We start from the raw sequence: 115,343 nt of genomic DNA, 5'->3' as shown, positions 1-115,343 counted from the left end.
CTCCACGCATTCTTTTCAAGGCAAGCTGGCGGTGTACCTGGCGTTGGTCTTCGGCTTTGGCTGGAGCATGCTCGCGTGGGACCTGTCGATGTCGATGGACTTCCATTTCCAGTCGACGATGTACGGCTGGCAGGTGTTCATGGGCGGCTGGCTGGTCAACCTGATGGTGTTCGCCCTGTTGATCCGCGGCTGGCGCAACTTCATGCGGGCGGGCGACGTGATCGGGGAGTCGCAGCTGCATGACGTCGGCAAGCTCTGTTTTGCCTTCACCGCCTTCTGGGGATACCTCACCTTCTCGCAGTACCTCGTGATCTGGTACGGCAACATGGGCGAGGAGACGCACTACCTGCGGCTGCGCATGACGGCCCCCTGGATCAAGATGGCGGTGTCGATCGCGTTCATGGTCTTCCTGGCGCCGTTCCTGGGGCTCATGGGCAAGGCGCCGAAGATGTTCACGCCGACGATGGGGTTGTTCGCTTTCTCGTCGATGCTGGGGATCTGGATGCACCGCTACCTCGAGATCTATCCCAACGCGCATCTCGATGCGACGTCGATTCCCTTCGGGATCTATGAAATTGGAACGACGGTAGGATTCCTTGGGCTTTGGGGCTGGAGCTACATGCAGTTCATGGATGCGTTCCCGCGCATGCGCGTCGTGCTGATGACGTCCAAGCACCGCGACGAGGTGCAGGTGCCGGTGGATGCTCGGACCATGGAGCCGCTGCCCGCGCACGAGTAGCAGGCCGGACCAGCTGGTGTGCAAAGAGGGGCGTCACTTCGACGCCCCTCTTTGCATTCCAGTGGTTGACCAAGCGGCGCACCGCGCGCACCGTGGTCTGCCGTCTGCCGTCTGCCGTCTGCCGTCTGCCGTCTGCCGTCTGCCGTCTGCCGTCTGCCGTCTGCCGTCTGCTAGCCCATCCACGCGAGCGCGTACCCCTTCTCCTGCGCCCGATTCACCGCGACGATGCCGGCAGGCACGTAGTGAGTATTCCCGATGGAGTTGGCCTTCACGTCTTCGTAGACGTCGTTCATCTGCAGCTTGAGCGCGGAGGCGATGATTCCCGCGTAGGCACGCGTCGCCATGTCGCAGACCGCGAAGTGCACCCCCCGCTTGATCATGGCGTCCAGCGTGACCCCGCGATTGGGCAGCTGCATGCCGTACCCGGTCGCCTGGTAGACGTTGACCTTGGGGGCCTCGTTGGTCTTCGGGTCGACGAACTTGATACGATCCGAGATCGGGGCGCCGTACTTCGCCCACATCGCATCGTTCCAGGCGAACGGGGTGGACCAGTGGCGCAGGCAGATCACGACCGCATGGTCGGCATCGCCGAGGTTGTAGCCGGAGCGGTTGGCGTTGTAGTAGTTCGACGCAAAGGTGATGGCGTCGCCGGCCCCGGTGGCGGTGGACGAGTCGAAGAAGAAGCGGTGCTTGCCGGGGAGGGCGTCGAGCCACTCGTCCTGTGGGTGGCGTTCGGCCTGCCAGCCCCGCGGCTCCTGCGCGTCCGAGGTGTTGGGGGTGGCGGCCATGGTGGCACCGAAGGCGCCGACGGCGGCCGAGAATCGGGTGAGGAAGTTGCGGCGGTCGGTCATGGGGGGCCCTCGGGCGGGTCTGGGTTCGTGCGAGGAAAGCTACCGGTGAGTCCGACGCGGCGGAGGATGGCGTCCCGCGAAAGGGCGAAGCCATCACCTCGCGCGCGACCAGATCGCAGGGACGACACCGATCGCACCACCGCCGGCGGCTGTCGGGTCTCGATTGGCGTTTCCGCTCTCTGGGTACACGACAACATCTCGAGTGTCGATTCCCCCCCAGACGGAGAAGTCATGAGAACGCTATTGGCGTCGGGAGCCGTAGCACTGATCATGGTCGGCTGCACGGACGCAGCCTCGGCGCCGGCCTCACCCAAAGCAGGCCTGAGCCCGAGCCTCGCGACGCTGGTCACGCGCGCAGCGGACGATGCCGAGCTGAACCAGCTGACCCAGGGCGTGCTCGACCTCAATTCGAGGATCATGTCGGCGGGCAGCATTACGACGAGCCAACAGGCCGAAGTCGAACGCCTTGCGACGGCAGTGAACACATGGCGGACTCGTACCGGTCGGACGGACATCACGGCTTCGTTGACCGAACGACGGGCGACTCTCCGGCAGAATCAAGGCGGGGGAATTTGCGACCAGATCCTTACGGCAGATCCCGCCACCAGGGAGCTGTGCATCCGCATCATGAAGTTGCACGATCCCGCATCCGGGGTGACGGTGTGCCAGTACTGGTGTTTCACCGTCCCGCCGAGCAAGACCTAGTCGGCGATCAGTTCGGCGGGGGGGCCTTCCGGGCGATGGGCCGCGAGGGCGACCCTGACCCTGATGGCGTGGCGTGCGTGCAACAGGATGGTCACCTACCTACCCGGTAAGGACCGAAACGCAGCCTAACGAAGCTTGCTGCTGATGGCCGCAGACCGGGACGGGTTGGGCGGGGCGGCCGCTATCGCCCGGGTTGGTTGCGACCGCCCCGCCCAACCCTCCTATTCAGGCGTGCACAACAGAAGCACCTGTTGGGCGGCGCAATAGATGTTCTGAGGTGGCAACGTCATGATGAACGGGTGCAGGAGATCACATGGCGTGTCCCACTAAATGCTTCAAGTCTTCGAGACTCAAACGCCGCGTGGGCGGCGCTTGAGCGGCGTCGAGTACATCACATGGGACGAAAATGCGCAGTGGCCCGGAGGCCGCTGCGACGTGAAGTCCACTCGCATGGCGGACTAGCGCGATGAACGTCACGAGCGCGGGCTTGGGACCGGCCGCCAGTACGTATGTGACTCACATTGACTCGGGAGGATGAAGAGTGGCCCGTCGGATCGTCTTCACGGCCAAGGCAGCTGCGCCACCCCCGGCCTATAGCCAAGCGGTCACGGCCGCCGGCTTGGTATTCGTGTCCGGTACTGCTCCGTCCGACCCGGTCACGGGTGCAATTACGGGAACCACCATCCAGGAGCAGACGCGGCAGTGCCTCGCGAACATCCAGGCAATTCTTGAGGCCGCGGGCAGCTCGCTGGACAAGCTGGTCAGCGCCACGATCGTGTTGGCGGACGAGGCCGATTTCGCGGGCATGAACGAGGAGTGGCTCAGGTGGTTCCCGTCCAATCCGCCCGCTCGCCAAGGGGCCAAGTTGCCGGTCCGGATCCCAGGCCTCAAAGTGTCGATCGCGGCGATCGCGGAGGCCTGACCCGCCCCCCGCGGCGACTGGCTCACCCTCATCGCGGACAAGTGGGCCCTGGGCCGCGGACGGTCGCGACCCGCGTGAAGGTACCGAATCGCTTCCGGCATGCGCGGGTGCTGGGCCGCGAAACGAAGCGATCCAAGCCGCGCCCGCGGACCCGGCCCGGCCGAACGCCAGCGGCACTGGGCGCGTACTGGAGGCTGTGCGGGCGCTGCCCAGATGATACCATCGGGGCGCCGTCCATTCCTCCACTTCGCCCTCACGCGAGGTCATTGCAATGCCAGCTCGTCGACACCGTCTCACGCGCGCCCTCCCCGTCCTCTTGCTGGCCGCGATGCCCCTGGCCGCGTACGCTCAGGTGGGATCCCGCGTTTCGACCCCCAAGGAGTTCCTGGGGAACAACATCGGGGACGACTACTTCCTCCCCACCTATGACCAGTTCACCGCCTACTGGCGCAAGATCGACAGCGAGTCGAACCGGATGCAGGTGATGGAGATCGGCAAGACGGCCGAAGGCAGGCCGCACCTCGCCGCCATCATTACGGCGCCGGAAAACTTCGCGAAGCTGGCTCGCTACAAGGAAATCTCGCAGACCCTGCAGCGCGCCCGCGGACTCACCGACGAGCAGGCGCGAGCGCTGGCGAAGGAAGGGAAGTCGGTCGTCTGGATCGACGGCGGCCTGCACGCCACCGAAACGGTCGGGGCGAACCAGCTGATCGAAACGAGCTTCCAGCTCGTCAGCCGCACCGACGAGGAGACGGTCCGCATCCTGAAGGACGTGATCATCGTGATGGTGCACGCCAATCCCGATGGGATGCAGATGGTGGCCAAGTGCTACATGCAGGAGCCGGTGCCGGAGCGACGCCGCGGGCCATGTTCGACGCGACTCTACAACAAGTATGCAGGGCACGACAACAACCGCGACTTCTACATGTCGAACCTGCCCGAGTCCCAGAACATGAACAAGCTCATGTATTGGGAGTGGCTCCCGCAGATCATGTACAACCACCACCAGTCGGGCCCCGCTGGCACGGTGATCTTCACCCCGCCGTTCCGGGACCCGTTCAACTACAACTTCGACCCCATGATCCCCATGGGGCTCAATATGGTCGGCGCGGCGATGCACCAGCGCTTCCTGCAGGAGAACAAGCCGGGCTTCACCATGCGCTCCGGCGCGAGTTACTCCACGTGGTGGAACGGCGGGCTCCGCACCACGGCGTACTTCCAGAACATCATCGGGATCCTCACGGAGATCATCGGCAGCCCAACGCCGTCGCAAATTCCGGTCACGCTCACCCAGGTCCTCCCCCGCGGTGACCTGCCGGCGCCGATCGAGCCCCAGGAGTGGCACTTCCGTCAGTCAATCGACTACTCGGTGACGGCGAACTACGCCATCCTCGACCTCGCGCAGCGCTACAAGGACCAATTCCTGTTCAACATCTACCGTATGGGCGCCAACCAGATCGCCCGCGGGACTCGCGACCATTGGACGATCTCCAACGAAGACCTCGTACGCGCCCAGGCGGCAGCGAAGGCGCCAGCGGCAGGTGGCGCGGCGGCCAGTGATGCCCCACCAGACTTCCCCGGCTTCAACCGTGGCCCGACGCTGTCCCTCGCCGAGTACAGGGCGGTGATGAAGGATCCTGCGCGGCGTGACCCGCGTGCGTATGTGATCCCCTCGACCCAGGCGGACTTCGCGACCGCCACGAAGTTTGTCAACACGATGCGGTACATCGGGGTTGAGGTGCACCAGGCCACCGCCGCCTTCACGGCGGGCGGAAAGAACTACGCGGCAGGTTCGTACCTGGTGCGCGCCGCGCAGGCGGGCCGCGCACATGTCATCGACATGTTCGAGCCACAGGATCACCCGAATGACATGGACGAGCGTGGGATTCCGCGGCGCCCGTACGACAACGCCGGCTGGACGCTGTCGTACCAGATGGGCGTGCAGTTCGATCGCTTCATGGACGATGTCACGGGGCCCTTCGTTGAGATCAAGGGACTGGCGACTCCGTTGGCCGGCACGGTGGCGAGCGCCAGCGGGGCTAGCGGGTACTTCATCTCCGGTGCCGTCAACGACGCGTTCACGGTGGCCAACCGCGTACTCAAGGCCAACGGCGAAGTGTATCGCACCACGAGAGCGGCAACGGCCAACGGCAAGACGTTCCCCGCCGGCTCGTTCTACGTGACGCAGAATGCCGCCACGGCCACCATCGTGCAGGCAGCCGCGAAGGAGCTGGGGATCAGCGTGGAGGGCACGACGACCCGCCCCGATCCGGATGCGACGAAGCTGAGTCCGAAGCGCATCGCACTCTGGGATACCCAGACCGGCTCAATGTCGTCCGGCTGGACGCGGTTGCTCTTCGAGCGGTTTGAGTTCCCGTACAAGGTGGTCTGCGGCGCAGGCTTCGACGATGCCGACCTCCGCAGCAAGTACGACATCATTGTCTTGCCCTCTGACGGCGCGTTTGGAGCAGGAGGTGGTGGACGTGGCGGTGCTGGAGGTGGACGAGGGGAGCCGCAGGGGGCACCCACCACGCCCCCGTCTGATCCGGACCTGCGCAGCCTTTGCGACGTGAACACGGGCACCGGAAACGGTGCCACCGCGCTCGCCAACGTCCGCAAGTTCGTGGAGCAGGGAGGCGTCCTCGTCGCCGCCGGCAATTCGGCGCGTATCGGCCAGCAGCTGGGCCTCCCCATCACCGACTACCTCGTCGATCGCCGGCCGGGCGCTCCGGATGTCCGGCTTGGCTCCGACAAGTTCTACGTCCCCGGATCGGTGCTTCGTCTTGCGGTGGACTCGACCGCCTCCGGTGGCCTTGGGCTGCAGGGGCACACCGACATGTTCTTCAACAACAACCCGGTCTTCCGGCTCGAGCCAACCGCGGCGGCCCGTGGCGTCAAGCCGGTGGCGTGGTTCGACACCGCCAATCCGCTGCGGAGTGGTTGGGCCTGGGGCCAGAACTACTTGCAGGGTGGCGTCGCCGCGGTCGAGGCGCCATTGGGCCGTGGCAAGGTCTTCCTGTTTGGCCCGGAGGTGACCTTCCGGGGGCAACCGCACGGGACGTTCAAGATGTTGTTCAACGGGATCTACAACGTGCAGCAGACGCCGGCCGTGGTTCCGTAAGGCATCGCAGCACCGGACGAAACACGAGGGGATGGGCCGCGGTGGCTCATCCCCTCGTCTCTTGCGGACCACACGGCGGCGCTCGGATGCGAGCGGCCCGTATCGCGATGCGGTGTTACTTCGCGCGTGCCTTCCACATGGCCAGCACTTCGCGTTCGCGTGCGGGGGTGATCCAGCGGAAGTTGGGCTGCTGCCCCGCCGGCAACTGGGCGAGACGGTTCGGCCAGTCGGCGAGCGTGTCGCGCAGCGTCTCGGCCATCGGCCGGAAGGTCAATCCTGCCGCCACCGCCTTGCGCACGTCGATCTGCAGGTGGTGGGTGTTGTCGCCCTCGGGGATCATCCACGGGATCGCGTAGGTCATCTTCTGCTCGCGCAGGAAGTCGAGATCGGTGACCCACACCAGCTGTGCGTCAGGCCGCAGCGTCGCTTTCGCTGTGTCGATGAACTCGCCCCATGAGAGCCGCCGAGCCGGCCCGGTGCAGTTCCAGGTGCCGCCGCGCTTCTCTTCGACGAGCTTGATCATGAAGCTCACGAGGTCGCGCACGTCGATGAACTGCGAGGAATGCTCCCGCACCCCGGGGACCAGGATCTCGCCGCCTGCTGCAAAGCGTTGGGGCCAGTATGAGAAGCGGTCAGTCGTGTCGCCGGGGCCAACGATGTAGCCTGGGCGCACGACGATGCCGCGATCGCCAAACGCCTGGCGCACGACCACCTCGGATTGCGCCTTGCGAATCCCGTATTCCGTGGACGTCGCAGGCTCGGTGATGACGGAGGCGGTTTCGTCGTTCTTTGGCGTCAAGTAGGGAAGAAAGACGCCGGTCGACGAGACAAAGAGGTACATGCCGGAGTTCTTGAGCAGCGCCGTAGACTGACGGACCCAGCGCGGGTCGGTGGCCGAGTCATCGAAGACCGCGTCCCAGGTCCGCCCCTCGAGGGACTTGAGGTTCCCCTGGGGGATGGTGTCGTTGATCATGCGATCGCCGACGAGGCGTTCGATGCCAGTCGGCAGGCCGGACGCATCGCGGCGACCGCGGGTGAAGATCGTCACCTGGTGTCCCCGTGCGACAAGCTGGCGGACGATGTGGGGTCCGATGTAGCCGGTGCCGCCGAGCACCAGGATCTTCATCGGCGCCACGGCGCGAGGGCCGCTGGGGCTGGCGTGCAGGAGACGGCTGGTGGCGAGGAGCGCGCCACCAGCGGCAGCACCGGTCTTGAGGAACTTGCGGCGGGAGTACATGAGGGCGGCGGCGTGGGGTGCGCTGGAAGCTAGCGCCGGGGCCAGCGCGCGTCCTGCGGGTAGGCCGGACCGGTCGCGCGCTGGGTCGGAACGCTCGCCCCGGCCCACGAGTCGAAGTTCCTGACCGGCGGGTCGACCCTTCGACGACGGGCGCCCCTCATCAGGGCGCCCGTCGTCAATCATGACCTGCTCGGAGCGTTAGCGCGACGCCGCCGCCAGACGCCGGATCTCGCCGGCCATGGTACGCACGCGAGCACCGTCCTTCGCTCCCCCGACATCCTTGTCCACCTGCTGCGCGAGTGTGGTCAGCGCTGCGGCACGGGCAGCGCCACTCCTCATCTCCGCCACGTCGAGCGCCGCGGAGATGGCGGTCGTGCGCTCAGACGCGAGCCCGCCGTTCCGCACCAGCTGGTCGAGATACGACCTGACAACCACGAACGCCGCCGGCCACGTCAGCTTTGGCTGGCTCTGCGGGTTGTACCGCTCGAAACGCACCAGCTTCGCCGCGGCAATCTCGTTGGCTGACAGATGCTCGCTCGGCGTCAGCTCCAGGATGTCCATGCCGCGATCAAGTTCGGACGAGACGATCATCCCGTTCCAGTAGTACGCCCCCCACGAGCCGCCGATGGCGTTGCCCCCGCCTCGAACTGAAGGGTCAACCGGTGTCACCGGCACGTCGGCGCCCTTCGGCGGATTGATGGCCCCGCGGTCGAAATACGCGATCTCGGAGGCGCTGTCGGGGTTGGTGAAGTCCATGATGTTCACGCCACCCTGGTACCACCCCTGCACGTACAGGTCGCGCCCAGGCACGGGGATGATCCCGCCGTTGTGCGCCACGCAATTCTCCTCGGCGGCCTGCGCGGAGCCGAGCTTGAAATACCCACGCTGCGTCTGCTTCTTCTTCCCGTCCAGCGTGATGATCGTGTTGCCGCCGAGCTCCTTCATGCTCGACGCCTGGCACATCGGGCCCGTGCCGCCGCCCCACTCCTCGGTCTGGATCAGCTTGGTGCCGTCGTTGCTGAAGGCCGCCGTGTGACGACCCTGGAAGTTGTTCGTGTCGACGAGCGCGTCGATGCGGATCGGCTTCTCGGGGTTCGTGATGTCCACGAGGATGGAGTGCGTCTGGCACGAGGCCAGGAGCATGTTCATTGCGGGGTACGAGGTCACGTCGTGGCAATTGCGCGGCGTGGTCGGCATCTCCATGGCCGGCGCGGGACGGTTGCGGCCGGCCGCCTGACGACGCGGGTCTACGGGCAAGCAGAAGCGCTTGCACTCGCCAGCGGCATCGAGCCCGGTGAAGATGCGCGCCCCCGGGATCACTTCCGCCTTCTCTGGGTTGTCCAGCGGCACCCGGATGATGTCCAGCATGAAGAGCGAGTTCGTCGGGTCAGCCGGATCGTTGCCATTCTTGCATCCCGCGAGCTCGGTCTCGGGGCGCGCGCCCTGCCCGCCGGAAACGTACAGGTAAATGGTCCGCGGATCCTTGGGACTCGGGACCAGGGTGTGCGTGTGCGAGCCTTTGCAGGTTTGCACGTTCTTCACGAGCTTCGGCGCCCGCGGGTTCGACACGTCGAAGATGCGCACGCCCGCCATGTGGTCCTTCGGATCCTGCACGCCCCCGTCGGCGCAATCGTTGCGGTTGCCGGCGCCCTCGGCGGAGAGGAAGAGCAGGTTCTCGTAGATCGTCGGGTCACCCTGCGACGTGATGCACTTGGTGGCCGACATCATCACCGGGTTTGCGGGATCGGCGATGTCCCAGATGGTGAATCCCGCGAAGTTGGCCTGGTAGATGTAGTGCGTGCCGAAGGCCAGGTCGGAATTGATGAACTTCAGGCCTTGCGTGGTGTCAAAGGCCGCCGGCTTCTTCGCGAACGACACCTGCTTCATGTTGCTGATCGCAATGCCCGCGTCGTAACGGCCGGGCTTGAGCGTGCTGCGGGGGTCCTTGTTGCTCGGGTACGTCTGTGCCGCTACCACATACGGCACCACGGCCGTCGACAGCAGCAGCATGAAGGCGCGTTTCAGTTGCATCGGGAGTTGGTCCGGTGGGGGAGACGGGGGCAATTCATTGGGGAGGGAGCAGCGACAGCAAGCGTCGCATGATGCCGATTTCGGCCGTCTGGGCCGTGACGACATCGTTGGCGAAGACGTTGGCATCCACTTCCTGGCCGGCACCCGGGGCCTTGAAGAGGTCCTCGACCATCTTGAGCGCGCCGGCGTGGTGCTTGATCATGCCGTCGAGGAAGAGGCGGTCAAAGGCCACGCCCTTCGCCTCGCTCAAGGCCTTGAGTTCGTCGGTGGTGAGCATGCCGTCCATCTGCATGTCGTGCCACGAGGCGGTGTCCGGGGCGAACTGCCCGTACCGGCGGAGCCAGTCCTGCATGATGTTGATCTCGGGCATCTGCGACTGGTCGATCTTGCGCGAGAGCTTGAGCACCTGCGGGTTCGCGCCATTGGTCTCCGCCATCTTGGACATCACGATGGCCTGGGCGTGGTGGGCGATCATCCCCTGCATGAACTCGACGTCGGCCTTCGTATACAGGGCCCCCTTGGGGATGACAATCTCAGGGCCCATGCGGTGCTTGCTGTGGTCCATGGTCGCCTGTGCGGAAGCGCGCGAGGCGCCGGCGAGCAGACAGGCAATGGTGAAGGCGGTTATCGGGCGAGAAGCGGTCATGGCAAATGTGCTCCGTAAGCGGGCTTGTCTATGCAGCAGGCTGGCGGGGACGGGCGCAAGGGGGAGCCTGGCGACTACGAACGGTACGGGGCGACCCTCCGGGGCGTTGATGGTGGGCCGGGGGCCGGGGCCGGGACTCCGGGCGCCGGAGGTGGGGGCACTGTCGGCGACCGAACGTGGTGGCTGACGGACGGATTACTTTCCTCACCCGGCCCGCCGCGGTCGCCGCGGTGCGTGGCTGCCCCGACTCCCCTGAGTAGCGCCCTTGAAGAAGATCGGATTCCTGTCCTTCGGACACTGGATGGCGTCCCCGCACTCGGCGGTGAAGACGGCGCGCGACGTCCTGCAGCAATCGATCGAACTGGCGGTCGCCGCCGAAGCGCTGGGGGCGGACGGGGCGTATTTCCGGGTGCACCACTTCGCCCGGCAGCTCGGCTCTCCGTTCCCGCTCCTCGCGGCCGTTGGGGCGAAAACGTCGCGCATCGAGATCGGCACGGGCGTGATCGACATGCGCTACGAGAACCCGTTCTACATGGTCGAGAACGCCGGCGCGGCCGACCTCATCAGCAACGGCCGCCTGCAACTCGGGATCAGCCGCGGCTCCCCCGAACAGGTGATCGAGGGGTGGCGTCATTTCGGCTACGCGCCGGCCGAGGGTACGACCGATGCGGAGATGGGTCGCAGCCACGCCGAGCTGTTCCTGGACCTGTTGAAGGGTGACGGCTTCGCCGAGCCCAATCCGCAGCCGATGTTCCCCAACCCCCCGGGGCTGCTCCGGCTGGAGCCGCATTCACCCGGGTTGCGTGACCGCATCTGGTGGGGCTCCGCGTCGAATGCGACCGCCGTCTGGGCCGCGCAGCACGGGATGAACCTGCAAAGCTCGACGCTCAAGGAAGACGAATCGGGTGAGCCCTTTCACGTCCAGCAGGCCCACCAGATCCGTCTCTTCCGGCAGGCGTGGAAAGACGCCGGCCATGCGCGTGAGCCCCGCGTGTCGGTCTCCCGTTCCATCTTCGCGCTGATGGACGACCGGGATCGGATGTACTTCGGCGGCGACCGGCGCGGCGACCACGTCGGCTTCATCGACAACATGCGCGCCGTCTTCGGGCGGTCGTACGCCGATGAGCCCGACGCGCTCGTCGAGGCGTTGCGGCAAGACGAAGCCATCGCCGAGGCCGACACCCTGCTGCTCACGGTCCCCAACACGCTGGGCGTGGAATACAACGTGCACGTGATCGAGGCGATCCTCACGCATGTGGCGCCCGCGTTAGGCTGGCGCTGACGCCCACCCCCCCCCCCCCCCCGAGCGCCCGACCAGCGCGTTGGACCGTTAGCTCCCCGCCTGGTCCAGCAGGCCTTGCAGCGCCGCCAGCGGCATCGCACCACTCTGCCGCGCCACCTCCTTCCCACCCTTGAACACGATCACCGTGGGAATCCCCCGGATCTCGAACGACTGGCTCGTCGCGGGCGCATGGTCCGTGTTGAGCTTGGCGACCAACGCCTTCCCCGCGTTCTTCGCGGCGAGTTCATCCACCGCCGGCGCCATCATCTTGCACGGGCCGCACCAGTCCGCGTAGAAATCGACGAGCACGGGCACCTGCGCATCCGCGATCGTCCGGGCGAACGAATCCTCGAACAGCGTGTACGGGCGGTCGATCAGGATGAACCGGGCGCACTCCCCGCACTTCGGCCGCTCCGCGGCACGGCTGGGGTCCACGCGGTTCCAGGTCTGGCAGAACTGGCAACGAAGGGTCACGGACATAGGGCAGGGAATCGAGACTCGGGGGAAGATGGTCGTCGGCGGCCCCGGTTCCAGTGGGGCTTCCCCGACCCGAGACCATCCACTCCCCCGACGCCCACCCGGACCCATTACCTTTCGGCCCGTTCAGGGGCGGTAGCTCAGCTGGGAGAGCACCTGGTTTGCAACCAGGGGGTCGCCGGTTCGATCCCGGTCCGCTCCATCGTGGCGCCCGGTTCCCGACAGGGGGCCGGGCGCCTTTCACTACACGGCTGGCGGCGTGGCCGGCCGTGCCCCCAACTTCGGCCATCATGACGATCCCAGGCGTCGGGGACCTTGCCCCCGACTTCACTCTCCGGTCGACCGGCAACGACCAGGTCACCCTCTCCTCGTTCCGGGACCGGAAGCACGTGCTCCTGGCCTTCTTCCCGTTTGCCTTCTCCGAGGTGTGCACGGCGGAGTTCTGCGAGATGCGGGACAACTGGGACCAGTTCGCCACGGGCGACCTCGAGGTCTTCCCGATCTCGGTGGACTCACCCCACGCGCTGCGCGAGTTCAAGGCCAAGCATGGGATGCAGGCGACACTGCTCTCCGACTTCAAGCGCGAGGTCTCGGCCGCCTACGGCACCCTGTTTGGCAACGCCGGCTTTTCGAACCGGGCGTACGTCCTCATCGACAAGGCGGGGGTAATTCGCTGGAAGTTCGTCGAGGAGACGCCGGGCACCCGGCGCGAGAGTGCGGAACTCCTCGCCGAGATCGCGAAGCTCGCGTGACCGACCCGATCGAGCTGCTCGCCCGCGAGGACAAGTGGTTCCTCGGCAGCGGGGACGGGATCATCTTCGCCCCGCCGTTTCCCGCGTGGCTCGATGCACCCGGATTCTGGGACGAAGGCACGGTCTACCAATACCAGGTGGGGCCGCTCTTCACGGTCACCTGGCTCGATGCGGAGGGGCGGGAGCGGCCGCTGCGCGTGGCGGGTCGGCGATGGACGCCGGCGGAGTTGACCGTGACGTACGACCTGGGCGATGGCGTCACGGCCCGCGAGGTGCGTTCGGTGCACCCCCGCGGGATCTTCGCCTCGGAGTGGACCGTGGAGGGTGCCGGGGCCGCCGTGCTGAATGCGGTCGCGTGGACGGTGCAGGACACGCGCGGGCTCGACGTGGCAGCCACGACCTTTGATGGCTCGCTCGGCTTCACCCGACGCGTCAGCGACCGACGCGAGGTGCCCATCGACCTGCGGTGCGAACTCGCGGTGCTCGGCGAGGCCACCAGCTGGTCCGCCACGTTATCGGAACGCAGCGCGCTGCAGCCGCATTGGCGTTACACCCCGTTTGGGGAGTTGTGGGAGTTGGATCGCCTGCCGTCGCGCGTGCGCCTCGAGGGGATCACCACCGACGGCCTGCTCTACGCGGCCGTGCATGCCCGGGTCGCGGCCCCCCTCCCCGTGCGACAGGTCGGCTTCGCCATGCGTGTGCGGCCACAGGAGGATCCCCGCCATCCGGGCCGCAAGGCCACCCCGTTAGGCATCGCCGCGATCCGCCAGGGCGGCGGGCCCACACCCAGCTCGGTGCCGGTGATTGTGCCGAATCGCCCCCTTCCCGCACCCTCGCTGGCGCGGGCGACGCGGCGGCGCTGGCGCGAGTTCTTCGAGTCGGTGCCGCAGTTCCGGTGCTCGGACCCCTACCTCGAGCGGTACTACTACTACCGCTGGTACGGCCTGTTCCTGAACAGCATCCAGGGCGAGGTGGGGAACTACCAGTGGCCGACGGTCTGCGAGGGGATCGGGTTCTTTCACATGCCGATCACCTACAGCGCCCAGTGTCATGTGCGGGAATTGCGCTGGCGGCAGGATCCGGCACACGCCCAGGGAGTGCTGCGCACGATCTTCGACCACCAGCGGCCAAACGGAGCCCTGCATGGGAGGGTGTACGTAAACCACCTGCAGGGCACGGACTTCTACCATGCGAACTGGGGCGATGCCTTCGAGGCCCTCGATTGCTTGCGCCCCGACGACGACTTCACGGCGCAGCTCTATCCCAGCCTGTCGGCCCACGCGGAGTGGCTCGTGGCCACCCGCGACCGGGATTCCACCGGGATGTTCGATGTCGTGGACCAGTACGAGACGGGGCAGGAGTACATGTCGCGCTACCAGGCGGTGGACGCTGGCGCGGACTCCTACGGATGGGAGAACCGGATCCGGCTGAAGGGGATCGATGTCACGGTCTATGCCTATGCCCTGTTCCGCGCTTTGGAGCGACTGGCGCCGCGGGTCGGGCAGCCGGGGGAAGCGCGCCATTGGGGTGGGTATGCGGCGCGCACCGCCCGTGCCGTGCGGGAGCGGATGTGGGATCCCACCCGGCAGATGTTCTCCGACGTTGATCCCCGCACCGGCCAGCGCACCGAGGTCGCCGCCGCCGTCTGTTTCTACCCGTACTTCACCGACCTCGCGACGGAGGAGCACCTGCCGGGGCTGATGGCGAACCTGCTCGATCCCGCCCGTTTCTGGACAAACTATCCGGTGCCGTCGTCGGCCCTCGACGACCCCCTCTTCTCGGCCACCGCCGAATGGAAGGGCAAGCGCCACGTCTGTCCGTGGAACGGCCGCGTCTGGCCAATGACCAATAGTCACCTGGTCGAGGCCCTGGGGCGGTGGGCCACCCCCGAGCGGCCGGAACTTCGGGCGGCGGCGGCGCACCTGCTGCAGCGGTTCGTCCACATGATGTTCCACGATGGCGACCTGCAGCGGCCCAACTGCTATGAGCACTACAACCCGCACACCGGTGCGGCGTCAGTGTACCGTGGGATCGACGACTACCAGCACTCCTGGGTGGTGGACCTGATCATCCAGTACGTCGCCGGCGTGCGCGTTTCTGCCGCGCAGGTGACGATCGATCCGCTGCCGTGCGCGGTGGAGTCCTTCGCCCTCACCGGTGTGCGCATCGACGGGCGCGAACTCACGGTGCTTGGGGAAGGGGGACTCCTCACGGCGACCTTTGGGGAGGTGACACACCTTGGGCGCGTTGGGGAGCCCATCGTCTTCGCGCGGTAGCGAGATGCGGGTCTCCCTGTGGATCCCGCCTAACGACGCCGAGGGGGCAGCCGCGCTCGCCTGGTGCGCGGCGAACGGGGTGTCGGTGGAGATCGTCTCACCGGGGCAGGCGATCGATACGGACGCGCTGGTGTGGGTGCATGCGGGGTCGCGCGTGCCCGAGTTGGGCGGTGACCTCGAGTGCACGCTCGCCGAGCATGTGGCGCGAGGGGGAACGGTCGTCCTGACCCTGCTGGCGACCCCGATCGCGCAGCGACTGGGCGCGCCGGGGCCTGCGCCCGAGCTTACGCGACCCGCCCGGTGGCGGCACGAGGAGGACCCACGCTGGCCCGCGGCCTTTCGTGAGTGGCCCGGATATCCGCACATCCGTGGCGTGCAGGGTTACGGGCCGCATCCGCTGTTTGGAGGGCTCCAGCAGGGGACATTCACCTGGATGGCGCGTGAGGGCGACGCGGTGGCTGGCACCAGGTACCGTCGACCCCAGTGGCCCGAGGGTGGGGTGATCGGCGTGGATCGATCGTACGTGCACCTGGACGCCGACGAGGTCGTGGCGTGGGAGTATGCCGTGGGTGAGGGCTCAATCCGTTGCGTTGGCGCCCATCTGTGCCTGACGAGTGGCGACCCGCTCCTGCACGCCCAGCGCGACACCGTGCTGCGCAACCTGTTGACGCGCGATTGGGGCTCCTCCGGGCGGGTCTGGTGGCCGGCCGCGAGTGGGCACCATGCCGCGGTGGCTCCCGTGCCGGCGCCTCGACCGCTGCCGCCGTTGGGCAGCGTGCCCTCGGCCGATCCGGCGATCCGGCGCGAAGGTTCACGCGTCGTGGCCGGTAACGTTAGGCACCCCGCATGGCCTGATGACCGGGACCGCGTCAGACGGGGTGCGGGAGTTGTGGCTCCATCCCCTGTGCATGCTGGATGGGGGGATGACCATCGCCAGCAGCGGTGGGGGTAACGGTGCGCGAGGTGGAGGTGAGCGGGGCGTCTGCGGCGCTGGCTGGAGTCGGAGAGTGGCACGCGGTGGGTGGAGACGCTGGTGGGTGATGTGCACGACGCCGCCTGGTACCATGAGATCTCGCCCGTGGCCGCGACGCAGGAAGCGATCGCCGTGGAGTTCCGCGTCCCACTTCGCCTCGCCTGGCCGATGCCGTCGGGGGCGCTGCGCCCGCTTCGTGTCGAGACGCGCGCGGATGCTGACCGGCACTCGATCCTCGTGTCGGGGAGCGACGGACAACATCGCGTGTGCATTTCTGGGGATGGGGTCGAGTCGGTGACCGTGGAGGCGGACGATGCCGCGCCCCTGGTCCGTGTGGTGGGCCGGCCCGGCGTTACGCTCCGGCTCGCGTGGCGCGCCACCGCCACCCAACACTTCGCCCCCCTTCGTGGCCTCGCGGCGGCCGTCGACGGCCAGGTCACGCGCGAGGCGTCGTTGCGCACACGCAGCGCGTCATGGGCCCACGACGACCAGGTGTTTGACGCAGGATTCGCGTGGGCGAGGACACGGCTCGCGAACTTCCTCACGAGCAACTTGCAGGGGCGCCACGGTCTCGTCGCCGGGTACGCCCCGACGCGGCCCGGCTGGAATCATTCACGCCCCGGCTATGCCTGGTTCTTCGGCCGCGACACCTGCTGGTGTGTCGACGCGATGCTGGCCCTCGGCATGTTCGAAGAGGCCCGAGCGGCGATCGACCTCCTCGCATCAACCGCGGATGTCACGGGCAAGGTGGCACACGAGGTGTCGATGAGCGGCGTGGTGCACTACGACGCCGCCGATGCGACGCCGTTGTTTGTGCGCGCCGTCGCCCAGTTTGCGGCCTGGACGGGCGACGTCGACACGGTGCGACGGTGGTGGCCGGCGGTGCGTCGGGCGGTGTCGTATGTGGCGGCGTGTGACCGGGACCACGACGGCCTGCCAGAGAACGACGGCATTGGCCACGGCTGGATCGAGATGGGGCCGTTGGGCGGCGGATCCGTGACCTCGTATGTGGCCGCGTGCTGGATCGACGCGCTGGGTCGGATCGCGGAGGTCGCCCAGGCTGTGGATCGGGAGTGGGTGCCGTGGCTGGTAGCTTCCCGACAGAAGGCAGTGGCGGCGATGGAAGGGCTTCGCCTGCCGAATGGCCGTCTGGCACTGCATCGCGATGCCTCCGGTCGGCTCGAGTCGGAGCTGACCGCGCTGGCCGCCGTGCCGATTGCGCTCGGTGTCGATCGTTCGTCCAGCAGGGATGAGGTGCTGCGCGCGCTGGCGCACCCACGTTTCATGTCGTCGTGGGGGCTGCGGTTGATTCCGGTCGACAGCCCGCGGTACGATCCAAAGGGTTATCACTCGGGGGCGGTGTGGCCGCTCTTCACCGGGTGGGCTGCCCTGGCCGACGCCGTGGCGGGCGAGGGGGATCGAGCCGTCGAGCGACTCGGGACGATTGCGGGATTGATCGGGCAGCGGAACCTTGGGGCCTTTGATGAGGTGTTGCATGGTGAGACCGGCGATGGAGCAGGGGTGTGCAGTGACCAGGCATGGTCGGCGGCGGCCCTGGTCTCCCCGATGATGCACGGCGTGCTTGGCCTCGCGCCGCACCCCTGGGGCGCCGGATGCGACCTGCGGGTGGAGCTCCCGCCGGCGCTGCACGGCCTGACGGTTCGCGGACTCCGCACCGGTCTCACCCGCTGGTCGGCTCGCTGGGAACCAGGCCGGGTGGTCGTCGAGCACCTGGAAGGGCCCCCGATCCACCTCCGCGCGAGCGATGCGCCGTGTGCGGTGCACCTTGGGGCGTCAGGCGACGCGCGGCGCCAGGCCACGTTGGCACTGGGGAATAGCTAGATGGCCGGCGTCCGGCTGCAACACCTCGTCAAGCGCTTCCCGGACGGCAGCACGGCCGTGGCCGGGCTGTCGATCGACGTCGCGGAAGGCGAGTTCCTCGTGCTGGTCGGGCCGTCGGGCTGCGGCAAGACCACGGCACTCCGGATGATCGCCGGGCTGGAGACGCCCACGATGGGGCGCGTCCTCATCGGCGAGCAGGATGTCACCGAGCTCCCGCCCGGCGACCGGGACGTGGCGATGGTCTTCCAGAACTACGCGTTGTACCCGCACTTCACGGTGCAGGAGAACATCGAGTTCCCGCTACGGATGCGGAAGGTGGACGCGGGCGAGCGCGGCCGTCGCGCGCGCGAGGTCGCCGAATCGTTAGGTATCGCTGCGTACCTCAGCCGGCGGCCGGCCGAACTCTCCGGCGGCCAACGCCAGCGGGTGGCACTGGCCCGGGCCCTCGTGCGCGAGCCGGCGGTCTTTCTGTTCGACGAGCCGCTCTCCAACCTCGATGCCCAGGTGCGGGCGGCGACGCGCGCGGAGCTGGTGCGGCTCCATCGGCGCCTCGGGATCACGATCATCCACGTCACGCACGACCAGGTCGAGGCCATGTCGATGGCCCAGCGGGTGGCGGTGATGCACGAGGGCAAGCTGGAGCAGTGCGCCCCCCCGATGGAGGTCTACGGGACCCCGGCAACCCTCTTCACCGCGCAGTTTGTTGGTTCGCCGCTCATCAACACCATCCCCGGGCGGGTGGACGGGCTCGGGAGCCGCCAGGTCTTCACTGGGCCGCTGACGATGGGGGTCCATGCGACCCCTGGCGACGCCACCCTCGCGGTGCGCCCTGAACACCTCCGCCTTGGCCCGGCCGACAGCGCCATCGAGGCGACGGTGGTCCTCGTGGAGCCGCTCGGCGCCGAGACGATTGTTCACCTGGCGCTGGCCGATGGGACGGAATTGCGCGCCCGCGTGCCCGGGCACGCCACCGTGGTCGCTGGCGCGGTCGTCCCGGTGTCCGTCGAGGCGAGCCAGGCCCTGGTCTTTGATGTGGCGGGACGCCTCGCCGGTCGGGGTCGCGCATGAAGTCGCCGCTGGTCGGGATGCTGCTCGCACTTTGTGCGTGCGGCCCCGACACGCCCGTCACGGTCCTCCGGATGACCTCGTGGCAAACCCCGGCCGAGAACGCGCTGGACCTGCCGGCGATCCGGGCGTTTGAGGAAGCGCACCCCGGGGTACGCGTCGAGAACGAGCCGGTGGCCAACCAGGCTGAGTATCGCGAGAAGGTGATCACGTCGATCGCGTCCGGTGCGCCGCCCGATGTCTTCCTGCTCGACAACATCGACGTGCCCGCGTTCGTGGACGCGTCGGTGCTGCTGGACCTCCGTCCGTTTGCGCCGCGGGTGGGCGTCTCGCTCGACGACTACTACCCGAACGTGCTGGAGATCTTTTCGCGCGGCCCGGCGGTCTATGCGTTTCCCAAGGGATTTTCACCCGTGGTGTACTACTACAACCGTGCCCTGTTCGAGGCGGCGGGAATTCCCGAGCCAACGGACGGGTGGAGCTGGGAGGAGTTCATCACGACGGCGCGCGCGCTCACCCGCGACCTGGATGGCGACGGGGTGACGGATCAATGGGGGACGGCCGTGATGCGTCCCTTCTACGCCTGGCAGGCCCTCATCTGGTCCGGGGGCGGAGATATCCTCGACGCGAGTGGGCAGCGCGCCTCCGGCGCACTGGACAGCCCGAAAAGCATCGCATCGTTGGAGTTCCTCACCTCGCTCGTGCTCACGCACCGCGTGGCCCCGCGACCAAACGCCTTTCGGGCGGTCACCGGGAACGAGAGCCGACTGTTCTACAGTGGACGGTTGGCGCTGCTCCCCAGTGGACACTGGTTGATCCCGAATATCCGGCCCCAGCTCGCCGCGGGCCGCCTCCGGTTGGGGGTGGTGTCGGTGCCCAAGGCACCAGGCGCGACGGTGGGCACGCCGCTGTTTGCCTCGGGGTGGTCGGTCCCTCGCAACACGACCCATCGCAAGCTGGCGGTGGCCCTCGCCGCTGCGCTGGCGGGCCCGGACGCGCAACGCGAACGTCTCGAGGCGGGCCTTGAGCTTTCCGCCATGCCGTCGGTGCAAGACGCGTGGACTCCCAACGACTCGAGTGGCCTGGACGCCGCCTTCGTGCGACAAGTCGCGTCGGGTCGCGCTCCGTGGGGGGCGCGCATCGCCCGGTTCCGGGAGGTCGAGGCCCAGCTTCCCGACATCCTCGACCAGGTCATCATCCACGGGCGGAGCGTGGGCGAGGTGGCGCGGGACGTGGCCCGTCGCCTCGATGCGGTACTCGCCCGATGACGGGGGAACGTCGCGCCGTTCGCTGGGGGACGCTACTCGGTGCGCTCTGGCTCGTTGGCGTCCTGGCGATCGTGTACCGAGTGGGCGTCGCGGCGGAAAATGCGCTTGCCCTGGAGGAAGCGCGGTCCGTGGCGGACTCGTTTGACTCGACCTATCGCCCGGCACGCACGGCGACGCGCTATGTCCCGGTGGCCGGCCCCATCAACACCGTCGTGCGCACGATGGCTCGGCCCCTGGGCTCGGCCGCGGAGCGCCTGCGCGAGGAGGAACGGGTGTTGATTTGGCAGACCTGGCGACAGCGGTTCATCAGCCTGCCCGTGAAGGACGCCGATGCGTGGGACATCGTGGGTGCCGTCGTCATCGCAGCCAATCCGGTGGACGTTCCCTGGATTGTGTGGCTCGTCGCTGTCGGGGCCGGCCTTCTGGCGTTAGGCCTGCTGCGCCGTGGCATGCGTCTCGCCGCGACCGACCGGGAGACGGCGCCCTACTACCTCGTCGCCGACGGCGTCGCGGTGCTGGCGATCGGGACGGCCGTGGTGGCGATCCTGGTGCGGGGGTACCTCCAGGATGTCGCGCTGCGGCTGCCGACGCCCACCGCGATGGGTCGGTTTGATCCCCTGGCGCTCCACCTGCCGAATGGGCGCCTCATGGCGCTGTTGGTCGCCGGCGTGTGGGGGGCCTGCACGGCGGGCATCCTGGGCACCGCCTGGCTCGCGTCACCGAGCCAATCACTCGCCGCCCGGCGCACGGCGCGCACGGCATGGGGGTTTCTTGCCCCGAGTGGGTTGCATCTCCTGGTCTTCACCCTCGGACCGTTGGTGTTTACCGCGTGGCTCTCGATGTACCGCTGGGACTTGCTGGCGACCGACCGGCCCTTCATTGGACTGGCAAACTACCGGGAGCTGGCACGCGACCCGCTGTTCTGGAACGCGTTGAAGAACACGGCGCTCTACTCGCTTTACGTCCCGGTCACGATGGGGCTCGCCTTGGGCGCGGCCGTGCTGCTCAACCAACCCCTGCGCGGCATTCGCGTGTTGCGCGCGATGGTGTTCCTCCCGGCGATCGTCTCGTACGTCGCCATTGCCATGGTCTGGCAGTGGATTTACCACGCGGACTACGGCCTGCTCAACCATGTGCTGCAACGCCTGGGGGGCTCGGGCCACGATTGGCTGGGCGATCCGTCCACGGCGCTGCCGGCCCTCATGGTCGTCTCCATCTGGGTACAGCTCGGCTACCAGATGGTGGTGTACCTGGCCGGGCTGCAGGGGGTGCCTGCCACCCTGTTGGAGGCAGCACGGCTGGACGGGGCGGGGCCCTGGACCCGGTTCTGGCACGTCACGGTTCCGCTGCTGCGTCCGGTGTCGCTCTACCTGCTCGTGACGGGGATCATCTGGTCATTCCAGGTCTTCGCGCTGGTCTACGTGATGACCGAGGGCGGCCCGGCGCGGTCCACAGACGTCCTGGTCTACCAGATCTACCAGAACGCCTGGGAGTTCCGGCGCATGGGGTATGCGTCCGCGTTGAGCTGGGTGCTCTTTGCGTTGCTGATTGGGCTCACGCTGCTGCAGTGGCGCCTGCTCAACAGGCGGGTGGAACATGCCGCGTAGCGCCCGCGCCCCCCGCCTGGCGCGCACCGCGACCTCGATGGCGGCCGTGGTCGTCGCGGTACTCATGGTCGCTCCCTTCCTCTGGATGGTGTCGACGGCGCTGATGGGAGAGTTCGAGGTCCTGCAGTATCCGCCACCGTTGGTCCCCGCTGCGCCACGCTGGACAAACTTCCGCGAGGCGCTTACCACGCTCCCGTTCGACCGGTTCTTCCTGAACTCCGCGATCGTGGCGGGGTTCACCGTGACCAGCCAGCTCGTCTGCGGTGCCATGGGCGGGTATGCCCTGGCGCGTTTCCGCTTCCCAGGCGCCCGGGCGGTCTTCGCGGTGTATCTGGCGGCGCTCATGGTGCCGAGCATCGTCCTCCTGATCCCGCGGTTCCTCCTGGTGGATGCCCTTGGCGCCGTCGACACCATGGCCGGCCTCGTGTCCGCCGAACTGGTGTCGGTGTGGGGCGTGTTCATGATGCGCCAGTTCTTCATCTCGCTGCCGCGGGAGACCGAGGATGCCGCGCGGATCGACGGGGCAGGGGAGTTCACCATCTTTGCGCGGATCGCCCTGCCCATGGCGAAGCCCGCGCTGGCCACCTTCGCCCTGTTCGCCTTTATCGACGCGTGGAAGGCCCTGCTCTGGCCCCTCGTCGTGACCCGGTCGATGTCCCTGCGGACCGTCGAAGTGGGGATTGCCTCATTCCATGGGCTCTACTACGCCAACTGGCCCTACCAGATGGCCGCCGCGGTGACGGCCTTGCTGCCGGTGTTCGCCGTGTTCCTGGCCACCCAGAAGTACTTCACGCGCGGGATCCAGCTCTCCGGGCTCCGGTAGTCCTCGGACGCGGCGTTTCCGCTGGTGGGAACGGGTTTGTTACCTCCTGGCAGCCTCATCGGTCATCATGACCGGGGGCGCGCCACACGCCGCTTTCTCGTGGCTCTGGAGACCTGGGAACATGGCTACAGCTCAACTCGACAGCACCGTTGCACCACATGTCCTGCTGGCTGATGTCGCGGCCGCCTTGGCGGCCGAGGGCGACATTGTGCGCAAGTGCATGCAGGTGCTCGACCATATCACGCGGGCGACAGGCGCGGGGGAATGCAGCTTGTGGTTAGTCACTCCACAAGGCCTCGTCGCGGCGGCGCGGGCGGGCACGATGTCCACCCCCGCCGCAGAACTGGCGCCCTTGCTGGAAGGGGGCGACGCGGAGATGGGGCCGTTGATGGTCCGCCGTCTCGCGGCCACCGGTCGTCGGCTGGGCGCCCTTGTCCTACGCATGGAGGGGGGCGTGCCGACCGACGTGGGGACGGCCTTCACGGCAGTCGCCAACATGCTGGCGCCGGCCCTCGCGTGGGCAGAGCAGTCCCGCGCGTTTGTGGCCGAAGCGGACAAGCGGGCGCGCCAACTCGACGAGGAACGACGGTTGATTCACCAGGTCGTCGACTCGTTGCCCGTGTCGCTCTACGTCGTGGACCGGGACTATCGCATCACGGTCTGGAATCGCAAGCGAGAGGCGGGATCCCAGGGGGTGAGTCGCGACCAGGCCTTGGGGAAGACCCTGTTCGAGATCCTGCACCGCGCGCCAGCTGAGAAGCTCCGTCGCGAGTTGGACGACGTGTTCCAGAGCGGCCGGATGCAGCAGTTCACCATGGAGTCACGCGCGACGGGGGAGCCCCGATCGTATCGGATCACCAAGATCCCGATGCAGGCCGCGGACGGCGAGCCGTTTTCGCACATCATCACCATTGGCGAGGACGTCACGGACGTCACGGCGACCAGTGAGCGGATCTCGCGCACGGAGCAGTTGGCCGTGCTCGGCCAGCTCGCCACCGGGGTGATGGCCGATGTCTCTCCGCCCCTGCAGTCCGTCTCGGAGGCCGCGGAGACCCTCGTACAGAGCCTGGATGAGTTGGCGCGTGATGGCGCCACCGTCCCTGATCATGCGACCGAGGCCGCTCGGACCGCGGTGCGTGAGATCGGACGCTGTCGCGCCATGATTGGCAGCCTGCTGGATCTCTCCCATACCGGCGACGGCGAACGAGTCCCCATGGAGGTCGGTCCAGTCGTCGAGCAGGCCCTGGCCGTGCTCCGCCCGCTCCCGGCGTTCGGCGCCCTCACGACGCAGGTGTTCGTGGACGCGGATGTCCCCAAGGTGCTGGGCGCGAGCGCGCACCTCCGACAGGTCCTGATTGCCCTGCTGCAAAACGCGGCCGAGGCCATGGAGACGTCGGGGACCGTGACCATTCGCGTGCGCGCCGGTCAGGCCGCGCACGAAGCGGTCATCGTCGAGGTCATCGATGAAGGTCGAGGCATCGCGCGCGGCGAACTCCGGCACATCTTCGAGCCGTTTTATACCACCAAGGGACCGGGACGTGGCACCGGCCTCGGGCTGTCCATCTGCCACTCCATCATCGCACGCCACAACGGGCGCATCGAAGTCGATAGCGCCGTGGGCGCCGGGTCCACCTTCCGCATCCTCCTCCCGGGAGCACCAATCCCATGACCGACTTGCACTCCACCGGGGCCTCCCCCTTCCTCACCGAATCGCGTTTCGACGCCCCCGCCGAAGAGAAGCTGGTGGCCAATGTGCCGACGCTCGAGGAACTCGAACGCGTCCACATTCGCTACGTGCTCGAGCGGGTGCGCTGGCACCAGGGTCGCGCCGCGGCCGTTCTTGGGATATCGTCCAAGACGCTGTACCGGAAGATTCGCCAGTACGGCTTCAAGCGACCCCACGTCACCGCCCCACTAGATAGATGAAAGTCCTGGTCATCGAGGACGACCCCACCGTCGGCAACTTCATCAAGCGAGGTCTTGAAGAGCAGCGGTGGGGAGTGTCCCTGGTGACCGATGGGGAGGCGGGTGAACGCGCGGCGCTGGACGAGCCGTTCGATGTGGTGATCCTCGACATGCGCCTCCCCGGCAAGAGCGGCCTCGACGTTCTCTCGACCTTGCGGGCCAAGGGGTTTGAGCGGCCCGTACTCGTGCTCACGGCGCAGGACGCCGTGGACGCCAAGGTGATGACACTCCGGGCGGGCGCCGACGACTACGTCACCAAGCCGTTTGCCTTTGAAGAGGTGCTCGCCCGGGTCGAAGCCCTCGCGCGACGCCCGCGGGCCCTCGCGAGCCCTGTCCTCCACATCGAGGACCTCGAGGTCAATCGAGATACCCGAGAAGTCACGCGAGCTGGCGAGGCTATCGAGTTGACGCCAAAGGAGTTCGCCGTTCTAGAGTATCTGATGCGTCACGCGGGGCGAGTCATGAGCCGTACGCTGATCACCGAGTACGCCTGGGGGTATCACTTCGACCCGGGGACGAACATCGTCGACGTGGTGATCAATCACCTCCGCAAGAAGATCGACGCGAAGCACCCCCGGAAGCTCATCACAACGGTCCGGGGAGTTGGCTACGTTGTGAAGTAGTGTGGTGGTCTCCGACAGGCCGGTCGTGCGCCGTCCGCCCGCTGCTCCATCGCCTCAGCCATCGCCGTGTCCTCGATCCGCACCCGAGTCGCCAATCGATTCGCCGCCTTGCTCCTGGTGGCGGTTGCGGCCTTTGCGACGACGGTCTGGGTGGCGCGCCTCACGGGCGTGTACAGCGACCTGGAGCGGATTGCTCGGCAGCGCGCGGATGTGGTGCTGCAGCTGGTGCGCAATGCCGGAAGCCAGAACTTCCAACTCGACGGCCAAGGACGCATTGTCGCGCCCGTCGGTGTCCTGAAGAACTTCCTCGACGCGCAGCCCGGGTACCTCAGGGTGTACGGCCCCGATGGGCGCGAGATCTACCGGTCGGCGTCCATCGGCGTGTTGCAGGCGTTCCGGGACGGGGAGGAGCCTGCCGATGTCTCGCCCTTCGATGTCGGCACCCTGCTGTCCGCGGCAGACGCCGCGCGTGCCGGGTTGAGGTCGGAGCGTTTCACCCGCCGTGGAGACGAGGGGATACTCGTCGGTGTGCAGGACTTGCGGCGCTTCACCGCCGTCGTGGGGGTCTCTCGCGCCGAGCTGCCCCTCGCTTGGCAGGAGATCCTCGGGAGCGCCCTGATCATCGTGCCCTTCGTGATCCTGCTGGCCTTCTGGGGCGCCCGGGTCCTGGCCGGGAATGTGTTGGAGCCCGTGGATCGGATCCGGCAGGAGGTGGAGGCCATCACCGACGGGCGCAGCCTGCATCGACGTGTGGCCGTGGATGTCGCCGGTTCGCGCGATGACGAGATGTCGAGACTCACGACCACGCTCAATGCGATGATCGGGCGGCTGGAGACGTCATTCGCCGGACTTCGCCGGTTCACTGCGGACGCCAGTCACGAGCTCAAGACGCCACTGACGGTCCTTCGGGCCGACGTGGAGCGTGCCATGAGCGCGTCCACCAGCGCGAACGACCAGGCGGTGGCGCTGGAAGAGGCGTTGCAGGAAACGGCTCGCATGGCGGCCCTGGTCGACTCCCTGCTGACCCTCGCGCGGGCCGACGAGGGTCGCTTTGACCTGCACCGGGAGCCCGTCGACCTCCGCGAGATCGCACAGGAGGTGTACGAGACGGCGGTGATCCTCGGGGAGCCTAACGAGTTGTCGGTCACGATGCCGCGGGCCGATGAGGTCACGGTGCTCGGTGACCGACTGCGGCTGCGACAACTCTTCCTGAACCTCGCGGAGAATGCGACGAAGTACACGCCGCGGAACGGGAAAGTGCAGCTTGCGCTTGAGCGGGAAGGGGAGACCGCCCAGTTCATCGTCAAGGACACTGGGATTGGGATCTCCGCGGCCGATCTTCCGCACGTGTTCGAGCGATTCTGGCGCGCCGATCGCGCCCGCAGCCGCGTGACGGAACGCGGGGGGAACGGGCTTGGGCTCGCCATTTGCCATTGGATCGCGCAGGCCCATGGCGGGGAGCTGACCGTGCAGTCGCGTCTGCACCGAGGGAGCGTGTTCACGGCGACCCTGCCGGTGGCGCCCGACGGCGCACCGGCGGCGGGCACCGACGGGGCGGGAGGGGCGCCGGCGCCGGGAGCACTCCCCACCGTGGCAACAACCGCTGAATCCGCCACGCAGTAGCCGATTCGTAACTCGGCCCTAATCGAAAATTAATCGACCGAATATTCCGCCCTCATGCACGAGCGGTAGAATCTTGGCGCGCCCCAGAACTCCCTGTCCCCTTGAGACGAGGTCTCGCCCGACGATGCCAATGTTCGCGAATCTGGTGGAGTCGAAGCGGAAGAAGCAGCGGAGTGTGGGTGGCACGATGGCCTCATTCGTTCTTCACGCCGGCATGATTTCCTTCGCGGTGTACGCGACGGCTCAGGCGGCGGTGGAGTTCGAGAAGCCCAAGCAGGAGAAGGTGGAGTTCATGGAAGTGAAGAAAGATGAACCCCCTCCTCCCAAGGATGAGCCGCCGCCACCCCCACCCGATGTTGTCGCCGCTCCGCCCCCACCCAAAGGCTTCCAGATCCTGACCGCCCCGGTTGAAATCCCGGATGTGCTCCCGGATATCGACCTGTCAAAGAAGATGACTGACGAAGCGGACTTCTCCGGCCGTGGTGTTGCCGGTGGGCGCGCGACGGGTGTGGAAGGTGGCAAGCCGGCTCCGCTGGTGAAGGACGACCAGCCGTTCTTCGAGTTCCAGGTGGAGAAGCCCGTGCAGGCCCTGCCGGGGAGCGCCGCTCCGCGGTATCCGGATATCCTGCGTCAGGCTGGCGTGGAAGGTGAAGTGCTGGCGCAGTTCGTCGTGGATACGACGGGGCGCGCCGAGATGGCCTCGTACAAGGTGCTGAAGGCGTCCCATGACCTCTTTGGTACTGCGGTAAAGAACGCCCTGCCCGGCATGCGGTTCATCCCGGCCGAGGTTGGGGGACGTAAGGTCCGTCAGCTCGTGCAGCAGCCATTCTCGTTCGGCATCGCCAAGTGACGTGGTGCGACGTCACGGCGAATGCCGGGAGCCACGTCGACCGTAAACCCTATCTCCACCGCGGAGTTTCTGTCGTATGAATATCAATCTGCAGGACATCTACCAGCACACCCCGTTCTTCGGGAAGTTCTTGTGGGCGGTCATGGCCTTCATGTCGGTCTGGTCGCTCTCGACCGCCATGGGCAAGCTCTGGAGCCTGCGCAAGGCGCAGAAGGAAACCGTGAAGTTCGCTCCGGAGTTCTCGCAGTTCCTGGAAGAAGACAACCTCGGCGAAGCCATCAAGCTCGCCGAAGGGTACAAGAAGTCGCACGTCGCTCGCGTGCTCGGCGGTGCCCTTGCTGAAGTCAAGCCGCTGATCATGGACGGCTCGGTGACGGTCGCTGACATCAATACGGCAGAGCGGGCGGTCGAGCGTGAAATGCTGATGGAGATGGTGTCCCTCAAGCGCGGTCTGGCCATTCTCGCGACGGTGGGTTCGACCTCGCCGTTCGTTGGTCTGCTCGGCACGGTGTTCGGGATCATCAACGCCTTCACGGGCATGGCCACCTCCGGCGGCGCTGGTATCGCCGCGATCTCGGCCGGTATCGCCGAGGCGCTCATCGCGACGGGCTTCGGTCTCATCGTCGCCATCCCGGCCGTGTGGTTCTACAACTACTTCACGACCAAGATCGACAACCTCTCGGCGGAAATGACCTACACGTCGAAGGAAATGATCGACTACCTCATCAAGGGTGTCTCGGGTGAGTTCGGCCGCTCGCGCTTCACCCGCGAGTTCAACACGCAGGCGCAGGGACCGTCCGCGATCTCGCAGTAGTCCCTCCTCGCTAAACCGGAGAATCCCATGGGTATGTCAGTCGGCGGCGGGTCCGGCGTAAAGGCCGAACCCAATGTCGTGCCCATGATCGACGTCATGCTGGTGTTGCTCATCATCTTCATGGTGGTCACACCAGCCATCACCTCGGGCTTTACCGCGGTTGCCCCGGAAGGGATCAACCTCAAGGCTCACCCCGAGGAAGAACTCGATCAGGTGCTCGGCATCGACGCCAGCGGCAAGTATTACATGAACAAGAAGTCGATCGACATGTTCACGGAGCCTGGGGCCGACCAGAACGAAAAGATCGGCAACGTGCTGCGTGCGATCTACGACAAGCGAACCGTCGACAAGATCCTGTACATCAAGGCCCACAAGGAGCTTGAATACGGCAAGATCCTCGACGCCATGGACATCGCGTCCAAGGCGGGCGTCCGCGTGGTCGGCGCCGTGTCCGACCAGCGACCAGGCACGACGTCCTCGGTCGAAGGCGATAACCCTCAAGACGTCAAGAGATAGGGAGGCCATCGACCATGGGAATGAGTACAGGTGGTGGCGGCGGGCTCACCAATGAGCCCAACGTCGTCCCGATGATCGACGTCATGCTCGTGCTCCTCATCATCTTCATGGTGATGCAGCCGACCGTGCGTCGCGCCGTGGACCTGCAGTTGCCCGACCCGAATCCGTCGATCGCCCCGGCGAACGCGGTCTCGGACCAGATCGTGATGGAGATCCTCCCGAACGACCAGTACGCGATCAACAAGGAAAACGTCCCCAAGGACGCCCTGGCCGCGCGCATCAAGTCGATCTATGACCCGCGCCCGGAAAAGATCATGTTCGTGAAGGGTGATCCCACCGTGAAGTACCAGAACGTCATCTGGGCCATGGATCAGGCCCGTGGAAATGGCGTGAAGGTGCTGGGCGTAACGCCAAAAGAAGCCGCGCCAGCCAAGTAAGGGACGGCGCGTCCGGTTCAAAGCCAACGGCGGCCCCGGTTCGGGGGCCGCCGTTGGCTTTTCGTGCCATGAACCCTTTCCCCTTCAGGGTCGTATAACTTTGCGCATGACTCAGCCGCGCCCGTGACTCTTCGGCGATCCACCTTCGTCCCTGATCCGACCCCGCCCAGCGACCCTCAACCGGGGCGCCGGTCGTATCGGCCTCCGCTCGGCATTCCGGACCGCGAGCGGAACCGCCGTGAGGCGACCGTTGCGTCTCTCGCCCTCCACATTCTGCTGATCGTCCTCGTCATCGCGCCGCCTCTTTGGCTCGCCGAGTCGATCAATGCCACCCAGCAGCAGGGGCCGCGGGGTGATGGACGGGCCGGTGGCGGCGGCGGGGGAAACCGCGGCACAGGCGGCGAGCCGACCCGGGAGTCGCTGCGCTACTTCTCCATTCCGGAGCCGCCGGCCGCAGCAACGGTTCAACCCCTCCCGGTGGAAGTCCCGAAGCCGGAGGTTCCGCCGCCTGAGCCTCCGAAGCCGGAGCCGGAGCCGCAGCCGGCTGCACCGCCACCGCCGGTCGCAGCCGACACCTCAAAGGGGACGGCTTCGCAGTCCGCGAGTGTGCAGCCGGGTACGGGAGGCGGCACTGGGAAGGATGGCACCGCGGGGACCGGTCCAGGGTCCGGCGGGGGCGTTGGCTCCGGTGTGGGCACGGGCCGTGGGTCAGGCACCGGTTCAGGCACTGGCAATGGCAACGACGACGACGAGGTTTTTCCACCGACCGTGGTGGCCCTCCCCATCCTGCCACTACCCGTCCCTGGAAAAGTCCGGCCGTACAAGATGGTTGCCTACTTCGAGGTGGATACGCTGGGCAACGCCCGGTTGCTCGCCTTCAATCCCTCGAACGACGGTGGGTACAATCGACGAGTCCGGGAGATGCTCTCCGAGATCCGATTTCGTCCCGCGGTGCGGGGGAATGGCCGCGCGGTGCTGGATACGGCCATCGTGACGGCCGAGGCGCCCCGCACGTAAGTCCAATTCCCGCTTGTGTCTGGCCAGTCACGGGCGTGGCGAGTATCTTTTCGCCGCCCGGGCTCAGCCCTTTCTCGCACAGGTGAGGGAGTGCAGTCCCAGGCATGACGAGCGGGCGGCCCCACTGCCCGCTCGCTGCGTATGCGGGGTCGCGTCTGTCGAGTGTCGTTCGCGCGACCCAGGCCCCCAATTCCCTGCCTGGAGAACGTGTAATGCCGATTCGCTCGTCTCACCGCTGGCTGAGGGCGCTGTCCCTCGGGTTGGCGCTCATGGTCGGCTCCGCACCAGTAGCGGCGCAGATCCCTGATCCTGTCGCCGCCACGGTGGCGGCAGCTCCGGCCGCGGTCCAAGCCGGACCGGTGCAGCATCAACCCGGTGGCGAAGCCAACCTGAAGGTCCCTGATCTCTCGACGGCCACCTTCTTCGGTGGAACGAATGGTCGCACGCTCCTGATGAGCGGGATCCTGGTCTCCGTGTTCGGCCTCCTCTTCGGGCTCTGGATCTACAGCCAGCTCAAGGCGATGCCGGTGCACCGCTCGATGCTCGAGGTGTCCGAGCTGATCTATGCGACCTGCCGGACGTACCTGGAGACCCAAGGCAAGTTCATCATGGTGCTCTGGTTGTTTATCGGGGCGATCGTGGCGGTGTATTTCGGCGCGCTGGCGCCCTCGGTGGACCCGGTGACGGGAGCCGAGGTTCGCGGGTTTCCGATCTCCAAGGTCCTCATCATCCTCTTCTTCTCGCTTGTCGGTATCGCGGGTTCGTACGGGGTGGCGTGGTTCGGCATTCGCGTGAACACCTTCGCCAATTCGCGCACGTCGTTCGCGGCGCTGCGGGGCAAGCCGTTTCCGTGTTATGCGATCCCGCTCAAGGCCGGCATGTCGATTGGGATGATGCTGATCTCAGTCGAGCTGCTTCTGATGCTCTTCATCCTCCTGTTCGTGCCGGGAGACTACGCGGGCGCTTGCTTCATCGGCTTCGCGATCGGTGAGTCGCTCGGTGCCGCGGCACTGCGTATCGCCGGCGGTATCTTCACGAAGATCGCCGACATCGGCTCCGATCTCATGAAGATCGTCTTCAAGATCAAGGAAGACGACGCCCGGAACCCTGGCGTCATCGCGGACTGCACGGGTGACAACGCCGGTGACTCCGTCGGCCCGTCGGCCGACGGCTTCGAGACCTACGGCGTGACCGGCGTCGCGCTGATCTCCTTCATCCTCCTCGCGGTGACGAGCCCCGCGGTGCAGGTGGAGTTGCTGGTCTGGATCTTCATGATGCGCGTGTTCATGGTCATTGCCTCGGGCCTGTCGTACTTCATCAACGAAGCGATGGCCAAGAGCCAGTACGAGAACGCGTCGAAGATGAACTTCGAGGCGCCGCTGACCCGCCTGGTGTGGCTGACGTCGATCATCTCGGTGGTCATCACGTTTGTCGCGTCGAAGTTCCTGATCGGCAACATCGGCGGTGACCCGACCCTGTGGTGGAAGCTCTCGGCGATCATCACCTGCGGCACGCTCGCAGGCGCGATCATCCCGGAGTTCGTGAAGGTCTTCACGTCGACCGAGTCCGGCCACGTGCGCGAAGTGGTCGCGTCGTCTCGCGAGGGCGGGGCATCGCTGAACATTCTGTCCGGCCTGGTGGCCGGTAACTTCTCGGCCTACTGGCTGGGCATCGCGATCATGCTGTTGATGGCGATCTCGTACTGGGTGTCGATGCAGGGGCTCGGCGATCTGATGCTGGCGCCCGCCGTCTTCGCGTTCGGCCTCGTGGCGTTCGGCTTCCTTGGGATGGGTCCGGTCACCATCGCCGTCGACTCCTACGGTCCGGTGACGGACAACGCCCAATCGGTGTACGAGCTCTCGACGATCGAGAACATCCCCGGAATCGAGGCGGAGATCAAGAAGGACTTCGGCTTCGACCCGAAGTTCGAGGAAGCCAAGCAGCATCTTGAGGAGAACGACGGCGCCGGCAACACCTTCAAGGCGACGGCGAAGCCCGTGTTGATCGGAACGGCCGTCGTTGGCGCGACGACCATGATTTTCTCGATCGTTGTGTCGCTCACGCAGGGCCTGCAGCCGGAGTTCGTCACCAAGTTGTCGCTCCTGCACCCGCCGTTCCTGCTCGGCCTGATCACCGGTGGCGCGATCATCTATTGGTTCACGGGCGCGTCCATGCAGGCCGTGACCACGGGCGCGTACCGCGCGGTGGAGTTCATCAAGGCGAACATCAAGCTGGAAGGGGTCGAGAAGGCCTCGGTGGAAGATTCCAAGAAGGTGGTGGAGATCTGCACCGTGTACGCCCAGCGCGGCATGTTCAACATCTTCCTCGGCGTCTTCTTCAGCACGCTCGCCTTCGCCTTTGTCGAACCGTACTTCTTCATCGGCTACCTCGTCTCGATCGCCCTGTTCGGGTTGTACCAGGCCGTGTTCATGGCCAACGCCGGCGGTGCCTGGGACAACGCCAAGAAGCTCGTGGAGACCGAGTTGAAGATGAAGGGCACCCCGCTGCACGATGCCACGGTGGTCGGTGACACCGTCGGCGATCCGTTCAAGGACACGTCGTCGGTGGCGCTGAACCCGGTCATCAAGTTCACGACGCTGTTTGGATTGCTCGCGGTGGAACTCGCGGTGAGCCTCACGGCGCAGCAGGGGACGGGGCTCACGCACGGCCTCGCGGCACTGTTCCTCGTGATCAGCATGTACTTCGTCTACCGTTCGTTCTACGGGATGCGCATCCAGAGCGAAGGCGCGAGGACGCACGCGTAGTCGCTGACGCTGCACCGTAGCACCAGGCGCCGGGCTCTCGAAGGTCGAGGGCCCGGCGTCCTGCATTTCGTCCCATCGCCTCGGTTGCGTCTTGCGCTCCCTCGCCGGCAAGGGTACGCTCGCGTCTGTCGTCTGCCGCTCCCCTCACCTGATTCCCCTTGGCTCATTCCATCTTCGCGCGAAAGTCCGTCGCCGACTGTGAAGCCGACGTCACCCACGGTACTGGGCTCAAGCGCTCTCTCACCAAGTGGCACCTGACGGCGCTTGGCGTGGGCGCCACCATTGGTGCCGGCATCTTTGCCACGACCGGCACGGCCATCGTGGGGGACGCGGCTCGGCCCGGAGCGGGGCCAGCGATCATCTTCTCCTTCCTGCTCACCGCGGTGGCGTGCGGGTTCGCCGCGTTGTGTTACGCCGAGTTCGCGGCGATGGTCCCGATCGCCGGGTCGGCGTACACGTACTCGTATGCTTCGTTAGGCGAATTCGTCGCCTGGATCATCGGGTGGGACCTGATTGTCGAATACGCGGTGGGAAATATCGGCGTCGCCATCGGCTGGTCGGGGCACTTCCGCGAGCTGATATCCCACCTCGGCCTGAGTATGCCGGCGTGGCTGAGCACGGACTATCGCAGCGCACACGATGCGTTCAACGCCGTGGCGGCCGGGGCGACGGATGCCCCCACGCAATTCCTGGCCTCTGCCTGGACCGGTGCGCCGCATCTTGGCAGCCTGCCGCTGATCGTGAACCTGCCTGCGGCCCTGGTCGTGTTCACGATGACGATCATCCTCGTCCGTGGCGTCCGTGAGTCGGCGAACTTCAATAACGCGATGGTGATCCTCAAGGTCGGGATCATCCTGTTCTTCATCGCGGTGGGCACCTTCCTGATCAACCCCTCCAACTGGACCAACCCGGTCGACGGTGGATTCGCCCCGAACGGGTTCGCCGGCGTCTCCGCGGCAGCGGCGATCATCTTTTTCGCTTACATCGGGTTCGACGCGGTGTCCACGGCAGCAGAGGAGGCGGAGAACCCGGCCCGCGACATGCCGTTCGGGATCATCATGTCGCTTATCATCTGCACGGTGCTTTACATCATCCTCTCGGCTGTGCTCACGGGGATGGCGCCGTGGAAGCAGCTCGGGACGCCGGAGCCCATGATCACCGCGCTCCAGTTCGCGAACGGCCCGCCGGTGTTGCTTAACGCGTCACGGTTCATCATCGCCCTTGGTGCCGTCATCGCGATGGGATCCGTGCTGCTGGTCTTCCAGATGGGCCAACCGCGCATCTTCTTCTCGATGGCGCGGGATGGGTTGCTGCCGCCGCTCATGGCCAAGGTGCACCCGCGCTTCCGGACGCCCTGGGTCGGGACGATCATCACGGGCACCTTCGTGGCGACGTTCGCCGCCTTCGCGAACATCGCGGAGGTGGTCGACCTCACGAACATCGGCACCCTGTTCGCGTTCGTGCTGGTGTCGATCGGTGTCATCGTCCTGCGCATCCGGGAGCCAGATCGCCACCGGCCGTTCCGCGTTCCGGGGGCGCCGTTCACACCGCTGATCTCGGTGGCCGCCTGCCTGTACCTGATGATGCAGTTGCCGAGAGTGACCTGGATCCGTTTCGGGATCTGGCTCGCGGTCGGGCTCGTGGTGTACTTCCTCTACGGCTACCGACACTCGGTGCTGCGCACCGGTCGGCGGGTGGTCGTGGACAAGCTTCCGTAAGCAGGGGGCCCGCCATGCACGAGGCCGAGGAAGTCGAGATCCTCGCGGTCACTGACGGCGCGTTGCTCGACGACGCTCGTGCCCTCGTGCTTGCGTATGGGGAATGGGTTCGCGGGTTTCCCGGGTACGAGACGGCACTGGATGCCCAGGGGTTTGCCGGCGAGATCGAGCATTTCCCCGGTGACTTCGCGCCGCCGGACGGACGGCTGTTCGTGGCGCTCGTGAATGGGCTCGCGGGCGGCACCGCGTCGTTGCGGACCCTCGAGCCTGGGGTGGGCGAGTTGAAGCGGCTGTTCGTGGCCCCTGGGTATCGCGGCATGTCCCTTGGGAACCGGCTGCTCGAAGCCGTCCTCGATGAGGCCCGACGGATGGGGATGGTGCGACTCCGCCTCGACACCTTGCCCTTCATGCACTCAGCCGTGCGACAGTACCGCCGGCATGGGTTTGTCGAACGGGCACCCTACGGCGCGGTGCACCTTCCCGGAGGACGCTATTTCGAGTTGGAGCTGGACGGGGAAGAGCAGGCGCCGGTCCTCGAGACCTTTCGGCGTGGTTATGCAGAGGCCTTCGAGCGCCTCAATCGCGCATGGTTGGAGGAGTTCTTTCGCGTAGAGCCGAAGGATGAAGCGGTCTTCCGCGACGTCCAGGGGCAGGTGATCGCTCCGGGCGGGGAGATCTTCTTCATCCGGGTCGGCGCGCAGCTGGTCGGCTCGTGCGCGGTGATGCGACACGGCCCGGGAGTCTACGAACTGTCCAAGATGGCCGTCGATCCGGCGTGGCGCGGCCGCGGATTCGGGGAGTGGCTGGTGCGGTCCGTGATCGAATTTGCGCGCGCACAGCAGGCGACTCGACTCTACCTGCTGTCGGACGAGGTGTTGCGTGATGCCCTGCGGCTCTACGAGCGCACCGGGTTCCGGCGTGTGCCGTTCCCCGGGGCGACGGGGTATCAGCGCGGGGACGTCATGATGGAGTTCCCGCTTTGACGCGCGCGCGCTCCTGGAGGATGGCGACAATCCCGGGAATGATCGACACGATGATGATGCCGAGGATCACCAGCGAGAAGTTGTCCTTCACGATCGGCAGGTTCCCGAAGAAGTAGCCGGACAGCAGCATCGACGAGACCCAGGTGATGCCGCCGGTCACGTTCCACATCGCGAAGCGTGCGTATGACATCGTGCCCGCGCCGGCGACAAACGGTGCAAACGTGCGGATGATCGGGACAAAGCGCGCGAGGAAGATCGTCTTGCCGCCGTGGCGCGTGAAGAATTCGTGGGTCTGGTCGATATGCGCCTTCTTCACGAACGGCAGCTTGCCAGCGGCCGCCCGACTTCCAAAGATCGTCCCGGTCCAGTAGTTGACGGCGTCACCGGCGATGGCGCACACGATCAGCAGGCCGAGCAGCAACCAGACGTTCATGGTGCCGGTCGCGGCGGCCAGGGCGCCGGTGGCAAAGAGCAGGGAATCGCCCGGGAGGAACGGCGTCACCACGAGGCCGGTCTCGGCGAAGATGATCAGGGCCAGCACGACGTACGTCCATGGCCCCGCCCACGCGACCAGTGCCGCCAGGTGTGTGTCGAGGTGCAGGACGTAGTCGATGGCGGTCTGCAGAAATTCCATGGAGGGGACTAGGTCGTCGGTGAGGCTCGTCCGGCGCGGAGGGCGGCTGCCACCGCGCCGCGCACCGGGACGACTTCGTCATCCCGCAGCGCGGCACCCGGGAGGGCGGTCTTGAGACGCGCATACATCCGCTTGCGGAGCAGGGAACCGCGAGTCATCAGCCCACCGCCTAACGCCATCGGGATCGCCACGCGTTCGTCGACGAACAACTGACGCGCCAGGGTGCGGGCGTGCAACAGCAGCTCCTCGACCGCGAGGCTCACGAGGGAGTTGGCGCGCAGGTCGCCTCCCTGGGCGACTTGCAGCACCACACGCGCCAACCCGGCGAGGTCTGCGGCCGCCGCATGGGCGGCCCAGGGAACCAGTTCCGATACGTCGCCGCACTCCGTGGCGGTGAGGATCGCTCCGGTGAGCGCCGTCTCCATCTCGCGACCGTCGTAGGCCGCCGTCACCACGCTGAGGGCACGACGTCCGAGCCACACACCGCTTCCCTCATCGCCGCACACGGGGCCCCAGCCGCCACAGCGCGCCGTTGCGCCGGTGGGACCACGCCCCCACGCAATTGATCCGGTGCCGGCCGTCACGAGAATGCCAGCCCCCGTTCCGAAAGCGTCCTCGAGGCCGATCAAGGCATCAGAGAAGACCACAACCTGTTCGGCCAGCCCAAGCGCCGCCAGTGCTTGGGTGAGGGCCTCTCGCTCCGGCTCCCGGCCCACCCCCGCGACCCCGGCGCAAAGTACGCGGGGCACAGCCGGCTGCTGTCCCGCTTTGTCCAGCGCCTCGCGGACGACCCCGGCGATGACTTCCGCGGAGCTGGCCGCTGCCCCGGGGCGAACCGCGCTCCCCGGGCCCTCGGCCGCGCCGAGGACGTGTCCCGCCTCGTCCGCCACCGAAACGCGCGTGTGGCTGCCACCCCCATCCACACCGACGACAAACATGCTCATGGGCGCCGACCTGGCGCGTGCGTCAACGAACTGATCATGCCAACGAGGACCGTGATGGAAGTGCCGATGAGGACATACCAGGGCCACGCGATGCGCGCGAACGGCCCCAGGCTGGAAGCGAGCGAAGGATAAGCGGCCCCCAGCTGTTTTGCGAAGACCACGATGGCCATGCACGCGATCCCCACCGACATCCCCGTGATGGCATCGCGCTGTTGCGCGCGCGGCCACCAGATGCCCAGGAAAAAGCCCCCGAGCAGGCCGCCATAGGTGAACGACGCGATGGACAGCGCAATGACGACGACTGGGGTTCCCTGTGCCTTGTAGAGCAGGGCACCCCCAACGAGGATCACCGCCCACCCGAGGGTGAACCGCTTGCCGACACGGAGCACGCCAGGATCGTCCGCACTGCGACCGGTCAGCGGGAGGTAGATGTCGTGCGTGGTCGCTGCCGCCAACGAGTTGATGCTTCCCGAGACGGTACTCATGGCCGCCGCCAGGATCGCCGCGACGACGAGCCCCGTTATCCCGGGCGGCATGACCTCGATGATGAAGGTCGGGAAAATCTCATCCGGCTTGGGGAACTGTCGGGCCTCATAAAACGCCCAGAGCCCAACGCCGATGAACAGGAACATGGCGAACTGGATGATCACCGCGATCCCGGAGCCGATCAGCGAGCGGCGGGCATCGCGCAACGAATTCGCGGCCAGCAGGCGCTGCACGATGAGCTGGTCGGCGCCGTGCGACGCCATGGCCAGGAACGCCCCGCCGATTAGCCCGGCCCACAACGTGTGCGGCCGGTCGATGACCAGGGCGGTGTCCAGAACACGCAACTTGCCGGCCTCGCCCGCCCGGGCCAGGATCGCCGTCCATCCGCCGTCGACCCCCTGGCCCAGGAGCCACAACGCGGCCACACCGCCTAACACATAGACCCCCGTCTGCATGACGTCGGTCCACACCACGGCGCGCATCCCGCCGTGGTAGGTATAGAGCAGCGTGAGCGCGCCAAGGATCAGGATCGAGACGGGCCCCACCAGATGGGGAGGGAGCACCGGGCCCATGATGAGGCCCACCGGGATCGCGGTGGCAAACACACGCACCGAGTCGCCGAGCGCGCGCGTCACCATGAAGGTGATGGACGCCAACCGGCGCGTCGCGATACCGAAACGTCGCTCGAGCAGCGCATAGGCCGTGACGAGTTCGCCGTGCATGTAGCGGGGCAGCAGCACGGCCGAGACCACCAATCGACCGACCAGGTACCCGCAGGCGACCTGGAGGAAGGTGAAATCGCCCAGGTAGGCCAACCCGGGAATGGAGATGAACGTGAGGGCGCTGGTCTCGGTCGCCACCACCGAAAACAGGATCGCCCACCAGGGAATGGCGCGGTCGGCGACGAAGTAGTCACGCGCCGATTTCTGGCCGCGACCCAGCCAGATGCCGAGCCACACCGTGATCCCCATGTACGCCACCAACACCACAAGGTCGAGCAGGGTGAATTGCTGGCTCATCGTGTACGGAATCGGGAGTGGGAATGGGATGGGACGGCCACGCCGCGTCGCCGCGCGGCCGCCGCGCGAGCCGTGCGGTCAGCCGGTCGGCGGCGTGACGACATAGGCCTCCATGGCGAAATACTCGGCGAGGCCCAGGTCGTTGACAATGCGCGCCGTGTCCTTGTTCCGGCTTTCCACGCGTTGCCAGAACTCCCGATCGTCCTGGCCGGGGAAGGGGGCGGAGTCCTTCTGTGACTGGTGCCGGAAGATCGCCTGGATCTTGAGGTCCAGTTCATCCTGCGACAACGGCACGAGGTAGTTGGCCTCGGTCACGGGCCACTCCTGCCAGGCCCCGCGATAGAGCCACACCGTGGGCGACGGGCGCCCGGGATGGGCGGTACGTCGGGTCGCCAGCGCGCGATCGATCGCCTCCTTGCACATCCGGTGCGTCCCGTGCGGATCCGATAGGTCGCCGGCGACAAAGACGTGGTCCGGCGCCTCGCGATCCAGCAGGTCGGCGACAATCTGTACGTCGGTCGCTCCGATCGGGTCCTTGCGGACCTTGCCCGTCTGGTAGAAGGGGAGGTTCAGGAAGGTGGCGTTCGCCGCCGAGAGGCCTAACGCCTCGATCCCGCTGACGGCCTCTGCTTCCCGAATCAGCCGCTTGATCTCCTGCACGTCCGTACTGTCCACGTCTCCGGGAGCCTTGGCGCCGAGGAAGGCGAGCACCCGATCGCGGAGGGTGGTGACCTCGCGCGCGTTCAGGCGACCCGTGCCGGCCAGACGCCCGAGGAAGTCGACATATCGCTGCACGTCATGATCAAAGACGGCGATGTTGCCGCTGGTCATGTACGCCACGGTGATCACGTTCTCGTTCTGCACCAGCTTCCGCAGGATCCCGCCCATCGAGATGACGTCGTCGTCGGGGTGCGGTGAGAAGCACAGCACCTTTTGGCCGCGCGGGAGCTTGGAGCGGCCGTGGATCTTGGCCCCGAGGCGCTGGAACACCTCGCCGTTGACTGCCCCCGCCGACCCGTATCGCAGGACGAGCGACGTCAGGCGATGCTCGGCGTAGTCAGGGTAGGTGAGCTTGAGGATCGCGCGCCCACACGTGAGGGAGAGCCACACCACGGCGCGCTCCACCAGCGCCGGCGTCCACTCCACCGGACCGACGAGCCACGGTGTCGCGATCCGCGTGAGCGCGGCGGCCGCTGCGCGATCCACGTAGAAGGTGCAGTTCGGGTGTTGCTGCAGGTACGTAGCGGCCACCTGCGTGTCGATCGCACCCTCGACGGCGCGACGGACGATGCTGGCCTTGTGTTCGCCCGTCGCGAGGATCGCCACTTCTCGGGCCTGCATGATGGTCGCGATCCCCATGGTGATCGCCTCACGCGGGACGTTCGCCTCGCCAAAAAAGTCCGCGGCCGCATCTCGGCGCGTGACCAGGTCGAGGGTGACGAGGCGCGTACGGCTCTCCGCACTGGATCCGGGTTCGTTGAAACCGATGTGCCCGGTTTTCCCGATCCCGAGCACCTGGAAGTCAATCCCGCCCGCGGCCTGTATGGCTGCCTCGTATGCGGCGCAGTGCGCCTCGACCCCCAGGTCGTCCACCGTGCCTGACGGGATGTGGACGTTCTCGGGTCGGATGTCCACGTGGTGAAACAGATTCTCCCACATGTACCGGTGGTACGAGTGCACACTGTCCGGCGACATCGGGTGGTACTCGTCCAGGTTGAACGAGACCACGTGGGCAAAGCTCAGTCCCTCGTCCCGATGCAGTCGCATCAGCTCACGGTAGACACCGATGGGTGTCGACCCTGTGGCGAGACCAAGGACGCAGGGCCGTCCTTGGGCGGCGCGCTCGCGCATGACAGCGGCAATCCGCTGCGCGACGTCGCGCGCGATGTCCTCGTGCTCGTCGACGACGCGAACGGGGATTCGTTCGAGGGCTCCGCGCGCAAAAGGCAACGGCCCGCGACCCTCAAGGGTCTCGCGGGCCGTGCGATCGACTGCGCCGGCGCCTGGCGCCGGGTTGTTCACGCCTTCGTCAGGCGGAGAACGACGACCCGCAGCCGCAGCCGCCGGTCGCGTTCGGGTTCTTGAAGGTGAAGCCGGAACCCTGCATCGACGACGTGTAGTCGATCACAACCTGGTTGATGTACTGCGCCGAGAACGGATCCACGAACATCTTGAACCCTTCCTGCGCGACGACGTAGTCGTCGTCCGCGGGCTGGTCCTCGATCAGGAGACCGTACTTGAAGCCGCTGCAGCCACCCGGCTGCACGCTGACGCGAAGCCCGCCAACGTCCGGCGAGACCTGCTCGGCTTCCATGAACTTCCGAACTTCGGTAGCGGCCGCGGGGGTGACGGTGACCATCACGTCGGGCTGAACATTCGTGCTCATCGAGTCCTCCTTACCATCGGGGGCGTGTGACGTTGGAAACGTAGCGATGCCGGGATAGGGCAACAAGCAGGCCCGGTCCTGCCGGCACGTGACAGTATCCCGGAATTGCCGCCCGGTTCCCCCGACCGACTACCGGTCGGGGCGGCTCCAGGCGTCTGCCACAGCATCGGCCAGGGCGATCCGAACCTCACCGATCTTGCGGTTCTCCCGCGTCGGGTTCACGCGGTTCGTCAGCAGGATGACGAACAGGTCTTTGTCCGGATCCACCCAGATCGAGGTGCCAGTGAACCCGGTGTGGCCGAACGCCCGCGCCGACAGCTTGCGGCCCCCCGAGTTGCTTCCGGTGGCGGTTTCCCAACCCAGGCCACGCGGGGAAATCGAACGGTTCCAGGGGCGTGTGAATCGCGCGATTGTCGCGGAATCGAGCACCTGGCGACCTTCGAACGTGCCGTGTCCGAGCAGCATGCGCGCGAACCGGGCGAGGTCCGCCGCGCTGGAAAACAACCCCGCATGTGATGAGACCCCATCCAGGCGTGCGGCATTTTCGTCATGTACTTCACCCAGGAGGTGCCGCTGCCGCCAGGGATCCAGTTCCGTGGGGGCGATATGCCCTCGCATCCCCTGCGGTGGGCGAAACATGGTGTGCCGCATGCCTAACGGGCCGAACAGCTCCCGCTGCAGGTAGCTGTCGAACGACTGTCCCGAGACGCGCTCGACCACCTGGCCCAGGACAATCGCCCCCAGATCGCTGTAGACCATGCGCGTGCCGGTCGGCACCTCGAGCGGCGTGCCGAGGACGAGCCGAATGGCGGCGTCGCGCGTCTCACTCTCCTTGTACAGCGGCCGCCACGCGGGGAGCCCCGAGCTGTGTGTCAACAGGTCGGAGACACGCACCCTCTCCTTGCCGTCCCCGACGAAATCGGGGACGTAGCGCTGAACCGGGGCGTCGAGGTCCACCCGGCCGGAGGCCACCAGCTGCATGAGGGCGCTCGTCAGGCCCACGACCTTCGTGAGTGAAGCGAGGTCCCACATGGTCCCCGCATCAACCGGGACCGCAGAGGCCGGCCAGTCGAGACGTCCCACCGAAGCGCTTGCCACCACGCCGTGCCGCGTGCCCACCAGGGCGATAGCGCCCGGGAATGCCGAGTCTCGCAGCGCCTTGCTGAGCACCCCATCGAGCGCAGTGCGAACTCGCCCCGCGTCCAATCCGCGTGCGGCGATCTCAGCCTCCGGGGCCATCGCCAGTTCGGGTGACGCGGGGATCTGGGCTGGCGCACGGCATCCCAGGAGCAGGAAGCCGAGGGTCAGGCCACGACGCGCGATACGTGGTGTCATGGGATGGAGGATTCCGGGAGCAGCAGGAGGTGGGGAGAGTATAACTTGGGACCCGATCGGTCGGGCCCCAAACCACACCCCAGTCCCATGCGAAAGCTCCTCCTCGTCGCGCTCCTTGCGGCGTCTCAGGCCTGCGCACGCAAGGTGGTTGTTACCACCCCAACCAACCCTGGCGCAACGCCCAGCTCGGTCAAGGTGACGAACACCGCGTCGCAAGCGGTGACTGTCTACGTGACGGCGCCCGGCGGGGCGGAATTCCCGATCGGCAGCGTGCCGTCGAACACCACCGCGGTCCTGGCGGTCAACGGCGTCGCGGCCGGGGCCTCCATTCGGCTACGCGCAGCCCTCGCCGATGGGAGCCGATCGTACACGCGGGAGGGGGTGGCCCTGACCGGTGTGGTGGACTGGCGGGTACCCTAGCTCCGCGGGTTGTTCAAGGGCACTAAACCCCGTAGTTTCACGGACTTCTATCGATTCTACGCCACCGCGCTCCTGGGGCCGCGTGGCCAGATCGCCCCCCGTCCTCCCCCGTGCATGGTCACATTCTGGGAAGCCATTAAGCGCGGTTACCTGCGCGTAATTGCCCCGGTCGCCGACTGGATGGTGGAACGACGCGTCAGCCCGAACACCATCACCACGATCGGCACGTTGTGGGCGATGACGGCAGGCGTGATCTACGCCACCGGGCACATCTCCATTGCCGGATGGACCCTCGGCCTCACGGCCATTTGCGACGTCCTGGATGGGACGGTCGCGCGACGAACCGGGCGCTCGACCGTGTTTGGGGCGTTCTACGATTCGACCCTCGACCGGGTGGCCGACGGTGCGGTGCTGGGTGGCCTGGTGATCTTCTTCGCGCGGAACGATGTCCACCATTCCGTCCCGTCGTGGACGTCCACGCCCATGGTGGGTGTGCTGCTGATGGGGATCATCGGGACGTTCCTGACGTCCTACACACGGGCCCGGGCGGAGAGCCTCGGGATCGACGCCAAGGTGGGAATGCTGCAGCGTCCGGAACGTGTCACGCTGTTATCCGCACCCCAGGCGTTCTTCGGGCTCGCGTTGGACGGATGGGTCCTGATCGGGATTTGCGTGCTGCTCTCCGTGACGGCATGGATCACGGCGATCCAACGCATTGCGTTTGTGTATCGCGTGACCAGCCAGCTGCCCGAAGGGGTCGCGGAATCTTCGGCGTCCACCGTGACGCCTTCTCCTGTCGCCGCCGTGTCGGCGACTCTCCCTCGTTAGTCGAAACTCGGAGTCCATCCATCGTGCAGGGTTCATCCTCAACACCTCGCGTCTCCATCCAGCCGGCCACCGGCAAGCTCGGGATCCTTACCCCGGGGCTCGGTGCCGTCGCCACCACGTTCATCGCCGGCGTGGAAAGTGTGCGCCGGGGGTTGTCCGCGCCGATTGGCTCGCTCACGCAGATGGCGACGATTCGGTTGGGCAAGCGGACCGAGGGTCGGGCACCCCTGATCAAGGACTTTGTCCCGCTGTATGACCTGAAGAACGTGGTGTTCGGCGCCTGGGACCCGATTGCCGACGACGCCTACACGGCGGCAAAGAAAGCCGGCGTGCTCGAAGACAAGGACCTGGCGCCGATGGCCGACTTCCTCAAGGGGATCGTGCCGATGAAGGCGGTCTTCGATTCGAAGTACGTCACGCGCCTCACGAACACCACCAACGTCAAGACGGGGCCGACGAAGCGCGATCTGGCCGAGCAGCTGCGCCAGGACATCCGGGACTTCAAGGCGAAGCATCAGTGCGATCGCCTCGTGGCGGTGTGGTGTGCCTCGACCGAGACCTTCATCAAGCCGGGACCGCAGCACGCCACGATCGCGTCCTTCGAGGCGGCGATGGCGGCAAACGATGACGAGATCGCCCCGTCGATGCTCTACGCCTGGGCGTGCATCATGGAAGGGGTCCCGTACTGCAACGGCGCTCCCAACCTTGCGGTGGATACGCCGGCGCTCATTCAGTTGGCCAATGAACGCGGGGTGCCGATTTCGGGGAAGGACTTCAAGACCGGTCAGACCTGGATGAAGACGGTGATCGCCCCGGGGCTCAAGGCGCGCATGCTGGGACTCGCCGGCTGGTATTCGACGAACATCCTCGGCAATCGCGACGGCGAAGTGCTGGATGACCCAGCGTCATTCAAGACCAAGGAGGAGTCCAAGCTCTCCGTGCTGCACACGATCCTGCAGCCCGAGGTCTATCCCCAGCTGTACAAGGACTTCTCGCACGTCGTCCGCATCAACTATTACCCGCCGCGTGGGGACAACAAGGAAGGCTGGGACAACATCGACATCGTGGGGTGGATGGGTTACCCCATGCAGATCAAGGTGAACTTCCTCTGCCGCGACTCGATCCTCGCCGCGCCGATTGTGCTGGACCTCGCCCTCTTCTCCGATTTCGCCATGCGGGCGGGAATGAAGGGGATCCAGGAATGGCTGTCATTCTATTACAAGAGCCCGATGGCCGCCCCCGGGCTGCAGCCGGAACACGACCTGTTCATCCAGCAGACGAAACTCAAGAACACCCTCCGCCACTTGATGGGCGAGGACCAGATCACCCACCTTGGCCTGGAGTACTACGCGTCATGAGGCCCCTCGTCGCCACGGCCCTCGCGCTCCTCTCATTGAGCTGTGCGCCGACCGGCGACCGGCCGCACCAGCGGCTGTATACCGAGGACCTCTTCATCCAGGTCTGGATGGATCCCGTCCCGCCCCGCGCCCTGGAGCCGATCCGGTTCCGCGTCGTGGTGCGGGACAAGGAAAGTGGGGAGCCCATCGAAGGGGGTGAAGGGCGGATCTTCGCCACCAACGAGGACCGCAAGAGCATCAACAACGGGTTCACGAAAGAGCCGGAAATCGGCACCTATAGCACCAACCTCATGTTCGTGACCGCCGGGTCCTGGGCCGTCGGGCTGCAGTTCCGGCGCGACTCCACACAGGCTCTGCAGCGGGTGCAAGACTGGATGCAACAGGTCTACCCCGAGCGGGCGCCGGGCGACGACACCACGCAGGTCAAGGACTGATCCCATGCGGCATTTCTATCGTACGCACCTCGCGCCGGCCGAGGTGATCGCGGCGGCCGACACCTTCTTCACCGGCCTCGGGTTGTCACTCAACCCGCGCGGCACGCGCGAACGCGTCTTTTCGGGCGTCGTGGGTACCCCCGAGGTGGTCGCGCACCTGCGCCTGTCGGCTCGCCCCGAAGGCGGTCACTACACCTTCGTTGAGGTGCACACCGACCAGATGGGCGAAAGTCGGCTCGACCGGAATGTGAAAAAGTTCTTCGTGAGCCTGCACCGCCACGACGACGCCCGCCACCAGCTCGAGGCCGCGTACTGAATGGGCAGTAGACGGCAGGCGGCAGACGGCGGACGGCAGGACCCCGGGGCGGTGGATCGGCGCATTCGCAACAAGGCTGCCTCGACGCGGCCGTCGGCTCTCTTGTCGCGCGAACAGAAGCTGGAGCTGTATTACTGGATGCGCCTGACGCGCACCCTCGAAGAACGGCTCGTGGCGCTGTATCGCCAGACCAAGGTCGTCGGCGGGCTGTTCCGGTCGCTGGGCCAGGAAGCCGACGCCGTCGGCTCGTGCTTTGCCCTCGAGCGACGAGACATCATGTCGCCGCTCATTCGCAACATGGGCGCGATGCTCGTGAAAGGCGCCACCCCGCTCGAGATCCTGCGCCAATACATGGCCCGCGGCGACTCGCCCACCGGCGGCCGGGAACTGAACATCCACTTCGGGGACCTGGACCGTGGCTTTATCGGGCAGATCTCCCCGTTAGGCGACATGGTCCCCGTGATGGCCGGCGTGACCCTGTCGTTCAAGATGCGCGGGCAGGATCGCGTCGGCCTCGTCTACGTGGGGGATGGCGCCACGTCCACCGGCGCCTTTCACGAGGGCATCAACCTCGCGGCCGTCCAACGCTGTCCGCTGGTCGTCGTCGTCGAAAGCAACCAGTACGCCTACTCGACGCCGACCTGGAAGCAGACGGCGGCGAAGCAGATGGTGGACAAGGCCGCGGGATACGGCGTGCAGGGGCTGCAGGCCGATGGCAACGACGTCCTCGCGGTGTACGACGTTACTCGCGCGGCGGTGGACCACGCGCGCGCTGGCGGCGGCGTCACGCTGGTCGAGCTCATCACCTACCGACGGAAAGGCCACGCCGAACACGACAACCAGTCCTACGTGCCTGAGGGTGAAATCGAGCAGTGGGCGGCGACCAATGACCCGATCGACCGCTACCACGGCGTCTTGCTCAAGGAGCTGGGGTTCACGGCGCCAGAACTCGATGCGGTGGACGCCCGCGTCCGCAACGAAGTCGACGCGGCCACCGAGATCGCGGAGCAGTCGCCGTTCCCGGAACCCCACGATGCGCTCCGTGGCGTCTACGCGGATCCCCCAGCCGAGACCCCGCTCTGGTTCCGGGAGGGTACCCGGGCCGCCGTGGAGCGGAATGAACGCGCCGAAGGATGGGGAACCTGGGATGCAAAGTCGGGGGGGAAGGGCGTATGAGCGAGATCACCTACCTCGAGGCGATTCGCCAGGCCCTGTTCGATGAGATGACGCGCGATGAGAGCGTCTTCTGCATCGGCGAGGATATCGGCGCGTTCGGTGGGGCGTTCAAGGTCACCGAGGGGCTGGCCGCGAAGTTCGGCGACGCACGCGTGATCGACTCGCCCATCTCGGAAATCGGCATCGTGGGAGCCGCCGCTGGCGCGGCCCATATGGGGATGCGCCCGGTGGTGGAGATGCAGTTCATCGACTTCATCGCCAACGCGTACGACATCCTCACCAACTACGTCGCGACTGCCCGCTATCGCGCGTTCCTCCCGTGCCCCATGGTCGTGCGGGGGCCGAGCGGCGGCTATGTGCGCGGCGGGCCATTCCACTCCCAGAACCCCGAGGCGGGGTTCATCCACACCCCGGGGCTGAAGGTGGTGTACCCGGCGACCGTGGCGGACGCCTATGGCCTGATGAAGTCGGCGATCCGGGACGAGGACTGCGTGCTGTTCTTCGAGCACAAGTACCTCTACCGCCGGATCAAGGGAGAGCTGCCGACCGGGGACGGCGCCGTGCCGATCGGCAAGGCGCGAGTGGCGCGCGAAGGGAAGGATCTCTCGATCATCACCTACGCGGCGACAGTCTGGAAGGCACTGGAAGCGGCGGAACAATTGGAGCAGGAGGACGGCATGTCGGTCGAGGTGCTCGACCTGCGGTCCCTCGCCCCGCTCGACGACGAGGCCATTCAGGCAACCGTCCGCAAGACCAACCGGGTGCTCATCCTCCATGAGGACACCCGGACAGGCGGCATTGCTGGCGAGATCACCGCGCGCATCTCTGAATCGTCCTTTGCCTGGCTGGACGCGCCGATCATGCGGGTGACCGCGCACGACATCCCCCTACCGTATGCCCCGCAGCTCGAGGACTTCGTGCTGCCGCAAACGAGCGATGTCGTGCGCGCCGCCCGGTGGGTCGCGGCGTACTGACCGTGGGGTCGACGGCGGGGACGGATGACAAGGACGTCGCCCTCGGGCGGCGCGTGGGGATCGGTTGTTTTTCCGTGTTTGTGGGAACCTGGAGCGGCGCGATGGTCGCGGTGCTCCTGGGCAAGGTGATCGAAGGGGCTCGGCGCTCCCCGGGGTGCGAGGGATTGCCGACCTGCAACTGGTATTTCTATGCGGGGATTGGCGCCTTGGTCGGCGCGATATCCCTGCCGGCTCTGGTCTTTTGGCGATTGCGGCGCGGAGCGCCGCCATCCAACGGGAGAGGATAGCACGTGGCTCGAATCGATGTCGTGATGCCCCAGATGGGTGAGTCGATCGCGGAAGGGACGATGTCGCGATGGCTCAAGAAGGTCGGCGACGCCGTCAAGCGCGACGAACCCCTGTTCGAGATATCGACGGACAAGGTCGACGCGGAGATCCCGTCACCTTCCGCAGGGACCTTGGCCGAAATCCTGGTCATCGAGGGCCAGACGGTTCCGGTGCAAACGGTGGTCGCGCGCCTGGAGACCGACGCGAGTGTCGCCGTCTCTCCGACGGCGGCCGCCCCCGCTCCCGTCGCCGCGGTCGCTGCCCCGGTCGTTCCCGCCTCTCCTGCGCAGGCGGCGCCGAGCGTGCCGGTCCCCACCCAGCCCGCCGCAGCACCCGGGTCGTTCGAGGACCGCATCCGGTCCAAGTCCTCACCGCTCGTGCGCAAGATGGCCGCTGAACACGGCGTGGAATTGTCGTCGTTGAGCGGGAGTGGCGTTGCGGGACGCGTTACGCGAAAGGACCTCGTTGGCTTCCTGGAATCGGGCGCGGCGCGTCCGGCCACCCCGTCCGTGGTCGCCCCGATGCCCATGGCGTCGTCCTATGCGCCGGGTGGCTTCGGTTTCGACCCGCCGGCCGTCGAGCCGTGGCCGGGGGACGTGGTCGAGCCCATGTCGAAGATCCGGCGGTTGACGGCCGGGCACATGGTGTACTCGAAGCACACCTCCGCGCATGTCACCTCGTTCTTCGAGGTGGACCTGACGCGTGTGTCCCGCGTGCGCGCGGCGCTCCGCGCGGACTTCGAGAAGCAGCACGGCGAGAAGCTCACCTACCTGCCGTTCATCACACAGGCGGTGGTGCAGGGGTTGCAGAAATTCCCGGTGCTCAACGCCGCGATCCGCGGCCAGGATATCGTATTCCGCAAGTCGTACAACATCGGGATTGCTGTTGCGATGGACTGGGGACTCATCGTCCCGGTCGTCAAGCGGGCGGACACGCTGAACCTCGTGGGGCTCACCAAGGGGATCAACGACCTGGCCACCCGCGCGCGATCCAAGCGCCTCAAGCCGGAGGACGTGCAGGACGCGACCTTCACCATCACCAACCCGGGGGTCTTCGGGTCGGTCATGGGCACACCGATCATCCCGCAGCCGACCGTGGCCATCCTGTGCGTTGGCACGATCGAGAAGCGTCCCAAGGTGCGCACTGGGCCCGATGGTGAGGACACGATTGCCATTCGAACCTGTACCTACCTGTCGATCTCGTTCGATCACCGGATCGTGGACGGTGCCGACGCCGACCAGTTCATGGCGTTCGTCAAGCAGACGCTGGAAACCTGGCCAGAGGCTGGGCGGTGACCCGTGCCCTCGTGACGCAGGCGCTGCAGTTTCCCGTGGAGCGGCGAGCCGAGGTGCTCGACGACCTGCGCGGGCGTCGCGAGGCCTTGCGTGGGGCAGGGTGCAATTACTGGTTGTTCGAGGACGCCGCCTTGCCGGGTGTCCTGATCGAGTTTCTGGAGGCGCGCGACGCGGCGACGCTTGCGGCCGCGCGCCACACCGCGGGACTCCCCCGCGTCGACGCCCCGATCCTCTCTGAAGTGGAGTTCTGATCCCATGCCTTCCCGATCCCTTGCTGTCGACGGCCGCACTTGGAGCGTGTTCCCCTCGGGGTACGTCACCCAGTACGATCGCGACGAGTTCGGCCTCATGTTTGTCAGCGGCACCGGCAGCCAGCGCGAGGTACGGGTCACACGGTATTCGCCGGTTGGCGCCCGCTCGCGCGAGCAATCGCTCGCCGAGCTGACTGACGCCGACTTGCAGCGCCTGTTTGGCGAGTCGCAGGCCAGCGCGACCTCCCCGGAAGCCGGGTACGCTTCGTGAGTGATGGCCGGGAGCAGGCGCCCACCCCTGCGCCCGTCACGGTAGACCTTCACATGCATTCCACGGCATCGGACGGCAGCCAAACGCCGTCCGAGGTGGTCCGTGCCGCCCTGGCGGCGGGCGTGTCGGCCATCGCTCTCACGGACCATGACACGGTCGCTGGGTTGCCGGAGGCCGTGTCTGCCGCGACAGGGACCGGGTTGCGCGTCATCGCCGGCGTGGAGCTGAGCGCCTACCAGGGTGACGACGAGGTGCACCTGCTCGGGTTGCACCTGGACGACCTCGACCGGATGCACCACGAGCTGGAGGCGTTCCGTGTCGCCCGTGTCGAGCGCGGTCAGGCGATGGTGCGCCGCCTCAACGAGATCGGGGTGAAGATCACCTTCGCCGATGTCCTGCAGGTCGCGGGGGACGCCGCCATCGGCCGCCCGCATGTGGCGCGGGCCATGGTCGAGAACGGGTGGGCGCGAGACCTGCGCGACGCCTTTGATCGCTATCTCGGCGCCGGGCGACCGGCGTTCCTGGAGAAGCGGCGCCTGACGCTGAAGGATGCTATTGCGATGGTGCATGCGCATGGCGGCCTCGCGATCCTGGCGCACCCGGGGGCCGGTTGTAACAAGGCTCGCCTCGCGGCGCTCCAGCTGCATGGCCTGGACGGGGCCGAGGTCCTGCACCCGAGCCACAGCGCCGAAGATCGCCGTCGCCTGTTGGAAGGGGTGCAGTCGTTAGGCATGCTGCCGAGTGGCGGCTCCGATTCGCATGGGGCCACGGAAGGGCCGCGCGTCATCGGGGCGATGCGGGTCCCCGGCGCGTGGCTCGATTCCCAGGATGAGGCGGTGCGCCAGCGCCGCACGGCGGCTGTCTAGCGAGCGGCGCCCGGTCGCACTGGTGACCGGGGGAGGGCAGCGGCTTGGGGCGGCGATGTCGCGCGCCCTCGCGTCACGCGGGTACGACGTCGCGGTGCATTGTCGGGCGTCGTGCATGGAGGCGGATGCGCTCGTCACGGAACTCGGGGGTGGGGCTCGACGCTTCGTCGCGGACCTCGCCGAGGCGGAGGCTCCGGCGCGGCTCGTCGCCGCCGTCATGGCCGCCTATGGCCGCCTCGACCTCCTGGTGAACAACGCGGCGAGCTTCGAGCGCACCCCCTTCGACACCCTCACGGTCGAGCAGTGGGATCGGGTTTTTGCGGTGAACCTGCGTGCCCCCTTCTTTCTCGCCGTGGCGGCGGCCCGGGTCATGGGTGCGGGGGCCAGCATCGTCAACTTGTCCGACCTGGCCGGCTTCGAGACGTGGCCGGCGTACATCCCCCACGGGCTCGCGAAGTCAGGGGTGGCCTCCATGACCCGCGCTCTCGCGAGCCAGCTGGCCCCCCGCGTTCGCGTGAACGCCATCGCGCCCGGCGTCGTGCTGCCGCCCGTCGACATGGATCTGGCCGAGGTCGATCGCCTCGCGACCTCCACGCCGCTGGGGCGCCACGGGACCCCCGGAGATGTGGTGCAGGCGGTCGAATATTTCCTCGATGCCACCTTCGTCACCGGGCAGGTACTTTTCATCGACGGCGGGCGGCACATCCGCCGCTGAAGCGGAACTTCCCCCCGCATCGTTGGCTTTCCCGTACGGACGTTCGGCACCAGGGCCGTGACGTTCTTCCCGTGGCATCACGCATTCGCAGCGCTCGCCCATGGCTCAGCACGAAGTGGACATTGTGGTTGTCGGCGCCGGCCCAGCCGGCATGACGGCCGGACTCTATGCCGGCCGGTCCATGCTTAACACGGTCGTCCTGGAGCGCGGGGCGCCCGGGGGCGAGTTGCTCAACACGGAGATGATCGAGGACTACCCCGGATTTGAGCACGTCGAGGGATGGGATCTCGCGCAGAAGTTCGCCGCGCATGCCGCGAAGTTTGGTGCGGTGATCCAGACGGCGAATGTGGATCGTGTCCAACGGCTTGCGGATGGGACCTTCGAGACCCGGGCCGACAACGGAGACACCTGGCACTCCCCGACGGTGATCGTCACCGCTGGTGGCACCCCCATCAAGCTCGGGATTCCCGGGGAAGCGGAGTACGCGGGGAAGGGGGTGTCGTATTGTGCCGTCTGTGACGGGGCGTTCTTCAAGGGCCATGTCATCGCCGTGGTCGGTGGGGGCGACGCGGCCTGCGAGGAGGCCGACTACCTCACGCGGTTTGGCAGCAAGGTGTACCTCATCCATCGGCGCGGGGAGTTCCGCGCCTCGAAGATCGTTCAGCAGCGCGTCTTTGCGAACCCGAAAATCGAGGTGATCTTCGATACGGTCGTCGAGGAAATCCACGCAGACGAGAAGGGCCTGGTTGACCACCTGTCCCTCCGGCACGTGAAGACCGGGACTAGCTCAACACTGGCGGCGACCGGCATCTTCGTCTTCATCGGCTTCAAGCCGAATACCGGGATCATCGCCGATCACGTGGACCATGACGCGTCGGGCTATCTGGTCACCGACTGGAACATGCAAACGTCGATTCCGGGCCTCTTCGCCGCTGGCGACGTCCGGGTCCAGTTGACGCGACAGGTCACCACCGCCGTGGGAGACGCGACCACGGCCGCCGTCGCGGCGGAGAAATATCTGACGGCCTTGCGGAAGGATCGCGCGGAGCACGCATGAAGATCTCGTCCGTCGTGGTGGGGCCGTTTCAGGAGAATTCCTATCACGTCCTCGACGAGGCAACCGGGCACGCCGTCCTCATCGATCCTGGAGATGATCCGGCGACCATCCTGCACATGGCGGAGCGGAGCGGGGGCACGCTGCAAGCGATTTGGGTGACGCACGGGCACCTCGACCACGTCGGGGCCATTGCCGGGGTGCGCCGCGCCTTTCCGCAGCTCCCGATTCACCTGCATCCCCTCGACCTGCCGCTGTACGGTGTCGGCGCCATCGCGGCGGCAAAAATGTACGGCATCCCGTTTGATCCCCCCCCGGCACCGGACCACGACCTGGGAGAGGGCGGCGAGCTGCGCTGTGGGACGCTGACCTTCACGGTGTGGCATGTCCCCGGACACGCCCCCGGGCACGTGTTGCTCGCCGGGCACGGCGTGGCGTTTGGTGGCGACTGCCTCTTTGCCGGATCGATCGGCCGGACCGACCTTCCGCTGTCCAGCGGTGAGGACATGCAGCGCTCGCTCGCACGCATCGCGACCCTACCGCCGGAGACGGTCGTGTATCCCGGGCATGGGCCTGCTACCACCATCGGGGCGGAGCTGGGTACAAATCCGTTCCTGTCGGGCCTGGCCCGTCCCATTCGCCGATCGTAGCTCGTCCCGGCGGGTGCCGCACAGCGTAACGACCCGCCATGTTTCCCGTTCCCCCCACGACAACCCTTCTCCCGACCCGTCGATGACTCTCCTTGGTCTGCGTGTCCGCCGTTTCGGCGTGCTTGGTGTGGTGGGCGCGACTGCCCTGGTGGCATCGTGTGATACCACGCTCTCCTTCCGCCCCAACGAACTGTTGTGGGGCTTTGTGAACATCAATGCGGTCGAGAATTCCGCCAACCAGGTGCGAACAGCGCCGAACGCGGTCTTCTTCCGGGGCGAGGTATCCACGGTGCCGAGCGCGGGGCTGCGCCCGGACTCCTGCTTCCCGGTCCAGAACTTCGTTCCTCCGACCAACTCGTTCACGGGCGTGACCTACCTGGACGCCGGGGCCGCGCTCTCGGTGTCCATGGGTGGCACGGCGAATACGATCCCGCGCATCTCGAATGGCGGCGTCACCTCCTACAACCTGGCGTCCGGCACGACGGTGGCCTACACGCCTGGTGACTCGGCCATCATTGCCATTCCCGGCGCGCTTGGCGGTTACCCTCAGGTTGAGCTGCGCGCGAAGACCGCCGAAGCCTTCACCCTGCAGCCACTCGTCCCGCCCCAGACCGGGTACATGCAGCTGCGATGGAATCGCGCGGCGGATACCGCCTCAGCCCTCATCGTGCAGCTGACCTTTGCGCCTGCTGGGGGAAGCGGCAACATCTCGCGCGAATATCGCTGTGCGTTCCGCGACGACGGGATCGACTCGATCGCCGTGGCGGCGATCCCCGCGTGGACCGATTCGACCAACGTCAAGCGCGAGTTCATCGCGACGCGCCTCCGCACGGTGCTGCGCGACATCAACGGCGGGGCCATTCAGTTCATCTCGACGTACCAGATCCCGACGCCTCGCCAGTAACGGAACCATGCGTATCACGACGTGGGCCGAATACGGGGTCATTTGTGCCCTGCACCTGGCCAAACGCCTCGAGGATGGCCCCGTGACCGGCCGCGACCTTGCTGCGCGTGAGGCGCTAAGCGCGGACTACGTGGAGCAGATCCTGATCCGGCTCCGGCGCGCTGGGTTGCTGGCCTCCACCCGGGGAGCCAAGGGCGGGTACTCGCTCGCGCGTTCGCCGGAGGCGATTACGGTCCGCGAGATCATCGCCGCGTCAGAGCTCGCCACGTTCGACTTGCATTGCGTGTCCCACCCGATCGGCGATGAGCGCTGCTCGGATTCGCAAAACTGCTCCATTCGGCCGGTGTGGATGATGCTTCAGCGGCGCATCGACGACGCACTCGATAGCGTGCGCCTGTCGGACCTGCTCGCCGATGAGCCGGCCGTCCGGCGGAGGGTTGGCCTGCCGGTCCTGCAGGGCCAGGTGGGCTAGTGTTTTTTGGCCTGTTCAGTAGTCGGCCATCCGCCGCCCAGCGATACGTCGCCCGGGTGGTCGAGGAACCCGCAGCCGTCGACATTCGGTGGCTCGCCTCGGCGGCGACACACGAAGACCAGGACCGGGCGGGGTGGGAGCTGCGCTACCTCCGCCGCGCGCTCGGTCTGCTGGTCGCGCAGCGTGACGCCCTCGATGATCGGACGGGTTCCGCAGTCGCCCGAGAGCTCGGGATTGCCATGCAGGCCGACCGACACGTGGCCGCCGACAGGGTCAAGATGGCGGAACGTCAATTCAACGAGCGACTGTCCGCGTACCGCGAAATGATCGCCCTGCGCGGGATGCCGGATTCGCCGGCCGAGCGCGTCGCGCGCACGATGTTGCTGCTCTCGGGGTGTCCCAGGATCGAGCATGAGGCGGTGGCCCAAGGGGCTGCTCTCGTGGAACGCTGGCTGCGAGAGTCCGAAGAGGCACTCCGCGCGGCGTTCGGTGACCCCCGACTGCCACAGTCCGCAGCCCCCGAAGGGGCCCCCAAGGGGTAGTGCCGAAGGGGGGACTCGAACCCCCACGGGCTATCGCCCACTGCGCCCTGAACGCAGCGCGTCTACCAATTCCACCACTTCGGCAAGGGGGCGGAACCTAACCCGAGCCGTACAACCAAGTCAACGTGCAAGGCCCGCCAGAGTCGTTAGGGCATGGTCGGGCGGGGCGCCCGATTAGCTTCCACTGGCTATGCCGTCCCCCAAGCCCGATCCCGGAACAGAGAGTATTGCGCGGAACCGCCAGGCGCGGCACGAGTACGAGGTGCTCGACTCCTGGGAGGCCGGCATCGTGCTCACCGGCAGTGAGGTCAAGGCGCTGCGCGAAGGCAAAGCCAACATCACGGACGCCTATGGCACGGTCCGGGACGGCGAGGTGTACCTCCTGAACATGAACGTGTCGCCGTATTCGCACGGCGGCTACGTCACGCATGAGAGCACGCGCCTGCGCAAGCTCCTCCTGCACAAGAAGGAAATCCGCAAGCTGATCGGTGGGGTGGAGCGCCAGGGACTGACCCTGGTCCCGCTGGAGCTCTACTTCAAGGGTGGTCGCGCGAAGGTCCGTCTGGCGCTCGCCAAGGGGAAGAAGATGCACGACAAACGCGACGATGCCCGTCGGCGTGACGCCGAGCGCGACATGGCGCGCGCCTTCCGGCGTCGGTGATGTGGTGCGCCTGTGTCCTGGCGGTGTGGCTCGCGCAGCCCGCTTCCCTGGTCGTGCGCGATGGTGAACTCACCACACCGGTCCCGCTCCTCGAGACCCAGCGCGGGCCCATGTTGCGACTCGAGGAGAGCCTCCAGGCCATAGGTGGCGCCCTGGTCCGTGTTGGGGGAGATCGCTATCGCTGGGTGGTCGGGGGTGCCGACATCGAGCTGAGCTTGGGGATCGCGGTCGCGCGGGTCAGGGGCAAGTCGGAACCGCTGACTGCCCCGCCAACGCTGTTCGAGGGAAAGCTGCTGACGCCGCTCGCCCTGGTGACCGAGCTGCTGCCTCGAGTTGCCTTGGGATATCGCTACGACGCCAGCCGCGGGGAGCTTCGTCGGTCGGTCATGGCCGTCAGGGCGCCCGCACCTCCGGTGCGCACCCCGGAGCCTGCCCGTCCAGCCGTCGTCCGCCCGCGCCAGCCCGTTCCTCGCGTCGTCGTGGTGGATGCCGGCCACGGGGGGCCTGACCGGGGTATGAGCGGTCCGCTCACGGCCGGCCGCAGACTGCACGAAAAGGACATCACTCTTGGTGTGGCGGCAGAAGTGCGCGCCGCCCTGGAACGGCTTGGGGTCAAGGTGGTCATGACGCGGGCCAAGGACACCCTGATCGCCCTTGCCGACCGCGGACGCATGGCGAACGAGGCCAAGGCCAGCGTGTTCCTCTCCATCCACGTGAATGCCGCGAATCCCAGGTGGCAGAACCCGGGCGGGGCGCGCGGCTTCGAGACCTATTTCCTTTCCGAAGCCAAGACGGACGACGAGCGGCGCGTGGAGCAGATCGAAAACGAAGCAGTGAAATACGAGGGGGAGCAGGAGATCGACGCCAACGATCCACTGCTTTTCATCCTCAACGACATGAAGCAGAATGAGTTCCTGCGCGAGTCGGGCGACCTGGCCGCAGATGTGCAGGCCGCGCTGCGTCGGGTGCACCCGGGGCCGAATCGCGGGGTCAAGCAGGCGGGATTCCGGGTGTTGGTTCGCGCGTTCATGCCCTCGGTCTTGATCGAGGTGGGCTTCGGCTCCAATCGGGCCGAGTCCGCGTGGATGGCGTCAGCGGAAGGGCAACGCTCCCTCGGGAATGCCATCGCGACGGCCACGGTATCGTACCTCGATCGACTGGAGCGAAAAGGTGCCACCGGGGGTGGGGCATGAGCGCGGACCTGCGGGTGGATCTCGCCGGGATCGCCCTCCAGAATCCGGTTGTCCTCGCGGCCGGAACGGCGGGGTACGGTGAAGAGCTGACTGGGGTCATGCAGCTTGAGCGACTCGGCGCCATCACGACCAAGGCTGTGAGTCCAGAGCCCCGGAAGGGGGCCCCGCGTCCACGGGTGGCCGAGTTCCCCGGTGGGATGATCAACGCCGTGGGCCTGGCCAACCCTGGCGTAGAGGCGGTGCGGGCGGAGCACCTGCCGTGGCTGTCACGTTCACTGATGCGGTGCCGGGTTCTGGTGAACGTGGTTGGGTATGCGGTGGAGGACTACGCGGCCGTGATCGAGCGGCTCGACGAGGTGGGCGGGATGCAGGGCTACGAACTGAACGTGAGTTGCCCGAACGTGAAGGCCGGCGGCATGGAGTTCGGGCAGGATCCGGCCGCTCTGGCCGAGTTAGTGAGGCGAGCGAGGGGGGCGACCGCTCGGCCGCTCTTCGTGAAGCTGTCACCGACCTTGCCGGACGTGGCGCGCGCCGCGGGAGTGGCGCTGGAGGCCGGTGCCAACGGGATCACGGTAGTGAACACGTGGCCTGGACTGGTGGTCGACATTGAGAAGCGCCGACCGGCCGTTGGGTTTGGCACGGGAGGGGTCAGTGGTCCCGGGCTTCTGCCGATCGGGGTTCTGGCCACGTGGCGGGTCTGGAAGGCCCACGGGGTTCCCATCATCGGTGCCGGAGGCGTGGCGAGCGCGACGGACCTGCTGCAATACATCGTGGCTGGGGCGAGCGCGGTGGCCATCGGCACGGCGGCCCTGCGCAATCCGTCCGTCCCTGAGGCCGTGGTGAGGGGGGTGGATGCCTGGTGCCGTGATCGCGGCGTGCGGGCCCTTTCCGAACTCAAAGGGAGCCTCGAATGGCCCAATTGAAATCAGTCCCGATCGTCGCGCTCGACTATTCGACGTCGAGCGAGGCCCTGCAGCTGGTCCGGAGCCTGGGTGACAGCTGCCGGTTCTACAAGGTGGGAAGTGAGCTGTTCACGGCCGCCGGCCCGGCCGTGGTGAGGGCAATCAGGGAACTGGGCCATGAGGTGTTTTTGGATCTCAAGTTCCATGACATCCCGAACACGGTCGCCGGGGCCGTGCGATCCGCCGTGGCGACCGGAGCCAGCATGCTCACGGTACACGCATCCGGTGGTGCGGCCATGGTGAGCGCGGCGGTCCAAGCCGCGGGTGAGTGCCGGGTGATGGGGGTGACGGTCCTGACCTCGTTCAGCGCGGCCGGACTTGGCGAGGCGTGGGGCCGGCCGATAGCGGACGTTGGTGCGGAGGTGGCGCGCTTGGCCGTACTGTGTCAGGGGGCGGGGGCCCATGGCCTTGTGTGTAGTGGACACGAGCTGGCTGCAGTGCGGTCGAAAGCCCCGGGACTCCACCCGCTGGTGCCAGGAATCCGGTTTGCGGAGGGGGAGGCCCACGATCAGGCGCGGGTGATGACGCCGGAGGTCGCGTCCGCCGCGGGGGCGTCGTACCTGGTGATTGGGCGGATGGTGACGGCGTCACCAGACCCGGTTGCCGCGATGCGGCGGGTGACCGCGGCGCTCGAATAAGGTCAAATCTCCTGCGTTCGCGCCTTGCATGGACGGCCTAAGCCCCGTACTTTGATGGTCTTGGCCGTTTTCAGGGCAGTTTGACCCGCGGGACGCACGGGAGTGTTGACGGTGAAAGTTCGAACGAGCGTGAAGCCCATTTGCGAGCATTGTCAGGTCGTCAAGCGTGCCGGGGTGACGCGCATTATTTGCAAGCGCAACCCTAAGCACAAGCAGCGGCAGGGCTGATATGGCACGCATTTCAGGGGTAGACCTTCCGCGCGAGAAGCGCGTCGAGATCGGGTTGACGTACATCTTCGGGATCGGCCGGACGACGGCGCAGCGCATCTGCGAGCGGGCGGGGGTGAGCCCGGACCTTCGTGTGCGCGACCTGACGGAGGCCGACGTCAACAAGCTGCGTCAGGCAATCGAGAAGGATCATCGCGTGGAGGGTGCCCTGCGCACCGAGATCGCGATGAACATCAAGCGACTGATGGATATCGGGTCCTATCGCGGGATCCGTCATCGTCGCGGGCTTCCTGTGCGCGGTCAGCGCACCCACACCAACGCGCGCACGAAGAAGGGTCCGCGTCGCGCCATCGCCGGCAAGAAGAAGGTGACGAAGTAGTATGGCCACGGGAAAGAAGACCAAGCGCGTCGTGGAGGCGGAAGGAATCGCCCACGTCAACGCCACGTTCAACAATACGCTTGTCACGATCACCGACGTGCATGGCAATGCCATCTCGTGGGGGACCTCGGGCAAGGCCGGGTTCAAGGGCTCCAAGAAGTCGACGCCGTTCGCGGCGACGGTCGCCGCCGAGCAGTGCGCCCGCGAGGCCCTGTCAGCCGGTGTGCGCCGCGTGCACGTTCGTGTGCAGGGGCCCGGCTCGGGCCGTGAGTCGGCCGTGCAGGCGCTCGCGGCCGCCGGCCTCCAGGTCAAGTCGATCAAGGACGTGACCCCGATTCCGCACAACGGCTGCCGTCCCCCCAAGCGTCGGAGGGTCTAAGCCATGCGTTACACCGGACCCAGCTGCCGTCAGTGCCGCCGCGAAGGCACCAAGTTGTTCCTCAAGGGCACCAAATGTTTCACCGAGAAGTGCCCGGTCGAGCGCCGGCCCTACGCCCCCGGCCAGCATGGCCAGGCGCAGGCGCGCCGCCGCAAGGCCTCTGAGTACTCCAAGCAGCTCCGTGAGAAGCAGAAGATCAAGCGCATTTACGGGGTCAGCGAACAGCAGTTCCGTAACACGTTCGAGAAGGTGGCGAAACTGCCAGGCATTACCGGGCACAACCTGCTCGCCGCACTGGAAAGCCGTCTCGACAACATGGTGTATCGCATGGGCTTCGCCTCGAGCCGCAAGGCGGCCCGGCAGCTCATTCGGCATGGGCATATCGAGATCAACGGGAAGTCCGTGGATATTCCGAGTTATGCCGTGGTCCCTGGCGAGGAGATCAAGGTGCGCGGGAAGTCGCGCGAGAACGTGTGGGTGAAGGAGTCGATGGAGCACTCCGCGCGTGGCAGCTCGCCGTCGTGGTTGGCGGTGGACCGGGATTCGTACAGCGGTCGCATGCTCGAGCGCCCGACGCGCCCGAACATCGCCATCGCGGCCCAGGAGCAGCTGGTCGTCGAGTTGTATTCGAAGTAAGTCGGCCGAGCCGGGGATCGTACCACGATCGCCCGGCCCGACCGCGTGAAGGTCGGGACCCTGACTCCCATACGAACTCACCGCGCGTCAGGGGCGAGGTGAGGCGTCGTCGGCGACCGCCGGCGAGACCATCCGAGGAAACACACCAACATGGCTCAAGCGATCGATATCAAGGGGCTCGTCCGACCGCACCTCGTGGAGGTGCATCGGCGCGACGACAACCCCAACATGGCCGAGTTCATCCTGCAGCCGCTCGAGCGGGGGTATGGTCACACCCTCGGGAACGCGATGCGCCGGATGCTCCTGTCGTCCCTCCGCGGCGCCGCCGTCTGGGGCTTCCGCATCGACGGCGTCGTACACGAGCACCAGACGATCCAGGGGGTCGTCGAGGACGTGCACCAGATCATCGCCAACCTCAAGACCCTCGTCCTGGCCATGGCCGACGATGTCGAGGAAGGCGTGCTCCGCATCTCCAAGTCGAGCGCCGGTGCCGTCACGGCCGGCGATGCGCACGAGACGGGCGGCATTCGCGTCGTGAATGCCGCGCACCACATCCTCACCCTGCAGGATCGCCGCGACATCAGCATTGAGCTGTACGTCCGCAAGGGGCGCGGCTACGTCGAATCGGATGGCCACGCGGTGGATCGTGGTCTCCCCATCGACCTCGTGCGCATCGATTCGATCTACAACCCGGTCCGCCGCGCCAACTTCACCGTCGCGGAGACCCGCGTCGGACAGCGCACCGACTACGATCGACTCACCTTGACCGTCGAGACCAACGGCACGATCTCGCCGGAGGAAGCGGTGTCCTACGCCGCAGCCCTCGCGCAGTCTCACTTCCAGTACTTTGTCTCGTTCGGCAGCCATACCTCGGCCCCGCTGTCCTTGGGCGGTGGTGAGGCTGGAAGCGATGGCGCACGACTCGCCGCGCTGTTCAAGCAACCGATCGACGAACTCGAGTTGTCCGTGCGTTCGGTCAACTCCCTCAAGAACTCGAGCATCCGCAGCATGGGCGACCTGGTGCGGCAGACCGAGAACCAGATCCTGCAGGTCAAGAACTTCGGCAAGAAGTCGCTCCAGGAGATTGCCGATCTCCTGGAGAAGGAAGGCCTGAACTTCGGCATGCGATACGAAGAAGGCGGGGACGGCGTGCGCATTATCGATTGGGGCACCGCCCCAAGTCACGCGGCCGCCAACGCCCCTGACGACGAAGAGGAGCCCTAAACCATGCGTCACCGCAAAGCCGGGCGAGCCCTCCGGCGCACCTCGGAGCAGAAGACCGCCCTGATGCGCGGCCTCGCCTCCTCGCTGATTGAACACGGCGCCATCGAGACCACCGAGGCCAAGGCCAAGGAACTGCGCCCGTTTGTCGAGAAGCTCATCACCAAGGCCAAGTCTGGCACGCTGCACGATCGTCGCCTGGCTGGGCGTCACATTCACAAGCGCGAGACCGCGGACAAGCTCTTTCAGGAGATTGGCCCGAAGTACCTCAAGCGCAACGGCGGCTACACGCGCATCCTCAAGACCGGGCACCGCAAGGGTGACGGCGCTGAGATGGCGCGTATCGAGCTCGTGGAAGGGTAACCCATGCAGATCAATCGCAGCCGCTGCTATACCTGCGGCAAGGGCGTGACGTACGGCAACAACGTCTCGCACGCCAACAACAAGGTCCGCCGCACCTGGAGGCCCAACCTCCAGGTCGTGCGCATCGAGTCCGCTGGCAAGATCATCAAGGTGAAGGTGTGTACTCGCTGCCTGGCCGCTGGCAAGGTCAAGCGTGCACCGCGGGCCGCACGCGTGGCGTGAGCCGACGTTCCGCACCCGTCACCCTCAAGGGAGCGCCGTCGGCGCTCCCTTTGTGTTAGGCAGGATGCCCTGCGCCCTGATCACCGGCGTCACCGGGCAGGACGGGTGGTACCTCGCCAACCAACTCCTTGATGCCGGGTGGGAGGTGCACGGGATTGCCCGTCGGCCGCGTGAGGTGCCGCCCGGGACCGTGCTGCACCTCGCCGATGTGACCGACGCGCGGGCGGTGCAGGTCGTGGTGTCGCACACGTCCCCCCGGGCCATCTTCCACCTTGCCGCCGAGTCCTTCGTCGCGGGCGCCGAGGCGCCCGAACGGGTCGTCGAGGCGCATCGTCGTGCCGCCGCGGTCGTGCTCGAAGCCTGGCAACATCACGCGCCGAGCGCCCGGTTCGTGTTGGCGAGTTCGAGCGAGGTCTTCGGTGGCGCAGCGGCGTCGCCGCAGGACGCGTCCACACCCCTCTGTCCGGTCACCCCGTATGGCCGCGGGAAAGCGGAGGCGCTCGACCAACTGCGCGAGCTTCGGTCGCGGACGGGGGGACACCTCTCGGCGGCGATTCTGTACAACCACGAGAGCGAGCGACGAGACCCGCGATTTCTGGGGCGAAAGGTGTCTCTGGGGGTCGCCGCGATTGCAGCAGGAAGGGCCAGCGAGTTGACCCTCGGCGACCTGGAGGCGCAACGCGACTGGGGATATGCCCCGGAGTACATGGCCGCCCTCGTCCGTATGGCGACGATGGAGTCGCCCGGTGACTACGTAATCGGCACTGGCGTCGCTCACAGCGTGCGCCAGTTCTGCGAGCACGCGTTTGCTGCGGCAGGCCTCGACTACCGGGCCTATGTACGGAGCGACGAGGGTCTACGTCGCGCGGCGGACCCCCGGTGCCTCCTGGCCGACCCAGCGGAGGCGGCTCGCGCGCTGGGATGGCGCGCGACCACGTCCTTCCCAGAGATGGTGGCGCGCCTGGTTCGAGCGGACCTCGCGTACGTGCGCGGGGGGTGAGGATGCTACTTTTCCTCCTGCGCGTTTTCATCACGTTTTCCCCGCGATCACACCGGCATGCCCCGTCGTAACGATCTGCACCGTATTCTCGTGATCGGATCTGGCCCGATCGTCATCGGCCAGGCCGCTGAGTTCGACTACTCGGGGACGCAGGCGGCGCGCGCGCTTCGGGAGGAGGGATACGAGGTCATCCTGGTGAACTCCAATCCGGCGACGATCATGACGGACCCGGAGATTGCGCACCGGACGTACGTCGAGCCGGTGACCCCGGAGTACGTCGAGCTGGTGATCGCGAAGGAGAAGCCGGACGCCCTGCTGCCCACGATGGGTGGACAAACGGCGCTGAACGTGGCGATGAAGCTGAGCGAGTCCGGGGTGCTGGCGAAGTATGGGGTCGAGCTGATCGGGGCCAAGGCCCGCGCGATCAAGATGGCCGAGGATCGCAAGGATTTTGGCGAGGCGATGCAGCGCATCGGGCTCAAGTGCCCGGAGGGCCGGATCGCCACGACGTGGGACGAGGCGTTGGAGATCGCGGACTTCACCGGGTACCCGGCCATCATTCGCCCCGCCTTCACGTTAGGCGGGTCGGGGGGCGGGATTGCCTACAACCGTGCCGAGTACGAGGACATCGTGCGGCGCGGGCTGGCGGCGTCGCCGGTCTCGCAGGTGTTGATCGAGCGGTCCCTCCTCGGGTGGAAGGAATACGAGCTGGAGGTGATGCGCGATCACGCGGATAACGTGGTCATCATCTGCTCGATCGAGAACATCGACCCGATGGGGGTGCACACCGGCGACTCGATTACGGTAGCGCCGGCGATGACCCTCACGGATCGCGAGTACCAGGTCATGCGCGACGCGGCCTGTGCGGTCATCCGCGAGATTGGCGTGGAAGCCGGGGGGTGCAATATTCAGTTTGCCATCAACCCCGCCAATGGGGACATGGTGGTGATCGAGATGAATCCCCGGGTGTCGCGGTCCTCGGCCCTGGCGTCCAAGGCGACGGGTTTCCCGATCGCGAAGTTCGGGACCAAGCTCGCGGTGGGCTATCGCCTGGACGAGATCCAGAACGACATCACCAAGTCCACGCCCGCCTCGTTCGAGCCCGTGCTCGACTATGTCGTGGTAAAGTGCCCGCGATTCGCCTTCGAGAAGTTTCCCAACGTCAGTCCGCAGCTCACGACCCAGATGAAGTCGGTGGGCGAGTCGATGGCGATCGGACGGACGTTCAAGGAGGCCTTCCAAAAGGGGTTGCGCGCGCTGGAGACCGGACGGGCGGGCTGGGACATCGGCTCGCGCCTCGTGGACGACCGCCTGCCGGATGATTCGATCGAGGCGCTGCGCGCCGCGCTGCGGCAGCCGACGCCGGAGCGGATCTTCCAGCTGAAGCGCGGGATGCTTGCGGGGATGACGGACGAGGAGTTGTTCCGCCTCACCGCGATCGATCCCTGGTTCCTCGCGCAAATGCGCGAGCTGGTCGACGCCGAGCGGTGGTACCGTGACCTGGCCGCGCCCACTGCCGATGACCTCCTGGCGATGAAGCGGATGGGTTTCTCAGATGCGCAGCTCGGTGCGTTGCGGGGCGAGGGCGAGGCGGCGGTGCGTGCGGCGCGCTGGAAGGCTGGCATCCGGCCGTCCTACAAGATGGTGGACACGTGCGCCGGCGAGTTTCCGTCCACGACGCCCTACCTCTACTCCAACTACGACGAGGAGAGCGAGGCGCCCCGCACGGGACGGCGGTCGATTGTCATCCTCGGCTCCGGGCCCAACCGCATCGGGCAGGGGGTGGAGTTCGACTACATGTGCGTGCGGGCCGTGATGGCCCTGCGCGATCAGGGGATCGAGACGATCATGATCAACTCGAATCCCGAGACCGTCTCCACCGACTACGACACGGCGGACAAGCTGTACTTCGAGCCGCTGACCCTCGAGGATGTCCTTGAGGTGGTGGACCGCGAGAAGCCCGAGGGCGTGATCGTCCAGCTGGGGGGGCAGACGCCCCTCAAGCTGACGAAGGGGCTAGAGGCCGCGGGCGTCCGCATCCTGGGCACGCCCCCGGACGCCATCGACATTGCCGAGGATCGCAAGCGTTTTGATGCGGTGGCCCGCAAGCTGGGGATCCGGCAGCCGGAGAACGGGACGGCCGTGAGTGTTGAGGAGGCGGCGGCGATCGCCGGCCGGATCGGGTACCCGGTGCTGGTCCGTCCCTCGTACGTGCTGGGCGGCCGGGCGATGCAGATCGTCTATGACGAGGCGTCGATGCGGGGGTACTTCGAGACGGCGGCGCGGGTGAGCGAGGACCGGCCGGTGTTGATCGATCGGTTCCTCGAGGACGCCTTCGAGGCGGACGTGGACTGCATCTCCGACGGGACGCAGGTCGTGATTGGTGGCGTGATGCAGCACATCGAGGACGCCGGGATTCCACTCCGGAGACTCGGCCTGCGTGCTGCCCCCATACCTCGTGCGCGAGGAGGACATTGCCGTCATGAAGGCCCATGCGATCGCGATGGCGCGGGAGCTGGGAGTGGTCGGCCTGATGAATGTGCAGTTTGCGGTGAAGGACGGCGTGGTCTACGTGCTGGAAGTCAACCCGCGCGGCAGTCGCACGATTCCGTTTGTCTCCAAGGCGATTGGTGTGCCGCTGGCGTCCGTGGCGGCGCGGTGCATGGCCGGGGAGACCCTGGAGCAGATCGGCTTCACCGAGGAGATCGTGCCGTCGTACGTGTCCGTGAAGGAGGCGGTCTTCCCCTTCACCAAGTTCCAGGGGTTTGACCCGTTGCTGGGGCCCGAGATGCGCTCCACCGGCGAGGTCATGGGGATCGCCGACTCGTTCGGGAGTGCGTACGCCAAGGCGCAGCTGGCGGCCGACAATGCGTTGCCTCTTGAGGGCGCCGTGTTCGTGACCGTGAATGACGGAGACAAACCATCGGTCACGCCGATCGCCCGGCGATTTCACGAGATGGGATTCGTGCTGTATGCCACGGAGGGCACGGCGCGTTACCTCCGCGGCCTCGGCGTTCCGACGCGGACCGTGCAGAAGTTGCATGAGGGGCGACCGAACGGGGTCGACCTCATGCTGAACGGCGAGGTGCGGCTGCTGATCAACACCCCGCTGGGGAAGTTCGCGCAGCACGACGACTACCGGTTGCGCCAGACGGCGATTGCCCATGGGATCTCGTATACGACGACCCTGTCGGCGGCCGCGGCGGCCGGTGACGCGATCCTGGCCCTGCGTTCGCGCAAGCCCACGGTGCGATCGCTGCAGGAATGGCACGGCATGCTCCGTGATGAACTCGGGGCCGCCGGATGACGGCGACGTTCATTCATCCCTCGGCGTTCGTCGATGAGGGCGCGGAGGTCGGGGACGGGACGCGCATCTGGCACTTCTGCCACGTGAATCCCGGTGCGGTGATCGGGGCAGGGTGCAGCCTCGGGCAGAACGTGGTGGTGATGCCGCGGGTGCGCATCGGCAACAACGTGAAGATCCAGAACAACGTCTCCGTCTACGAGGGGGTGGAGCTCGAGGATGACGTGTTTTGCGGGCCGTCCATGGTGTTTACCAACGTGGTGAACCCGCGCGCCCATGTGTCGCGCAAGCATGAGTATCGCCCGACGGTCGTCCGTCGGGGCGCCAGCATCGGGGCGAACGCAACAATCGTGTCCGGCGTGGAGTTGGGGCGGTATGCATTCGTTGGGGCAGGCGCGGTGGTCACGCGAGACGTGCCGGCGTACGCGCTGGTGATCGGTGTGCCGGCGCGCCAGGTGGGGTGGGCGTGCCACTGTGGGGAGCGCTTGCCGGCGCCCGTGTCGGGTGCCGACGCGCCGTCGCGCATCCTGACCTGTGGCACGTGTGAGTCGCGGTATCGGCTGGACGGACAGCGGTTGACCCCGGAGGGAGAGCGATGAACCGGTACCGGATCGGGGTGGTCGGGTGTGGGCGCATCAGCCGCAATCACTTCGATGCCATCGCCAAGATCGAGGGTTTCGAACTAACGGCGGTGTGCGACGTGGTCGAGGAGCGAGCGCAGGAGGCCGCCACCCGCCTGGGAGTCCCGGCGTTCACATCGCTGGCCAGGATGCTCGAGGTGGCGCCGCTCGACGTGGTCGCGGTCTGCACGCCGTCCGGCCTGCACCCGGACCATGGGGTCGAGGTCGCCCGGGCCGGCAAGCACGTGGTATGCGAGAAGCCGATGGCGATCTCGCTGACCACGGCGGATGAACTCGTGCACGCGTGCGACCGTGCGGGGGTCCAGCTGTTCGTGGTCAAGCAGAACCGGCTCAACCCACCAATCCAGGTTCTCAAGCGTGCGATCGACAAGGGACGTTTTGGTCGCATCTACATGGCGAACACGACAGTGCGATGGACGCGTCCGCAGGAGTACTACGACCAGGCGCCGTGGCGCGGCACGTGGGAGTTCGACGGCGGGGCGTTCATGAACCAGGCCTCGCACTACGTCGACCTCATCCAGTGGCTCGTCGGGCCGGTGGAGTCGGTGATGGCCAAGACCGCCACCCTGGCGCGTCGCATCGAGACCGAGGATTCCGGGATCGCGGTCCTGAAGTTCCGGAACGGCGCGCTGGGCGTGATCGAGGTGACAATGTTGACCTACCCGAAGAACCTCGAGGGTTCGATCACGATCATGGGCGAGACCGGCACCGTGAAGATTGCCGGCACAGCCGTCAACAAGGTCGAGACCTGGCAGTTCGCCGATTACGACGACGATGACAAGGCGATCGAGAGCACGAGTTACACCCCGCCGTCGGTCTATGGCCACGGCCATGAGGGGTACTATCGCAACGTGCTGGCGGTGCTCCGTGGGGAGGCCCAGCCCGACACCGACGGACGTGCCGGCCGCAAATCGCTTGAACTCATTCTCGGGATTTACGAGTCCGCCAAGACCGGACGCGAAGTCCCCCTGCCGCTACGGGCGACGGTGTAACCACCGCCGCCCTGTTTCCTGGAGTTTGCTACCATGCCCGTCCCGCTGCTCGACCTCAAGGCTCAACACGCCACCATTCGCGACGAGATGATCGCGGCCGTGACGCGCGTGATCGATGACCAGCTGTTTATCCTCGGCGAACCGGTCGAGCGGCTGGAACGGATGGTGGCCGAGATGTCGCACACGCGGCACGCGATCGGTTGTGCGAATGGTACCGATGCTATCCTGCTCGCGCTGCGCGCCCTGGACATCGGGCGTGGGGACGAGGTCATCACCACGCCGTTCACCTTCTTTGCCACGGCGGGGACGATCCACAACGTGGGGGCAACGCCGGTGTTCGTCGACATCGAACCCCGCTCGTTCAACATCGCCCCGGCAGCGGCCGCCGCTGCGGTGACCCCACGCACGCGGGCTGTGATCCCCGTGGACCTCTTTGGCCAGATGGCGCCGATCGAGGCCGTGCGCGGACTGTTGCCGAACCTTCCCATGATCGAGGACGCCGCGCAGACGATTGGCGCGTCGCGGATGATCGACGGTCGCAAGGTCATGGCCGGGGAAGGGGCGACGATCGGGACGTTTTCGTTTTTTCCGTCCAAGAACCTGGGCGGTTATGGCGACGGGGGCATGATGGTCACCCAGGATGATGCCCTCGCGACACGCCTCCGCCGCCTGCGGGTGCACGGTGGGGCGCGCACATACTACCACGACGAGGTCGGATTCAACTCCCGGCTCGACGCCCTACAGGCGGCCGTGCTCGCCGCCAAACTGCCCCATCTGTCCCATTGGAGCGCCGGGCGGAGGGCCAATGCGGCTTACTACACGTCCAACCTCGCTGACATTCCGGAAATCACGACCCCTTGGGTCGACCCCGCCAACGAATCGATCTTTAACCAGTACACGATCCGGGTGTCCCGGCGGGACGAGTTGCAGGCCTACCTCAAGGAGCGCGGGATCGGGTCCTCGATCTACTACCCGCTCCCCTTGCACCTGCAGCCGTGCTTCGCCTACCTCGGGTACCGCGAGGGGCAGTGCCCGGAGTCCGAGCGGGCGGCGCGAGAGGTACTGTCGCTCCCGATCTTCCCGGAATTGACCTCCGCCCAGCTGGACGAAGTCGTCGGCACGGTTCGTGCCTTTTTCGGGCGTTGACCCGTCCTTCAAGGTCGGGGATTCCCGCACTTATCTCATGAAAGATCAACTGCTAGCGAAGATCCAGGACCGATCGGCGGTCGTGGGGGTGGTGGGGCTGGGGTACGTCGGCCTCCCCCTGGCGATGGAGTTCGCCAAGGCCGGGTTTCGGGTGATCGGCTACGACGTCTCTGTGCCCACGGTCGACCGGCTGATGACCGGGGTGTCGCACATCCAGGACGTTCCGTCGGAGGAGGTGGCCGCGCAGGTCGCCGCGGGGCGCTTCACGGCGACGGCGGTCGAGGAGCGCCTGCGCGAGTGCGACGCGATCAGCATCGCCGTGCCGACGCCCTTGTCGAAGAGTCGCGACCCGGACATGAGCTTCGTCGAGGCCGCGTCCGAGGCGATCGCCCGCCACGCCCGTGCCGGGACGCTGGTCGTCCTGGAGAGCACCACCTATCCAGGGACCACGCGCGAGGTGCTGCAACCGCGGATCGAAGATCGAGGGCTCGTCGTCGGCAAGGACGTCTTCCTGGCCTTCTCGCCGGAACGGGTGGATCCCGGCAACCCCAAGTTCCACACCAAGAACACCCCCAAAGTGGTCGGTGGCGTGACCCGGGATTGCACGGAGGTCACCGTGGCCCTCTATCGGTCTTGCATCGACACGGTTGTGCCGGTGGACAGCGCCGAGGTCGCCGAGTTGGTCAAGCTGCTGGAGAACACCTTCCGCGCAGTGAACATCGGGCTGGTCAACGAGATGGCGATTGTCTGCGACAAGCTGGGCGTGAATGTGTGGGAGGTCATCGACGCGGCCGCGACCAAGCCCTTCGGCTTCATGAAGTTCACGCCGGGGCCTGGAATCGGCGGGCACTGCATCCCGCTCGACCCGCTGTACCTCGCGTGGAAGATGCGGACCCTGAACTACCGCACCCGGTTCATCGACCTCGCAAGCGACATCAATTCGGAGATGCCCGAGTATGTCGTGCGGAAGGTCGCTCGGGCGCTGAACGATGACCGCAAGGCGGTGAACGGCTCGCGGGTCCTCCTGCTGGGAGTGGCCTACAAGAAGGACGTGGACGACATGCGCGAGAGCCCGGCCCTGGAGATCCTGAGGCTGCTCGGGGAGCGCGGGGCCGTGGTCGAGTACCACGATCCCTGGGTGCCCCGGTTCCGAGAGCATGGGGCCGTGCACGCCGGGGTGGATCTCAGCGCCGAGCGCCTCCGGGCGGCGGACGCCGTGGTCGTCGTGACCGACCACTCGAAGGTGGATTACCAGTTTGTTGCCGATCATGCGGGCCTGATCGTCGATGCGAGGAACGCCATGGCACGGACTTCGCCCTCCCGGGCGAGGGTCGTGCCGTTGTCGGCAACGACCGCCCTCTAGGACGCCGTCCCGGCGCCCTCAACTCAACTGACGCGAACTGATGCACATAACGGTGGTGGGAACGGGCTACGTCGGGCTGGTCGTGGGGGCCTGCCTGGCCGAGACTGGCAATGACGTGATCTGCGCGGATGTCGATGAGCGCAAGATCGGGATGCTCCTGCGCAACGAGATCCCCATTTACGAGCCCGGGCTGGAGGCGCTGGTCGAGCGCAACCAGAAACAGGGCCGGCTCCGGTTCACGACCGAGGTCGCGGCGGCGATCAAGACGGCCGAGGTGATCTTCATCGCGGTCGGAACACCCCCTGATGAGGATGGCTCGGCCGACCTGCGACATGTGCTGAACGTGGCCGACAGCATCGGCAAGCACATGGGCCGCGAGGTCGTGGTGGTCACCAAGTCGACCGTTCCGGTCGGGACGGCGGCGAAGGTGCAGGCCGCGGTGGCCCAGCATGCGAAGCTGCCGTTCCACATGTGCTCCAACCCCGAGTTCCTCAAGGAAGGGGCGGCGGTGGACGACTTCCTCAAGCCGGATCGCGTGGTGCTTGGCGTCGACTCCGACCATGCGCGTAGCGTGATGGCCGAGCTGTACGCGCCGTTCGTACGCACGGGGAAGCCGATCATCTTCATGGACATCGCGTCGGCGGAGATGACGAAGTACGCGGCGAATGCGATGCTCGCCACGCGCATCTCGTTCATGAACGAGATCGCGAACCTCTGCGAGCGGGTGGGCGCGGATGTGGACCTGGTGCGCAAGGGCATTGGTAGCGACAACCGGATCGGGCCTTCGTTCCTGTTTCCGGGCCCTGGGTACGGCGGGTCGTGCTTCCCGAAGGACGTGAAGGCCCTGGTGCGGACCGCGAAGGAGTTTGGCGCGAGCTTGTCGGTGTTGGACGCCGTCGAGGACGCCAACGAGCGTCAGAAGGGGCGGCTGTACGAAAAGTTGTCCAAGGCCTTTGGCGGACCGCTGAAGGGCGCGCGGGTGGCGGTCTGGGGACTGGCCTTCAAGCCCAACACGGATGACATGCGTGAGGCGCCGGCGCTCGTCCTCATCGAGCAGTTGCTGGCGGACGGGGCCTCGGTGGCCGTGCATGACCCTGCGGCGATGCACGAGGCAAAGCACAAGCTGGGCGACCGGGTGACCTACGCCGAGTCCAATTATGCGGCGCTGGATGGGGCCGACGCGCTGGTGGTCGTGACGGACTGGAACGAGTACCGCCACCCGGATTTCCAGCGCATCAAGGCGACGCTGCGTCGGCCGATCGTCATCGATGGGCGCAACCTGTACAGTGCCGCGAAGATGCAGGGGCTGGGCTACACGTACGACTCCATTGGACGGGGGCGCGCATGAGGATCCTGATCACCGGGGCCGCGGGGTTCCTGGGCTCGCACCTCTGTGACCGGTTCCTGGCCGAAGGGCACACGGTGATCGGGTTGGACAACTTCATCACCGGAAACCCGGACAACATCGCGCACCTGGCCGGGCACGATCGGTTCTCGTTCGTCCGGCACAATATCTCGAACTACACGTACGTTGCTGGCGACCTGGATGGCATCCTGCATTTTGCCTCGCCCGCATCGCCGATCGACTACCTGGAGCATCCGATCGCGACGCTCAAGGTGGGGTCGCTGGGGACGCACAACGCGCTTGGGCTGGCGAAGGCCAAGGGGGCGCGTTTCTTCCTCGCGTCGACCTCCGAGGTCTACGGAGACCCGCTCGTGCACCCGCAGACGGAGTCCTATTGGGGCAACGTGAACCCGATCGGCCCGCGCGGGGTGTACGACGAGGCCAAGCGGTTCGCCGAGGCGATGACGATGGCGTACCATCGTTCGCACGGCGTCGACACGCGCATCATTCGCATCTTCAATACGTACGGGCCGCGCATGCGCCCGAACGATGGGCGCGTGGTGTCAAACTTCATCGTGCAGGCGCTCAAGGGCGAGCCGCTAACGATGTATGGAGACGGCCAGCAGACGCGGTCGTTCTGCTTCGTCGAGGACGAGGTCGATGGGATCTACCGGCTCTTCATGCACGGGGACGCGCAGCCCACGAACATCGGCAACCCGAACGAGTTCACCGTGCGGCAGCTGGCCGAGATCGTCCTGGAGATCACCGGATCAAAGAGCCAGATCGCCTCACGGCCGCTGCCGGAGGATGATCCCAAGGTCCGCCAGCCGGACATCTCGCGTGCGCGCCGTATGCTCGGGTGGGAGCCGAAGATCGACCTGCGCGAAGGGGTCCGTCGGACGGTCGAATACTTCCGGAGTGTCGTGGCCTGACGGCGTGGGCCGTGCCGCCCGGTCTCAGGGATCGTGACCAGGCGGCGGCGATGCATCAACGTCAGCAGTCGGCGCGAGCACGACCCCGATCTGGCAACGACACACGTCCGATTCGGCGCGTGTTGAGTCCATCAGGGGTGTGGGCCTGGGCGGTGTCTCATCCGTGACCTTTCCCGACTCAATCATGCGCCGTCTTTCGTTCACCGTATTCTGCGCTCTTCTTGCCTGTGGTGGCACCCAGTCCACGACCGGGATCCCCGACCTGGAGGAGTTCACACTCGTGCAGGCGGCCGATTCGGTGCCGCTGCCCTTCGGACGCGTGGTGAAGGTCGGCGAGGTATACCTGCAGCTCGGCGAGGTCGCCGACTCACGATGCCCCGTTGGCGTACAGTGCGTTTGGGCGGGTGACGGTGTCGCGACGCTAGCCGTCCATCCCCCGTGTTACGCTGCCGGATGCCGGGCGGCGTCGATGATGCTCGTCCTGCATACGGGAATGGAACCGAGGGCCGGGCAGGGGTGGGGGCATCGGGTGGAGTTGGTGGCGCTGCGCCCGGCACCCGTGGCCAATCAGGTTGTCGAGCCGTCACGGTACGTGGCTTGGGTTCGGGTGACGGCGTCCAGCTGACCCCGGGGGCCGGGAGGTCTTCTCTGAAGGGGCTTGGGGGGACGGGGCGTTGGTGGGTCCCATTGCGTGGGTGCGTGAGTCGCGGCAGTGCCGCAGCGTGGCCTGCACCCATTAGCTTTCGCGGCTACCCGGCAACCCTTCACGGCGGTTGCGGGACCGATCCACAGAACTGTGGGTACCTCACTTCCCGATGCCCGATAAGCGCCTGTACCGCTTGAGCTTGCTCCTCGTCCTGGTCGCCCTTTCGGGGGCGTGCGGGCGCGGGTTCAAGCTGTCCCGGTTCGGGTCCAACGAGGCGATGTTCGAGGGTGGCCTCTCGGAATTCAATCGCCGGAAGTGGGACAACGCCGTTTCGGCGTTCGAGAAACTGACCTTTGATTTGCCGGCCCGTGATACCCTGTTGCCCTTGGCACATTGGTACCTCGCGAAGGCCTATGCCGGCCGACAGGACCACATCCTCGCGGCCCAGGCGTACAACCGACTCGCAGAATCGTTCGCCACGGACTCCCTCGCGGATAACGCGATGTATGAGGCCGCGCACGAATACCAATTGCTCTGGCGCCGCCCCTCGCTCGATGCCAACTACGGCGAGCAAGCGATGTCGGCGTACCAGACCATGCTCGGGCTCTACCCGGATTCCGAGCTGAAGGACCAGGCAGAAAAGCAGATGGGCATGCTCCAGGAGTGGTTTGCCTCCAAGGACTACGAGAGCGGCCTGTACTACTTCCGGCGGAAGGCGTTTGACTCCGCCATCATTTATTTCAAAGACGTCGTCAAGAATCACCCGCAAACGGCCAAGTCGCGTGAGGCGCTGCTGCGTCTCGCCGAAGCGTATGGAGCGAACCAATATCGCGAGGACCGCACTGAGGTCTGCGCGACGCTCCACGGACAGTACCCTACGGACAAGGAGGTTGCCGTCATCTGCGGCGCTCCACCGAAGGACGTTCCGACGACCCGGCCCGCCACGGATACGACGTCGCTGCCCGAGACGCACTGACGTGCGCCGGGGCTACTTCGGTGGGACGTTCGATCCCCCGCACGTCGGCCACCTGATGGTGGCGTCCGACGCGTATGAGGCATTGCGGCTGGATCGCCTGACCTTCGTGCCCAACGCCCGCCAGCCGCTGAAGGCCGCAACGCCAACGGTAGACCCGTTGCTTCGGCTCGAGATGGTGCGGCGCGCCGTGGCCGGCGATCCGCGCTTTGATGTGGAGCCCATTGAGGTGGACCGCGGGGGGACCAGCTACTCGGTCGATACGATGGAGGAGTTGGCGGCGCGATATCCCGACGACGCGCGTCTGTTCCTGGTGGGGGCCGATGTTGCGCGGTCGTTCGCCCAGTGGCGCGCGCCGGCACGGATCATGGCGCTCGCCCAGGTCGCGATCCTCCGGCGGGCGGTCGAGGAAGGCGAGGCCGACGATGCGTCGATCCTGGCCCCGTTCCACGCGCACGCGTCGGTCGACGGTCCTGCCCCGGTTGTAGTCCGTACCCGTCGCGTCGACGTGTCGTCCACCGAAGTGCGCGACCGCGTGCGCGACGGTCGCCCGCTCACTGGATTTGTTCCTGATGCAGTTGCCCGGTTCATCACCGAACACGGGCTGTACCACTCGGCACTCCCATGATGAAAGGCATCCTCTCCAAGCTGTTTGGCACGCGCCACGAACGCGAACGCAAGCGTGTGCAGCCCATTGTTGACGCGGTCAACGAGCACTACGCCCGGCTGCAGGGCGTCTCCGAGGAGGAGTTGCGAGGTCAGACCGCGAAATTCCGCGGGATCCTCGCCGACCGGACGCGTGACCTTGTGGAACGGGTCGAAGCGTTAAAGGAGCTCAAGCGGACGACGAAGGACGCAGCGGAGCGCGAGAAGTACGACACGGACCTGGGCGGCCAGGACGGTCGTGGTGGCGTGGAAAAGGAACTCCGGGACCTCATCGCCGAGGTGCTGGACGAGATCCTGCCGGAGGCCTTTGCCACGGCGCGGGAAGCGGCACGTCGGCTCTGCGGTACCACCGCTATGGTGACGGGTCACCCACTCCCCTGGGAGATGGTGCACTACGACGTGCAGCTCATGGGCGGCATCCAGCTGCACCTCGGGCGCATTGCTGAAATGGCCACGGGCGAGGGCAAGACACTCGTCGCCACCTTGCCGATCTACCTGAATGCCCTCGCGAGCCGCGGGGTCCACCTGGTGACGGTGAACTCGTATCTCGCGCGTCGTGACTCGCAATGGATGGGCCATTTGTACTCGTACCTTGGCCTGACCGTGGGTTGCCTGGACGACACGGAGCCGGGGACGCCGGAGCGTCGCGCGGCGTACAACTGCGACATCACCTACGGCACCAACAACGAATTCGGGTTCGATTACCTGCGCGACAACATGGTCCTGTCGCCGGACCAGCGGGTGCAGCGGAAGCACTGGTACGCCATCGTCGACGAGGTGGATTCCGTCCTCATTGACGAGGCGCGCACGCCCCTCATCATCTCGGAGCCTGTCGACAACGAGAACGACGCGGATTTCGCGCAGCATAACAACGCCGTGCTCCGCCTGTTCCGTCGCCAGACGGAGATCGCGAACGAACTGGTGGGGCAGGGCGAGCGCGCGCTGGCGTCCGGTGACACCGCCGCGGCGGCGCTCGCCCTGTTCAAGGCGCAGCTTGGGGACCCGAAGAACAAGCGGCTGATGAAGTCGTTGAACGAGACCGGGGTCAAGCAGCTCGTGCACAAGCAGGAACTCGACTACCTCGCGGACCGCAAGCTGCCGCCGGCCAAGCAGGCGTTCCGCACGCTCGAGGATGACCTGTTTTTCGTGCTCGACGAGAAGGGGCATTCCGTGCACCTGACTGAGCGCGGCGTCCTGGAGTTGAGCCCGTCGGACCACGACCAGTTCGAGTTGCCGGACATCTCGATGGCGGTCCACCGGATCGAGCATGATCCGGAAATGACGGCGGCGGAGAAGTTGGAGGCCCGTCGCGCCGTGGATGCCGAGTTCGCGATCAAGAGCGAGAAGCTCCACATCATCCACCAGCTGCTGCGCGCCCATGCGCTGTACGAGAAGGACGTTAACTACGTCGTGCAGGATGGGCAGGTCCTGATCGTCGATGAGTTCACCGGCCGCACCATGCCGGGCCGACGCTGGTCCGAAGGACTCCACCAGGCGGTGGAGGCCAAGGAGGGCGTGCAGGTCAAGGGGGAGACGCAGACCCTCGCCACGATCACCATCCAGAATTATTTCCGGATGTACGAGAAGCTCGGTGGCATGACCGGGACCGCCGAGACGGAAGAGAACGAGTTTCACCAGATCTACGGGCTCGAGGTGTCGGTGATCCCGACCAACCGGCCCATCGTGCGTGACGATCGCCAGGACTACGTCTACAAGACACGGCGGGAAAAGTACAACGCCATCGTGGAAGAGACGCGACGTCTCCACGAACTCGGCTACCCGGTGCTCGTCGGCACGGTCTCCGTGGAGGTCTCCGAGACCCTGTCCCGGTTGTTCAAGCGCGGTGGGTTGAACCACAATGTGCTCAACGCGAAGTACCACCAGCGCGAGGCGGAGATCGTGGCGAACGCCGGGCAGTACGGCGGGATCACGATCGCGACCAACATGGCGGGCCGCGGCACGGACATCAAGCTGGGGACCGGGGTCAAGGACGCCAAGCCGTCGCAGATCATTGACGTGGACGATCCGGACAAGAAGGTGGACGTCACCGAGTGCGGAGGCCTCCACATCATCGGGTCGGAGCGCCATGAGTCGCGGCGGATCGATCGCCAGTTGCGTGGGCGTTCCGGACGCCAGGGGGACCCGGGCGCTTCGCAGTTCTTCCTGTCGCTCGAAGATGACCTGATGCGGCTCTTTGGGGGCATCGAGCGCATTGGCCGGCTGATGGACCGCATGGGGGCCAAGGAAGGCGAGGTGCTCACGCACGCCCTCATCACGCGCTCGATCGAGCAGGCGCAGAAGCGGGTCGAGCTCCAGAATTTCCAGGCACGGAAGCGGCTGCTGGAGTACGATGACGTGATGAACCAGCAGCGGGAAGTGATCTACTCGCTGCGCCTGTTTGCCCTCGAGGGGGGGGAGGAGCTGCGCGGGGAGGCGCTCAAGATGGTCGAGAAGGCCATCGAGAAGCGCATCACCACCGCCCTCGCCGATGCCGAAGACGCGGCGCAGTGGGACCTGGAGTTGCTGCGTCAGGACCTGATGATGCACTACCTGTTGACGGTCCCCGAGCTGGAGGTCGTCGACCATCGCCCGACCACGGTGGACGGTGTGGTGCAGGCGGCGACGGAGGCGGCGCGCGCGGCGTTCTCGGCCAAGGAGGACAGCCTCAATGCCGTGACCGACGAGCAGGGGCAGGGGTTTGCGCCTCGCCTGCTGTCGCTCGTTATGCTCAATGTCCTGGACGAGAAGTGGAAGGATCACCTCTACGACCTGGACCAGTTGCGCGGGGCGATCCACTATCGCTCGTGGGGCCAGAAGGATCCCCTCATCGAGTACAAGCAGGAAGCGTACACGATGTTCGTGGACCTGATGGGAGACATCCACAGCACCTTCACCGAGCGATTCCTTCGGGCGCAGTTGATGTTCAATCCCCAGGACTTTGCCCCGCCCCCGCCGCCCCAGGTGGAGCCGGAGGGGCCGCATCGTCCCACACGCCGCTACAACGCGTTAGGCATCCTGGAGGATATCGCGGAGGAGCCGCCCGCCCCCGAGCCATCGGACGCGGTCGAGGCTGCGGACGAGGCGCTGGCCAAGCCCGTGGCTCGTACCGCCAACCCGACCGTGGTGGGGGCGGGGCGCGCTCGCACCTTGAACGACATGGGGACGGGGGGGCCGCCAGGGGTTGCCGGGGCTCCTGCCGGGCCGGTGGACTACGCGAGCGTGGGACGGAATGATCCCTGTCCGTGCGGGTCCGGGAAGAAGTTCAAGAAGTGCCATGGCGCGTAAACGCCCGCGGCACCTCGCGGCGCGGTGACACCAGTGCAGTGATTCAGGGACAGCGGGCTGCGTGGGGGAGGCGATCTTGCGGCCTCCCTATCGCCCGTTGCATGGACCTGGACAACGACCACGACAGACGCGCGGCCTCCGCCGGGCCGCGCGCCGGGCCGCGCCGGCGCGCTCAACATCCGCGAGCTCCCCGCGACCGAACGACCTCGGGAACGACTCACCTCCCATGGCGCCAGCCGCTTGTCGAGCATCGAGCTGCTGGCGATCCTCCTGGGGACAGGGAACCGCCAGCGCTCGTCGCTCGGGTTGGCGCAGGAGATCCTGATGACCGCCGGCGGCTCCCTGCGACGCATTGCCTCGCAGCCCGTGGCATCGCTCACGAGGGTCGCAGGCATTGGGGCGGCGCGCGCAACGGTCATTCACGCGGCCCTGGAGCTGGGTCGGCGGATGCTCGCGGAAACCCGGCAGGAAGGATTCCTGGTGCGTGGAGCGCCCGACGTCTTCGCACTGTACGGCCCGCGGCTCGAGGACCTCCCGGTCGAGGAGTTCCACGTGGCCATCCTCGACGCCCAGCACCGGTTCCAGCGTGACATCCTCGTCACGCGCGGGCTTCTCAACACCTCGCTGGTCCATCCGCGTGAGGTGTTCCGGGAGGCCATCGCCGAACGGGCGGCTTCCCTGGTCCTGGTGCACAATCATCCGTCGGGCGACCCGACGCCGAGTCGCGACGACCGCGAGGTGACCGACGGACTCCTGACCGCGGGGGATATCATCGGCGTGCCAATCCGGGACCACGTCGTGATTGGCCGGGGTCGGTACGTAAGTTTCCTTGAGGCGGGGTACATCCCGAGTGACCGACGCCCCCTCTGGTGAGGTCCGAGAGATACTGTGACGTCGACACTGCCAACCCGACCCCCGCTCCCCTGGTGGCCCGCCGGTGAGCCTATCCCGGAACGCCTGGACACGGCGCTGCTGGCGCGCGCCTATGACCTGAGCGCGCGTGCCCACAGCGGCCAGCTGCGCAAGAACGGAGACCCGTTCGTCACGCACTGCGTGGAGGTGGCGAAGATTCTCGCCGACCTGCAGCTGGATACGGCGACTGTGGCCAGCGGTCTCGTACACGACGTGATCGAGGACACGGAGGTCACCTACGAAGATCTCGCCCGCGAGTTCGGGACCGAGATCGCGCAGATCGTCGACGGACTGACGAAGATCGGCCATCTCCCGATGAACTCGACGGAGAACCGCCAAGTCGAGAATTACCGCAAGCTCCTGGTCTCGATCGCCAAGGATGCGCGCGTCATCATCATCAAGCTGGCTGATCGACTCCACAACATGCGCACGCTGGACTGGCTCGCGGAGGAAAAGCGGGAGCGGATCGCGCAGGAGACGATGGACCTGTACGCCCCACTCGCCCACCGCTTCGGCATGGCGAAGATGAAGTGGGAGCTGGAGGACCTGGCGTTCAAGTACCTGGAGCCCGAGGCCTATCGGGCCCTGGCCAAGCTCGTCCAAGCCAAGCGCGGCGAACGCGAGGCCCTGATCAAGGCGCTCATCGAGCCGTTGCAGCGGACCCTCGGGGAGGCGGGAATACGCGAGGTGGAGGTAACGGGACGGCCCAAGCACCTGTGGTCGATCCACAAGAAGATGCTCAAGCGCCAGCGGCCCTACGAGGAGATTTTCGACCTGCTCGCGATCCGCGTGTTGGTCAACTCGGTGCCGGATTGCTACCACACGTTAGGCATCATCCACGACGGGTGGACGCCGGTACAGGAGCGCATCAAGGACTACATCGCCCAGCCCAAGTCCAACGGCTACCAGTCCTTGCACACGACCATCTTCGGGCCGGGGCGCCAGTTGTACGAGATCCAGATTCGCACGCGGGACATGCACCGCACCGCAGACTACGGGATCGCGGCGCACTGGCGGTTCAAGGAGGAGTCGAAGTCGGCGGATGAACTCGATCGCCACCTCTCGTGGTTCCGGAAGGTGCTCGAGCTGCAGCTCGATGCCAAGGATCCGGCGGAGTTCCTCGAGTTCCTCAAGCTGGACTTGTATCAGGACGAGATCTTCCTGTTCACGCCGACGGGCGACGTGATCCAGTTGCCCCGTGGCGCGACCCCGATCGACTTCGCCTTTGCGGTGCACACCGAGGTGGGCACGCACTGCCAGGGGGCCAAGGTGAACGGCAAGGTCGCGCCACTCTCCCGGGAGCTGAAGAACTCGGAGACCGTGGAGATCCTCACGTCGCCGAACGCGCGCCCCAGCCGGGATTGGTTGGCCCACGTCCGGACCGGTCGAGCTCGGCACAAGATCCGCCAGTGGCTCCGGCAGGAGGAAGAGCAATCCTCGGCGAAGATTGGCCGGGAGATCCTGGAGCGCGAGGTGCGGCGTCGGCGCCTGGCCAAACTCGACGAAGCGCGCCTCGAGGCCGGCGCCACCACCCTCGGTCTCAACGACTCGCATCAGCTAATCGCCTCGCTCGGCCAGGGCGACCTGAACGTGACGCAGGTCCTCAAGGCGCTCTATCCGGAAGCCGAGAGTCCGGAGCACATCCCCAAGCCGACGGCCATCGAGCGGCTGGTCGACCGCATCCGGGGCACAGGGAAGGGGATCAGGATCCAGGGGGCCGACGGTCTGATGGTGCGCTATGCGCACTGCTGCCAGCCGGTCCCGGGTGACCCGGTGGTCGGCTACGTGACGCGTGGCCGTGGGGTCAGCATCCATCGGGGGGACTGCCCGAACCTCCTGATGCTCGTTCACGAGCCGGAGCGCCGCCTGGACATCGATTGGCAGGAGCAGCCCGGGGAGCGGTTCGAGGTACGGCTCAGCCTGGATGGATTCGATCGTCGTGGGCTGTACGCGGACGTCGCGGCGGCGGTGAGTTCCACCGGGACGGACATTCGAAGCATGGAGCTCAAGACCACCGATGCGCGGGTGAGCGGGGCGGCCGTGGTGGAGGTCGAGAACCTTTCCCACCTCCAGCGGATCATCAAGGCGGTTCGCCGGGTGAAGGGGATCCAGGACGTGCAGCGGAAGGAGCGGATCAGCGACTCGGGCTAGGGGCACGGGAACTGGCCGGAAATACTCCTCCGGGGGTGCTGCCCGAAGAAACACCGGCATGGTAGATTTCCGCCCATGTCAGCGCCCTTCCGCTTACAGGCCCCCTTTGCCCCGGCCGGCGACCAGCCCGCGGCGATCGCCGAGCTGACGGCCGGGCTCGCGCGCGGGGATCGCTTTCAGACACTGCTCGGGGTCACGGGGTCGGGGAAGACGATGACGATGGCGAATGTCATCGCCAACTATGGCAAGCCCACCCTGGTCCTCTCCCACAACAAGACGCTGGCGGCGCAGCTGTATGGGGAGCTGAAGAGCTTCTTCCCGACGAACGCCGTCGAGTACTTCATCTCGTACTACGACTATTACCAGCCGGAAGCGTACGTCCCCTCGAGTGATACCTACATCGAGAAGGATGCCTCGATCAACGAGGACATCGACCGGCTGCGCCTGCGGGCCACGTCGTCCCTGATGGAACGCGATGACGTCATCATCGTGGCGACCGTCTCGGCGATCTATGGCCTCGGGGACCCGGTGGAGTACCGGAAGCGCATGGTGCTGTTGGAGCGCGGGCAGCAGGTGTCGCGCGACCAGATCTTGCGCCAGCTGGTCGGGATCCTGTATTCGCGGAACGACATGAGCTTCGATCGCGGGTCGTTCCGGGTGCGCGGGGATACGATCGAGATCCTGCCCGCGTATGAGGAGCAGGGGGTGCGGGTCGAGATGTGGGGGGATGAAATCGAGAAGATCTCCAAGATCTCGACGGTCACGGGGGACACGATCGCCGAGCTGGAGCGCACGGCGATCTATCCGGCGAAGCACTTCATCACGTCGCGACCAAGCCTGGAGCGTGCCGCCACGGCGATCCGTGCGGAATTGGCCGAGCGGCTTGCGGTGCTGCGCAACTCCGGCAAGCTGCTGGAGGCGCAGCGGCTGGAGTCGCGCACGAACTTCGACCTGGAGATGATGCTCGAGATCGGCACGTGTGCGGGCATCGAGAACTATTCGCGTCACCTCTCGGGACGGACGGAAGGTGAACGGCCCGCCGTGTTGTTCGACTATTTCCCCGAGGACTTTCTCGTGGTCGTCGACGAGTCCCATGTCACCTTGCCGCAAGTGCGTGGGATGTACAATGGCGACCGGGCCCGCAAGGAAACACTCGTCGAGTTCGGCTTCCGGCTACCGAGTGCCCTGGACAACCGACCGCTGATTTTCGATGAGTTCATGCGGCTGACACCGCGAGCCGTCTTCGTCAGCGCGACGCCGTCCGAACTCGAGCTGCAACTCTCCGACGGGGTGGTTGTTGAGCAGATCATCCGGCCCACGGGTCTGGTCGATCCGGAGATCGAGGTGCGCCCCGTCCGTGGGCAGGTGGACGACCTGCTGAACGAGATTCGCCTTCGCGAGCGGCGCGGGGAGCGCGTCCTCGTCACTACGCTCACCAAGCGGATGGCCGAAGACCTGTCGGACTATCTGTCGCAGGTCGGCGTGCGCGTGCGTTACATGCACGCCGATATCGATGCGATCGAACGGATGGAGATCATTCGCGGCCTGCGACTCGGCGAGTTCGACGTGCTGGTCGGGATCAACCTCCTGCGCGAGGGGCTCGACATGCCCGAGGTGTCGCTCGTAGCGATCCTCGACGCGGACCAGGAAGGGTTCCTCCGCTCAGATCGATCGCTTATCCAAACGGTAGGCCGCGCGGCGCGCCACGTGAATGGTCGCGCGATCTTCTACGCCGACCGCATGACCGATTCCATGCAACGCTGCATTTCCGAGACGTCGCGGCGTCGGGAGGTCCAGGTGCGCTCCAACCTGGAGCATGGGGTTGTCCCGCGCGGGGTCGAGAAGAGCGTCGACGAGGTGCGGTTCATCACGCGCGTGGCCGATGCGCGCGACGAACGGGAGGCGCGGGCACGCAAGGTCGCCGAGCCCACGGCCTCGTACGGCGCCGAGGAGTACGCGCAACGCCTGGCGGCCCTCGAGGCCGAAATGAAGGAGGCCGCCACCGCTCTCGACTTCGAGAACGCGGCCCGGTTGCGGGACGCGGTGTTCGAGCTGCGTGCCGCGCGCGATCGGTCCAACAACGCGCGTAAGCGCGACGCCTTTGCCGACATCCGTGCCCGTCGTTAGGCCGGTCGACCGGCAGGTCTCGCGTGAGGTGCTGCAGGCGTGGGGGGAGGCGCTGGGGGCCACCCTGGTGCCCGGCGACCTCATCGCGCTGCGCGGGGACCTTGGTGCGGGCAAGACCACGCTGGCCCAGGCGATCGCGCGCGGATTTGGCATCACCGCCGAGGTCACCTCACCTACCTATGCCCTCGTGCACCAGTATGTGGGTGATCGGGGGACCCTCTGGCACCTCGACCTCTACCGCATCGCGAGTCCAAACGACCTCCTGCAGCTGGGTTGGGACGACATCCTCGCGGGGGATGCGGCGGTGATGATCGAATGGCCGGAACGGGCGGGGCCTGCGCTTCCTGCCGCGCGCCTCGATGTGCATCTGGAAACCGTGCCGGGAGACGCCGCCGTTCGGCGCCTGGTGGTGGCCTGAGATGTGGCTTGCCCTCGACGCCAGCACCTACGTGGGTTCCGTGGCCGTGCTCGACGGGGCTAACGTCGTCGCCTCCGGCCAGGTGGCGATGCGCGGCGCTACGGAGGAGCGACTCCTGCCAGAGGTGGTTCGGGTCGTGGCCGTGGCCGGGGGGTGGGATTGCCTCACCGCCGTTTGGGTGGGCGGCGGACCAGGAAGCTTCACTTCGCTGCGCATCGCGGCGTCCATCGCCAAGGGGATCGCGACCGCGCGCAACCTGCCGCTTTGGTCCGGGTCGTCACTGGCCCTCGCGGCCTCGGACCCTGCGCTGGGTGACGGGACATTCGTGATCGCGCTCGATGCGCTACGTGGCGAGGTCTACGTCCAGGAGTTCGCGCGGAGAAGCGGGGCTCCGGTGGCCGTCGGTCCATGGCGAAGGATCAGCGCGGATTCGGCGAAATCCCTTGACGGGGAGGAAGGGGTGCGCCTGGTATCTCTCTCCGAACCCAACGGACGTCCCCACGCCGCGCACCTACCGGGATTGCTGCTCGGCGGGTTGGCGGCGCGCGTCGATCTGGCATCGTGGGAGCCGGAATACGGCCGACTGGCTGAGGCACAAGTCGTCTGGGAGGCGCGGCATGGGCGATCCCTGCCGGCGGGGCCGGGCTGATGCCCTCGTCGAGATCAGCGACCGATCGCTACGCGGTGCGTCAAGCACTCCCGGAGGACATCGGTGCCGTGGACGTCATTGAACGTGCCTGCTTCTCCGATCCGTGGAGCCATCAGGCACTGCTCGAAGAGTTGGAACGATCGACCTCCCATTTTCTCGTCGCGGTCGTTGCCGCAGAATTGGGGGACGAAAGGGTTGTCGGGTATGCGATAGCCCATGCGGCGGCAGACGAGGCCGAGGTCGCCAACGTCGCGGTTTCGCCCAGCCACCGGGGGCAAGGCGTTGGGGCGATGCTCGTTCGCGGGGTGATGGACCTGGTTCGGGGCGCCGGGGCGTTCGACTGTTGGCTCGAGGTGCGCGCGTCGAACACAGCGGCCCGGCGGCTGTACACGCAGCTGGGGTTCGACGACGTCGGCCTGCGAAAGCGCTATTATGCGCGTCCCGAGGAAGACGCGATCGTGATGCGTCGGAGCCTCCGCGGGGCGTAAACGCGATTTTTGTTGCTGTTGGAAATACAGCGGTGGTGGGCGCCTGCGCTCCCCCGCCTACCATGCGCAGCGAGTCAACCCACTCGCCAGGAGGAACCTGTGGCCAAGAGCTTGAACAAGGTGCAATTGATCGGGAACGTCGGAAAGGACCCCGAAGTACGTTCCACCAGCAGCGGCGGACGCGTGGCGGATTTCTCCCTCGCGACCTCCAAGTCCTGGAGCGACCAGGCCGGCGGCGGTCAGCGGCAGGAGAAGACGGAGTGGCACCGCTGCATTGCCTGGAACGGGCGAAGCGGCTCCGGAATGGGGCTGGCGGACATCGTGGAGAAGTTCGTCAAGAAGGGCGACAAGGTGTTCGTCGAGGGGAGCATTGAGTACCGCCAGTGGCAGGACCAGAGCGGCCAGACGCGCTACATGACGGAGATTCGGGTCCGCGACCTCATCCTCCTGTCGCCGCGGGGCGAGGGCGGTGGAGGGGGGGACTGGGAGGGGGGCGGACGTTCCCGTTCAGCGGCCCCTGACCGCGGTCGGCCTCCGGCCGCAGCGGCGGCCAGTGAGGACTTCGAGGAGTTCCCGCGCGCCTTGGAAGACGCCGACGACGATCTTCCGTTTTGATCGTCTAATGGGGGGTGGGGGAGGTCCCCCACCCCTTTTCACGTCGCGCCACAGGGTGCGTCGTGGCCGGGTGGAGGGAGCGGAATCCGACCACAATCTTCGCGAATTTATCCAGTGTCCCAGAATCAACAGAACCCGTCAACCGCCCGAGCCGGAGCTCACCGATGACGCGGCGCGTCCTGGTCACCGGCGGGGCGGGCTTTATCGGCTCACACGTTGCCGAGGCCTTCCTCGCGGCCGGCGACACCGTCGAGGTGCTCGACAACTTGTCGTCCGGCAAGCGGGAAAACGTGCCCGCGTCGGCTGTACTGCATCACCTGGACATCACCTCCAGTGAAGCGGCGGCCCTGGTTCGCACCGGCGGATTCGATGTCGTCTGCCACCTGGCGGCCCAGATCGACGTGCGGAAGTCGGTCGCCGATCCGGCGTACGACGCAGCCGTCAACATCGGCGGTTCGCTCAACCTGCTCGAGGCGGTGCGTGCGTCGGGTCGCGCTACCCGTTTCGTGTTCTCATCGACGGGCGGGGCGATCTACGGCGACTTCGTGCAGGTGCCGACCGTAGAGGACATGCCGAAGGATCCCGAGTCCCCCTATGGCATCGCCAAGCTCTCTGTCGAGTACTACATGGGGTACTTCGCGCGTGTGCACGGCTTGGATACCGTCGCGCTGCGATATGCCAACGTGTATGGGCCGCGACAGGACCCGCATGGGGAGGCTGGGGTAGTGGCCATCTTCTGCAAGCGCGCCCTCGCCGGTGAGACCCTGACGGTGTTTGGCGATGGCCAGCAGACGCGGGACTACGTCTACGCCGGCGACGTCGCCCGGGCGAACTATCTGGCGGCGACCAACCCACTCCCGAAGATGCGGCAGCTGGATGTGCGGGCGTTCAACATCGGCACCGGGGTGGAGACTTCCGTTCTCGACCTCGCACGGACGATCTACGCGTCCGCCGGCAAGGAGGGGACGGTCAACCACGCGCCCGCCCGGGCGGGCGAACAGATGCGTTCTTCCGTGAACACGTCCAAGGCCGCGAAGGAGCTGGGGTGGACCCCGCAGGTGTCCCTGGCCGAAGGACTGGCCCGGACCTACGCATACTTTGCCTCGCGTCATTAGCCTTATGGCATGACGCCCCTGTATGCCCAGGTCGAGGCGGCCGTGCCCACATCAGCGTGGGCCCTCATCACCACGGCAGACCTCGTAACACAAGTGGTACTAGCCGTCCTGCTGGTGATGTCGTTGGTGAGTTGGACGGTGATGGTGGCCAAGTGGCGGGAATTCCGTGCGGTCCAGCGGACGAGCACGGACTTCCTCGCCGAATTCGAGCGTGCGAACTCGGTGGCCGAGGTGGCGGCGATCAGTCGCAAGGCCGGCGCGGGTCCTCTGTCCCGTGTATTTCAGCGCGCCGAGGTCTTCCTGACTGAGACGCGTCCGGCCATGGCCGCGACCCCCGAGCGCAGCGCGAAGTTCAGCGCGTCGCAGGTCGAGGCCCTCCACCTTGTCCTCGACGCGCAGACGGATCGCGAGAGGGATGCCCTGAGCCGATTCATCCCGTCGCTCGCCATGATCGCCTCCGCCTCCCCGCTCATCGGGCTGCTCGGGACCGTCCTTGGCATCATCCAGACCTTTGTGGGGCTGTCCAGCGCCGGCGGGGGCACACTCGCGGCGGTCGGGCCCGGGGTCGGCGCAGCACTCACGGCCACCGCGATGGCGCTCGCCGTGGCAATCCCTGCGGTCTTCGGGTACAACGTCTTCGCAACCCGGGTAAACCGGATCGAGGGAGAGCTCCAGGGGTTCGGTTCCGAGCTCATCGCCCTCCTGGTCCGCGAAGGGCGGGTGTAACACGTGATGCGACGTCTCCGCCGGGAGCGAAACCCGCTCAACGCCGAGATCAACGTCGTCAGCCTCATCGACGTGATGATGCTGCTGCTCGTGATCTTCATGATCACAGCGCCCATGCTGCAGGGCGGGCTGGAGATCAAGTTGCCCAAGGGCGAGGCGCGCCCGCTCGAGGGGAAGGCGGACATGATCGTGACGGTGCGCCGTGGGGGAAGGCTCGGCGTGGATCGGACCGAACTGACCTGGGCCCAGTTCGAGGCGTCGTTTGCGAGTCTCGCGGAACGCCGCGGCAAGCGTGGGGTTATCCTGCAAGCGGAAGCTGACGTACCGCACGGCGACGTGGTGCGGGCACTCGGCGTGATGGTCAAGGCTGGTGTCGAGGGAGTCGGCATCGCTGTTGATCCTGTCCGTCGCTGACCCCGAAACCCTTTTGATGTCCCGCACCGAAGTTCGGCCACCTGCGCTGTCCCTCGCCCCGTCGGCTGCCCTTGCCACGGGACTGCATGTGGGTCTGCTCGTGCTCGCTGTGTGGATAACCCGAGGCCCGACCGAGGTGTTGCCGCCGGTCTATCGGATCAACCTTGTCGCGGCACCGGCCGGGCCGCGCGCGATCGGGCAGGTACAGCCCGATGTGCCGCGCACCGAGCCCGCGACAGCACCGGTTCCCAGCCGGGTGGAAGCACTGGAGAAGAACCCGGTGCGTACGGAAGCGCCGACGCGTCGCCCGCCGCCACCCCGAGCGACCCAGGTACCTAACGCCACGCGGGCCGAGCCGAAGGGGGCGGTCCCAACAGCCGGAGGCGGCCAGAAGGGAGGGACGGGGACCGACGTGGCGAACGTGGAGACGGCGGGGGTGGAGTTTCCGTTCCCGGCGTACCTGCGCAACATCGTGAACCAGATCGGGGCGAACTTCGAGACGACGGACCCTAGGCCGTGGTCGGTGGACATCGCGTTCCGCATCCGCCGCGACGGCAGCGTGATGGACATCGAGATTCGCAAAGCGTCCGGGAACCGGATCTTTGACATCGGTGCCCGCGGTGCCGTGGAGGCGGCGGGTCGCTCGCGCGCGTTTGGTCCGCTGCCGGACGGCTTCGGCGATGACGTCCTGCCGGTTATTTTCACGGTCACCTCGCAGATGTTCCGCTGATGATCCCCTCGCGCCGTGGTGCGCTGGCCGTACTTCTCACTCTCGGCGCCCTGGCGGCCAGCGTTCGCGCGGCTGGGGCGCAGGATACCACGTGGCGTGAGGGGGTTCGCCTGCGGCTCGACGTGCGGGCGCGCAACACGCGGCCGGGGGTCCTGATCCTGCCGGTTTCCGGGGTGGACGGGGACTCCATCCGTCGCATCCTGACGCGCGACCTGGTCCACGGCGACCGCACCACCGTCCTCGACCTCGCGCCCGAGGCGGTGCCTCCGCCTAACGCGAACGGGACCTGGAACTACCCGCTCTTCCAGAACCTGGGGGCCGACGTCGTGGTGCAGGTGGTGCCCACCTCGTTCGGCGTGCAGGTGACCCTGCACTCGGTCGGGGAACGGGCCGTGGCCCGGGCGAACGCCTTTCCGCTGCCGTCGCCGTCACGCACGCCCGACTGGCGATTGGCCGTGCACACCATCGCCGACGACATTGAGCAGATCGTGACGGGCGTACGCGGCATTTCGGCGACCCGAATCCTGTATGTGTCGCAGGGGCGGGTGTGGCAGATCGACTCGGACGGGGCGAACCCGACCGCGATCACCGGCGATGTGCGCGCGCTGTCGCCGACTTGGCATCCGGCGGGGGGCCACATGGCCTATACCAGCCTGACCGACGCTGGCGCGCGCGTGATCATCCGCGAGGTTGGTGGGCCGACGCGCACGCTCGCGACGGGCGCGGGGCTGGCCCAGTCGCCGGCCTTCTCCCGCCCGGACGGCAACACCCTCGTCTACTCGGCAGGGAATGAGAACGGGATGGACCTCGTGGCCGCGAGTCCGTTTGGCAGCGAGCCGCCGCGGCGCGTGTCGATCGGGCGCGGGTCGGATAACATGTCGCCGACCTTCAGCCACGACGGGCGCCGGATCGCGTACACCACCAACCGCCTCGGCCGCATCGACATCTTCGTCGCCGACGCCGACGGGACCAACGCGGAACCGCTGGTGCCCCAACTCGAGCCTGCCTATCGATCGGACCCGGACTGGTCCCCGGATGGTCGGCTCATCGCGTTCCAGATGCAGTTCGGCGGCAACTTCCAGCTGATGCTGTTCAACGTGCTCGATCGGTCGGTGAAGCAGCAAACGAGCAGTGGCGTGAACGAGAACGCATCGTTCGCCCCGGACAGCCGGCACATTGTGTTCACGTCGACCCGTTCCGGGATCGCCCAGTTGTGGATCATGGACACGCAGTCGGGTACGGCGCGCCAGCTCACGCACGGCAACAGCCGAGCCAGACACGCGGCGTGGTCGCCGCTGCTTCGCACCACCAGACGCTAACCCAGCTCACCGCTCGCTCTCCTGATGCCAAACACCTCACGAACCGTCACCCTTGCGCTGGTATCCCTGCTGACCCTCGCGGCCTGCAAGAAGAAGCAGGTAGACACCGGGGTGTCACCAGGCGGTCCCGCGCCAACTGAGACATGCGACGCCGCGTGCCGGGCGGCTCGTGAGGCGGCCGAACGCGCGCGCCGTGACTCGATCGAAGCCGACCGCCTCCGCGTCGAGCGCGAAGCTCGTGAGGCCCGCGAGGCGCGCGAGCGTGCGGTCGCCGGGATCAAGGCGACGCTGGGGCAGAAGGTGTACTTCGAGTACGACATGGCCGAGTTGTCCGCCGAGGGGCGTGCGCTGCTCGATGCCAAGCTCGCGATCATGATGGCCAACGTCGGGGTGCGCGTCCGCATCACCGGCCACGCCGACGACCGTGGTTCCGATGAGTACAACCTCGCCCTCGGCCAGCGGCGGGCGGCCGCCGTGAAGAAGTACCTGACCGATCGCGGCGTCGATGAGTCACGAATCGACATCCTGAGCCTTGGGGAGGAACGTCCCGAGGTGACCGATGGTACGGAAGAAGCGTTCCGCCTCAATCGCCGTGCCGAGTTCGAGATCGTGGCCGGCGGAGACACCCTCGTTCCTCCCCGCTGATGGGCTCGCCACGCCTTCTCCGACTCCTGCCCGTCCTGCTCCTGGGGACCGGGGCCTGCTTTGCGACCCGCAACGACGTGCGGATCCTGCAAGGAGATATCCTGACCTTGCGTCGTGAGTCGGCGGCGGCAGATACCGCGCGCGCCCGCCAGGTCGACCAGCTGAATGCACGCCTCGCGCAGAACCTCGGCGTCGTGAACGACACGCTGCGCGCCCTGAGCGCGCGCATGGTCGTGAGCAACGGGGACAACCGGAGTGACTTCCGCCAGATTCGCGAGATGCTCATCCAGACCCAGGAGCTGGTCGGTGCGAGCCAGGCGATGATTGCCCGGTTCCAGGCCGACAATGAGCGGCGGATCATGGAGGCGCGTCAGGCGCAGCTCACCCCTCCCGCGCCCGCCCCCGGTGATACCACGGCGGGTGCTGTCAGACCTGTGGCACCTCCGGTGGAGACCGTCGGCCCGGCACAGCTGTATACCGAAGGGCTCGCGCAGGCCACGCGCGGCAACTACGCCGCGGCGCAGGCAGCCTTCGAGGAGATCCTGGCCAAGTATCCCACGGCGGAAGTGGCACCGGACGCGATGGTGTTCCTGGCGGACGCGTATGATGCTGATGGCAAGCCGGCCCAGGCCGATAGCATGTACCTGCGCATGGTGCGAGAACACCCGCGGGCGACGCGGGCGCCGACGGCGCTCTACAAGCTGGGCAACTCGCTGGCGCGGCGTGGTCGTCGCGCCGAGGCGCGCGCGATGATGGAGCGTGTGTCGAAGGAATACCCGGTGAGCGAGGTCGCGGACTTCGCTCGCGAGTGGCTCATGCGCAACCGCTGAGCCCACGATGGCCGAATCGAAGGGCAGGGTGGGGGCCCAGGCGGAAATGCCGTTCCTCGAGCACCTCGAGGAGTTGCGGTGGCGCATCCTGTGGTCCCTCCTCGCGGTGATCCTTGGGGTGGGTGTGGCGTTCTTTGTCCTGCTGCGCTACGACGCCATCAAGTTCCTCGCGCAGCCGATCCTGCCGTACCTGCCTGACGGTAAGCTGATCACCACGCACCCGGCGGGCGCATTCAAGATCGTGATGAGCGCGGCCTTCGCGATCGGGGCGATTGTTGCTTCCCCGGTGATCGTCTACCAGTTGTGGTCGTTCCTGTCGCCGGCGCTGTACAAGCACGAAAAGCGAGTCATTGTCCCCGTGCTGATCTTTGGCGCCGTGTTGTTCCTCGGCGGGGTGTCGCTGGCCTATTTCGTCCTGATTCCGCTCACGTTGAACTTCCTGCTCAACGTGCAGTCGAGCGTGATCTCGCCGATGATTGATGTCACGCGGTACTTCGATTTTGCGATCAGCTTCTCCTTGATCATGGGGGCCGTGTTCGAGCTGCCCATTGCGATCATCGCGTTGACCGCGCTCGATATCGTGACGCCCGCGTTCCTCAACAAGTACCGGCGCCATGCGCTGGTGGCTTGTCTCGTCGCTTCGGCGTTCATCACACCCGGGCAGGACCCCGTCTCGCTGGCTGCGGTCGCGCTGCCGCTGATTGGGTTGTACGAGGTCAGCGTGTTGTGCTCGATCGTGATTTACCGTCGCAAGTTGCGCAAGCAGCGCGAACGCGACCTCGAGAACGAGGGTGGTGGGTGAGGTGGCGCCCCTGGCTCCTCGCGCCGTTGATGGCGCTCGGGGCGCGAGAGATCGTCGCGCAGGGACCCCCACCGGTCCGGCGCGACTCGGCGGTGCGTGCAGATACTGTTCGCCGTCCGGCGCGCGTGGACACCGCGGGAGGCTCGATGGCGCCGGCCGCTGCGGATACGGGGAAGAAACTCCTCACGGCGGCTGATACCATTCGTGCGCGCGCCGACTCCATTCGCAAGAGTCGGCTTGCCGGACTCGAGGCGGTCCAGCAGCGCCGGGAGATCCAGTGGGCGCCGGAAGACTCGGCCATGAGCGCCCTCCTCGGGCGAGAGGGGTACTCGGTCACCAAGTACCAGGGAACCAACGTGGTCTTCCGCGCCCTCGAGCACACCATGCTCCTGCAGGGTCGCAAGGCGCAGGTGGCCAAGGACTCCACCGTGCTCGTCGGAGACACGATCACGTTCAATGACTCCACCCAGTTCATCGCGGCGCGGGGTGACACCCTGGTCATGCGCGATCCGGCCCAGGGGCAGGACGACGTCGTGTCGTACGGGCGGCTCACCTATGACGTGAAGAATCGGCGAGGCACCGTGCGGAACGTGACCACCGCGGTCGAGAGTGGCCAGCGATGGGTCGTGCACGGCACCGTGGCTGCGTTCAAGGGCGATACCACCGGGGCGGGGGCTCCCGCCTTCTACGCGCAGCAGGGATGGATCACGAGCTGCGAGGAAACGGAGCCGCACTATCACTTCGCGGCGAAAGAGATGAAGATGGTCTCGAAGAACGTGATGGTGGTGCGGCCGGCCGTTCTGTACATCGGGGACATTCCCGTGTTGTGGCTGCCGTTCGTCTTCAACGACATGCGGCCCGGCCGTCGCAGTGGGTTGCTCGCGCCACGCATCGGGTTCAACCAGATCTTCCGGCAATCGCCCTTCCTGCAGCGCTCGGTTCAGGACATTGGCTACTATTTCGCCCTGAACGACTACGTCAGCACGACGCTCACGATGGACTGGTCGAGCAATGCGCGCACCCAGAGCAACAGCCCGGGCTTCGTCCAGCTGAACAGTACGTTCGACTACGTGTGGAAGGACCGCTTCATCGACGGCAAGCTCGGGATCTCGACGCTGTATCGCCGGAACGGCGACCGGATGAACCAGTATTCGTTCCTGCACCAGCAGAAATTCTCCGAGCGCACGGCCCTCACCGCGAACTTCAACTACACGTCGAACGCAAAGCTCCAGCGTCAAACGACCTTCAACCCGCAGTTGGCGCTCCAGACCATCTCGTCTCAGGCGACCTTCCGCACCGGGCGCGGGCCGTTCTCGTTCGACCTCGGCGGCACTCAAAAGCAATATCCGGGACGCGACCAACTCGACCGCGACTTCCCGAGCCTGCGAGTCTCCTCCAAACCCATCGAGTTGGGGCAGTGGATGACCTGGACGCCGAGTCTGACGATCGCGAACTCGCAGAGTCTCAATATCGACCAGGTCGGCGACTTTGCCTTTCGGTACAAGCAGACGGCCACCGGGATCGATTCGACGGAGCGCCTCAAGCGCAACACGCGAAACAGCTCGGTTTCGTTTGACACACCTGTCGAGATTTTCGGTTTCAGCTGGCGGAACTCGTTCCGGCTGACGGACGTCGCCAACGACTTCCCGGAACGCCGGGTCATCTATCCCAACCCGCGTGACACCTCCGTCCGCCAGGATCGGGTTTTCGCCCGCACCTACCGCACGGGGGTGGAATGGGAGACGTCGTTCTCGCTGCCGAACTTCTCCCAGGGCAAGCTCAACATCTCGCCATCCGTGCAGTTCCAGAAGGTGGATGGACGTTCGCCGCTCATCGTGCGAACCGAGCGCACGGGCGGCAAATTCGTGGCGCAGACCTTTCGGCCCGCCGTCGGCGTGTCCATGTCGCCAAAGATCTATGGCTTCTTCCCGGGATTCGGGAAGATCGAGACGATTCGCCATGCGATCGAACCAACGCTGCAGTGGCAATACACGCCCAAGGGGAACGTCTCGGACGAGTTCCTGGCGGCGAACGGTGACGTGGCCGTGGGCTTTCTCGGCAACCTGCCACAGAACGCCGTGAGCCTCGGGTTCAACACGTCGTTCGAAGCCAAGCTGCGGGCCCCGGATGAACCGGTCGCGGCCCCGGTCCGCGACACACCATCGGACAGCTTGGCGGACAGTACGGCCGCCGACACGGCCCAGCGCCGCACCCAGCAACAGCAAGAAGGCCGCAAGATCAAGCTGCTCGCGATGAACTTCACGACGTTGTCGTATGACTTCGTCCGCGCGAAGGAGTCGTCCGGAGGTACCGGGCTGACCAACCGCACCTTTGATTGGAGCGCGAGAACGGACCTGCTCCCGGGCTTTGAGGTTGGGATGAACTACTCGCTGTTTCTCGGCGATCCCATCTCCGATACCGCCGTGTTCAAGCCGTATCGCGAGGGCGTGCGCGCCTCTATCTCGCTGGATCAGAACTCCCCGATCGTCCAGACCCTCGCGCGCTTCCTCGGGATTCGTGTGGCCGACAGCGCCTCGCGCGCGCGCGCCGCGCGGCAGCAGGGCGGGGAGGCGGGGGCGCAGGGGCGTCAGGGGGCCCGTGCCGGCTCGGGCGAGCTGATGGCCGGCCGATCCATCGTCGGGAGCGCGCGCCTGGCGACCCTGTCCATCCCCAAGGGCCAGGGATGGCGGATGAACCTGTCGTACAACAGCAACCGGCAGCGTCCGCCCACCGGGACCAACATCAAGGAGTACGACCCGAAGTCGCAGTGCGACCTGTACCGCGACGACCAGCTGCAGTACTCCCTCTGCCTCAACCAGTTCGCGATCGGCGGGAACTCCACGACCGGTCTGCCGTTCAACGAGACCACGCGCGGCGGGACGTTCTTCCGCATGCCGCCCACGTCGAACATCACCGGGCAGATGTCGTTCAATGTGACGCGCCTCTGGGCCGCACAGTGGCAGACGTCGTACGACGTGGTCACGGGTGAGTTTGCGCAGCATGTAGTCTCCCTGCAGCGCGAAATGCACGACTGGGATGCAACCTTCGGGTTCACCCGGTCCCCGAACGGCAACTTCGCCTTCACGTTTTACATCGCCCTGCGCGCGCAACCCGACATCAAGCTGGATTACGACCGCGCGTCGTACCCGCGCGGGACGACGGGGCGCCGTCAGTTCTAGTCGGGTTAGCGGGGTTCGCGGCGCGGCTGGTGCATGCCGCTGGAGGTTGGCCGCCAGGTGAGGGGCTACCCGGGGGGGCGGGACGCGGCGACATTCCGGCATGACGAGCGGGATCATTCTGGACGGCCATTCGCTGGACATTGCCGGCGTCGTTGCTGTGGCGCGCCGCCACGCCCACGTGGCTCTGCACCCGGACGTGGGCGCCCGACTTGGCGCTGTGCGCGCGCACCTGGAAGCTCTGGTCGCGACCGGGCTGCCGGTGTACGGCGTGAACACGGGGTTCGGCCGGCTCTCGGACATTGCCATCCCTCCGGACCGGTTGTCCGAGCTGCAGGTGTCGATCATTCGGAGCCACGCCGCGGGGGTTGGGGCGCCGTTGGGCGAGGCCGAGGCGCGGGCCGTCACCTTGTTGCGGGCGAACGTACTCGCCAAGGGGTACTCCGGCATTCGGGCTGAGGTCGTTGAGCTGCTGCTCTCGCTCCTGAATGCGGGGCTCTTTCCGCAAATTCCCGAGCAGGGCAGTGTGGGCGCCAGCGGCGACTTGGCTCCGTTGGCCCACCTGGCGCTCGCCCTGATTGGCGAAGGCGCGTTGTGTCGCGGCCGTGAGGTGTCCCCGGCCAGAGACTTGCTCGCTTCGGCCGGGCTCACCCCGGTGGTGTTGGGGCCCAAGGAAGGACTAGCGCTCATCAACGGCACGCAGGCGCACACGGCGATAGCCGCCCTGGCGTTGGCGGACGCGCGGACGCTGTGGGCCACGGCGCACGTCGCGGGGGCTGCGTCACTCGATGCCTTGCTGGGGACGCCCGTGGCGTTCGAGGATCGCATTCACCGGGTGCGTGGGCAACCCGGCCAGGTGTTGTCGGCCGCCGTATTTCGCGGGCTCACGCAGGACAGCGCGATCCGCGAGTCGCATCGCACGAATGACCCGCGGGTGCAGGATGCCTATGCCTTGCGCTGCATGCCGCAAGTGCACGGACCGATCATCGAGGCCATCGAATACGCGGAAGGGGTGGTCGCGCGCGAATTGAATGCGGCCACGGACAACCCGCTGGTCTTTGAGGATGGCTCCATGGTGAGCGGTGGCAACTTCCACGGCCAGTCGGTGGGCATGGCCTGCGACTTCCTGGCGATTGCCCTCACGAATCTGGGTGCAATGTCGGAGCGACGCATCGATCGCCTGGTGAACCCGGACCTCAACCAGGGGCTGCCGCCCTTCCTGGCGCGAGACCCCGGGGTCAACTCCGGCTTCATGATGGCCCAGGTCACGGCGGCTGCGCTGGCGTCGGAGAACAAGGGGCTCGCGCATCCGGCCTCGGTGGACTCGATCCCGACGGATGGCGGCAAGGAAGACTTTGTCCCCATGGCGATGGGGGCCGCGGTCAAGCTGCGCAAGGTCGTGCAGAACGTCCGCCATATCCTTGCCATTGAGCTGTTGTGTGCCGTCCAGGGCCTCGAGTTTCGTCGCCCGCTCACGTCGAGTGCACCCGTGGAACGCGCGTGTGCGACGCTGCGCGGCGCCGTGCCCACGATGGAGCGCGACCGCATGTTGTCGCCCGATATCGCCACCGTCGCCGAGCAGGTGGAACGTGGCGTCTACGAACACATCGTGGCCGACCTGCGCGTCGGCCCCCTCTACTAGGAGACGCCATGTCGGTTGCGGCCCCCTCTGGCCCGCGCGTGGTCCGCGCGCCCCGTGGCACCGCCCTGCGCTGCAAGGGGTGGCAGCAGGAGGCCGCCCTCCGCATGCTGATGAACAACCTCGATCCCGATGTGGCGGAGCGTCCCGATGACTTGGTGGTCTACGGGGGCACCGGCAAGGCCGCGCGCAGCTGGGACGCCTTCGACGCCATCGTGCGGTCTCTGGAGGAGCTCGAGGGCGACGAGACCCTGATGGTCCAGAGCGGGAAGCCGGTGGCCGTCTTCCGCACGCACACCTCGGCGCCGCGCGTCCTGATCGCCAACAGCAACCTGGTGGGGCGGTGGGCCACCTGGGATGTGTTCCGTGAGCTCGAGCGTCAGGGCCTCACGATGTACGGCCAGATGACCGCCGGCTCGTGGATCTACATCGGGTCGCAGGGGATCGTGCAGGGCACGTATGAGACCTTTGGCGCCGTGGCGACGCAGCACTTTGGCGGGAGCCTCGCTGGTCGCTTCGTGCTGACCGCCGGGATGGGTGGCATGGGCGGGGCCCAACCGCTGGCCGCGACGATGTGTGGGGCCGCCATCCTCGGCATCGACGTCGACGGATCACGGATCGACAAGCGGCTCGCCACCCGGTACCTGGATCGCAAGACCCACTCGCTGGATGAAGCGCTGGCCTGGATAATGGGGGCGACCGCCGCGCATCAGGCCCTGTCCGTGGGACTCGTGGGCAACGCGGCCGACGTGCTGCCCGAACTGGTTAGGCGAGGCATCGTGCCCGACGTGGTGACCGATCAGACCAGTGCTCACGACACCCTCAACGGGTACGTCCCGCACGGGTTGTCCCTGGGGGAGGCCGCGGTGTTGCGTCAGCGCGATGCGCAGGAGTACATCCGGCGCAGCGTGGCGTCCATCGTGATCCATGTGGAAGCCATGCTGGAGCTGCAACGTCGGGGTGCCGTCACCTTTGACTACGGCAACAACATCCGGACCGTGGCCCTGGACGCTGGTGTCACCAAGGCGTTCGACTTTCCCGGGTTTGTGCCAGCCTACGTACGCCCGCTCTTTTGCGAGGGCAAAGGCCCGTTCCGCTGGGTCGCGCTCAGTGGGGACCCGCGGGACATCGCCCGCACCGACGACCTCGTGCTCGAGATGTTCCCGGACGACCAGCACCTGCGCCGCTGGATCACCCTCGCGCGGGAGCGGATCGCGTTCCAGGGCCTCCCGGCGCGTATCTGCTGGCTGGGGCAGGGGGAGCGCGCACGGTTTGGGGTCGCGATCAATGACCTGGTGGCGTCCGGAGAGCTGTCGGCCCCGATTGCCATCGGCCGCGATCATCTGGATACCGGAAGCGTGGCCTCGCCTTTCCGTGAGACGGAAGCCATGCGCGACGGCAGCGACGCGATTGCCGACTGGGCGATTCTGAACGCCATGGTGAACGTCGCGAGTGGCGCGTCGTGGGTGTCGTTCCATCATGGGGGAGGTGTCGGGATCGGCAACTCACTCCACGCCGGCCAGGTGATCGTCGCGGACGGATCTCCAGAGATGCGCGTGCGCCTTGAGAGAGTCTTGACCAACGACCCGGGCATGGGCGTCGCACGCCACGCCGACGCAGGGTACGAAGCCGCACGAGCAACGGCACGTCGGGAAGGGATCAACCTCCCAATGCTCCCCTGAGTGCGGTATTGCCCCCAGCCCCCAGCATTCCACCCAAGCTCCAGCCAGCAGCAACCCGCAACCAGCACCAAGTGATTTCCTCGCACTTCAAGCCCTACCACATCCCCCTCTTCCTCGCCAAGTACGCCTGGCTGAGCCTGCGGCGCATGCCCATGCTCGTGCACTTCGAGGTGACGATGCGGTGCAATGCCCGGTGCGGCTTCTGCGATTACTGGAAGACACCGGCGGCGGAGAAGGCGAACGAGCTCACCAGTTTTGCGGACGCGGCGCGCCACTTCTCCCCAATGATGATCACCTTCACGGGTGGGGAGCCGCTCCTCCGTCGTGACCTCGAGGACCTGGTGCGCGCCGTGCGTGAGGCCTCACGCCTCACGTACATCACGCTCATCACCCATGGCGGGATGCTGACCCTGGAGCGCGCTCGCGCATTGTGGGACGCTGGGATCGACCAGTTCAATATCTCGCTCGACTATCTCGACGGTCGCCACGACGCCGCGCGCGGGATCCCTGGCCTCACCGCGAAGATCCTGTCCACCGTCCAGGAAATGCGCGCGGATGGCATCGACGGGATCCGCTTCAACACGGTCATCAAGAACGACAACGTCGACGAGCTGCTGCCCATCGTTGAACGCGCCGCGGCCTTGGGCATCGGGGTCAACTTCTCGCTCTACACGGACTTCAAGAACGGTAATCGGGACCACCTCGTGGATGCGACCGGCCGGGAGGCGGTGACGCGCGCCGTGGGGGAGCTGATGGCCTACAAGCGAGCGCACCGCGGGGTCATCACCAACTCGGACCACTACCTGTCGACCATCCCGCAGTACCTGCGTGGCGAGTTGCCGGGTCCCTGCGACTCGGGAAACCGGACGATCCACATCTCGCCAACCGGGACCGTTAAGCGCTGTCCCGACTTTCCCCTGGATGGTCACTGGCGCGACTACAAGGGGTACGCACCGATCAACTGCGACGCCTGCTACTACGCTTGCCGCGGGGAGGCGCAGGCGCCGCTGGAGCCGAGCCGTGCCCTCGACATGCTTGCCCTCGGCCGGCGACGCCCGGCAGTGCCGGCGGTCCAGCCCGCGAGATGAAACGCCTCTTTGCCCACGCCGCGCAGGTCGTGACGTGCGCCGGCCCCGGGCGCGCACGACGAGGCTTGGAGCTGGCGGACGCCGGCGTCCGCACCGGGGTTGGCGTGCTGACGGACGGGGCCGCGATTGTCGCGGTGGAACCCACCGATGCGCTGCAGCGCCGCTACCCCGACGCAACGGTCGTGGACTGCCAGGGCGGGGTCCTCATGCCCGGGCTCGTGGACTCGCACACACATGCCCTCTTCGGCAAGCCACGATACGAAGAACAGGAATGGCGGGCCGCGGGTCGCGACTATATGGCGATTGCTGCTGCAGGAGGGGGCATCCACAGCTCGGTCCGCGACCTGCGGACGCGAAGCGAGGACGACCTGGTCGCTCTCGCGCTGCCGCGCCTGAGCCGGATCGCCGCACATGGCACGACCACCCTCGAGGTGAAGTCCGGGTACGGGCTCACGCTCGAGGATGAACTCAAGATGCTGCGGGCGATCCAGCGTCTCTCGGCGCTGCAGCCCCTGCGCCTCGTGCCCACCTTCCTTGGCGCGCACGAGATCCCGACCGAGTATCGCTCGCGTCCCACGGGTCGCGACGAGTACATCGCCCTCCTGGTGCAGGAGATGTTGCCCCAGGTGCGTGATCAACAGCTCGCCGCATTTGCCGACGTGTTCTGTGAACCGGGCGTCTTCACGGTCGAGGAGTCGCGCCGCATCCTGATGGCCGCGCGCGAGGCCGGGCTCGGGCTCAAGCTCCACGCGGACGAACTCCGGCCGGCCGGCGGGGCGGAACTCGCCGCCGAGCTCGGGGCGACTTCGGCAGACCACTTGGCGGCGATTTCGCCGGACGGCATCAAGGCGCTCGCCGCCACGGGGACCGTGGCGACACTGCTCCCGGGGACCATGCTCTTCCTCGGGAAAGAGCGACAGGCGCCAGCGCGTGCCCTGGTCGAAGCTGGGGCGGTCGTCGCCCTCGCTTCTGACTTCAATCCCGGCACATCGCCGACCGTGAATTTCCCGCTGGTGCTCACCTTGGGGGTCAGCCAGCTGCGGCTAAGCGTCGCGGAAGTCATTGTGGCAGCGACAGTTAACGGCGCAGCGGCTCTCGGGCTCGCTCACCAGGTCGGCCAGCTGGCCCCCGGCTTTTCGGCCGACCTCGCCCTCTACGAGATCGACGACGTGCGCGAGCTGCCGTATTGGTACGGGGACCAGCGGTGCGTTCGTTCCTGGGTCCGAGGGGTCGAGGTGGGGGCGTCGAGATCGCCCTTTCGAGGCGTCTCACGGGGCTGAGATTGCCGCCCCCTGGGCGGCGGTCGGCAACGAATTCGTGCCCAAAGTGGCCGGAATGCGTCAAATAGTCGGATTCCCGCCCCCGGAATGTCGACGTCGCATCTCACCAAGCTCAAGCGCAAGGCTGCCGAGTTCGAACAGAAGAAGCAGTTCGACAAGGCGCTATCGCTGTATATCCAGTTCGTTGACGAGGCCGGCAAGGACCTCGACGACGCGGATTTGCAGCTGTTCAACCGCGTCGGTGACTTGCTGACCCGGCAGGGCAACCCGTCGGAGGCGTTGAGCTACTACGAGAAGGCCGTGGATATGTACGCGGAGCGCGGCTTTCTCAACAACGCGATTGCGTTGTGTAACAAGGTCCTGCGCCAGTCGCCGGCGCGCACGTCGGTGTACTACAAACTCGGCAAGATCTCCGCGAGCAAGGGCTTTCGCAGTGATGCGCGCAAGAACTTCCTCGAGTACGCGGACCGCATGCAGAAGGCGGGGCAACGCGAGGAGGCCCTGCGTGCGTTGAAGGAGTTCGCGGATCTTTGTCCAGACCAGGACGATATCCGCCTGATGCTGGCCGAGATGCTCTCGCGCGATAGTCGGTCGGCCGAGGCCATCGAGCAGCTGGAACAGCTGTACCTGCGTCAGGAGGCCGAGGGGCGGTCGGCCGAGGCGCGGGCGACGGCGGATCGCATCAAGGCGATTGACCCCGAAGCAACCCCGCGCGGGACCGGCGTGGCACCTGAGGTCAGAGCGAACGACCTCGTCTTCCTGGATCTTGGCGACGCCGGGTTCACAGCAGCGCCGCGAGCGACGCCGGAACGCGCGACACCCGTCGCACCCGCGGTGGCGGTGGAGGTCGTCGACGTCAGTGGCGTGGCGGCACTCGCCGGTTTGTCTATCACGTTCCTGCCGGACGAATCGGAGGCTCCGCCGGTCCCGTCACAGGCCAGGCTGACCCCGATCTCCGGGCTTGAGGTGATGGAGGGCGGGACGCCGGAGGCCGACGCGGTGGGGAGCCTCCCCGGCCTTGACACTGTCCCTACAGCGGCGGCGGAGGAGGAGCCTCCGTCCGCCGTGCTCGACGTGGCGTCGGTCCTCGATGTTGAGGTGGACGCCTTCGAGGCGCCGGATGACGTGGTCCCGCATGTGGATGGCCTGGCGAGCGCAGCGGTCACCCTCACGGGGGCGCACCCGTCGTTGGCGCCCCTCCTCGAGTTTCCGCCCATGTCAGGGGCCGAGTTTGGCGACCTGACGCTCGCAACAAACGAGGAAGAGCAGGCCAGCCAGCCCCATGACCTTGGGCTCGCGTCGTCGCTCCCCCGGCTGGACGCCCCGCTGCCGGACCGCGGTGGCGCGCCCGCCCTGCTGGATGAGACCCCGGATGAGTGGGTGCAGGCCGCCCTCGATGCGCCGCGCATTGACACGCACCTCGAGCACCTGCTGACGCCGCTGAGCGTTCAGGCCATCACCGGCGTGGATGCGCCGCTCGACTTTGAGGTCGTGACTCCCTCGGCGGGGATCGAAGAGCAGGTCGCCGCGATGCTTGACCTGAGCGCGCTGCAACCTCCCTCGCTGTCAGACCCGGCGATTGATCTCCTTGCGTCGATCGAGGGTCACCTCGAGCGCCAGACACCGGCCGCGGTTCCAACGCTCGACCTGGGGGAACCAGAGCCAGTCGTCACGGAAACGGCAGCGCCTGCAGAAGCGGAACCGCTTTCGCCGGAGTTCGACGTCCCCGAGGCGTTCGTGGACGCGCTCCCGCTCGACGCAACCGCGGGGCGCGATGCCCCGGAGCTGTCGGCCCTCCTCGACGACGCGTCGGATCCCGCGGGCGTGCTGGCGGTGGACATGCCAGATGGTGACGTCCTCTCTGGGGACGTGGCGGAGGTCGACCGGCTGTCTGAGGAGGTTCCTGATGTAGACGCGCCAATCGGGGAGGTCAACGGAGCGTTCGGGGAAATCGAGGCAGCCGCCATGCCGGACGACACCGCCAACCTTCCCGACGCGTTCATTGCCGCGACCGATGCTGTTGCCCGTGACGACAGCGCGCCCTTTCAGGAGGGAGCCCTCGACACCGCGACGCTACGCGCGGCGATGGATGCGGCTGCGGACACGGCCGCCGACGCGGCGGAGCGCGAGGACGCCATGATGCGCGCCGCGTTTGCCGACGAGCGCGTCGAGTTGCCGTTGATCGACCTCGAGCGCGACGCCTCTGAGGACGAGGGGCTGTCGTTTGACACCAGCTCGGGGGAGATCGACGCACTCCTGGCTGCGCCGCCGAATTTCGACGACGAGCCATCGTCGTTCGATCCGGCGCCCTTGGGATTGGATACGGAAGCTGAGGCGAGTGCCGAGCCGCCGCCGTCTACGGAGGAATGGACGCGCCCGGAAGTGTTGATCGACGGTGAGTGGCGGGACGAGAACGTCGGTGACCTCGTCTCCGGCGAGATGTTCGTCATCGGGGAACGTCGGGAAGTGCTCTCCCCGGAGCCCGCGGCGCCGATCTTCGATGACCTCGCCGCCGCGATGTTGTATGAGCCACAGGCGGGGCGGCCGACCCCCGGCGCGCAAGACGCGTATCCCACCCGCGCGACGCCGCGCCACACGCTGTCGTTCGGTGGCGTCGAGGCGCAGTTGCGGCGGCGCCTTGAGCTGAACCCCGGGGATGTGACCTTGCGTCGCCAGCTGGCGGAGGCGCTGCTCGACCTGGGGGACAGGGAAGGCGGGCTTAGCGAGCTTGAGGCCGTGGTCAGCCACTTTGAGGCCCTCAACAAGCTGGATGATGCCGGCGAAGTGGTCGATGTGATCCTGCGAGTGGTCCCGCTGTCGGTGCGGCACCACCAGAAGCGCGTGGAATACGCGGCACGCAGTGGCAATCGCGGCAAGCTCGTGGAGGCCTACACGGAACTCGGCGACGCGCTCTTCAGGTGCGGCGAGCCCGACAAGGCTCGTGTCGTGTACACCCGCGTGGTCGAGCTGGCCCCCGGCAATGAGCGGGCAAGCTTCGCCCTCGGGATGCTCTCAGCGAACCCGGGGACCCTCCGGCAGTCGGACGAGATCCCCGTCATCGATGTGGGCGTGCTCGGCGGGCACCCATCGCTCACCATGGCCACCCTGACCCCCGAAAGCGTGGATGAGCAGCCGTCCACCGGGAGTTCGGCGCCCACCCCGTCAGATCCGCTGGATGACGAGGTTGATGCCGCCTTCGAGAGCCCCAAGGTCGTGGAACAGCGGCGCCGGACATCGGAACTGATGGCCGTCGAGGAATGGGCGAGCACCGCCGAGGTGGCTTCGGACGCCGTCGCCCCCGCAGGGGACGAGTTTGTGAACCTCGGCGACTGGCTGCGTGGCGAGGGGTCGCCGCGCTCGACCCGGATGGTGGCCGCTGATGTTGCCCCCTCCGGGGACGAGGCCGCCGACTTCGCCGAGATGCTCCGTCGATTCAAGGCGGGGGTGGAGGAGAATGTCGAGGCGGAAGACTATGCCTCCCATTACGACCTCGGGGTCGCGTACAAGGAGATGGGGTTGGTCGACGAGGCCGTGGCCCAGTTCCAGCGCGCCCTTAGGGGCCCGGCCCACCGCGTGCGGTCCTACGAGGCATTGGGACAGTGTTTTGTCGAAAAGGGGCAGTTCGAAGTGGCGATTGCCCTGCTCCAGCGCCCGGCCGAGCAGCCGGGGGCCGACGAGTTCGCCATGTGTGGGGTCCTCTACCTTCTGGGGTACGCCTGCGAGCAGGTCGGGCGCCGAGCGGACGCGATGCGTTATTTTCAACGCGTCTTTGCGGTGGACATCGCGTTCCGCGATGTTGCCACCCGTCTCGCCGCCCTGGAACGCACCGCTCAGTGAACCTGAAAACTCGTAGCCACACCGCACCAACGCTCCAGGAGATCCAGGCCCCCGTCGCCGAGCCGCTGGCCCGGGTCCTGTCGGAGATGTGGCGTATCGTCGCCGTGGACTCGGAATTCTTCAGCGGGGTGAACCAGCACCTCATGCTGATGAAGGGCAAGATGGTGCGCCCCACCCTCATGCTCCTTGCCAGCGAGGTCGAGGCGAGCGCCGAGACGCGCGTCGCTTCGTATGCGGCCGTGATTGAGCTGATCCACTTGGCCACGCTCGTCCACGACGACGCGGTCGACCACTCGGTCCTCCGCCGCGGCATGCCGACCGTCAACAGCCTGTTCACGCACGAGGTCGCCGTGATCGCCGGGGACTTTCTGTATTCGCGCGCCGTCCAGGAGCTCGTGCGCCTCGGGGACCTGGAGGTCCTGCGAGTCTTCGCCAATGCCTCGAATGAACTCACGGTGGGCGAGATGCGACAGCTGGGGGCGCTCGATGCGCTCAGCTTTTCCGAAGCGGACTACGAGTTCCTGATCAAGTGCAAGACGGCCGCGCTGTTCAAGGCCTCGTGCGAGGTCGGGGCGTTGTGTGGCGCTCCCGCGTTTCGTGATCCACTGGCCACGTTCGGCGAACGGCTGGGGATGGCCTTCCAGGTGGCCGATGACCTGCTGGACTACACAGCCGAAGCAGAAACCATGGGCAAGCCATCCGGCCTGGACTTGCGGGAACACAAGGTGACGCTGCCCCTCATCGCGGCCCTGCGCACCATGTCGCCGCCGCAGCGCGCGGTGGTCGATGCCCTGTTCGCCTCCCCGGAGCCCACACCGGAGCAGGTACACGCCGTCATCGGCATCGTGCAGGAAGAGGGCGGGCTGGACTATGCGAGGGAGCAGGGGGAGCGCTATCTCGCGGAAGCCGAGTCGGCATTGGCCTCCCTGCCGGAGTCGCGGGCTCGGCAGGCCCTGCACGATGCCATGTGGTACGTCATGGACCGGAGGTCGTGATGGCCAAGGCGTCCACGGGCAAGCGGTCCGCCGCGTTCCACCTTCTGGTCCTGTCCATCGGGTTCGTCGTCGGGGGGTTCATGACCCACTTCTCCCGCCGGTTCCTCCCGGTGGGGGCGGTCAAGGAGTTCCTGACCACCGGAGTCAATCCGTCCCTGGGCCCCTTGAACATAGACCTCGTTATCTTGAACTTCACTCTGGGCCCGATCGCCCTGGACGTCTCGTTGCTCAGCCTGGTCGGGGTACTGATCGCCTACCTCATCGCGCGATCGCTTTTCTAGGAGTCCATTATGAACTTCGGGAACCTCGGCTTCATGGAAATCCTGCTGATCCTCGTCGTCGTGCTGCTGCTGTTTGGCGCACGCCGACTGCCTGAGATCGGCGCGTCGTTCGGCAAGAGTATCAAGGAGTTCAAACGCGGCCTCTCGGACGCGAACAGCTCCATCAAGGAAGAATACCGTCAGTCGTTGCCGCAGCCGCCGGCGCAGTCGGTGCAACAGGAAGAGGAAGCCCGTCCTGAGCCCAAGCGTTTGATCAGCTGAAGCGCCGCGCCGGGGAGAAAGCAGAAGGGGAGCCAAGTCGGCTCCCCTTCGCGTTTACCAGCCTTCACCCGTACCGGGTGTGCTAGATCTGATTGGCCTGTGCACGCGCCGAGGCGTTGAGCTGCTTTCGGCGGTCGTCGACCTTGGCGGTCTTTCGGATCTCGGAGAGGAAGGTGCGCACGCGCAGCTGTTGGATGGCGGAGATAGCCTCGCGTCGCTGGGTGTCCTTCTGGGCGAGCCACGCGGTGGAGTCGGCAGAGACGCGTCGGTCGACCCGCACGAGGAACGCGCCCTGATCGGTCACGATCGGGCCGCTCACCGTCCCCACAGGGAGGGCGAACGACGCACCGACCGCCTCGTTCAACCGACCGAGCCCCGGGACAAACTGCGGCCGGGTAAACGCCTCGGACTTGGTGACCGGCATGTCCTTCGCCTTGGCGGCGGCTTCCAGCCCGCCCGGGCCCTTCGCATCGGCGTAGACGGCATTGGCCCGTGCCACGAGCGACTCAGCCTTCTTTCGCCCAATGAGGATGCGCCGGATGTCGTCGCGGGCGTCCTCGAACTTCGGGACGCCCCCGTCGACCAGCGAGTCGAGCCTTGCGAGGACATAGACGTCATCGCCGTCGTACAGATCCGAGATCTCGCCTACCTTCGAGCCCGTGAAGGCCCAGGCTGAGACGGACGGCAAGGGCCGGCCGGCCCCGGACATTGCAGGCTCCCCTTCGAATGCGACGATCCGCTCGATGGTGAGCCCCAGTACCTTGGCCGCGCTGTCGAGCCGTGCGGGAGCGTCCGTCGCCGAGGCCGCGATGTTCGAGAGGGAGTCCGCCCGCCGATCCGTTCGCATCGCATTCGAGTCCGACTGCTGCACCCGAACCAGGATGTGACGAAGCAGGAGCGAATCGCCCTTGACGCCGTCCTTCCGGATCAGGTGATAACCAAACGGCGTCAGGACGGGCTGCGACAGCTCACCCACGCGCAGCGCCTTCGCCGCGTTGCCAAACGTCGGGTCCCACGCGGACGGGAGTGCCGTCCCCAGATCACCTCCGCGGCTTCCCGACACGGTGTCCGCGCTCTCACGAATCGCAACGTCCTCGAATTTCGCGCCACCGGCGATCTCCGCCCGAATCGCGAGCGTCTTCGCTAGCGTCGCTGCCGTGTCCGAGGCGACCACGGTGCGGGGCACCGACAACGTCGACAGTACCGCGCGGCCGGGACGTTCGAGCGAGGCCTTGTTCTTCTCGTAGTATGCGCGCAGCTCGCTGTCCGGCACGCTGACCGTGCTATCCGGAACCGCAGTCGCATCAAACATGACGAAGCTCACTTGAGCCGTGTCGTTCTGGTCACGGTAATTCGCCCAGAGCTTTGCGTCCGAGACAAACACGTCTCCGGCCAGCTGGTCGAAGAGCTTGGCCCGGGGGATCTCCGTGCGATAGTAACCCTCCAGAGATACCAGGAGCCCCTGCTGGCGCGCTGCGGCGCTCCCAAGGAGTCGACGGTACTTGGCGATGTCGAACTGACCATCCGTCTGGAGCTCGGGATTCTGCATCATCTCCGGTGGCGGGCTCTGTTCCGCCGCCTGACGGATCTCCGCGTCCGAGACCCGGATGCCGCGTCGCTCGTACTCCTGCGCCAGGAGCACATTGCTGACGAGTTGCTCAAACGCCTGATCTTCGACGCGCTGGCGCTCGTCCAGGTTCAGCCCTCGGCCCCCTGCCTGCTCCTGTTGCTGCTGGAGCTGGTTTGCGAGGTTCTGCCAGCCGAGCCAGGGGATCTCCTGACCGTTCACCTTGGCGACGACTGTGCTGTTGGTGATCGGTGCAGGGCCAAGGCCCAACAGGCCGGAGGTATCCGCCAGAAGGAAACCGACGACGAAGAACAAGAAGACGATGGCCCAGACCCAGCCGGACCGGCTCCGCAACTGCTGAAGCACGTGCGGGACTCCTGAATTACCGTGGATGCTCGAGGGTGCCCCCCGTTCCGGTGGGGCAAGAACCGGGAAAGCTATTTGTGACCGGCGCCTAAGGGCAAGTTACGCTGTCACTTCTCGCGCCGTCGCTCGTCACATTGCTAGTACATTCCCCGGACCGCCGCGCCTTGGGACGCGGCGCGAACGCTAGAGGGCTCGGCATGGCCACTTCCGCCCGTATCGACGAGTTGCGAAAGAAGTTCGACGAGAACCCTCGTCGATATTTCGCTCCATACGCCAATGAATTTCGCAAACAGGGGGACCTGTCGCAGGCGATCGCGCTCTGTCGGACGCACCTCCCGAACCAGCCAGGACACATTTCGGGCCACATCGTGCTCGCCCAGGCGCTCTATGAATCGAGGGAACTGGCTGAGTCCCGCGGCGTGTTCGAGCAGGCGCTCGACCTCGATCCAGAGAACCTGATCGCCCTCCGGTACCTCGGAGATATCGCCCGGGAGCAGGGTGCTCCGGCTGCCGCGTCCGCGTGGTACCAAAGGGTGCTCGAAGCCGACCCGCGGAACGACGAGATCAGGGAGTTGATCCGCGTTGTCGGGGTAGAGGCGGCAGACGCCCTGACGGCGTTGTCCCGTCAGCCCACGCCGGTGAGCAATTCGATTGTTCCAGCGACCGGGGAGGTTGCGGACGAGACTTGGAACGCTCACCCGGAGGGCGGTCTGGACTGGGTAGACGCGCAACCCGCGGCCTCCGAGCCCGAAGTCATCGAGTCGTTGGCGACCCCATTGTTCGGCGGCATCCCGACGCACCAGGACCTTGGTGAGCTCGAAGCCGTCGCTGAACCGGAGCACACCGACTGGTTTTCCGCCGCGCCCGAGGCCAGTGCCGTTCAGCACGACGATCCGTTCCCGGAATTTCCAGCCGCCCTCTCCGAAGCCGCAGCGCCACTTGCCGCGCGGACGACGCCAGAGGAAGTTCTGGCAGCCGTCGCCCCGGACCTCTCCGCCTTTTCACTCGATTTGGGCGCCGTCGCCGAGGGGCCACTCCCCGAGGGTCCTTCGGACAACAACGATGCCATAGAGGTGGCGTCGGTTGAAGCCAAGGCCCCCGAGGTCGGCTCCGGCTACGAAAGCCCGCAGTTCGTGGCGCTCGATGCGAACGAGGCCGCATACGCCGCTGAGGATTCCCCCGCGACTATCGAAGACCTCGACGGGGTGGCTCTGGACGGCGATGAGGAACTTCCCGCACCAGCAGTGGTTGCTGAGGAGGTGCAGGAGGAGGTTGAGTTCGAGTCGATGTTTGAGGAAGTGTCCCTCCCTGCAGCAGCGCCAGCTGCGAGCAACGAAATCGATCTGGAAGCGGCCATCTCCGCCGAACACGACGCGGTCATTGAGCATCGCGTGGACGATGCGGTGGACGCGGTGTCTGCGGAGTACGACCCGGCGATCGGGCGGACACCGGCCTTCAGCGCGCCTGTCAGCGAGGAACCGCCGGCACCCTTCGTCACGGAGACGATGGCCGAGTTGTACCTCCAGCAGGGATTCGACGAGGAGGCGCTCGCGATCTATCGCCAGCTCCTGGCGCAGAACCCCAGCGACGAGATCCTTCAGGCGCGGGTGGCTTCGCTCGAAGTTGGCGTTCGCGCGCCGACCATAACGCCGCTCACGTCGCCTGCGCAGGAACCGACCGGGCCCAGCGTTCGCGACTTCTTCAGCGCGATTGCGCTCCGAGGGGTGACGCCCGCGGATGCCGCCCCCGCACCCACCGAAGCGCTGGAACCGGCGGCAGTTCGAACGACGCCCTCATATTCGGGCGTGGCGCGCCCAGATGAGGCGCTCACCCAGCCCGACGCTCCGGCGATGTCCGCTGGCGGTTTGGCGTCGATGTTTCGCGGGCAGGACCCCAGCGAAGCGGACGAGTCTGCGGCATTAGGCCTCGCCGGGGCGTTCGGGGTGGCCGCCGCTCCTGTCGCGCCGGAACTATCGCTCGACACGCTGTTCGGTCAACTTCCGTCCGCGCAGGCGGACGCCGTGACGTCCGCAGTCCGAGAGGGAAGCTCGGAGCCGTCGGACCCACTCGCACCGGGGCCGGACGGTGAGGCCAATGCAGACATCGAGCAGTTCACGGCCTGGCTCGAAGGCTTGAAGAAGAAGTGAGGATTGCCGTACTCAACGGCCCCAATCTCAACCTGCTCGGCACGCGAGAACCGGAGATCTACGGTACCACCACGCTGCGGGACATCGAGTCCCGCCTGCGGCAGGTGGCGAGCGTGTTGGGGGTCACCCTGGAATTCGGCCAGTGGAATGGGGAAGGGGATCTGATCGACGCAGTCCAGCGCCTGCACGGCCGTTGCGATGGCGCGATCATCAATGCGGGTGCGTATTCCCACACGAGCCTTGCGCTGCGCGACGCCTTCGCTGCGGTCCGAGTGCCGTTCGTTGAGGTGCACCTGTCCAACATCTTCGCGAGAGAGCCAGAGCGGCGACATTCGGTGCTCGCGGCAGACGCGATCGGGCTGATCTGCGGCCTGGGGGCGCAGGGCTACGAGTTGGCCCTCCGGGGATTGGTGGTACGGCTCGCGCCTCAGTGATCGACCACCAGGGGCGGCTCCGGCGTCTGAGGGAAGCGCTTGTGGCTGCTCAGGGCGACGCGCTACTGGTCAGTGACCTGCCGAACACGCGCTACCTGACGGGATTCTCCGGTTCCAACGCCCTGGTCCTCGTCACCCAGCGCGAATGTGTCCTCCTGACCGACTTTCGATACGAGGCACAGGTCGCAGAGGAGTGCGGTCCCGGGATCGACGTGCGGATCGAACGGTCATCACTTTGGGCCGGCGTGTGGCCATGGCTCGCGCTCGATCCCACGATCAGGTCGGTTATTTACCACCCCAGCCACCTCAGCCAGCGAGACATGGAGCGCTGTCGGGAGCAAGGGACGCGCTGGACCTGGCGCGGGGGGAACGGTCTGGTCGAGCGGCTACGGGCGTGCAAGGAGCCAGAGGAGGTGGAGGCGATTCGGGCGGCGGGCTTGGTGGCCACCCAGGCGCTCCGGGCCCTCCTACCGCAGGTACGGCCCGACCAGTCCGAGCTTGCGCTCTGTGGGCTGCTCGAGAACGAACTCCGGCGGGCGGGAAGTGAGGCGCACCCCTTTCCCGCGATCGTGGCGTCTGGGGTCCGCTCCGCCCTGCCACATGCGCGCCCTTCGAACAGGCGGCTCCAGCGAGGCGAGTTCCTCCTGCTGGACTTTGGCGCGACGGTCGACGGCTACGTCTCGGACATCACCCGGACGTTCGTTGTCGGGAAGCCGAGTTCAGAGCAGGTGGCGCACCACGCACTCGTCGCCACGGCCCAAATGGCCGCTATCCAGGGACTGAGGGCGGGGATGACGGGCAAGGAGGGAGATGCCCTGGCGCGCGACGTCATCGAGGCCGCGGGCCGGGGCGCCGAGTTCGGTCACAGCCTTGGCCACGGGATCGGGCTGGAGATCCACGAGGACCCGAGGCTGTCGCGCCTGTCGGACGAACCTCTGCCGGTAGGGACTGTCGTTACCGTCGAGCCCGGGGTTTATTCCCCCGGGATGGGTGGGGTGCGGATAGAGGATGATGTCTACCTGACGGCAGGCGGCGCAGCGCTGCTCACCGAGTTCCCAAGGGAGCTGTTGGTGGTCGGCGAATAGGGTCGCGGCTGTCCCATACATACCGGGCCATGATCGACCTTCGCTACGTCAAGAAGCTGATCGAAATGCTGGATGGATCCTCAGTTGATTCGGTGGAGATCACCGGCGACAAGGGGCAGAAGATCCGCATTTCGAAGAGCCCTCAGACGCGCGGCGCGGTCCAGATTCCCACGCCGATGCCGGTCCCGACGATGGTGGCCGCGCCCGCTCCGGTGGGCCGCATGACCCCGACCGACGCGATGCCCGCGATCCAGGAGGTCGAGGCGCCAAAGATCGAGGCACCCAAGGTCATCCTGACCGAAGTGAAGTCGCCGATGGTCGGCACGTTTTACTCGGCGCCGGAGCCGGGGGCGAAAGCTTACGCGGCTGTGGGATCGCGCGTCTCTAAAGGACAGGTCCTCTGCATCATCGAAGCCATGAAGATCATGAATGAGATCGAGGCAGAGGTCACCGGGGTCGTGAAGGAGGTCTGCGTGCAGGATGCGCACCCGGTGGAATACGGCCAGGTCCTTTTCCGCGTCGATCCGAATGGGTAGCCCCGCACACGAATCCGACGGACCCTCTTCAGTACTCGGCGCCATCCCTCGCGCCCCCATCAGCCTTAAGGCCATCCTGCAGCAGATGGTGCAGATGGGCGCCTCCGACCTGCACCTCAAGGTGGGTCGGCCCCCGACGCTTCGTATCAACGGTGACCTGTCGCCGCTTCCGCTCCCCGGGCTGCGCCCCGAGGACATGAGCACGCTGGCCAAGGAGCTCATGAGTCCGAAGCAGGTGAAGGAATTCGCCGAATTTCGCGAGGCAGACTTCGCGACGGGCGTGCCGGGGATCGGTCGCTTTCGCGTCAACGCGTACCAGCAGCGCGGCACGATCGCGTTTGCCATCCGCACGGTGCCCCACCAGGCGAAGTCGATCGCCGAGTTGAACCTGCCCGGGATCGTGGAGGAAGTAGCGCTGCTGCCGCGGGGACTGGTCCTCGTCACGGGGGTCACCGGCTCCGGCAAGTCGACGGCGCTCGCCTCCATGCTGCAGGTGATGAACGAGCGGCGCCACGCGAACATCATCACGATCGAGGACCCGATCGAGTTCCTGCATCGCGACGTGAAGTGTCATATCAACCAGCGCGAGGTGGGGATCGACACGGGGAGCTTCGGCCAGGCGTTGCGCCGCGTGCTGCGCCAGGATCCTGATGTGATCCTGATCGGCGAAATTCGCGACCTCGACACCCTCGACACCGCGCTCAAGGCCGCGGATACGGGGCACCTCGTGTTCAGCACCCTGCACACGACGGACGCGACACAAACGATCAACCGCATCCTGTCGTTCTATCCGCCGCACCAGCAGAACGAAGTACGTTTCGCCCTGTCGACGGCGCTGGCGGCGGTGGTGTCGCTGCGACTGGTCCCGCGTTCGGATCGCCCGGGCCGCGTCCCCGCCAGCGAGATTCTCATCAACACGGCGGCGGTTCGTGAGCAGATCCGTGACGTCTCGAAGACCCTCAATATTCCGGACCTGATCAAGGAAGGGACGGTGCAGTACGGGATGCAGAGCTTCGATCAGTCGCTCATGTCGTGGTACTCGAAGGGGGTCATTTCCTACGAAAACGCGCTATTCTACGCCACCAACCCGAACGAGTTCGCGCTGCGTGTGCAGGGGGTGGCGGGGTCGAGCGACAACTCGTGGAACGACTTCGAAACCGACGAACTGGGTTGACCCGGCCGCTGGGGCGGCAGGGTGAACGGCTTCCTCCCGCTCCACGGCCATGTTCAAGAAAGTCCTTGTCGCGAATCGCGGTGAGATAGCCCTGCGGGTCATCCGCGCCTGCCGCGAGCTTGGTGTGCAGACGGTCGCGGTGTACTCCGAGGCGGATCGCGAGTCGCTGCATGTGCGTTTTGCCGACGACGACGTTTGTATCGGACCGGCGCCCGCGCGCGACTCCTACCTGCGTATCCCGCGCATCATCGCCGCCGCAGAAATCACCGGGGCCGACGCGATTCATCCGGGCTACGGTTTCCTCGCGGAGAACGCCGAGTTTGCCGAGACGTGTGCGGCGTCCAACATCACCTTCATCGGCCCGACGCCCGAGCAGATCCGCCTGATGGGCAACAAGGCGGAAGCGCGGAAGACCATGCAGGGGTGCGGCGTCCCCACGGTCCCTGGCACGCCGGGTCCGATCGATGATCCGGATGCGGCCCTGGAGTTCGCGAAGGAGATTGGCTTTCCGGTGATCATCAAGGCGTCGGCCGGTGGTGGCGGGAAGGGGATGCGCGTGGCGCGAGAGGCCGAGGAGTTCTTGCGTTCCTTTGGTCTCGCGCGTTCGGAGGCGCTCTCCGCGTTTGGTGATGGGGACGTGTACGTCGAGAAATACCTCGAGCGGCCCCGTCACATCGAGTTCCAGATCCTGGGCGACCAACACGGGCATGTGATCCACCTCGGGGAGCGAGACTGCTCGATCCAGCGCCGTCACCAGAAGCTGATCGAGGAAGCGCCGAGCCCGGCGATGACGCCGGAGTTGCGCGCGGCGATGGGTGAGGCCGCGGTGCGTGGCGCCAAGTCGATCAACTATGTTGGCGCTGGTACGATCGAGATGCTGTTGGACAGCGATGGTTCGTACTACTTCATGGAGATGAACACGCGCATCCAGGTGGAGCATCCGGTGACGGAGGTGCTCACCGGGGTCGACCTGGTAAAGGAGCAGATCCGGGTGGCTGCGGGCGAGCCACTGTCCGTTACCGAGACGCCGGAGCTACGTGGCCATGTCATCGAGTGTCGCATCAACGCGGAGGACCCGGCGCGTGGCTTCCAGC

Annotated in this window: 107 protein-coding genes, 2 tRNA genes and 1 pseudogene (2 of these 110 cut by a window edge); 97 read left to right on the top strand and 13 right to left on the bottom strand. The window is 66.5% G+C overall.

Annotated features, from left to right (window positions below):
- Positions 1-739 carry the 3' portion of a hypothetical protein gene (locus IPK85_19565; GenBank protein MBK8249571.1) on the top strand. The gene continues 590 nt to the left of window position 1, outside the view, so only the last 739 of its 1,329 coding nucleotides appear in the window; its start codon lies off the left edge, out of view; it ends in the stop codon at positions 737-739.
- 170 nt (positions 740-909) lie between these two features.
- Here the strand turns inward: IPK85_19565 and IPK85_19560 are convergent, their stop codons facing one another.
- Positions 910-1,590: a hypothetical protein gene (locus IPK85_19560; protein ID MBK8249570.1), complete on the bottom strand. Its 681-nt coding sequence runs from the start codon at positions 1,588-1,590 to the stop codon at positions 910-912.
- A 231-nt stretch (positions 1,591-1,821) separates the two neighbouring features.
- Between IPK85_19560 and IPK85_19555 the strand changes: the two genes are divergently transcribed.
- From IPK85_19555 to IPK85_19545, 3 genes are all read left to right on the top strand, one after another.
- Entirely contained in the window at positions 1,822-2,295 is a 474-nt protein-coding gene (locus IPK85_19555) for a hypothetical protein (GenBank protein MBK8249569.1), read from the top strand.
- 541 nt (positions 2,296-2,836) lie between these two features.
- Positions 2,837-3,217 (top strand): RidA family protein, encoded by a 381-nt coding sequence (locus tag IPK85_19550; protein ID MBK8249568.1) that lies wholly within the window; start codon positions 2,837-2,839, stop codon positions 3,215-3,217.
- A 328-nt stretch (positions 3,218-3,545) separates the two neighbouring features.
- The gene (locus tag IPK85_19545) at positions 3,546-6,338 is read left to right on the top strand and encodes a peptidase (GenBank protein MBK8249567.1); all 2,793 of its coding nucleotides are present in this window, start codon (positions 3,546-3,548) and stop codon (positions 6,336-6,338) included.
- 115 nt (positions 6,339-6,453) lie between these two features.
- Here the strand turns inward: IPK85_19545 and IPK85_19540 are convergent, their stop codons facing one another.
- From IPK85_19540 to IPK85_19530, 3 genes are all read right to left on the bottom strand, one after another.
- A complete protein-coding gene (locus tag IPK85_19540; protein ID MBK8249566.1) occupies positions 6,454-7,575 on the bottom strand; it encodes an NAD-dependent epimerase/dehydratase family protein in 1,122 nt (373 codons plus the stop codon).
- Positions 7,576-7,773: 198 nt separating this feature from the next.
- Positions 7,774-9,606, bottom strand: a complete 1,833-nt coding sequence (locus IPK85_19535; GenBank protein MBK8249565.1) for a hypothetical protein — start codon at positions 9,604-9,606, stop codon at positions 7,774-7,776.
- Between the two features lie 34 nt (positions 9,607-9,640).
- The gene (locus tag IPK85_19530; GenBank protein ID MBK8249564.1) at positions 9,641-10,252 is read right to left on the bottom strand and encodes a DUF305 domain-containing protein; all 612 of its coding nucleotides are present in this window, start codon (positions 10,250-10,252) and stop codon (positions 9,641-9,643) included.
- Positions 10,253-10,517: 265 nt separating this feature from the next.
- On the opposite strand from IPK85_19530, the gene IPK85_19525 reads away from it, so the two are divergent.
- Positions 10,518-11,534: an LLM class flavin-dependent oxidoreductase gene (locus IPK85_19525; protein MBK8249563.1), complete on the top strand. Its 1,017-nt coding sequence runs from the start codon at positions 10,518-10,520 to the stop codon at positions 11,532-11,534.
- Positions 11,535-11,582: 48 nt separating this feature from the next.
- On the opposite strand, the gene trxA is transcribed toward IPK85_19525, so the two are convergent.
- Positions 11,583-12,014 carry a thioredoxin gene (trxA, locus tag IPK85_19520; protein MBK8249562.1) on the bottom strand — a complete coding sequence of 144 codons (432 nt, stop codon included), beginning with the start codon at positions 12,012-12,014 and terminating at the stop codon, positions 11,583-11,585.
- A 126-nt stretch (positions 12,015-12,140) separates the two neighbouring features.
- On the opposite strand from trxA, the gene IPK85_19515 reads away from it, so the two are divergent.
- The 21 genes from IPK85_19515 to IPK85_19415 all read left to right on the top strand — a co-directional run bounded on the left by IPK85_19515 (position 12,141) and on the right by IPK85_19415 (position 35,928).
- Positions 12,141-12,213, top strand: a tRNA-Ala gene (locus IPK85_19515).
- Between the two features lie 88 nt (positions 12,214-12,301).
- Positions 12,302-12,763, top strand: coding sequence for a redoxin domain-containing protein (locus IPK85_19510; protein ID MBK8249561.1), 462 nt, complete (start codon positions 12,302-12,304; stop codon positions 12,761-12,763).
- Positions 12,760-15,039: a hypothetical protein gene (locus IPK85_19505; protein MBK8249560.1), complete on the top strand. Its 2,280-nt coding sequence runs from the start codon at positions 12,760-12,762 to the stop codon at positions 15,037-15,039. The genes IPK85_19510 and IPK85_19505 overlap by 4 nt, the downstream gene beginning before the upstream one ends.
- A gap of 4 nt (positions 15,040-15,043) precedes the next feature.
- Complete coding sequence (locus IPK85_19500) at positions 15,044-15,991, top strand: hypothetical protein (GenBank protein ID MBK8249559.1); 948 nt, start codon at positions 15,044-15,046, stop codon at positions 15,989-15,991.
- A gap of 69 nt (positions 15,992-16,060) precedes the next feature.
- Positions 16,061-17,854: a hypothetical protein gene (locus IPK85_19495; GenBank protein MBK8249558.1), complete on the top strand. Its 1,794-nt coding sequence runs from the start codon at positions 16,061-16,063 to the stop codon at positions 17,852-17,854.
- Positions 17,855-18,922 carry an ABC transporter ATP-binding protein gene (locus IPK85_19490; GenBank protein ID MBK8249557.1) on the top strand — a complete coding sequence of 356 codons (1,068 nt, stop codon included), beginning with the start codon at positions 17,855-17,857 and terminating at the stop codon, positions 18,920-18,922.
- Complete coding sequence (locus IPK85_19485) at positions 18,919-20,187, top strand: sugar ABC transporter substrate-binding protein (protein ID MBK8249556.1); 1,269 nt, start codon at positions 18,919-18,921, stop codon at positions 20,185-20,187. The genes IPK85_19490 and IPK85_19485 overlap by 4 nt, the downstream gene beginning before the upstream one ends.
- Positions 20,184-21,794, top strand: a complete 1,611-nt coding sequence (locus IPK85_19480; protein ID MBK8249555.1) for a sugar ABC transporter permease — start codon at positions 20,184-20,186, stop codon at positions 21,792-21,794. Before IPK85_19485 ends, IPK85_19480 begins: the two co-directional genes overlap by 4 nt.
- A complete protein-coding gene (locus tag IPK85_19475) occupies positions 21,784-22,617 on the top strand; it encodes a carbohydrate ABC transporter permease (protein MBK8249554.1) in 834 nt (277 codons plus the stop codon). Before IPK85_19480 ends, IPK85_19475 begins: the two co-directional genes overlap by 11 nt.
- A 121-nt stretch (positions 22,618-22,738) precedes the next feature.
- On the top strand, positions 22,739-24,286 hold the full coding sequence (locus tag IPK85_19470; GenBank protein MBK8249553.1) for a PAS domain-containing protein: 1,548 nt from the start codon (positions 22,739-22,741) through the stop codon (positions 24,284-24,286).
- Positions 24,283-24,543, top strand: a complete 261-nt coding sequence (locus IPK85_19465) for a hypothetical protein (GenBank protein MBK8249552.1) — start codon at positions 24,283-24,285, stop codon at positions 24,541-24,543. Before IPK85_19470 ends, IPK85_19465 begins: the two co-directional genes overlap by 4 nt.
- On the top strand, positions 24,540-25,205 hold the full coding sequence (locus IPK85_19460; protein MBK8249551.1) for a response regulator transcription factor: 666 nt from the start codon (positions 24,540-24,542) through the stop codon (positions 25,203-25,205). The genes IPK85_19465 and IPK85_19460 overlap by 4 nt, the downstream gene beginning before the upstream one ends.
- A 66-nt stretch (positions 25,206-25,271) precedes the next feature.
- Positions 25,272-26,828: a HAMP domain-containing protein gene (locus IPK85_19455; GenBank protein MBK8249550.1), complete on the top strand. Its 1,557-nt coding sequence runs from the start codon at positions 25,272-25,274 to the stop codon at positions 26,826-26,828.
- 130 nt (positions 26,829-26,958) lie between these two features.
- Positions 26,959-27,678 (top strand): energy transducer TonB, encoded by a 720-nt coding sequence (locus IPK85_19450; protein MBK8249549.1) that lies wholly within the window; start codon positions 26,959-26,961, stop codon positions 27,676-27,678.
- Positions 27,679-27,754: 76 nt separating this feature from the next.
- Entirely contained in the window at positions 27,755-28,492 is a 738-nt protein-coding gene (locus IPK85_19445) for a MotA/TolQ/ExbB proton channel family protein (protein MBK8249548.1), read from the top strand.
- 27 nt (positions 28,493-28,519) lie between these two features.
- Positions 28,520-29,008 carry a biopolymer transporter ExbD gene (locus IPK85_19440; protein MBK8249547.1) on the top strand — a complete coding sequence of 163 codons (489 nt, stop codon included), beginning with the start codon at positions 28,520-28,522 and terminating at the stop codon, positions 29,006-29,008.
- Between the two features lie 14 nt (positions 29,009-29,022).
- Positions 29,023-29,445, top strand: coding sequence for a biopolymer transporter ExbD (locus tag IPK85_19435; GenBank protein MBK8249546.1), 423 nt, complete (start codon positions 29,023-29,025; stop codon positions 29,443-29,445).
- Between the two features lie 123 nt (positions 29,446-29,568).
- Complete coding sequence (locus IPK85_19430; protein MBK8249545.1) at positions 29,569-30,462, top strand: hypothetical protein; 894 nt, start codon at positions 29,569-29,571, stop codon at positions 30,460-30,462.
- A gap of 212 nt (positions 30,463-30,674) precedes the next feature.
- A complete protein-coding gene (locus tag IPK85_19425) occupies positions 30,675-33,227 on the top strand; it encodes a sodium-translocating pyrophosphatase (GenBank protein MBK8249544.1) in 2,553 nt (850 codons plus the stop codon).
- 158 nt (positions 33,228-33,385) lie between these two features.
- Complete coding sequence (locus IPK85_19420; protein MBK8249543.1) at positions 33,386-34,945, top strand: amino acid permease; 1,560 nt, start codon at positions 33,386-33,388, stop codon at positions 34,943-34,945.
- Positions 34,946-34,959: 14 nt separating this feature from the next.
- Positions 34,960-35,928: a GNAT family N-acetyltransferase gene (locus IPK85_19415; GenBank protein ID MBK8249542.1), complete on the top strand. Its 969-nt coding sequence runs from the start codon at positions 34,960-34,962 to the stop codon at positions 35,926-35,928.
- Here the strand turns inward: IPK85_19415 and IPK85_19410 are convergent.
- The 6 genes from IPK85_19410 to IPK85_19385 all read right to left on the bottom strand — a co-directional run bounded on the left by IPK85_19410 (position 35,906) and on the right by IPK85_19385 (position 42,732).
- A complete protein-coding gene (locus IPK85_19410) occupies positions 35,906-36,562 on the bottom strand; it encodes a DedA family protein (GenBank protein ID MBK8249541.1) in 657 nt (218 codons plus the stop codon). The two genes, IPK85_19415 and IPK85_19410, sit on opposite strands and share 23 nt — an antisense overlap.
- Positions 36,563-36,570: 8 nt before the next feature.
- Entirely contained in the window at positions 36,571-37,506 is a 936-nt protein-coding gene (locus tag IPK85_19405; GenBank protein ID MBK8249540.1) for a hypothetical protein, read from the bottom strand.
- A complete protein-coding gene (locus tag IPK85_19400) occupies positions 37,503-39,011 on the bottom strand; it encodes a sodium/solute symporter (protein ID MBK8249539.1) in 1,509 nt (502 codons plus the stop codon). The genes IPK85_19405 and IPK85_19400 overlap by 4 nt, the downstream gene beginning before the upstream one ends.
- Before the next feature lie 78 nt (positions 39,012-39,089).
- Entirely contained in the window at positions 39,090-41,033 is a 1,944-nt protein-coding gene (nagB, locus tag IPK85_19395; GenBank protein MBK8249538.1) for a glucosamine-6-phosphate deaminase, read from the bottom strand.
- Between the two features lie 7 nt (positions 41,034-41,040).
- Positions 41,041-41,370 (bottom strand): iron-sulfur cluster assembly accessory protein, encoded by a 330-nt coding sequence (locus IPK85_19390; GenBank protein ID MBK8249537.1) that lies wholly within the window; start codon positions 41,368-41,370, stop codon positions 41,041-41,043.
- 156 nt (positions 41,371-41,526) lie between these two features.
- Complete coding sequence (locus IPK85_19385) at positions 41,527-42,732, bottom strand: serine hydrolase (protein MBK8249536.1); 1,206 nt, start codon at positions 42,730-42,732, stop codon at positions 41,527-41,529.
- An 87-nt stretch (positions 42,733-42,819) separates the two neighbouring features.
- Here IPK85_19385 and IPK85_19380 point away from each other — a divergent pair, with 87 nt between their 5' ends.
- From IPK85_19380 to IPK85_19295, 18 genes are all read left to right on the top strand, one after another.
- Positions 42,820-43,152 carry a hypothetical protein gene (locus tag IPK85_19380; protein ID MBK8249535.1) on the top strand — a complete coding sequence of 111 codons (333 nt, stop codon included), beginning with the start codon at positions 42,820-42,822 and terminating at the stop codon, positions 43,150-43,152.
- Between the two features lie 114 nt (positions 43,153-43,266).
- Positions 43,267-43,980, top strand: a complete 714-nt coding sequence (locus IPK85_19375; GenBank protein MBK8249534.1) for a CDP-alcohol phosphatidyltransferase family protein — start codon at positions 43,267-43,269, stop codon at positions 43,978-43,980.
- Between the two features lie 23 nt (positions 43,981-44,003).
- Positions 44,004-45,338 (top strand): inositol-3-phosphate synthase, encoded by a 1,335-nt coding sequence (locus IPK85_19370; protein ID MBK8249533.1) that lies wholly within the window; start codon positions 44,004-44,006, stop codon positions 45,336-45,338.
- A complete protein-coding gene (locus IPK85_19365) occupies positions 45,335-45,772 on the top strand; it encodes a hypothetical protein (protein ID MBK8249532.1) in 438 nt (145 codons plus the stop codon). The genes IPK85_19370 and IPK85_19365 overlap by 4 nt, the downstream gene beginning before the upstream one ends.
- 4 nt (positions 45,773-45,776) lie before the next feature.
- Complete coding sequence (locus IPK85_19360; protein MBK8249531.1) at positions 45,777-46,088, top strand: hypothetical protein; 312 nt, start codon at positions 45,777-45,779, stop codon at positions 46,086-46,088.
- Positions 46,089-47,264 carry a thiamine pyrophosphate-dependent dehydrogenase E1 component subunit alpha gene (locus IPK85_19355; GenBank protein ID MBK8249530.1) on the top strand — a complete coding sequence of 392 codons (1,176 nt, stop codon included), beginning with the start codon at positions 46,089-46,091 and terminating at the stop codon, positions 47,262-47,264.
- Entirely contained in the window at positions 47,261-48,238 is a 978-nt protein-coding gene (locus tag IPK85_19350) for an alpha-ketoacid dehydrogenase subunit beta (GenBank protein MBK8249529.1), read from the top strand. The genes IPK85_19355 and IPK85_19350 overlap by 4 nt, the downstream gene beginning before the upstream one ends.
- Positions 48,239-48,240: 2 nt before the next feature.
- Complete coding sequence (locus tag IPK85_19345) at positions 48,241-48,525, top strand: hypothetical protein (GenBank protein MBK8249528.1); 285 nt, start codon at positions 48,241-48,243, stop codon at positions 48,523-48,525.
- A gap of 24 nt (positions 48,526-48,549) precedes the next feature.
- A complete protein-coding gene (locus IPK85_19340) occupies positions 48,550-49,860 on the top strand; it encodes a 2-oxo acid dehydrogenase subunit E2 (GenBank protein MBK8249527.1) in 1,311 nt (436 codons plus the stop codon).
- Positions 49,857-50,111, top strand: a complete 255-nt coding sequence (locus tag IPK85_19335; protein ID MBK8249526.1) for a hypothetical protein — start codon at positions 49,857-49,859, stop codon at positions 50,109-50,111. Before IPK85_19340 ends, IPK85_19335 begins: the two co-directional genes overlap by 4 nt.
- Positions 50,112-50,115: 4 nt before the next feature.
- The gene (locus IPK85_19330; protein ID MBK8249525.1) at positions 50,116-50,382 is read left to right on the top strand and encodes a hypothetical protein; all 267 of its coding nucleotides are present in this window, start codon (positions 50,116-50,118) and stop codon (positions 50,380-50,382) included.
- Positions 50,383-50,435: 53 nt separating this feature from the next.
- Positions 50,436-51,248, top strand: a complete 813-nt coding sequence (locus tag IPK85_19325) for a PHP domain-containing protein (GenBank protein MBK8249524.1) — start codon at positions 50,436-50,438, stop codon at positions 51,246-51,248.
- A complete protein-coding gene (locus IPK85_19320) occupies positions 51,211-51,963 on the top strand; it encodes an SDR family oxidoreductase (GenBank protein MBK8249523.1) in 753 nt (250 codons plus the stop codon). The genes IPK85_19325 and IPK85_19320 overlap by 38 nt, the downstream gene beginning before the upstream one ends.
- A 100-nt stretch (positions 51,964-52,063) precedes the next feature.
- The gene (gene trxB / locus IPK85_19315; GenBank protein ID MBK8249522.1) at positions 52,064-53,020 is read left to right on the top strand and encodes a thioredoxin-disulfide reductase; all 957 of its coding nucleotides are present in this window, start codon (positions 52,064-52,066) and stop codon (positions 53,018-53,020) included.
- Complete coding sequence (locus tag IPK85_19310; protein ID MBK8249521.1) at positions 53,017-53,667, top strand: MBL fold metallo-hydrolase; 651 nt, start codon at positions 53,017-53,019, stop codon at positions 53,665-53,667. The genes trxB and IPK85_19310 overlap by 4 nt, the downstream gene beginning before the upstream one ends.
- Before the next feature lie 82 nt (positions 53,668-53,749).
- Entirely contained in the window at positions 53,750-54,571 is an 822-nt protein-coding gene (locus IPK85_19305) for a hypothetical protein (GenBank protein MBK8249520.1), read from the top strand.
- 7 nt (positions 54,572-54,578) lie between these two features.
- A complete protein-coding gene (locus tag IPK85_19300) occupies positions 54,579-55,043 on the top strand; it encodes an Rrf2 family transcriptional regulator (protein ID MBK8249519.1) in 465 nt (154 codons plus the stop codon).
- The gene (locus IPK85_19295) at positions 55,043-55,585 is read left to right on the top strand and encodes a hypothetical protein (GenBank protein ID MBK8249518.1); all 543 of its coding nucleotides are present in this window, start codon (positions 55,043-55,045) and stop codon (positions 55,583-55,585) included. The genes IPK85_19300 and IPK85_19295 overlap by 1 nt, the downstream gene beginning before the upstream one ends.
- Here the strand turns inward: IPK85_19295 and IPK85_19290 are convergent.
- A tRNA-Leu gene (locus IPK85_19290) sits at positions 55,586-55,669 on the bottom strand.
- A 106-nt stretch (positions 55,670-55,775) separates the two neighbouring features.
- On the opposite strand from IPK85_19290, the gene smpB reads away from it, so the two are divergent.
- From smpB to IPK85_19055, 47 genes and pseudogenes are all read left to right on the top strand, one after another.
- Positions 55,776-56,246, top strand: coding sequence for an SsrA-binding protein SmpB (smpB, locus tag IPK85_19285; protein MBK8249517.1), 471 nt, complete (start codon positions 55,776-55,778; stop codon positions 56,244-56,246).
- Complete coding sequence (locus tag IPK85_19280) at positions 56,246-57,439, top strand: N-acetylmuramoyl-L-alanine amidase (GenBank protein MBK8249516.1); 1,194 nt, start codon at positions 56,246-56,248, stop codon at positions 57,437-57,439. Before smpB ends, IPK85_19280 begins: the two co-directional genes overlap by 1 nt.
- On the top strand, positions 57,436-58,362 hold the full coding sequence (locus IPK85_19275; protein MBK8249515.1) for a dihydroorotate dehydrogenase: 927 nt from the start codon (positions 57,436-57,438) through the stop codon (positions 58,360-58,362). The genes IPK85_19280 and IPK85_19275 overlap by 4 nt, the downstream gene beginning before the upstream one ends.
- On the top strand, positions 58,350-59,039 hold the full coding sequence (gene pyrF / locus IPK85_19270) for an orotidine-5'-phosphate decarboxylase (GenBank protein ID MBK8249514.1): 690 nt from the start codon (positions 58,350-58,352) through the stop codon (positions 59,037-59,039). The genes IPK85_19275 and pyrF overlap by 13 nt, the downstream gene beginning before the upstream one ends.
- A 111-nt stretch (positions 59,040-59,150) precedes the next feature.
- Entirely contained in the window at positions 59,151-59,267 is a 117-nt protein-coding gene (gene rpmJ, locus IPK85_19265; GenBank protein MBK8249513.1) for a 50S ribosomal protein L36, read from the top strand.
- 1 nt (position 59,268) lies between these two features.
- Complete coding sequence (rpsM, locus tag IPK85_19260) at positions 59,269-59,646, top strand: 30S ribosomal protein S13 (GenBank protein MBK8249512.1); 378 nt, start codon at positions 59,269-59,271, stop codon at positions 59,644-59,646.
- Between the two features lies 1 nt (position 59,647).
- Positions 59,648-60,025 (top strand): 30S ribosomal protein S11, encoded by a 378-nt coding sequence (gene rpsK, locus IPK85_19255; protein ID MBK8249511.1) that lies wholly within the window; start codon positions 59,648-59,650, stop codon positions 60,023-60,025.
- Between the two features lie 3 nt (positions 60,026-60,028).
- Positions 60,029-60,661: a 30S ribosomal protein S4 gene (rpsD, locus tag IPK85_19250; protein ID MBK8249510.1), complete on the top strand. Its 633-nt coding sequence runs from the start codon at positions 60,029-60,031 to the stop codon at positions 60,659-60,661.
- A gap of 150 nt (positions 60,662-60,811) precedes the next feature.
- A complete protein-coding gene (locus IPK85_19245) occupies positions 60,812-61,885 on the top strand; it encodes a DNA-directed RNA polymerase subunit alpha (protein MBK8249509.1) in 1,074 nt (357 codons plus the stop codon).
- A gap of 3 nt (positions 61,886-61,888) precedes the next feature.
- Positions 61,889-62,245 carry a 50S ribosomal protein L17 gene (gene rplQ / locus IPK85_19240; protein ID MBK8249508.1) on the top strand — a complete coding sequence of 119 codons (357 nt, stop codon included), beginning with the start codon at positions 61,889-61,891 and terminating at the stop codon, positions 62,243-62,245.
- Positions 62,246-62,248: 3 nt separating this feature from the next.
- A complete protein-coding gene (locus tag IPK85_19235) occupies positions 62,249-62,467 on the top strand; it encodes a 50S ribosomal protein L28 (GenBank protein ID MBK8249507.1) in 219 nt (72 codons plus the stop codon).
- 64 nt (positions 62,468-62,531) lie between these two features.
- Entirely contained in the window at positions 62,532-63,467 is a 936-nt protein-coding gene (locus tag IPK85_19230) for a GDP-mannose 4,6-dehydratase (GenBank protein ID MBK8249506.1), read from the top strand.
- Positions 63,468-63,524: 57 nt separating this feature from the next.
- Positions 63,525-66,774 (top strand): annotated as a pseudogene (gene carB, locus IPK85_19225) (carbamoyl-phosphate synthase large subunit).
- Positions 66,771-67,370 carry an N-acetyltransferase gene (locus tag IPK85_19220; protein ID MBK8249505.1) on the top strand — a complete coding sequence of 200 codons (600 nt, stop codon included), beginning with the start codon at positions 66,771-66,773 and terminating at the stop codon, positions 67,368-67,370. Before carB ends, IPK85_19220 begins: the two are co-directional and overlap by 4 nt.
- Complete coding sequence (locus IPK85_19215) at positions 67,367-68,404, top strand: Gfo/Idh/MocA family oxidoreductase (protein ID MBK8249504.1); 1,038 nt, start codon at positions 67,367-67,369, stop codon at positions 68,402-68,404. The genes IPK85_19220 and IPK85_19215 overlap by 4 nt, the downstream gene beginning before the upstream one ends.
- A 33-nt stretch (positions 68,405-68,437) precedes the next feature.
- Positions 68,438-69,550, top strand: a complete 1,113-nt coding sequence (locus tag IPK85_19210; protein MBK8249503.1) for a DegT/DnrJ/EryC1/StrS family aminotransferase — start codon at positions 68,438-68,440, stop codon at positions 69,548-69,550.
- Between the two features lie 37 nt (positions 69,551-69,587).
- Positions 69,588-70,913 (top strand): nucleotide sugar dehydrogenase, encoded by a 1,326-nt coding sequence (locus IPK85_19205; protein ID MBK8249502.1) that lies wholly within the window; start codon positions 69,588-69,590, stop codon positions 70,911-70,913.
- A gap of 40 nt (positions 70,914-70,953) precedes the next feature.
- A complete protein-coding gene (locus IPK85_19200; protein MBK8249501.1) occupies positions 70,954-72,261 on the top strand; it encodes a UDP-glucose/GDP-mannose dehydrogenase family protein in 1,308 nt (435 codons plus the stop codon).
- Positions 72,258-73,190 carry an SDR family oxidoreductase gene (locus IPK85_19195; GenBank protein ID MBK8249500.1) on the top strand — a complete coding sequence of 311 codons (933 nt, stop codon included), beginning with the start codon at positions 72,258-72,260 and terminating at the stop codon, positions 73,188-73,190. Before IPK85_19200 ends, IPK85_19195 begins: the two co-directional genes overlap by 4 nt.
- 184 nt (positions 73,191-73,374) lie before the next feature.
- The gene (locus IPK85_19190) at positions 73,375-73,815 is read left to right on the top strand and encodes a hypothetical protein (GenBank protein ID MBK8249499.1); all 441 of its coding nucleotides are present in this window, start codon (positions 73,375-73,377) and stop codon (positions 73,813-73,815) included.
- Positions 73,816-74,005: 190 nt separating this feature from the next.
- Entirely contained in the window at positions 74,006-74,812 is an 807-nt protein-coding gene (gene bamD, locus IPK85_19185) for an outer membrane protein assembly factor BamD (GenBank protein MBK8249498.1), read from the top strand.
- Between the two features lies 1 nt (position 74,813).
- Positions 74,814-75,437, top strand: coding sequence for a nicotinate (nicotinamide) nucleotide adenylyltransferase (gene nadD, locus IPK85_19180; protein ID MBK8249497.1), 624 nt, complete (start codon positions 74,814-74,816; stop codon positions 75,435-75,437).
- Positions 75,434-78,760, top strand: a complete 3,327-nt coding sequence (gene secA, locus IPK85_19175) for a preprotein translocase subunit SecA (protein ID MBK8249496.1) — start codon at positions 75,434-75,436, stop codon at positions 78,758-78,760. Before nadD ends, secA begins: the two co-directional genes overlap by 4 nt.
- A 240-nt stretch (positions 78,761-79,000) precedes the next feature.
- Positions 79,001-79,633, top strand: a complete 633-nt coding sequence (gene radC / locus IPK85_19170) for a DNA repair protein RadC (GenBank protein ID MBK8249495.1) — start codon at positions 79,001-79,003, stop codon at positions 79,631-79,633.
- A 15-nt stretch (positions 79,634-79,648) separates the two neighbouring features.
- The gene (locus tag IPK85_19165; GenBank protein MBK8249494.1) at positions 79,649-81,823 is read left to right on the top strand and encodes a bifunctional (p)ppGpp synthetase/guanosine-3',5'-bis(diphosphate) 3'-pyrophosphohydrolase; all 2,175 of its coding nucleotides are present in this window, start codon (positions 79,649-79,651) and stop codon (positions 81,821-81,823) included.
- Positions 81,824-81,898: 75 nt separating this feature from the next.
- Entirely contained in the window at positions 81,899-83,950 is a 2,052-nt protein-coding gene (uvrB, locus tag IPK85_19160; GenBank protein ID MBK8249493.1) for an excinuclease ABC subunit UvrB, read from the top strand.
- On the top strand, positions 83,937-84,368 hold the full coding sequence (gene tsaE, locus IPK85_19155; protein MBK8249492.1) for a tRNA (adenosine(37)-N6)-threonylcarbamoyltransferase complex ATPase subunit type 1 TsaE: 432 nt from the start codon (positions 83,937-83,939) through the stop codon (positions 84,366-84,368). The genes uvrB and tsaE overlap by 14 nt, the downstream gene beginning before the upstream one ends.
- Position 84,369: 1 nt before the next feature.
- A complete protein-coding gene (gene tsaB / locus IPK85_19150; protein ID MBK8249491.1) occupies positions 84,370-85,017 on the top strand; it encodes a tRNA (adenosine(37)-N6)-threonylcarbamoyltransferase complex dimerization subunit type 1 TsaB in 648 nt (215 codons plus the stop codon).
- A 35-nt stretch (positions 85,018-85,052) separates the two neighbouring features.
- Positions 85,053-85,505 (top strand): ribosomal protein S18-alanine N-acetyltransferase, encoded by a 453-nt coding sequence (gene rimI / locus IPK85_19145; GenBank protein MBK8249490.1) that lies wholly within the window; start codon positions 85,053-85,055, stop codon positions 85,503-85,505.
- Positions 85,506-85,604: 99 nt separating this feature from the next.
- Complete coding sequence (locus tag IPK85_19140) at positions 85,605-86,120, top strand: single-stranded DNA-binding protein (GenBank protein ID MBK8249489.1); 516 nt, start codon at positions 85,605-85,607, stop codon at positions 86,118-86,120.
- Positions 86,121-86,284: 164 nt separating this feature from the next.
- Positions 86,285-87,235, top strand: a complete 951-nt coding sequence (locus IPK85_19135) for a GDP-mannose 4,6-dehydratase (GenBank protein ID MBK8249488.1) — start codon at positions 86,285-86,287, stop codon at positions 87,233-87,235.
- A gap of 9 nt (positions 87,236-87,244) precedes the next feature.
- Positions 87,245-87,961, top strand: coding sequence for a MotA/TolQ/ExbB proton channel family protein (locus tag IPK85_19130; GenBank protein MBK8249487.1), 717 nt, complete (start codon positions 87,245-87,247; stop codon positions 87,959-87,961).
- Positions 87,962-87,967: 6 nt separating this feature from the next.
- Complete coding sequence (locus IPK85_19125) at positions 87,968-88,375, top strand: biopolymer transporter ExbD (protein MBK8249486.1); 408 nt, start codon at positions 87,968-87,970, stop codon at positions 88,373-88,375.
- Between the two features lie 16 nt (positions 88,376-88,391).
- Positions 88,392-89,105, top strand: coding sequence for a TonB C-terminal domain-containing protein (locus IPK85_19120; protein MBK8249485.1), 714 nt, complete (start codon positions 88,392-88,394; stop codon positions 89,103-89,105).
- Positions 89,105-90,424 carry a PD40 domain-containing protein gene (locus IPK85_19115; GenBank protein MBK8249484.1) on the top strand — a complete coding sequence of 440 codons (1,320 nt, stop codon included), beginning with the start codon at positions 89,105-89,107 and terminating at the stop codon, positions 90,422-90,424. The genes IPK85_19120 and IPK85_19115 overlap by 1 nt, the downstream gene beginning before the upstream one ends.
- A 24-nt stretch (positions 90,425-90,448) precedes the next feature.
- Positions 90,449-91,069, top strand: coding sequence for an OmpA family protein (locus IPK85_19110; GenBank protein MBK8249483.1), 621 nt, complete (start codon positions 90,449-90,451; stop codon positions 91,067-91,069).
- Complete coding sequence (gene bamD / locus IPK85_19105; GenBank protein ID MBK8249482.1) at positions 91,069-91,899, top strand: outer membrane protein assembly factor BamD; 831 nt, start codon at positions 91,069-91,071, stop codon at positions 91,897-91,899. Before IPK85_19110 ends, bamD (IPK85_19105) begins: the two co-directional genes overlap by 1 nt.
- A 7-nt stretch (positions 91,900-91,906) precedes the next feature.
- Positions 91,907-92,701 carry a twin-arginine translocase subunit TatC gene (tatC, locus tag IPK85_19100; protein ID MBK8249481.1) on the top strand — a complete coding sequence of 265 codons (795 nt, stop codon included), beginning with the start codon at positions 91,907-91,909 and terminating at the stop codon, positions 92,699-92,701.
- Complete coding sequence (locus tag IPK85_19095; protein MBK8249480.1) at positions 92,698-95,880, top strand: LPS-assembly protein LptD; 3,183 nt, start codon at positions 92,698-92,700, stop codon at positions 95,878-95,880. The genes tatC and IPK85_19095 overlap by 4 nt, the downstream gene beginning before the upstream one ends.
- Positions 95,881-95,980: 100 nt before the next feature.
- Positions 95,981-97,519 carry a histidine ammonia-lyase gene (gene hutH, locus IPK85_19090; GenBank protein MBK8249479.1) on the top strand — a complete coding sequence of 513 codons (1,539 nt, stop codon included), beginning with the start codon at positions 95,981-95,983 and terminating at the stop codon, positions 97,517-97,519.
- Between the two features lie 8 nt (positions 97,520-97,527).
- A complete protein-coding gene (gene hutU / locus IPK85_19085; GenBank protein MBK8249478.1) occupies positions 97,528-99,198 on the top strand; it encodes a urocanate hydratase in 1,671 nt (556 codons plus the stop codon).
- Positions 99,199-99,269: 71 nt separating this feature from the next.
- On the top strand, positions 99,270-100,286 hold the full coding sequence (locus IPK85_19080) for a radical SAM protein (protein MBK8249477.1): 1,017 nt from the start codon (positions 99,270-99,272) through the stop codon (positions 100,284-100,286).
- The gene (locus IPK85_19075) at positions 100,283-101,566 is read left to right on the top strand and encodes an imidazolonepropionase (GenBank protein ID MBK8249476.1); all 1,284 of its coding nucleotides are present in this window, start codon (positions 100,283-100,285) and stop codon (positions 101,564-101,566) included. Before IPK85_19080 ends, IPK85_19075 begins: the two co-directional genes overlap by 4 nt.
- A gap of 87 nt (positions 101,567-101,653) precedes the next feature.
- Entirely contained in the window at positions 101,654-105,403 is a 3,750-nt protein-coding gene (locus IPK85_19070) for a tetratricopeptide repeat protein (GenBank protein ID MBK8249475.1), read from the top strand.
- On the top strand, positions 105,400-106,398 hold the full coding sequence (locus IPK85_19065; GenBank protein MBK8249474.1) for a polyprenyl synthetase family protein: 999 nt from the start codon (positions 105,400-105,402) through the stop codon (positions 106,396-106,398). The genes IPK85_19070 and IPK85_19065 overlap by 4 nt, the downstream gene beginning before the upstream one ends.
- Complete coding sequence (locus IPK85_19060) at positions 106,398-106,679, top strand: DUF4321 domain-containing protein (GenBank protein MBK8249473.1); 282 nt, start codon at positions 106,398-106,400, stop codon at positions 106,677-106,679. Before IPK85_19065 ends, IPK85_19060 begins: the two co-directional genes overlap by 1 nt.
- A gap of 9 nt (positions 106,680-106,688) precedes the next feature.
- A complete protein-coding gene (locus IPK85_19055) occupies positions 106,689-106,940 on the top strand; it encodes a twin-arginine translocase TatA/TatE family subunit (GenBank protein MBK8249472.1) in 252 nt (83 codons plus the stop codon).
- Positions 106,941-107,022: 82 nt separating this feature from the next.
- Here IPK85_19055 and IPK85_19050 read toward each other — a convergent pair whose 3' ends face one another.
- Entirely contained in the window at positions 107,023-108,873 is a 1,851-nt protein-coding gene (locus IPK85_19050; GenBank protein MBK8249471.1) for a SurA N-terminal domain-containing protein, read from the bottom strand.
- Positions 108,874-109,070: 197 nt separating this feature from the next.
- On the opposite strand from IPK85_19050, the gene IPK85_19045 reads away from it, so the two are divergent.
- The 6 genes in view from IPK85_19045 to accC are tightly spaced (at most 49 nt apart) and all read left to right on the top strand, a layout consistent with a single transcriptional unit that may run on beyond the window.
- Positions 109,071-111,020 carry a tetratricopeptide repeat protein gene (locus tag IPK85_19045; GenBank protein ID MBK8249470.1) on the top strand — a complete coding sequence of 650 codons (1,950 nt, stop codon included), beginning with the start codon at positions 109,071-109,073 and terminating at the stop codon, positions 111,018-111,020.
- On the top strand, positions 111,017-111,454 hold the full coding sequence (gene aroQ, locus IPK85_19040) for a type II 3-dehydroquinate dehydratase (GenBank protein ID MBK8249469.1): 438 nt from the start codon (positions 111,017-111,019) through the stop codon (positions 111,452-111,454). Before IPK85_19045 ends, aroQ begins: the two co-directional genes overlap by 4 nt.
- 41 nt (positions 111,455-111,495) lie before the next feature.
- On the top strand, positions 111,496-112,539 hold the full coding sequence (locus IPK85_19035; protein ID MBK8249468.1) for an aminopeptidase P family protein: 1,044 nt from the start codon (positions 111,496-111,498) through the stop codon (positions 112,537-112,539).
- Between the two features lie 32 nt (positions 112,540-112,571).
- Positions 112,572-113,075, top strand: coding sequence for an acetyl-CoA carboxylase biotin carboxyl carrier protein (gene accB / locus IPK85_19030; protein ID MBK8249467.1), 504 nt, complete (start codon positions 112,572-112,574; stop codon positions 113,073-113,075).
- Complete coding sequence (locus IPK85_19025) at positions 113,068-114,249, top strand: type IV pilus twitching motility protein PilT (GenBank protein ID MBK8249466.1); 1,182 nt, start codon at positions 113,068-113,070, stop codon at positions 114,247-114,249. The genes accB and IPK85_19025 overlap by 8 nt, the downstream gene beginning before the upstream one ends.
- A gap of 49 nt (positions 114,250-114,298) precedes the next feature.
- Positions 114,299-115,343, top strand: partial view of an acetyl-CoA carboxylase biotin carboxylase subunit gene (accC, locus tag IPK85_19020; GenBank protein MBK8249465.1) — the 5' portion only. 314 nt of this gene lie beyond the right edge of the window; only the first 1,045 of its 1,359 coding nucleotides appear in the window; its start codon is at positions 114,299-114,301; its stop codon lies beyond the right edge, outside the window.

The organism is Gemmatimonadota bacterium (assembly GCA_016712265.1).
Classification (GTDB): Bacteria; Gemmatimonadota; Gemmatimonadetes; order Gemmatimonadales; family Gemmatimonadaceae; genus RBC101.
Note: the sequence above shows the minus strand (reverse complement) of the source record. Positions and strands in the feature narration are given on the sequence as shown.

What these genes read in the sequence shown, in the direction of transcription:
- IPK85_19560 (MBK8249570.1), bottom strand. Translation starts at nt 1,590, where the DNA reads ATGACCGACCGCCGCAACTTCCTCACCCGATTCTCGGCCGCCGTCGGC.
- IPK85_19555 (MBK8249569.1), top strand. Translation starts at nt 1,822, where the DNA reads ATGAGAACGCTATTGGCGTCGGGAGCCGTAGCACTGATCATGGTCGGC.
- IPK85_19545 (MBK8249567.1), top strand. Translation starts at nt 3,546, where the DNA reads ATGCCCCTGGCCGCGTACGCTCAGGTGGGATCCCGCGTTTCGACCCCC.
- IPK85_19540 (MBK8249566.1), bottom strand. Translation starts at nt 7,575, where the DNA reads ATGTACTCCCGCCGCAAGTTCCTCAAGACCGGTGCTGCCGCTGGTGGC.
- IPK85_19535 (MBK8249565.1), bottom strand. Translation starts at nt 9,606, where the DNA reads ATGCAACTGAAACGCGCCTTCATGCTGCTGCTGTCGACGGCCGTGGTG.
- IPK85_19530 (MBK8249564.1), bottom strand. Translation starts at nt 10,252, where the DNA reads ATGACCGCTTCTCGCCCGATAACCGCCTTCACCATTGCCTGTCTGCTC.
- trxA (MBK8249562.1), bottom strand. Translation starts at nt 12,014, where the DNA reads ATGTCCGTGACCCTTCGTTGCCAGTTCTGCCAGACCTGGAACCGCGTG.
- IPK85_19510 (MBK8249561.1), top strand. Translation starts at nt 12,302, where the DNA reads ATGACGATCCCAGGCGTCGGGGACCTTGCCCCCGACTTCACTCTCCGG.
- IPK85_19500 (MBK8249559.1), top strand. Translation starts at nt 15,044, where the DNA reads ATGCGGGTCTCCCTGTGGATCCCGCCTAACGACGCCGAGGGGGCAGCC.
- IPK85_19490 (MBK8249557.1), top strand. Translation starts at nt 17,855, where the DNA reads ATGGCCGGCGTCCGGCTGCAACACCTCGTCAAGCGCTTCCCGGACGGC.
- IPK85_19485 (MBK8249556.1), top strand. Translation starts at nt 18,919, where the DNA reads ATGAAGTCGCCGCTGGTCGGGATGCTGCTCGCACTTTGTGCGTGCGGC.
- IPK85_19480 (MBK8249555.1), top strand. Translation starts at nt 20,184, where the DNA reads ATGACGGGGGAACGTCGCGCCGTTCGCTGGGGGACGCTACTCGGTGCG.
- IPK85_19475 (MBK8249554.1), top strand. Translation starts at nt 21,784, where the DNA reads ATGCCGCGTAGCGCCCGCGCCCCCCGCCTGGCGCGCACCGCGACCTCG.
- IPK85_19470 (MBK8249553.1), top strand. Translation starts at nt 22,739, where the DNA reads ATGGCTACAGCTCAACTCGACAGCACCGTTGCACCACATGTCCTGCTG.
- IPK85_19465 (MBK8249552.1), top strand. Translation starts at nt 24,283, where the DNA reads ATGACCGACTTGCACTCCACCGGGGCCTCCCCCTTCCTCACCGAATCG.
- IPK85_19460 (MBK8249551.1), top strand. Translation starts at nt 24,540, where the DNA reads ATGAAAGTCCTGGTCATCGAGGACGACCCCACCGTCGGCAACTTCATC.
- IPK85_19450 (MBK8249549.1), top strand. Translation starts at nt 26,959, where the DNA reads ATGTTCGCGAATCTGGTGGAGTCGAAGCGGAAGAAGCAGCGGAGTGTG.
- IPK85_19445 (MBK8249548.1), top strand. Translation starts at nt 27,755, where the DNA reads ATGAATATCAATCTGCAGGACATCTACCAGCACACCCCGTTCTTCGGG.
- IPK85_19440 (MBK8249547.1), top strand. Translation starts at nt 28,520, where the DNA reads ATGGGTATGTCAGTCGGCGGCGGGTCCGGCGTAAAGGCCGAACCCAAT.
- IPK85_19435 (MBK8249546.1), top strand. Translation starts at nt 29,023, where the DNA reads ATGGGAATGAGTACAGGTGGTGGCGGCGGGCTCACCAATGAGCCCAAC.
- IPK85_19425 (MBK8249544.1), top strand. Translation starts at nt 30,675, where the DNA reads ATGCCGATTCGCTCGTCTCACCGCTGGCTGAGGGCGCTGTCCCTCGGG.
- IPK85_19415 (MBK8249542.1), top strand. Translation starts at nt 34,960, where the DNA reads ATGCACGAGGCCGAGGAAGTCGAGATCCTCGCGGTCACTGACGGCGCG.
- IPK85_19410 (MBK8249541.1), bottom strand. Translation starts at nt 36,562, where the DNA reads ATGGAATTTCTGCAGACCGCCATCGACTACGTCCTGCACCTCGACACA.
- IPK85_19405 (MBK8249540.1), bottom strand. Translation starts at nt 37,506, where the DNA reads ATGAGCATGTTTGTCGTCGGTGTGGATGGGGGTGGCAGCCACACGCGC.
- IPK85_19400 (MBK8249539.1), bottom strand. Translation starts at nt 39,011, where the DNA reads ATGAGCCAGCAATTCACCCTGCTCGACCTTGTGGTGTTGGTGGCGTAC.
- IPK85_19390 (MBK8249537.1), bottom strand. Translation starts at nt 41,370, where the DNA reads ATGGTCACCGTCACCCCCGCGGCCGCTACCGAAGTTCGGAAGTTCATG.
- IPK85_19385 (MBK8249536.1), bottom strand. Translation starts at nt 42,732, where the DNA reads ATGACACCACGTATCGCGCGTCGTGGCCTGACCCTCGGCTTCCTGCTC.
- IPK85_19380 (MBK8249535.1), top strand. Translation starts at nt 42,820, where the DNA reads ATGCGAAAGCTCCTCCTCGTCGCGCTCCTTGCGGCGTCTCAGGCCTGC.
- IPK85_19375 (MBK8249534.1), top strand. Translation starts at nt 43,267, where the DNA reads ATGGTCACATTCTGGGAAGCCATTAAGCGCGGTTACCTGCGCGTAATT.
- IPK85_19365 (MBK8249532.1), top strand. Translation starts at nt 45,335, where the DNA reads ATGAGGCCCCTCGTCGCCACGGCCCTCGCGCTCCTCTCATTGAGCTGT.
- IPK85_19360 (MBK8249531.1), top strand. Translation starts at nt 45,777, where the DNA reads ATGCGGCATTTCTATCGTACGCACCTCGCGCCGGCCGAGGTGATCGCG.
- IPK85_19355 (MBK8249530.1), top strand. Translation starts at nt 46,089, where the DNA reads ATGGGCAGTAGACGGCAGGCGGCAGACGGCGGACGGCAGGACCCCGGG.
- IPK85_19350 (MBK8249529.1), top strand. Translation starts at nt 47,261, where the DNA reads ATGAGCGAGATCACCTACCTCGAGGCGATTCGCCAGGCCCTGTTCGAT.
- IPK85_19340 (MBK8249527.1), top strand. Translation starts at nt 48,550, where the DNA reads ATGCCCCAGATGGGTGAGTCGATCGCGGAAGGGACGATGTCGCGATGG.
- IPK85_19330 (MBK8249525.1), top strand. Translation starts at nt 50,116, where the DNA reads ATGCCTTCCCGATCCCTTGCTGTCGACGGCCGCACTTGGAGCGTGTTC.
- IPK85_19325 (MBK8249524.1), top strand. Translation starts at nt 50,436, where the DNA reads ATGCATTCCACGGCATCGGACGGCAGCCAAACGCCGTCCGAGGTGGTC.
- IPK85_19320 (MBK8249523.1), top strand. Translation starts at nt 51,211, where the DNA reads ATGAGGCGGTGCGCCAGCGCCGCACGGCGGCTGTCTAGCGAGCGGCGC.
- trxB (MBK8249522.1), top strand. Translation starts at nt 52,064, where the DNA reads ATGGCTCAGCACGAAGTGGACATTGTGGTTGTCGGCGCCGGCCCAGCC.
- IPK85_19310 (MBK8249521.1), top strand. Translation starts at nt 53,017, where the DNA reads ATGAAGATCTCGTCCGTCGTGGTGGGGCCGTTTCAGGAGAATTCCTAT.
- IPK85_19305 (MBK8249520.1), top strand. Translation starts at nt 53,750, where the DNA reads ATGACTCTCCTTGGTCTGCGTGTCCGCCGTTTCGGCGTGCTTGGTGTG.
- IPK85_19300 (MBK8249519.1), top strand. Translation starts at nt 54,579, where the DNA reads ATGCGTATCACGACGTGGGCCGAATACGGGGTCATTTGTGCCCTGCAC.
- smpB (MBK8249517.1), top strand. Translation starts at nt 55,776, where the DNA reads ATGCCGTCCCCCAAGCCCGATCCCGGAACAGAGAGTATTGCGCGGAAC.
- IPK85_19280 (MBK8249516.1), top strand. Translation starts at nt 56,246, where the DNA reads ATGTGGTGCGCCTGTGTCCTGGCGGTGTGGCTCGCGCAGCCCGCTTCC.
- IPK85_19275 (MBK8249515.1), top strand. Translation starts at nt 57,436, where the DNA reads ATGAGCGCGGACCTGCGGGTGGATCTCGCCGGGATCGCCCTCCAGAAT.
- pyrF (MBK8249514.1), top strand. Translation starts at nt 58,350, where the DNA reads ATGGCCCAATTGAAATCAGTCCCGATCGTCGCGCTCGACTATTCGACG.
- rpsM (MBK8249512.1), top strand. Translation starts at nt 59,269, where the DNA reads ATGGCACGCATTTCAGGGGTAGACCTTCCGCGCGAGAAGCGCGTCGAG.
- rpsK (MBK8249511.1), top strand. Translation starts at nt 59,648, where the DNA reads ATGGCCACGGGAAAGAAGACCAAGCGCGTCGTGGAGGCGGAAGGAATC.
- rpsD (MBK8249510.1), top strand. Translation starts at nt 60,029, where the DNA reads ATGCGTTACACCGGACCCAGCTGCCGTCAGTGCCGCCGCGAAGGCACC.
- IPK85_19245 (MBK8249509.1), top strand. Translation starts at nt 60,812, where the DNA reads ATGGCTCAAGCGATCGATATCAAGGGGCTCGTCCGACCGCACCTCGTG.
- rplQ (MBK8249508.1), top strand. Translation starts at nt 61,889, where the DNA reads ATGCGTCACCGCAAAGCCGGGCGAGCCCTCCGGCGCACCTCGGAGCAG.
- IPK85_19235 (MBK8249507.1), top strand. Translation starts at nt 62,249, where the DNA reads ATGCAGATCAATCGCAGCCGCTGCTATACCTGCGGCAAGGGCGTGACG.
- IPK85_19230 (MBK8249506.1), top strand. Translation starts at nt 62,532, where the DNA reads ATGCCCTGCGCCCTGATCACCGGCGTCACCGGGCAGGACGGGTGGTAC.
- IPK85_19220 (MBK8249505.1), top strand. Translation starts at nt 66,771, where the DNA reads ATGACGGCGACGTTCATTCATCCCTCGGCGTTCGTCGATGAGGGCGCG.
- IPK85_19215 (MBK8249504.1), top strand. Translation starts at nt 67,367, where the DNA reads ATGAACCGGTACCGGATCGGGGTGGTCGGGTGTGGGCGCATCAGCCGC.
- IPK85_19210 (MBK8249503.1), top strand. Translation starts at nt 68,438, where the DNA reads ATGCCCGTCCCGCTGCTCGACCTCAAGGCTCAACACGCCACCATTCGC.
- IPK85_19205 (MBK8249502.1), top strand. Translation starts at nt 69,588, where the DNA reads ATGAAAGATCAACTGCTAGCGAAGATCCAGGACCGATCGGCGGTCGTG.
- IPK85_19200 (MBK8249501.1), top strand. Translation starts at nt 70,954, where the DNA reads ATGCACATAACGGTGGTGGGAACGGGCTACGTCGGGCTGGTCGTGGGG.
- IPK85_19195 (MBK8249500.1), top strand. Translation starts at nt 72,258, where the DNA reads ATGAGGATCCTGATCACCGGGGCCGCGGGGTTCCTGGGCTCGCACCTC.
- IPK85_19190 (MBK8249499.1), top strand. Translation starts at nt 73,375, where the DNA reads ATGCGCCGTCTTTCGTTCACCGTATTCTGCGCTCTTCTTGCCTGTGGT.
- bamD (MBK8249498.1), top strand. Translation starts at nt 74,006, where the DNA reads ATGCCCGATAAGCGCCTGTACCGCTTGAGCTTGCTCCTCGTCCTGGTC.
- secA (MBK8249496.1), top strand. Translation starts at nt 75,434, where the DNA reads ATGATGAAAGGCATCCTCTCCAAGCTGTTTGGCACGCGCCACGAACGC.
- uvrB (MBK8249493.1), top strand. Translation starts at nt 81,899, where the DNA reads ATGTCAGCGCCCTTCCGCTTACAGGCCCCCTTTGCCCCGGCCGGCGAC.
- tsaB (MBK8249491.1), top strand. Translation starts at nt 84,370, where the DNA reads ATGTGGCTTGCCCTCGACGCCAGCACCTACGTGGGTTCCGTGGCCGTG.
- IPK85_19135 (MBK8249488.1), top strand. Translation starts at nt 86,285, where the DNA reads ATGACGCGGCGCGTCCTGGTCACCGGCGGGGCGGGCTTTATCGGCTCA.
- IPK85_19130 (MBK8249487.1), top strand. Translation starts at nt 87,245, where the DNA reads ATGACGCCCCTGTATGCCCAGGTCGAGGCGGCCGTGCCCACATCAGCG.
- IPK85_19125 (MBK8249486.1), top strand. Translation starts at nt 87,968, where the DNA reads ATGCGACGTCTCCGCCGGGAGCGAAACCCGCTCAACGCCGAGATCAAC.
- IPK85_19120 (MBK8249485.1), top strand. Translation starts at nt 88,392, where the DNA reads ATGTCCCGCACCGAAGTTCGGCCACCTGCGCTGTCCCTCGCCCCGTCG.
- IPK85_19115 (MBK8249484.1), top strand. Translation starts at nt 89,105, where the DNA reads ATGATCCCCTCGCGCCGTGGTGCGCTGGCCGTACTTCTCACTCTCGGC.
- IPK85_19110 (MBK8249483.1), top strand. Translation starts at nt 90,449, where the DNA reads ATGCCAAACACCTCACGAACCGTCACCCTTGCGCTGGTATCCCTGCTG.
- bamD (MBK8249482.1), top strand. Translation starts at nt 91,069, where the DNA reads ATGGGCTCGCCACGCCTTCTCCGACTCCTGCCCGTCCTGCTCCTGGGG.
- tatC (MBK8249481.1), top strand. Translation starts at nt 91,907, where the DNA reads ATGGCCGAATCGAAGGGCAGGGTGGGGGCCCAGGCGGAAATGCCGTTC.
- hutH (MBK8249479.1), top strand. Translation starts at nt 95,981, where the DNA reads ATGACGAGCGGGATCATTCTGGACGGCCATTCGCTGGACATTGCCGGC.
- hutU (MBK8249478.1), top strand. Translation starts at nt 97,528, where the DNA reads ATGTCGGTTGCGGCCCCCTCTGGCCCGCGCGTGGTCCGCGCGCCCCGT.
- IPK85_19075 (MBK8249476.1), top strand. Translation starts at nt 100,283, where the DNA reads ATGAAACGCCTCTTTGCCCACGCCGCGCAGGTCGTGACGTGCGCCGGC.
- IPK85_19070 (MBK8249475.1), top strand. Translation starts at nt 101,654, where the DNA reads ATGTCGACGTCGCATCTCACCAAGCTCAAGCGCAAGGCTGCCGAGTTC.
- IPK85_19060 (MBK8249473.1), top strand. Translation starts at nt 106,398, where the DNA reads ATGGCCAAGGCGTCCACGGGCAAGCGGTCCGCCGCGTTCCACCTTCTG.
- IPK85_19055 (MBK8249472.1), top strand. Translation starts at nt 106,689, where the DNA reads ATGAACTTCGGGAACCTCGGCTTCATGGAAATCCTGCTGATCCTCGTC.
- IPK85_19045 (MBK8249470.1), top strand. Translation starts at nt 109,071, where the DNA reads ATGGCCACTTCCGCCCGTATCGACGAGTTGCGAAAGAAGTTCGACGAG.
- IPK85_19025 (MBK8249466.1), top strand. Translation starts at nt 113,068, where the DNA reads ATGGGTAGCCCCGCACACGAATCCGACGGACCCTCTTCAGTACTCGGC.